Genomic DNA, 112,301 nt, shown 5'->3' on the forward strand with positions numbered 1-112,301 from the left:
GACCATGGGGGCATGTCCGGTCCGTATGTCATCCGTGGCTCCGTCTCGCTCCCCGAGGCCGAGCTCAACTGGCGTTTCTCGCGGTCGTCCGGGCCGGGCGGGCAGCACGTCAACACCAGTGACTCGCAGGTGGAGCTGCGCTTCGACCTCGCGAACACCCAGGCGCTGCCGCCGGTGTGGCAGGAGCGGGCGCTGGCGCGGCTGGCCGGACGGCTCGTCGACGGCGTGGTCGTCGTACGGGCGTCCGAGCACCGCTCCCAGTGGCGCAACCGCGAGACCGCCGCGGTGCGCCTCGCGGCCCTCCTCGCGGAGGCCAGCGCGCCGCCGCCCAAGCCCCGCACGCCGACCCGCATCCCGCGCGGCATCAACGAACGCCGGCTGCGCCAGAAGAAGCAGCGCTCGGAGACCAAGCGGGGGCGGACCGGCCGCGACTGGTCGTAACGCCGTCCCTGCGGCCAGAAGTGATCGCTGCCACCGGGGCCTCGGGAGGCGCGGTGGCGCAGTCGATCCCCTTGTCGGCATGTGCAGTCGAGAACGACGATCCGTGCGTGGTGTTCGGCGACGAGGTCACCGAGCCTGCCCCCGAGCCGCTCGCCGCCGGTATCCGGACCGGCGACGGCGAACGCGACCGCGAGCGCCTCGCCAACGGCAGCTGAGCTGCTGAAATCCCGCCGGGTGGCTGGTTCGTGGCTTCACCGCGACGCCTGTCTGGAGAACCGGACGGGCAGCAGGCGGATCACCGCCACCGCGGTCATGGCCCTTGGTGGTCGCTGTCAGCCGTTCGCAGTCGCGTTCGCTCGACGGTTCCGGACCGGCCGGTCGGAACTTCGCTCCGCCATCCGGCGGATCCGTGGGGTACGGCAAAACGCTTACGGAGTGCGTTGAACGTGGCTACTATCTGCCACCATGTCGCCGGACTTTGGCGATTTTTTCCTCATGGATGCACCGAACGGTGGGGGGAGTGTCCCTAAGGTGACCGGATTTGGCAGGTTTGGGGGTAGGCGGGCCAGGAGCGTGGCCGCCGAGAACCAGCCATCGGATGCTGCTGTGCCGACCTCGGCTGACTCTCTCTCACGGCCGGTCGGGTCGGGCTCACGGCCGGTCGGGCCGGGCGGCGGCTCCGGTCGACTGCCCCTGCGGACCGTTCTGATCATCCTCGTGGTCGTACCGAGCCTCGCCCTCGCGCCCCTGTGGGGCCTGAGCACGTACCAGCTGGTCACCCGCTGGCAGTCGGAGAAGACCCAGAGCGACCTGTCCGCCTCGTTGGGCCGGCCGTCGGCCCTCCTCTTCCAGTCCCTCGATGAGGAGCGGCGGCTCACCGCGGAGGCGCAGGCCGACCCCGGCACCACCACCCGCGGCAAGCTGGTCGCCGCGCGCGCGGCGACCGACAAGGCGGTGACCGGCTTCCGCCCGGTGGCGGACGAGAGCACTTCGCACGGGCAGCAGGGACTCGGCACGGCCCTGTCCGGCACCGTGCGCGACCTCGACCGGCTCGCCGCGCGGCGCCAGGCGGTGGACACCGGGTCGGCCGGCCAGAAAGCGGCGTTCGACTACTACAGCGGCACCCTCGAATCGCTGATCACCGTCTTCACCGCGCTCGGCCACCGGAGCAACGCCGATGCGGCCTTGCTGGCGAGCACTCTGGTCGACCTCTACGGAGCCATCGACAGGATCGGGCGCGAGGACGCTCTGCTCGGCCGCGACTGGACGACCGGGCATCTGAAGGTCGAGGAATACGACGTGTTCGTCGATGCCGTCGGCGCTCAGGAGTACCTGCTCCAGCGGGTCGCCCTCGGCCTCACCGGTGCCGAACGGGACGCATACCAAGAGATGACGTCCGCCAAGTCATGGAACACCCAGCACAGCCTGGAGGAGCAGGTCATCGTCGCCGGCCCCCACCACTCGCAGGGGGAGCTGGAGCTCGGCCGGATCCACACCCAGTGGCGCGCCTCGCTGGACGCCAACCGCCCACGGCTGCTGAATCTGGTCCTGGCCCGGGTCGCGCACCTCGACAAGGTCTCCGCCGACAGCGTCAGCGGGCTCCAGCGGACCCTGATCATCGTCAGCGCCGCCGGCCTGCTCGCCGTGATCCTGGTCATCCTCACCAGCTGGCGTCTCACCGTCCTCCTGCGCCGGCGCATCTACGCCCTGCGCGAGGAAGCCGTGGAACTCCAGCAGCGGCTGCCCGACGTGGTGTCCCGGCTGGAGCGCGGCGAGAACGTCGACGTGGACCGCGAGGTCCGGCTGGTCGAGCCCACCCCCGACGAGCTCGGCGAGCTCGGGCGAGCCCTGAACGCGGCCAGCCGGAGCGCCGTGGCCACCGCGGTGCGACAGGCCGAACAGCACCGCGGCTTCGAGCGGCTGCTCCAGCGGATCGCCCGGCGCACCCAGATCCTCATCGGCCTCCAGCTGCGGAAGCTGGACGAGCTGGAACGCACGCACGAGGACCCCCAGGTGCTGGAGGGCCTGTTCGACCTGGACCACCTCACCGCCCGGCTCCGCCGTTACGAGGAGAACCTGGTCATCCTCGGCGGCGGCCAGCCGCAGCGCCGCTGGCGCAAGCCGGTCCGGCTGCTCGACGTGCTGCGCGCCGCGCAGGGCGAGGTGCAGGACTACCGCAGGATCTCGATCGACGTCGAGGACGAGCCCTGGGTGTCCGAGCGGGCGGTGGGCCAGCTGGTGCACATCCTGGCGGAGCTGATGGAGAACGCCGCCGCGTTCTCCAAGCCGCCGACCCCGGTCGAGGTACGGGCGGCGAGGGTCGGCCGGGGCGTCGCCGTCGAGATCGAGGACCGCGGCCTGGGAATGGAGCCCGAGCACTACGCCGCCGCCAACGCGCTGATGGAGGCGCCACCGCAGCTCGACGTGATGACCCAGGCCGACGACGTACGGCTCGGCCTGTACGTGGTCGCTCGGCTGTCGGCGGGCCTGGGCCTGCGGGTGGAGCTGCGGCCGTCCGCCTTCGGCGGCACCCGGGTGGTCGTGCTGCTGCCGGAACAGGTGGTGGTGGAAGAGCCCGGCCCGGCGCCCCAGCCGGGCGCGCTCCCCCCGGAGGCCCTGCCGCACCTGCCCGGTCCGCGGCCACACCCGCACGATGCCGGTACCGGTCTGCGGGCGCCGTACGAGGGCGGGCGGTTGCCCACCCGCGCCAAGGGACACGCGATGGCGAACGTCACCGTCTCCGGTCTCCGGCCGCCGGACGAGAACGAGGCATCGCCGGCCCCGCCGACCGCGGCTGGGCCGTTGCCCCAACGGGTCCGCCAGGCCAGCCTGGCGCCCGAACTCCAGATCCCGGCGGAACCGCAGGAACTGCACGAGCCGGATCTCTGGACGCTCCCCGACCGGCCCGGCCGGTCCGGGGCCACGATCGGCGCGTTCCAGCGGCAGTCCCGGGTGGCGCGCGGCGAGGGCGACCCGGACGACGGCGCCGGTGACAGGGGCGGGCGCGCCACCGGCCACGACATCGCCCACACCTACGACTACGGCCGCGGCGACGGTCGCGGTGACGGCGATGGTCGCGGCGACGGTGACGGCGACGGTCGCGGTGACGGCGACGGTCGCGGTGACGGCGACGGTCGCGGTGACGGCGACGGTCGCGGTGACGACGACGGCAGCGGTGACGACGACGGCAGCGGTGACAACGACGGCAGCGGTGACAACGACGGCAGCGGTGACGGTATCGGCCTCGGCGAAGGCAAGGGTGAAGGACCCTCCTCGCCCGACCGGTCCGGCTCTTCTAGGACGGATGATCGAGAATGACGCAGCGAACGACGGCCACCGACGTGGATCTGGACTGGCTTCTGGACGGCTTGGTCGACCAGGTCACGGGCACCCGGCACGCCATCGTGCTGTCGGACGACGGCCTGGTGATGAGCCGTTCGCGGACCATCGACCGCTCGGACGCCGAGCGGCTCGCCGCGATCGCCACCGGCCAGCAGAGCCTCGCCCGCGGCGCCGGGCAGCTCTTCGGCGGCGGCCCGGTGCACCAGGTCATCGTCGAGATGGCCGACCTGTGGCTGTTCGTGATCTCCGCAGGCCGCGGCACCCACCTGGCGGTGACCGCCTCCCAGGAGGTCGACGCCGAGCTGATGAGTGTCGCGATGCACACCCTGGTCCAGCAGGTCGGCAAGCGGCTGGGCACCGACGCGCGAACTCCGCTACCCGATGACGCGGGGAGAGCCGGATGAGGCACTGGACCGAGGGGTTCGACGACGATGACGCCGACGAGCAACTGGTCCGTCCCTACACGATCACCAGCGGGCGCACGAGCCCCGAGCGGGCGGATCTCACGCTGATCACGCTGGTGACGACGCTGCCCGAGGTCACCACGCAGGCGGCGCTCGCGGTGCGCAGGATGCAGCCGGAGCACCGGACGATCCTCGGGCTCTGCCGGGACCCCAAGGCAGTGGTGGAGGTCGCCGCCAAGCTGGGCCTCCCGGTGTCGTTGACCAAGATCCTCATCGGCGATCTGGTCGACTCCGGCTATATGTGGGCCCGTTCGCCGCAGCCGCTCACCCGGGCCGGCGGCCTTCCCGACATGACTACCCTCGAGGCGGTGAGAGATGGACTACGCAGGCTCTGAGCACGCGTCCGGCCACATGCCCGACCATGTGCCCGGCCGCGCGGCGGACCACACGACGGGCCGTGCGGACACCGCTCCGCTCGCGGTGAAGATCCTGGTCGCCGGCGGGTTCGGCGTCGGGAAGACGACTCTGGTCGGCGCGGTGAGCGAGGTCGCCCCGCTGCACACCGAGGAGTACCTGACCCGGGCCGGCGTCGGCGTGGACGACCTGGAGGGGGTGAACAGCAAGTTCACCACCACCGTCGCGCTGGACTTCGGGCGGATCACCATCAGCGACGACCTCGTGGTCTACCTGTTCGGCACCCCCGGCCAGGAGCGCTTCTGGTTCATGTGGAACGACCTGGTCAACGGGGCGATGGGCGCGGTGGTCCTGGTCGACACCCGGCGGCTGGAGGTGAGCTTCGCCTCGATCGACTTCTTCGAGAGCCGCGGCATCCCCTTCGTCGTCGGCGTCAACTGCTTCCACGGGGTCCGCGACCGGACCGCGGAGGAGATCCGCGCGGCACTCGCCCTCGACTCCCAGGTGCCGCTGGTGCTCTGCGACGCCCGTGACCGGGCGGACGGCCGCGACGTGCTGCTGGCGCTCGTCGACCACTTGATGGCCGGTCAGTCCGCCACGGCCGGGTAGGCACGTCTTGAGACCGAGTGAGCGGCCGAGCCCGCCGCCCTGGCCGCTGGGGGTGGACGTTCTGTTCCTGGTCGGGCTGGACGCGAATGCGGAGTGCCGCCGTCTAATTTGCGGTGGTCATTTCTTCGGGGCGGGGCGGCGGGGCAGAGAAGGCGTCCGCGCACTCTGGAAGGCCCATTCGGCGACCGGCCGACGGAATGTGCAAAACCGACCGTGCGGTCTCATTCCAACTGCCGGTACCGCCCCCGGAAATACATCAGCGGTCCGCCTTCCGCGCTCGGCAGTTCGGCGGTGAGGACACGGCCGATCACGAGGGTGTGGTCCCCGGCCGGCACCCGCTGCTCGGTACGGCATTCCAGGGTCGCGAGGGCGCCGCCGACCAGGGGCGCACCCGAGGCCTCGCCGCGCACGTACGGGATGTCCTCGAAGAGCAGGCGGTCGCTGATGCGGCCCTTCATCGCGAAGCGGCCGGCGATGTGGCGCTGGCTCTCGGTGAGCACGGAGACCGCCCACCGCGGCTGTTCGTCGAGCAGGTCGTCCATTCGGGAGCCCTCACGCAGGCTGACCAGCACCAACGGCGGGTCGAGAGACACCGACATGAACGCCGTGGCGGTCATGCCGACGTCCTCGCCCGTCGGCGCCAGCGGGTCGTCCGGGTCCAGCGACGGTTCCTGCGCGGTCACCAGGACCACGCCCGCCGCGAGCCGGGCCAGGGCCGCCTTGAACGCTTCGTTGCTCACCCCCACAGCATGCCCGGTGGCTTCTGCGGCGGTGGGGGAGGGAGTCTTCAGCACGCCGGAAACGCTAATCTCGGCCCCTGTGCGCCCGCATCGGCCATCCGCCCGAGCCGGGTCCTAGGACCAAGGGCGGGGGTGAAAGGCCGTAACGTGCATCATGTGCACACGGCCACAAAGGATGCGTTCAGTAAACGCACAGGGAAAACGCAGAAACTCCACGCAATTGCTCACGTTCTCCTGTGACTTGAGTCACAAGGGGCATTTATTGTTGACCCTGTGTACCGGGTGGGCAGCGCGCTGTGATTCAGTGGCAGGGAAAAGTAGCGCCGAAGCAGACCCTTGATTCGCTGCGAGGTCTCGGGGGGAGGGCGAACATGGAGACCGAGTCGGAACCCTACGTCCGTCTTGCGTCCCTGCGACAACTGCACGAGGTCATGGCCGACATGAACACGGCCCGCAGCCTCGCGGACACACTGCAGACCGTCGCCGACGGCGTGATCACCGCCCTCGGGTTCGAGCTGGCGTGCGTGAACCTCGTACGCCCCGACGGCGATCTCGTGGTCGCGGCCCTCTCCGGCAACTCCGCCGCCGAGGCCCTGATCACCGGCCGGGTCGGCTCCCGTGACTCCTGGGACCGGCGGCTGAACATGGGCGAGAAGTGGGGCGACCTCGTCTTCATACCCCACACCGAGGGCTGGGTCCTCGACGACGACGACGTTCCGCAGTGGTACACTGACGGCCCCGCGCCCCGCTTCGAGGACGAGTGGCACCCCTCCGACCGGCTCTTCGCCCCCATGTACACGCCCGGTATCTCGGGCAGCTCCTGCGGCGAACTGCTCGGCGTGATCTCCGTGGACCGCCCGCGCAACGGCCGGCACCCCGGCGCCTGGGGCCGCGAGGCCCTGCAGATGTACGCCTTCCAGGCCGCGATCGCGATCAGCAACGCGCGTCTACGTGCGAATATGCAGCGGGCACTGGTCAGGCTGGAGCGCGATCAGCAGGCCCTGCGCGCCAGCGAGGAGTCCTTCCGGCAGGCCTTCGAGTACGCCCCCTCCGGCATGGCGATAGCCGAGATGGGCGGCGACCAGCACGGCCGAATACTGCGCACCAACGACGCCCTGTGCCGCCTGCTGGGCCGCCCCGCCTCCGCGATGCGCCGCTACTCCTTCTCCGACCTGGTCCATCCCGAGGACATCGGCACCCTGCTGCGGACATCGGCGGAGGGCGGCCGCGCGGAACTCCGCCTCGGCCGCCGCGACGGGACCTACGTCTGGGTCTCGCTTCGCAACTCCGTGGTCGCCGACGCCGCCGACGGCCCCCGTTTCCTCCTCACCCACGTCGAGGACATAGAGGAGCGCAAGCGCCGCGAGCTCCAGCTCGCCCACCGCGCCTCCCACGACTCCCTCACCGGCCTGCCGAACTCCGCCGAGCTCCGCTCCCGCCTCGCCTCCCGGCTCTGCCGGCGCGCCGACATCGACGGCCTGGAGTCCCTGGACGCGGCCTACGGCCACCCCGCCTACGACGCCAACGGCCACGGCTTCGACTTCGCCGGCACGACGGCGTCGTACGACGGCTACGACCACCATGTGCACACCGTCGCCCCCGAGGAGGGCCGCGACGACGGCGCCAAGGGGCTCGCGGTGCTCTTCTGCGACCTCGACGGCTTCAAGTCGATCAACGACCGTTTCGGGCACAACGCGGGTGACGCGGTCCTCATCGAGGTCGCCCGCAGGCTCTCCCGAGGTGTCCGTGACGGCGACACCGTGGCCCGCCTCGGCGGCGACGAGTTCGTCATCCTCGCCGACGGGCTCGGCAAGGCCGACGCACAGGACCTCGCCGTACGCCTGCGCAACGAGATCATCCAGCCGATCCGCGCCGAGGGCCGGGCCGTCCGGGTGGGTGCCAGCTTCGGCATCGGATGGGCGCACTGCGGCATGACGGCGGACGAAGTCCTGAAATCCGCCGACGAGCGGATGTACGTAGAGAAACGATCTCGTCCCAAACAGCATCGCCGTGCCGGATGATTCCCAGGTCATCGCGTTGATGCGGTCCGAGTCACCCGTTTGGCTCAGTCGGACCGGGTAGGCTCGACTCTCAATACCTGTACCGCATCCGCCCGCACCTGTTGAGGAGTACCAAGGGATGACGCCCGGCGACAACGGCGCGAGCACGCCCGAGGACGACGACCCGTTCGGCTACCTGTACGCCGACGGCCAGGCCAGAGGGGCCCAGCCGCCGTCCGGCTCCGGTGGCTACGGCTACCCGAACGCGGTCAGCAGAGTGCGCCCCGTCGGTGAGCGCACGTACGGCGGACAGCAGCAGGCACCGCAGGCACCGCAGTACGGCGGCAACCAGACCATCCCGCAGCAGCAGCCCGGCGGCTACGGCCAGCCGCCGTCCGCGGCCTACCAGGCCCCGGAGACCTTCCCGGGCGGCGCGCAGACCACCCGCCAGCAGATGCCGCCCGCCGGCCGCGGCCGGGGCCCGAACACCAAGGGCCTCCTCATCGGCGCCGTCGCGGTGGTCGCCGCGGTCGTCATAGGCATCAGCGTCGCGATGATGAACGGCAACGGCGACGACAAGGCGAGCGGCGACACGTCCCCGTCGCCGACCCAGTCCGCGAGCCCCTCCCCGAGCCCGTCGAGCACCAGCTCGGCCTCCGCGACGGGAGACATCCCGCCGGTCGACGCGAAAGCCCTCCACCTGGACGGCGGCGCGAGTCTGGCCTCGGACGTCAAGGGAGCCAAGGCCGACGGCGGCGTCTACGTCACGAACTTCAGCCAGACCGGCGCCGGCGTGACCTGGACGGTCGACGGCATCCCGTCGGACGGCCTCTACACCGTCTTCGCGCACTACAGCGCCGTGCAGGACGAGAGCATGACGCTCTCCATCAACGGCAAGGTGTTCGGCAGCAAGTTCCCGCTGGAGAACTACACGGGCCAGAGTGACCCGGCCAAGGCCTGGACGACCTCCTACACCTACCCCACCCTCACCAAGGGCACCAACACGATCTCCCTGTCCTGCCAGAGCGGGGACAGCTGCGACATCCTCCTGGACCAGCTGTGGGTGAAGCAGGGGAAGCACACGAACAAGGGCTAAGCCGCCGTTGTCCCGCCGGTCACCGTGACCTGGCCCAGCAGCTTCTCGTAGGTGGGGCCGTCGAACTCGCCCGCCGTTGGGGCTCGTACGGTCGCGGCCGACAAGGCGACCGCGCGGGCCAGCCGGTCCGGCCAAGGGAGTTGGGCCACCAGCCCGGAGAGCAGGCCGGCGACTGCCGAGTCGCCGGCTCCGGTCGGGTTGCCGTGTTCCCGGCTGGGTGGGGTCGCGCGCCAGCGGCCTTCCGGGGTGAGGGCCAGCAGGCCCTGGGTGCCCAGGGAGGCGACCACCGTGCGGGCGCCGCGTCGTCGGGCGTCCTGGGTCGCGCGCAACGGGTCGTGGGAGCCGGTGAGTTCGGCCAGTTCGGCGGCGTTCGGCTTGACCAGGTCCGGGCGGGCGGCCACCCCGCGCCGCAGCGGCTCCCCGCTGGTGTCGAGGAGGACGGGGACACCCGCCGAGCGGGCGCTCTTTATCAGGCCCGCGTACGCCCCGACCGGTACCCCCGGCGGCAGGCTCCCGCACAGTGCTACGGCCGAGGCACCGGGCAGGAGTTCCTCGTAGTGGTCGAGGAAGGCGGCCCATTCAGCCGGCGATATCTGCGGGCCCGGCTCGTTCAACTGGGTCGTGTCGCCGGTCAGTTCGTCAACGACGGCGATCGTGCGGCGGGTTGGCCCGGTGATCGTCAGCAGCGCGTCCCGTACCCCCGGCACCCCGGCGAGCCGCTCCCGTACCGCGCGTCCGGTCGCGCCGCCCGCGAAGCCCGTCACCGTCGTCGCGTGCCCCAGGGCGGCCAGTACCCGGGCCACGTTCACGCCCTTGCCGCCGGGCCGTTCGGTCACGTCCGAGACGCGGTGCGAGGCGTGCGGGCGCAGTGCGCCGACCCGGTAGGTGATGTCGAGAGCGGTGTTCAGCGTGACCGTGAGGATCATCGGGCGACCTCTCTCGCGCATGCCCGTGCCGTCCGTCGGGGGGCCTCGATCATGCCAAACAGTCGGCGACCGGCCTAGAGTTGCCGTTCGTCGGTGGAGGCTGCCCCGGGTTTGCTGTGGAGGACTTCGCGGGCCTGCTCCGCGGCGCGGGCGATGCTCTCGCTGACGAAGTCGAGGAAGCGGGCGACGTTCTCCAGGCGGGTGGCGGCCGGGGTGCCGGGGACGAGGACGCCGACGCCCTGCCGTGCGATCTCCACCATCCGCGCGGTGGAGCGGGCGCTGGCCATCATCGACTGGTACCAGATGTCGTCGTCGACGATGTAGCGCTCGCGGCGGCCTTCCCCCTGTTCGCGGCGGGCGAGGCCCTGGCTCTCCAGGAACGCGATCGCCTTGGAGACGGACGCCGGGCTGACCTTCAGGTGCTCGACGAGTTCGGCCGCGGTGAGGCTGCCCGTGTCGGTGAGGGTGAGGGAGGCCATGACGCGGGCGGGCATCGTCGTCATGCCCGAAGCCATCATGACGGTGGTCAGGGTCTCCTCGTACTCCCGCACGGCCTCGGGGTCGCGTCCGTGGGCCGCCAAGGGCGCCTCGGTCCCTCGGGGCGCGGTCTGCCTGCGTCGGTGGGCGCGGCGTTCGGTGGCGCGGTGGGCCAGGTCGGCGCGGTAGTCGGTGGGGCCGCCGTTGCGCATCACCTCGCGGGTGACCGTCGAGGTCGGACGGTCGAGGCGACGGGCGATCTCCGCGTAGGCGAGGCCGTCGGCCAGGCCCAGCGCGATCTGCTGGCGTTCCTGCTGGGTGAGCCTGCCTCCCGGCATCGCGGTCTCCTTGGTGGTCCTTGACGGTCCCTGCGCTCCCCAGCGTAGCGTTCACTTCCAGTTCATTGCAACGAGCGCGTGATCGTCGTTGCATTCATCTCGAAGGTCAATGCAACACTTTCTCGACTCTGTCCTGCAATGATGGTGATTTTGCGCAACGAGTCTGTTGCCGGTTAAGTGAATGCAACGTAGCTTTTCCTTCATCGGAAACAACGAGTCACAGGAGAAGACGATGCAGAAGTTCGACACCCCCGCCCCGGTCTCCGCCGTCCTGGAGATCCCCGCCGGACGCGTCCAGCTCATCGCCGCGGACCGCACCGACACGACCGTCGAGGTGCTGCCCGCCAACCCCGCCAAGAGCCGGGACGTCGAGGCCGCCAAGCAGGCCACCGTCGCCTACGCCGACGGCGTCCTGCGGATCACCGCCGCGGCCGTCGGCAACCAGCTCTTCGGACCGTCCGGATCCCTGGAGGTCACCGTCCAGCTGCCCGCCGGCTCCCGCGTCGAGGCCAGCACCAGCGGTGCCGAGCTGCGCGGCGTCGGACGCCTCGGTGACGTCGTGTTCGAAGGCGCGTACCGCCAGATCAAGATCGACGAGGCCGCGGGCGTCCGCCTCACCGCGCTCGACGGCGACGTCGAGGTCGGCCGGCTGGGCGGCCCCGCGGAGATCAGCACCGCCAGGGGCGACATCCGGATCACCGAGGCCGTGCGCGGCACGGTCGTACTCCGCACCCAGGACGGCGACATCTCGGTCGGCGCCGCCACCGGCGTCTCGGCCGCCCTGGACGCCGAAACCGGCTACGGCCGCGTGAGCAACGCCCTCAAGAACGACGGCACCGCCGAACTCGACATCCGCGCCACCACCTCCCGCGGCGACATCACCGCCCGCAGCATCTGACCGACCGACGGCCCGGCCCCACCACTCCGACGGGGTGGTGGGGCCGGGCCGCTTCAGCGAAGCGCGGCTGACGGAAGTTCGGGTACGACCACCCACGCGCCCTGCCGCATCACGCCCTTCAGCGTGAAGTCGGCGTCCAGGACGAGCAGGTCGGCGTCCTTGCCGGGCTCAAGGGAGCCGACGCGGTCGTAACGGCCCAGCAGCCGGGCCGGGTTGGCGGACAGGGCGGCGACGGCGTGCTCGACGGGGAGCTTGTCGATGGTCACCGCCCGCCGCAGCGCACGGTCCAGCGTCAGCGTGGAGCCGGCGATGGAACCGCCGTCCACCAGCCGGGCCACCCCGTCGGTGACCTCGACCTCCAGCGGGCCGAGGAGGTAGCGGCCGTCACCGCTGCCGGCCGCGTCCATCGCGTCCGTGATGAACGCGACCCGGTCCGGGCCCGCGTGGTGGAACGCCAACTGCAGTGCGGCGGGGTGGAGATGGGTGCCGTCGTTGATGAGCTCGACCGTCACCCGCTCGTCCTCCAGCAGCGCGGCGATCGGGCCGGGGGCGCGGTGGCCGATCTGCGGCATCGCGTTGAAGAGGTGGGTGGCGACCGTGGCGCCCGCGTCGATGGCCTCCAGCGTCTGCTCGTACGACGCGTCCGTGTGGCCGACGGCGGCGATCACGCCGTGCTCGGCGAGCAGCCGCACGGACTCGATGCCGCCGGGGAGTTCGGTGGCGAGCGTGACCATGCTGGCGTGGCCGCGCGCCGCGTCAACCAGCTTGCGGACCTCCGCCGGGTCCGGGTCGCGCAGCAGCGCCTCGGAGTGCGCGCCCTTGCGGCACGGCGAGATGAACGGGCCCTCGAAGTGGATACCGGCGATCTCCCCCTGCTCGGCCAGCTCCGAGAGCAGGCCGGCCTGACGGGCGAGGACGTCCATGTCGTCGGTGACGGTGGAGACGACGAGGGTGGTGGTGCCGTGCGCGCGGTGCGTGTGGACGCCGGTGAGGATCTCCTCCGCGGTGCCCGAGCTGAAGGAGGCACCGCCGCCGCCGTGGTTGTGGATGTCCACGAATCCTGGGAGGAGCCAGTGGCCGGTGACGTCGATGACCTGGGCGAATTCCGGGGCGGTGGCGGCGATTTTCGTGCCGTCGACGACCACTTGGCCCCTGTCCACGATTCCTGTGGGGAGGACTACCCGGGCGCCGTCGAGGACCAGACCGTGCGTCCCGGGGTGCGGGTGCGTTGTGGCTGGTCGCGCCCACGCGGCGGTAGCCGCAGATTCAGCACTGCCCCGCGCCCCTGACGGGGAGCTGTCATTGCGCTCATTGGCAGCCATCAGGGCATTACCTCCGGAGTAGTAGTCGTGGTCAACAGGTCCTGGGCGAGGAGCCCGGCCCCCAGACAGCCCGCCGTGTCTCCCAGGGCGGCCGGGACGATGTTCGGCAGTTTCTGGAACGTCACCCGGTCGCGTACGGCCTCCCGCAGCGGCTCGAACAGCACATCCCCGGCCTCCGCCAGGCCGCCGCCGATGATCAGGACACGGGGGTCCAGCAGGGTCAGGGCCGTGACGAGGCCGTCGGCCAGGGCGGCCACCGCCTCCTGCCAGACCCGGACGGCGTTCGGGTCGCCGGACGTGACGGACTTCGCGCAGTCCGCCGCGTCCGCGGCCGGGTCACCGGTGGCCCTCGCCCACGCCTCGCTCACCGCGGCCGCCGACGCGTACCGCTCCAGACAGCCGTGCTGCCCGCACGGACACGGCGCGCCCTGCGGTCGTACGACGATGTGGCCGATCTCGCCCGCGAAGCCGTGCGCGCCCGACTCCACCCGGCCGTCCAGGCCGAAGCCGCCCGCGATACCGGTGCCGAGCGCCACGAAGAAGAAGCGGTCCGCGCCCTGGCCCGCACCGAGCCGGCCCTCCGCCAGGCCGCCGGTGCGCACGTCGTGGCCGAGGGCGACCGGGATGCCGAGGCGCTCGGCGAGGAGGGCGCGCAGGGGTACGTCGCGCCAGCCGAGGTTGGCCGCGTAGACGGCGACGCCGTTCGGCTCGTCGACTATGCCGGGTACGGCGAGGCCGGCCGCGGCCGCACTCTCGCCGAAGTGCTTCTCGCCGTACGCGTACAGGTCGGCGGCGAAGTCGAGGATGGCGGCGACGACGGCTTCGGGGCCGCGGTCGCGGCCGGTCGACCGGCGGTCCTGGTGGAGCAGCTCGCCGTCCGGCCCGACCAGTGCGGCCTTCATTCCGGTGCCGCCCACGTCCAGGGCGATGACATGTCTCACGGGAACAGTGTGGCCCGCCGACCCGTAAGAGGTCTAGTCCACTTGCGTGGTGTAGACCTTATGGGTCCACATATTGAACGGCGAGACAGTTAGACAGGGGCAGTACACGTGCGGCGGCGTAGGGCAGGAATGATCGCGGTGGTGTCCGCAACGGGCATGACGGCGGTCCTCGGTGGCTGTGGGACGACCGGATCCTCGGACGTCACCCTCAGACTCGTCGCAGCCGACTACGGAGACTCCGCGGCCAACAGCTCCCAGAAGTACTGGGACCGGCTGGCCAGGGCGTACGAGGCCAAGCACTCCGACGTGAAGGTCGACGTCACCGTCTACTCGTGGAACGACGTCGACCGCAAGGTCAAGGACATGGTCGCCGCCGGCAAGGCCCCCGACCTGGCGCAGATCGGCTCGTACGCCGACTACGCGGCCGCCGGCAAGCTGTACGAGGCCGGGGAGCTGCTCTCCATCCCGGTGCAGGCCGACTTCCCCTCCCAGCTCGCCGAGGCGGGCCAGTGGAACCACGCGCAGTACGGCATTCCTTTCGCCGCGTCTACGCGCGTCCTCTTCTACAACAAGACCCTCTTCAGCGAGGCCGGCATCACCCCGCCCACCACCTGGAAGGAGCTGGCGGCCGACGCGGAGGTGCTCAAGGCACACGGGGTGAAGTACCCGTACGCGCTGCCGCTCGGCCCCGAGGAGGCGCAGGCGGAGACCATGCAGTGGCTGCTCAGTGGCGGCAGCGGCTACACCGACGACATCGGCACGTACACGATCAACTCCGATCAGAACATCGACACCTTCACCTGGCTCAAGGACGAGCTGGTGGGCAAGGGCCTGACCGGACCGACGGCGCCGGGCAAGCTGAACCGCGCGACGGCGTTCGCCGCGTTCGCCGACGGCCAGGTCGGCATGCTCAACGGCCACCCCACGCTCATCAAGCAGGCCGAGAAGAAGGGCGTGAAGTTCGGCACGGTCCCGATGCCGGCCCGCGCCGGCCAGGCCGTCACCACCGCTTCCATGGGCGTCACCGACTGGATGGCGGCGTTCCGGCAGAACGGCCACGCGGACCAGGTCGGCGACTTCCTCGACTACGTCTACAGCGAGAAGAACGTCCTCGACTTCTCCCGCGAGTACGGTCTGCTGCCGGTCACCACGTCCGCGTCCCAGACGATGACCGACTCCCCGCAGGCCCAGGACAAGCAGCTCCTCCCCTTCCTGGAACAGCTGCCGACCTCCGAGCTGTACCCGGCCGGCAAGACCTCCTGGGCCGCGATCAGCGCCGCCGTCAAGAAGCAGATAGGGAGCGCGGTCACGCCGACCGGCGACCCGACCGCGGTGCTCACCCGGCTCCAGTCCGAGGCGGCTGCGGCCGACAGCCGTACGACGACGGGCTGAGCGTTACGGTTCTCGGCATGGACCGGCAAGAACTGGGCGCACGCGAGCAGGCGATCCTCGCCCTGGAACGCCGGGGCTTTCCGAGCCCCGGCGCGAAGGAACGGGCGATCCGCGAGGAACTGGACCTGGCACCGGTCCGCTACTACCAGCTCCTCAACGCCCTCCTCGACGACGAGCGGGCGCTGGCGCATGACCCGGTGACGGTGAACAGGCTGCGGAGGGTGCGGGACGCGCGGCGAATGGATCGCTGAGGCCGGGGGAGTGTGCGGGCCGGTGGGGGCCGAGCGCGCAGTTCCCCGCGCCCCTTGGGGCGCGCTGCCCCGGGCGTCGCCGATAGGGTCGCCCTATGGGTACGCATCCGACGGACAATCCTCTGCCTTCGCCTCGCACCCCCGCTGGTCGCGAAGGGCTCGAGGCCCTGCTCTCGCAGCCCCGCTCCGCGCTCGTCGGCCTCGACTTCGACGGGACGCTCGCGCCGATCGTCGCCGACCCCGAGCAGGCGCGGGCTCATCCGGACGCCGTACCGGCCCTGGCCGCCCTCGCGCCGAAGGTGGCCGCCGTCGCCGTCATCACCGGCCGTCCCGCCGAGATCGCCGTCCGCTACGGCGGTTTCGCCGGCGTCCCCGGCCTGGACCACCTCGTCGTCCTCGGCCACTACGGTGCCGAACGCTGGGACGCGGCGACCGGCGAGATCACCGCGCCCCCGCCGCACCCCGGCATCGCCGCAGTCCGCGCCGAACTCCCGGCCGTCCTCGCCGGCGCGGGGGTGCACGGCGCCTGGATCGAGGACAAGGGCCACGCCGTGGCCGTCCACACCCGCCGGGCCGACGACCCCCAGGCCGCCTTCGAGTCCCTCCGCGCGCCCCTGACCGACCTGGCCACCCGCCACGCCCTGATCGTCGAACCGGGCCGCCTGGTCCTGGAACTGCGCCCGCCGGGCATGGACAAGGGCGTGGCGCTGCGCGAGTACGCGCGGGAGATCGGCGCGGGCGCGGTCCTCTACGCGGGCGACGACCTGGGCGACATCCCGGCCTTCGCAGCCGTGGAGAAGCTCCGCGCGGAGGGCGTCCCGGGCCTGTTGGTATGCAGCGGCAGCGAGGAGGTCACCGAGCTCGCGGAGCGGGCCGACCTGGTGGTCGACGGCCCGGAGGAAGTCGTACGGCTACTGAAGACCCTGGCTGAGCTGAGCGCCCCGTAAGGGGCGCGGGGCTGTAATCCATATGCGGCTCCGCCGCGTGGGCGCGACCAGCCCCCACCGGACCCGCACCCGACATCGAACGGCGCTACCCCTCCAACGCCCTCAACTGCTCAAGAAACCAGGCCGCCGGCGGCAACGCCGTAGCCGCCGCGGCCAGCCGCTTGCACCGCTCGGCCCGCTCCGCCCCCGGCAGACTCAGCGCCTCGTGCAGGGCGCGGGCCGTCCCTCCGATGTCATACGGGTTCACGACGATGGCGTCCTCGCCCAGCTCCTCGTACGCCCCCGCCTCCCGCGACAGCACCAGCACGCACCCCTCGTCCGAGACCACCGGGATCTCCTTGGCGACCAGGTTCATGCCGTCCCGGATCGGGTTCACCAACGCCACGTCGGCCAGCCGGTAGGCCGCCAGCGAGCGGGCGAAGTCGTCCTTGACGTGGAGGACCACCGGCGTCCAACCCGCCGTCCCGTACGCCGAGTTGATCTCGTCCGCGACCCGCTGCACCTCGGCCGTGTAGGCGCGGTACACCGCGAGGTCCTGCCGTGACGGATACGCGAACGCGACGTGCACCACCCGCTCCCGCCACTCGGGGTGGTCGTCGAGCAGCTGCCGATACGCCAGCAGCCCCCGCACGATGTTCTTCGACAGCTCGGTCCGGTCCACCCGGACGATCGTCCTGCGGCCCTCGCCGATCTCCTCCCGCAGCGCCCGCATCCGTTCGTCCACGTCCGGCTGGTGCGACCGCTTCCGCAGGAACTCCGCGTCGGCGCCCAGCCCGTGCACCCCGATCCGGGTCTCCCCGGCCGCCGGGATCCCCGGGCCCAGCACCGCATGACAGCAGGCCACGAACGCGTCCGCCCACCGCCGGGTCAGGAACGCCGCGTGATCGGCGCCCAGGATCCCGCCGAGCAGTTCCGCCGCGATGTCGTCGGGGAGCAGCCGGAAGTAGTCCGGCGGCGCCCACGGGGTGTGGGAGAAATGGCCGATACGGAGATCCGGCCGCAGCCGGCGCAGCATCCGCGGGGCCAGCGCCAGGTGGTAGTCCTGGATGACGACCACCGCACCGGGGCCCGCCTCCTGCGCCAGCGCCTCCGCGAACGCCTGGTTGTAGGCCTGGTACGACGCCCACTGCCGCCGGAACTCCGCGTCGAAGACCGGCTCCAGCGGGGTCTGGTAGAGCATGTGGTGGACGAACCAGAGCACCGAGTTCGCGATGCCGTTGTACGCGTCCGAGAACACGTCCGGGTCGATGTCGAGCATCCGGACCTGCTGCCCGCCGCTGTCCCCGGCCGGCAGCCGGCCGCCGTCGGCCCGCCGTACCGCCTCCCGGTCGCCGTCGCTCAGGGCCGCGCACACCCACACCGCGTTCGCGTCCGGCCCGATGGCCGACAGCCCCGAGACCAGGCCGCCGCCGCCCCGTTTGGCGTGCAGCGCACCGCCTTCGCCCACTTCATACGAAACCGGGCCGCGATTGGACGCGACCAGCACCTCAGCACTGCCGGTGGAAGCCATACGCCACAACCTAGCCCGGCCCGGAAACGCTCAAACGTACGGCTCCGCCCGACGCGCCGCCGTATACCGCCGTACGACGAAGTCACGCCACCCGGCGCTCGGCGTACTCGGCGATCTCCGCCATCGGTGGCCGTTCCTCGGTGTCCACGGAGTAGGTGCGCGGCTCGAAGCCGTCCTCGCCCCGTTCGAACTGGGTCAGGGCGGGCCGGATCAGATGCCCGCGGGCCAGCCGAAGCTGCGCGGTGCGGTAGATCGCGGCGGACATCCGGCCGAGGGCCTGGCCGTCCTGGTGGCGGTGTTTGCGGACCCCCACGTCGACCTGGGCGAGGGCGTCCAGGCCGACCAGGTGCAGGGCGTCGACCAGCATGCCCAGCTCCACGCCGTAGCCGACCGGGAAGGGGAGCTGTTCGAGGAGCGAGCGGCGGGCCGCGTACTCGCCGCCGAGCGGCTGGACGAACCCGGCCAGCTGCGGCCAGTGCATGTTCAGCAGCGGGCGGGCCATCAGTTCGGTGACCCGGCCGCCCTGTCCGGCCGAGCCGGCGAGCGGGCGGTCGTACATCGCCTTGACGAGGTCCACGTCCGGGTCGGTCAGCAGCGGGCCGACGATCCCGGTGACGAAGTCGGAGGAGAACTCCCTCAGGTCGGCGTCGACGAAGCAGACGATGTCGCCGGTGGTGACGAGGAGGGAGCGCCAGAGCACTTCGCCCTTGCCGGGGACGGCGGGGATGCGCGGCAGGATCGTGTCGCGGTGCACGACCCGGGCGCCGGCCGCCGCGGCCACCGCCGCCGTACGGTCGGTGGAACCGGAGTCGACGACCACGATCTCGTCGACGAGCGGCACCTGCCGCATGAGGTCGTGACGGATGATCGCGACGATGTCGCCGACGGTCGCCTCCTCGTTGAGCGCGGGCAGCACGACGGAGACGGACTGCCCGGTGCGCTGCTTGGCGGCGAGTATGCGGTGCAACGGGCGATCGTTCATGGACCAGGAGCGGGTGGCCAGCCAGCACTCGACTTCTTCCAGCACAGTCAGCGGCTCCTCACTGTCACGGTCACACTGCGAGGTGTGATCCATCTCGCGGTTCGGACGACTCTCTCAACTGTCCTGGCCTTCGGTTACAGTCTTGAACAACGCCGATGACCATCGCATGTCCTGGGGTCACCGGCCGTTGACAACCGCATACCGCTCATCCAGAGGGGCAGAGGGATACGGCCCGATGAAGCCCCGGCAACCCTCCAGTCGGTTACTCGTGGATCGCTGATCACTGTCGATCACTCGCGAGGCTCCCGGCTAGGGAAGGTGCCAAATCCGTCTCACGGCGAGATGCGTCGTGAGGAAGATGAGGAGAAAGGGCCTCGCCTCACATGGCTGTGCAGACTGCTGCGACCACCACCGACTCCACGACCGTCGACCTCGGTCCCGCCACTGCCCTGAGCTGCCGCGAGTGCGGCCACCGCGTGCCGCTCGGCCCGGTGTTCGCCTGCGAGGAGTGTTTCGGCCCGCTCGAAATCGCGTACGACTTCTCGGCCTACGACACCGAGGAGCTGCGGAAGCGGATCGAAGCGGGTCCCGCGAACATCTGGCGCTACGCGCCGCTGCTGCCCGTCCCCGCGGACGTGGCGACCAAGCCGAACATCAACCCGGGCTGGACCAAGCTCGTCCAGGCCGACAACCTGGCGAAGGAGCTGGGCGTCACCGGCGGCCTGTACGTCAAGGACGATTCCGGCAACCCGACGCACTCCTTCAAGGACCGGGTCGTCGCCCAGGCCGTCGAGGCCGCGCGCGCCTTCGGCTACACCACGCTCTCCTGCTCCTCGACCGGCAACCTCGCCGGCGCGGTCGGCGCCGCCGCCGCCCGGGCCGGCTTCCGCTCCTGCGTGTTCATCCCGCACGACCTGGAGCAGGGCAAGATCGTCATGGCCGCGATCTACGGTGGCGAGCTCGTCGGCATCGAGGGCAACTACGACGACGTGAACCGTTTCTGCTCCGAGCTGATCGGTGACTCGGCCGGCGAGGGCTGGGGCTTCGTCAACGTCAACCTGCGGCCGTACTACGCGGAGGGCTCCAAGACCCTGGCGTACGAGATCTGCGAGCAGCTCGGCTGGCGGATCCCCGACCAGCTGGTCGTCCCGATCGCCTCCGGCTCGCAGCTCACGAAGATCGACAAGGGGCTGCAGGAGCTGATCAAGCTCGGGCTCGTCGAGGACAAGCCGTACAAGATCTTCGGCGCGCAGGCCGAGGGATGCTCGCCGGTGTCGGTGGCCTACAAGGCGGGCCACGACGTGGTGCGACCGCAGAAGCCGAACACCATCGCCAAGTCGCTGGCCATCGGCAACCCGGCCGACGGGCCGTACGTCCTGGACATCGCGCGCCGTACCGGCGGTGCGGTGGAGGACGTCACCGACGAGCAGGTGGTCGACGCGATCAAGCTGCTCGCGCGGACCGAGGGAATCTTCGCGGAGACCGCGGGCGGGGTGACGGTCGGAGTCACCAGGAAGCTCATCGAGAGTGGGCTGATCGATCCGGCGAAGTCGATCGTCGTACTCAACACGGGTGACGGACTGAAGACGCTGGACGCCGTGGCGGGCACCGGGCTCACGGCGACCATTCGCCCGAATCTCGAGTCTTTCCGCGAGGCCGGGCTCGCCTGAGTCAGCTGTAAGAAACCAGGGCGTTGCCCCGATCGGAGGTTCAAACGTGAGCGTCACCGTTCGCATCCCCACCATCCTGCGCACCTACACCGGTGGTCAGGCCGAAGTCAGCGCCGAAGGCGGCACCCTCGGCGAGGTCATCTCCGACCTGGAGAAGAACCACACCGGGATCGCCGCCCGCGTTCTCGACGACGAGGGCAAACTGCGCCGGTTCGTGAATGTGTACGTCAATGACGACGACGTGCGGTTCGAGCAGGGACTGGAGACGGCCACCCCGGACGGCGCCGGCGTCTCCATCATCCCGGCCGTGGCCGGCGGCTGACCTGCTGACAGGCTGATCGAATGACCGAACATTACCTTCGGTAACGCCGATCACTCACTGTTCATTGGATTGCCCCTTCCGTGAGAGAAGCGGAGGGGGCAATTCTGTGTGGTTGAGCGCGGTACAGTTGGGGAATGCGGCCCCGATCTCCAGGTCGGAAGCCCCGTATTCGATACCGCTGACCCGACAAGAAGTAGCCAAAGTGTGTGGGTTATATGCGGCTTTTGCGGCTTTTATGGGGCCCGACTTGCCCTGAATTCGGCCGAATTCTTGCTACATTCCGGACCCTTCCCGTCCAGAATTCTCGTCCGATTGACCTGTTGCAGACGGCAGTTGGACAGATACATTCAGCCGCGGTCGACGCGTTCCGGCGCACGCCCCCAAACCTGTGGGGGGTGAGGTCTGACCCGGATCCGCGAAGTGTGGATCTGTGCAAGGGCCAGTAATAGGGGAGTTAGGCATGGCTCAGGGCACCGTCAAGTGGTTCAACGCGGAGAAGGGGTACGGCTTCATCGCGGTCGACGGTGGTGCGGATGTTTTCGTCCACTACAGTGCGATTCAGATGGACGGCTACCGCACCCTGGAGGAAGGTCAGCGGGTCGATTTCGAGATCTCGCAGGGCCAGAAGGGGCCGCAGGCGGACATGGTCCGGCTCGCGACCAGCTGAAGCACGCGCCGACTGACAGCGTCGTTCTTCTTTCATTGTCGGAGGGCTCGTATCCCATGGGGAGTCATGGGTTACGAGCCCTTTGGCATGCCCGGGATGAGCGGGCCGGCGCACCCCGTGGGTGCGGCCCGGTGCGCCGCCCCGCGCGCGGCCCGGTGCGCCGCCCCGCGCGCGGCCCTGGCGCGGCCCAGTCTCCCGGAGGCGCTTGCACTCGGCATGGGCGAGTGCTAATCATTGGCGTTAGCACTCTGAAGGTGAGAGTGACAAAGATGGACCGGGTCGGTGAGGCCCGCAGACCGGGTGGGGCAAGGAACCCACGGGTCGGCGAGCCGTCCGTCGCGGGCGCGGGCGCGGTCCAGAAGACTCACCCCCAGTCCTGGAGGGACCACTTCACATGGCCAAGATCATCGCGTTCGACGAGGAGGCGCGGCGCGGCCTTGAGCGCGGTATGAACCAGCTCGCCGACGCCGTCAAGGTCACCCTCGGCCCCAAGGGCCGCAACGTCGTCCTCGAGAAGAAGTGGGGCGCCCCCACGATCACCAACGATGGTGTGTCCATCGCCAAGGAGATCGAGCTGGAGGACCCGTACGAGAAGATCGGCGCCGAGCTGGTCAAGGAAGTCGCCAAGAAGACGGACGACGTCGCCGGTGACGGTACGACCACCGCGACCGTGCTCGCCCAGGCCCTGGTCAAGGAAGGCCTGCGCAACGTCGCCGCCGGCGCCAACCCGATGGCCCTGAAGCGCGGTATCGAGAAGGCCGTCGAGGCCGTCTCCGGTGCCCTCCTCGAGCAGGCGAAGGACGTCGAGACCAAGGAGCAGATCGCCTCCACGGCCTCCATCTCCGCCGCCGACACCCAGATCGGCGAGCTCATCGCCGAGGCCATGGACAAGGTCGGCAAGGAAGGCGTCATCACCGTCGAGGAGTCCCAGACCTTCGGTCTGGAGCTGGAGCTCACCGAGGGTATGCGCTTCGACAAGGGCTACATCTCGGCGTACTTCGCCACCGACATGGAGCGTATGGAGGCGTCGCTCGACGACCCGTACATCCTGATCGCCAACTCGAAGATCGGCTCCGTCAAGGACCTGCTCCCGCTCCTGGAGAAGGTCATGCAGTCGGGCAAGCCGCTGCTGATCATCGCCGAGGACGTCGAGGGCGAGGCCCTGTCGACCCTGGTCGTCAACAAGATCCGCGGCACCTTCAAGTCCGTCGCCGTCAAGGCCCCGGGCTTCGGCGACCGCCGCAAGGCGATGCTGAACGACATCGCCATCCTCACCGGTGGCGAGGTGATCTCCGAGGAGGTCGGTCTCAAGCTGGAGAACACCACCCTCGACCTGCTGGGCAAGGCCCGCAAGGTGGTCATCACCAAGGACGAGACCACCATCGTCGACGGTGCCGGCTCGTCCGACCAGGTCGCCGGCCGGGTCAACCAGATCCGCGCCGAGATCGAGCAGTCCGACTCGGACTACGACCGCGAGAAGCTCCAGGAGCGCCTGGCCAAGCTCGCCGGTGGCGTCGCCGTCATCAAGGCCGGTGCCGCGACCGAGGTCGAGCTCAAGGAGCGCAAGCACCGCATCGAGGACGCCGTTCGCAACGCGAAGGCGGCCGTCGAGGAGGGCATCGTCGCCGGTGGTGGCGTGGCCCTGCTCCAGGCCTCCTCGGTCTTCGAGAAGCTGGAGCTGGAGGGTGACGAGGCGACCGGCGCCGCGATCGTGAAGCTCGCCCTCGAGGCCCCGCTGAAGCAGATCGCCGTCAACGCCGGCCTCGAGGGCGGCGTCGTGGTGGAGAAGGTCCGCAACCTCACCCCGGGTCACGGCCTGAACGCCGCGACCGGTGAGTACGTCGACCTGGTCGCCGAGGGCATCATCGACCCGGCGAAGGTGACGCGCTCTGCCCTGCAGAACGCCGCCTCCATCGCCGCGCTGTTCCTCACCACCGAGGCCGTCATCGCCGACAAGCCGGAGAAGGCCGCCGCGGCCGCTCCGGGCGGCATGCCGGGCGGTGACATGGACTTCTGATCGACCCCTGGTCGATCGCCTGTCCTGATCGAGGGCGGCACCCCCTGTTCGACAGGGGGTGCCGCCCTCGGGCGTTTTCGCCTCCGTGGTGGCCGTGGTCCCGTGTCCGGGGTCACACCGCTTTCCGGTGGGGCCGGGAATGGGCACGTCGGGGCGGATCGTTGTGCACGGTTGTGCACTCGATGCGCGTGCACATACCGTTCGGTCTACGACCTACCCACGAGGAGCCCCCCACGTGACCGTCAACACGCCCCCCGCCTCCCGCGCGGCCGAGATCCTCTCCCGTCCGATCGCCCTGAACGGGCTCACGGTTCCCAACCGGATCGTGATGGCGCCGATGACCCGGCAGTTCAGCCCGGGCGGTGTCCCCGGCGAGGACGTGGTCTCGTACTACGCCCGCCGGGCCGCCGCCGGCGTCGGTCTGATCGTCACCGAGGGCACGTACGTCGGCCACGACTCGGCCGGGCAGAGCAGCCGCGTCCCGAGGTTCCACGGCGAGGAGCAGCTGGCGGGCTGGGCGAAGGTCGCCGAGGGGGTGCACGCGGCCGGCGGCACGATCGTCCCGCAGCTGTGGCACATCGGCATGGTGCGCAAGCAGGGTCAGCCGCCGTTCTCGGACGCCCCCGCCGTCGGCCCCTCCGGCATCCGCCTGGACGGCACCGAGGGCGAGGGCAAGGCGATGACCCGACAGGACCTGGACGACGTCATCCGCGCGTTCGCCGAGGCCGCGGCCGCCGCCGAGCGCATCGGCTTCGACGGCGTCGAGCTGCACGGCGCCCACGGCTACCTCCTCGACCAGTTCCTGTGGGCGGGCACCAACCGCCGTACCGACGCCTACGGGGGCGACCCGGTCGCCCGCACGAAGTTCGCGGCCGAGATCGTGGCCGCCGTACGCGCGGCGGTCTCCCCGGAGTTCCCGGTGATCTTCCGCTACTCGCAGTGGAAGTCGGACAACTACGACGCCCGTCTCGCCGAGACCCCCGAGGAGCTGGAGGCGGTCCTCACCCCGCTGGCGGCGGCCGGCGTCGACGTCTTCCACGCCTCCACCCGGCGCTACTGGCTCCCCGAGTTCGAGGACTCCGACCTGAACCTGGCCGGCTGGACCAAGAAGCTCACCGGCAGGCCGACCATCACCGTCGGCTCGGTCGGCCTCGACGGCGACTTCATCAAGGGCTTCCAGGGCGAGGGCTCCCCGGTCCGGGGCATCGAGGACCTCCTCGACAGCCTGGAGCGCGAGGAGTACGACATGGTCGCCGTCGGCCGTGCCATCCTCCAGGACCCGGAGTGGGCGGCGAAGGTGCTGGCCGGCCGCACGCAGGAGCTGAAGTCGTACGACGCTGCGGCGCTCAGGAGCCTGAGCTGAGAGTCTGAGCCCGAGAGTCTGAGCCCGAGAGTCTGAGCCCGAGAGTCTGAGCTGAGAGTCTTGAACCACCCCGTTCGCCCTCGGGCCGGCCGGCGACCGGCCGGGACGGATGATCCTCAACGGGCACTACCACCTGCAGCTCTTCGGTCTGCTGGAGTCGGTGCCGGTGTGGGTGACGCCGGGGGTCGTCAACCGGATCGTCCCGACCGTGGCGCCGGGTGAGCGGGCGGTGCGCGGGGCGTCGGCGTCGCTGGTGGAGCTGGGCGGCCCGGCCGGTCCGTTGTGCCACACCTTCCATGCGCGCGATCCGCGGGCCCATGAGAATGTGTACGAGATCGACGAGGTGCAGGCCAGGGCGTTCGTCGCCCAGCACGGCGGACGGGTTCATCCATACGGGTGACGGGTGTTCGGCACTTGCGCGAAGTGCCGGACGTTCCCTGAGTGACCGGCCGTGTTGACGGCAGCGTCCCCACCGAAAGCGAGCGAGCATGACGACAAGTCAGTCTGCGGAGCCGACCCACGCCGCCGAGGGACCGGTCGTACGCACCGCGGCGGGTGCCGTGCGCGGGTTGCGGGAGGACGGGCTGGCGGTCTTCAGGGGCATACCGTTCGCCGACCCCCCGGTGGGGGAGGCGAGGTTCGCGGCACCCCGCCCGGCCCGCGCGTGGGACGGGACGCGCGAGGCGTACGCCTTCGGCCCACCGCCCCCGCAGGACCTCGGCATCCAGGGGCGCACGGGTGTCCTGGAGGCACCCGAGGGCGACGACTGGCTGACGGTGAACGTCTGGACACCCGACCCGGACCCGGCGGCCCGCCGCCCGGTGATGGTGTGGATCTACGGCGGCGCCTACAAGCTGGGCCACTCCGGCAGCCCCGGTTACGACGCCCAGCGCATCGCACGTGACGGCGACGTGGTCGTGGTCTCCCTCAACTACCGCGTCGGCATGGAGGGTTTCGTCCAGATCGAGGGGGCACCCGCCAACCGGGGCCTGCTGGACCAGGTGGCGGCACTGGAGTGGGTGCGGGAGAACATCGCGGCCTTCGGCGGCGACCCCGACCAGGTCACGGTCTTCGGGGAGTCGGCGGGCGGCGGGTCGGTGGCCGCGCTGCTGGCGATGCCCAGCGCGCGGGGCCTGTTCCGGCGGGCGATCGCCCAGAGCGTGCCGGGCACGTTCTTCTCCACCGAACTGGCCGCGGACCTCGCACAGGCCCTCGCGGCGGAGATCGGCCTGCACCCCACGCTGGCCGACCTGGCGACGACCGACCCGCGCCGGCTGACGGAGGTGGGTCAGTCGCTGGGCGCCAAGATGCCTCAGTACATGGGCCGTTGGGGGCAGATCGCGCCGACGATGACACCGTTCTCCCCGGTGGTCGACGGCGAGGTGCTGCCCACCACCCCCTGGCAGGCGCTGGCCTCCGGTTCCGCCCGGGAGGTGGACCTCCTCGTGGGTCACAACCGCGACGAGTACCGCCTCTTCCTGGTGATGGGCGGGATGTACGGCAAGATCACGGAGGAGCAGGCGACCGGCGCCCTGCGGCTGTTCGCACCGGGCGGCGAGGCGGGGGTGCAGGCCTACCGCGAGGCCTTCCCCCAGGCATCGCCGGACGAGCTGTACGAACGGGTGCAGACCGACTGGCTCTTCGGGATACCGTCACTGCGCCTGGCCGAGGCGCAGACCGCGGGCGGCGGCCGGGCCCACCTGTACGAACTGACCTGGGGCGCCCCGGGCAACGGCGGGCTGCTGGGCGCCTGCCACGGCCTGGACATCCCGCTGCTGTTCGGCACGTTCGAGGCGGACCTCGCCAACCTGCTCTTCGCGGGCACGGACGTCACCCCCGAGGCCAGGGCCCTCTCCAGCCGCTTCCGCGCGGCATGGACGGCGTTCGCGAGGACGGGCGACCCGGGCTGGGCGGAGTTCGACGTCCAGGACCGCCTCACCCAGGTGCTGGACACGACACCGGCGGTGACGCCGTACCCGGAGGAGCGCAGCCGAAAGCTCTGGGAGGGCCACGAGTTCACGCCCTCCCCGCTGCTCGGCTGACCCGGACGGGGCTGGGGTCGGAGGTCGGTTCAGAGGTTGCCGAGGGGCTCGATGTCCATGTGGACCGGGGTGCCCCAGACCCGGAGCACCTCGTAGTCGGTGAACTCGTGGACGAGCCGGTAGGCCATGGCCGGCCGGGACCCGCGGCGCTGGGCGTTGAGGTAGAGCTCGGCCTCGCGCCGGTCGCGGCGGGGGGTGCCGCACAGCTCCCACTCCCGGCCGTTCCACGCCTCCGGCAGCCACCGCTGCTGGGCCTGCGGCCGGTCGGCGCGCACCCCGTACCGGGACATCGAGGGCCCCGCGGCCGCCTCGCCCTGCACCGGCCGGGGGCCGCCCGCGAACTCCGACCGCCGGGCGGCCCGCCGCCGCGTCTCGCACAGCAGACACAGATCCGGGGCGCTCTGGTCCACGGGCCCCTGCGGGTGCTCGGCACACCGGGTGGTGGGCGCGGCCGCGCTGACGCTCTCCTCCAGCAGGTCGAGAGCGCGCCGCAGGTCGTCCTTGACCTCGTGCAGCTTGGCGTCGGGCGTACTGCCGGTCAGGGCCTCCCCGTGCTCGCCGAGCAGACGAAGGGCACGACCCAGGGCGGTGAGCTGGGAGTGGTTCATACGTTCCAGCGTGGCACACGGCGCTGACAACACACCGAGCGCGGTTCAGCGCGGCGGGCCGACGATGATCTGGCCGTACTTGTCGGCGGCCTCGGCCATCAGGTCCTTGGATATCTCGAACCCCTCCGGCCGGGGGGTCGACATGTCGCGCCCCGCGTGCCGGAACATGCCCTCGATGCCGCCCGGAGTGCAGATCATCAGCAGGTCGGCGGTGTCGGAGGTGATCCGGTAGCCGTGCGGGACGTTCTTGGGCAGGTAGACGATCCCGCCCTCCGACAGCTCCAGCTCCTGGTCGTCCGACCACACCAGCGCGGTGCCCTTGATCAGCATGAAGACCTCGTCCTCGCGGGTGTGCATGTGGTACGGCGGCGCCTCCCCCTTGGTGACGCTGAACCGTCCCACGGTCAGCTGCCCGTCGGTGGCCGCGCTGTCCAGGAGGACGGCGAACTGTCCGCCGTCGAGCCATTCGAGTTTCTGCTGCTGGTCGGGCTGGGCGAGATACATCATGCTCACGGCGAGGTCCCTTCGGTGTGGGTGGCCGGTGTGGGGTGACCATCCCGCCCCGATGATCCTCCTCCGGAACCGGGCGCCGCCAGATGCGGGGGTGGGACCAGCAGTACCACCGGCGGTCCGCAGGGCCACGACCACGGGGTTACTGCTTGACGCCGTCCACGAAGGCGGACCAGGCCTCCGGCCGGAACGCGACTGTCGGGCCGTGGGGGGCGGTTTTGGAGTCTCGGACGGGGATGAGGGGCGCGTGGCGCTCAGCTACTTCCAGGCAGTTGTCGGCGTTGCCGCTGTAGCTCGACTTGATCCATACGGCCGTGCTCAGCTCGTGGTCAGGGATGTTCCTCATGAGCGTAATCCTGCGCCAACGCATCCATCAGGGCTAGGGACTTCTCCTGCGAGAGCGCGGTGGCGACGAGGAGGTCAAACACGAACCTCAGTTGGGTGACGGTGGCCGGGTCGTCCTCCAGACGTCCGGTGCGGACTCCTTCCAAGTAGGCCAGCGGAGGAGCGTCCTCGAAGTCCATCAACTTCAGCGCGCCTTCCATCGCGGTGTGCGCACCTGCGCTGAGCGGCAGCACCTGCGCGATGACCCGGCCCCGGCGGACGAGACCGGCGATGTGGCTCAGGGCCTCCGCCATCACCGCTCGGCCACCTGCCCCCCGGTGCAGCGCCGCCTCGTCGAGTACCACCCACAACAACGGCTTTGTCGGATCGTCGAGCAGGCGGACCCGTGCCATCCGGTTGTCCACCCACTCCTCGATGGTCTCCTCCGGCGTGGTCGGGTCGTACGCGCGGTTCACCGCTCGTGCGTAGGCGGAAGTCTGCAGCAGACCGGGGATCAGAAGTGGTGCGTACTGCCTGATGGCCGTCGCCTGGGTCTCCGACTCGGCCGCCTCTGCGAAGTGGTCTTGATATCTCGACTTTGCCGCCGCCCTGCAGTTCCGGGCGAAGAAGCCGTCCGTTCCCAGGACTTCGTCCAGCATCCGCGCGATATCGGGCAGCATCCGCCGCGTCCCCGCCTCCAACTGCCCGATGAACGACCCGCTCACGAAGAGCCGTTGCCCCAGCTCCGTCTGGCTGAGGCCGGCCTTCTCGCGCGCATGGCGTAACTCGGCCCCCAGGAGCGCTCGTGGCGAGGACGACGGGTCCAGGTCCTTCGGTGCCGCCATGGGCAACTCCCTGTTCCACGGACGAGGTTGTTGGGATGTCGTATCTAGCCAGGTTAGAGCGATGACCGACACGCTGTGTTGCGAACAGTGAACTCAGCGTGGAGGTGGAAAAGGTGCGGCCGACCGAAGAAGTCGTGGAGTCGTTGCGGATGGCACTGAAGGGGGCCGGGGTCGTGCTGCCGTCGTTGTGCGTCGATCCGGTGACCGGTGCGAGTGACGAGCCCTTCGCCCTGGTCGAGCTGGGGCGTTGCAACGTCCGGGTGGCGGAGCGGCTGGCCTCGGTGGTGCGCGGCGAACGGCCGCCCGTCGGGACGTGCGTGACGGACGTACGGGACGGTCGGATCGGCGAGGTCATGGGGCACGTCGGGGGCAAGGTGCAGCTGCGGCCCGTGGCCGGCGGGCGGGAGTGGGACTGTCCGGCGGAGTCGCTGGAGCTCACGCCGCCGGACGAGGTGCTGCGGGAACAGGTTCGGTGGGCCAACAAGGCGCGGAGGACGCACCGTTGAAGGCGGTTAGTCCGGCTTCGAGTCGCGAGTCCTGGAGAGCAGCTCCGCGGCCTGCCGACGGTGTCTGCGTCCGAGGGTGGTGTCGTCGACGAGTTCGCCGAGGACCGTCCGCGCTCGCCGCGGATCGATTCCCGAGAGTGACCGTGCGGCCTCCACGCGCTGGGCGGCCTGCGTCGCGGGGTCCCGGGCGATCTTCTCGTGCAGTGCGGTGGCCGTGTCGTGGTCGGCGTCGTGCAGCAGCCATCCCACGGTGATGCGATGGCCGACGGGCAAGGTGGTGTCGTCGGCGAGGGCGCGCAGTAGTTCCGCCTGGCCGGACTGCCCGTCGAGCATCCGCAGCACGATCGCCGCCCGCATCCGTTCCGGAAGCAGCACACCGGAGTCGCGGGCGAGTTCGTGCAGTTGCCGGAGGCCGGCTGCCATATCGAGTTCGGTCAGAGCCAGTGCCGCTCCCAACCTGCTGGGCGGCGTGGCGCCGCCTGGCGCGTCCTCGGCGAGATCGCCGAGGAATCGGGTGGGTTCCCCCGGTGCAAGTCCGCCGAGCGTGATGGCCGCGACCGTGCGGGCGTAGTTGTCCGCAGTGGGGTCCGCGGCGAGTTCCCGGAGGGCTTCGGTTTCGAGCGTCGTGTCGATGTTGCTCACCACCGCGATCAAGCGCAAGCGCGCGAATCCGTCCAGCGACCGGTCGCGGCTGAGCCCGCCGATCAGCTTCACCGAGTCCTTGATCACGCCCTCGGGCAGTGAAGTTCCCGAACGGGCCTGCTTGACCAGGAACTCGTGGCCTGCGAGGCCCGCACGACCCGAGGTGATCAGGGTCAGGAACTCGGTCTTGAGCGGGTGGTCGTCCGGCGTGATGTCCAGGAGGAAACCGCCGAACGGGTCGTGGTCGGGCGGTGCCCAGCGTTTGCCGAACGGCCGCCGTGGCCGGGCCGAACGCAGGAACGTCTCCCGGAAGACGACCCGGAGTCTCTTCTCGTCGCCGACGGCATGGCGGGCGGCGAAGTACTCCAGGAAGGTCTGGTGGGTGAAGACCAGGTCGTCCGAGCGCCGGGTCAGCAGTCCGGTGCCGCACAGGACCGACTCCAGGAACTCCCGCCAGCGCCTTTCCGGCACCGCCGCCGGCCGTTCCGCGCACTCGTGATCCTGCACGGCGTCGAGGGCGGGCCGGCCTTCGTGTTCGACGGCGAAGAGCAGCCGGTGGGCCAGGTCGGCGAGGATCGGCCGGAGGTTCTGGACGGTCCGTTCCGCCCCGGCCTCGGCGTCGGAGCCGTACTGTCGCAGGGCGGCCCGGGCCTGTTCCACGGCGCCGGCGGCGTACTGGCGCTCGCGCAGCAGATCCACGAAGCCGCGGTAGATCGCGCCCCGCCCGCGAGGGAGCGGCTCTGTCGGGGCGTTGGCGTGGAGCTGGCAGAGCATGGACATGGTGAGCGGGACCCGGGCGAGATCGATCAGCCCCATCGCGTGGAGCGTGCGGAGGAACTTCTGTGCGGTCTGCTCGGGTTCGGTGACATCGAGGGCGCGGAACCAGCCGGTCGCGACGTGTTCCAGCTCGTCGGTGCGGAACGGTTCCAGTTCGTAGCGCGGGACCTGCGGGTCGAGGATGCCCTGTTCGGCCTCGCGCACGGGGCGGGTGGCCACGACGAACGCGTACTGGTCGCCGGCGTGGGCCACGGTCCTGAGGACGTCCTCCCGGCCGGAGACGCTCGTGATCTCGTCGAGGCCGTCGACCAGCACCAGCCAGCCGTGCCCCGGGGCCGGACGGTCTTCGAAGAAGGTGTCGGGCAAGGGGGACGTGAGGCCGTACCGGTGGAGTTGGGCGTTGACGGTGCCGGCGAGGGCTCTGCTGAGGGGAGCGCCGACCAGGGCGGCGGCCGGCACCAGGACCGGCGCGGGGCCCGGGTCGGCGGTGCCGTCGAGCCACCGGGTGGCGCCGTGGGTGAGGCGGGTGCGCAGCAGGCTGGACTTGCCGCCGCCCGGTCCTCCGACGACCAGACAGGCCCCGTCCCCGGTCAGGACCTCGTCGGCCGGCTGGGGCGGGGAGGCGGGGAGCAGCCCGCTCGCCATGAGTCCGGCGTTCCCGGCGCTCTCCTCGGCGGGCGAGTTCCGGCTCACGACCTGCTGGCGCACGTAGATGTGGGACAGCGGCGGCATGGTGCCTGGCACGACCCCGGGGTACGGGTGCTCGGTGGCGGCGAGCCGGGCGGCACGCAGATAGCGTTCCAGATCCGTGCCGACCTGGCTCAGCCGGGGACGGCCGTCGCCGTGGCGCTCCAGCACGTCGGCGAAACCGGGGTCGTCCACGAACGACCGGGCCGGACACGCGTGCAGCCGGCGGTTCCGGAACGCCTCGTCGTCGTGGATGACGACCCCGACGAGATGGTCCCGGCAGAAGACCGCGCTGCCGGAGGCGCCGGCCCAGGCCCGGCCGCCGCTCCTGGAATCCGCTTCCGGTGCGGGGCCCTGGTCGAGGACGTACCGGTCCTGGTCGCCGCTGCCCCCGCCCAGCACGGGCAGCTCTCCCCGCAGGTGCTCGACGCCGTACTGTCCGTCGCTCGTCGTCGCGGCCGGGAAGCCGAGCGCGTCGTAGGGGAGGGGGTCGTTGCCTACCGGGTGGCCCCAGCGCACCGCGCCCGGTGCCTCGACGGACTCGTCGAGCAGGAGCAGGGCGACATCGCGACCGTCGGAGTGGGTCCAGCAGACATGTGCCGTGCAGCGCCGTGTGTCGTCCTGGGGGTGTCCCACGCGTACGTCGATGCGCGGCCAGGCGGCTCCCGGGTGCTCCTCGACGACGTGCCGGGCGGTCAGTACCAGGCGCGGTGCGATCAGGTACCCGCTGCCGATGCGCCGGAACCCGGCGTCCGCTCCGGCCCTGACCAGGGTGAGGCGTCGGCGGTCCACCTCAGCCCTCGTCGTCCCATGAGCCGGACCGCGACCCGGCGATCTCGGGGCTGCCGCCACCCGTCGCCCGGTCCCTGACCCGGAGCTTCAACGTCAGCTTGTGCGACCGGGCCGACGAGTGTCCGGCGCCCGCGCCGGCCGTGGCCACCCCGAACTGGAGTCTCCCTTCGCCCTTGACGTCGTCGCGCAGTTCCAGCAGCAACTCCAGCTGGGCTTCCTGGATCTCGAAGGCGAACTGTTCGTGCGTGCCTCGGTCCTGGGCCTCGTACAGCTCCTGCCGCAACTCCTCGATGGCTGCCGCCAACCCGATCGTCGCCATGGCAACTCCCCCTGAATGCACGCCTCGTACCCGGAAGTGTGCCCTCACCCTGTCAGGGACCGCTGAAACTGGCCAACTTCCGTGCCCCGGCCGCCTTCCGACCAGGGATTGTTGACAATTCTGGCGGCAACTCATCGACTTCACAGGGAGTCTTCAGAAACCGCTGCTGCACTCATGCCCGCACGAGCCGCCCAGAGAAGAGACGGAAGTGAAGCGAGTGAAGCGCAGAACTGTGGTCATGGGGCTCACCGCGGTCGCCGCGGTTCCGGCGGTCGGGTTCGGTTCCGGCGTCGCGCAGGCCGCGAGCCGGGCGGGGAGTACGGGCACGGACGCCTCCCTGGTCTTCGACCCCAGCACCTACACCGAGCTGACCACCAGCATCACCGACACCGAGGGCACCGCCCACGAGGTGACGTACCACTTCTACAAGGTCGCCAGTTATGTGGCGAACCCGGTGGACCCCACCTACCAGGGGCTCAACGTCAGCGTTCCGGTGACGGTCGACGGGACGGCCGTCGACGCCACCGACGCGCCGATCCTGTTCGCCAACTCGGTGGGCGGTTACATGCCCTCCTCGGTGGCGAGTGCGACCGGTATCGGGGCCGGTGGGGGCGCGGGCGGCCCCGGGGGACCGGGCGGGCCGGGCGGACCCGGCGGGCCCGGCGGCGGGGACAGCGGGCCGAGCCGGACGCTGCTGGCGCTGCTCGCCGGGTATGTCGTCGTCGAGCCGGGCGCCCGCGGTCGTACCCTCGTCGACTCGTCCGGTGTGTACTACGGCACCGCGCCCGCGGCCATCGTCGACCTCAAGGCGGCCGTGCGGTACGTGAAGTTCAACCGGGGGCGGATACCGGGGAACGTGGAGCGGATCGTCTCGTCCGGTACGAGTGCCGGTGGCGCCCTCTCCGCGCTGCTCGGTGCCTCCGGCGACAGCCCGCTCTACGCGAAGGAGCTGGCCGAGCTGGGCGCGGCCGAGGCGAGCGACGCGGTCTTCGCGAGCGGTGACTGGTGCCCGATCACCGACCTGGAGCACGCCGACGCGTCGTACGAGTGGTGCTGGGGCGGCAACCCGCTCGCCGACGGCTCGACCGTGGACGCGGCCGTCTCCGCCGACCTGAAGGCGGAGTTCGCCGACTACCTGGCCTCGCTGCGGCTGAGCGCGCCCGGCTTCGGGCGGCTGACCGACCGCAACCTGGACGAGTACCTGGTGAAGACCCACCTGGAGCCGTCCGCCACCAGCTACCTCGCCGCCCTCTCGGACACGGACCGCGCCACCTACCTGGCCGCGAACACGTTCATCGCCTGGGACGGCACGAACGCCACCTTCTCCTGGGCGGACTTCCTCACCCATGTCGGCGCCCGGAAGAAGAGCGCGCCGTCGTTCGACGCGTTCGATCTGTCGACGCCCGAGTGCAACGAGTTCGGCACCGGCACCACCGCCGCCCGCCACTTCACGCTCTACAGCCTGCGGCACGCGGAGGGTCCGAGCGCCCGGCTCGACAGCGACATCCCCGAGCGGCTGCACCAGATGAACCCGATGTTCCACCTGGTGGAGCAGGTGAACCCGCACCGGGCCAGGCACTGGTGGATCCGGCTCGGCACGAAGGACAGCGACACCTCGCTGACCGTCTCCGCCACCCTCGCCGCCCGGCTGAAGAACCTCGGCGACGACGTGGACATCACCTACTACTGGGACGCCGGGCACGGCGCCGACAACGACCCCGGGGACTTCATCACGTGGATCGCGCAGGTCTCGGGTCACCGGCCCGCGAGCCGTCGGCGCTGAAACCCAGGTAGGTGGCCAGGAAGCCGACGGCGTAGCCGGTCAGCAGGCCGCCCGCGTAGACCGCCGCCGCCAGGGCCGGGCCCCTGTTCCCCGTCAGCAGGGGGAACAGGGCCCAGCCCGAGGGGCCGATGGCGGTGGCCCCGACACGGTCGCCCAGTACGGCGAAGAAGCCGACGAAGGCCCCGCCCGCCGCGCCGCCCGCGCAGGCGGTGAGGAAGGGGCGACCGAGGGGGAGGGAGACGCCGTAGATCAGGGGTTCGCCGACACCCAGCAGACCGGCCGGGAGGGCGGACCTGATGGTCGTACGGAGTGAGGTGTCGTGGCGGAGGCGGACGTACACGGCCAGCGCGGCGCCCACCTGGCCGGCGCCGGCCATGGCCAGGAGGGGGAGCAGGACGGTGTAGCCCTGCTGCTGGATGAGGGTGGTGTGGATGGGGATCAGGGCCTGGTGGAGGCCCAGCATCACGAGGGGGAGGAAGAGGCCGCCGAGGATCAGTCCGGCGAGGGGGCCGGTGGTGGCGAGGAGCCAGTCGGCGGCGGTGCCGATGGCGGAGGAGACGACCCCGGCGGCGTACATGAGGCCGTACAGGGTGGCCAGTCCGGCGACGAGGACGGTGACGGTGGGGGTGAGCAGAACGTCGAGGGCGTCGGGGACGCGGCCTCGGCACCACCGCTCGACGTGGACGGCGAGCAGGGCGGCGGCCAGCGCGCCCAGTACCCCGCCCTGCCCCGGCGCGAGCGCCACCCCGAAGGCGGTCACCTTCGCGACGCCCGGATAGACGACGATCGCCGCGACCGCACCGCCGAGGACGGGTGTCCCGCCGAACACCTTCGCCGTGTTGTATCCGACGAAGACGCTGATCAGGGCCATGAAGCCGGAGGCGATGGCGGCGACGGCGGGGGTGAGGGAGGGCAGCAGGCCGGCGTTGACGAGGAGCCCGTTGAGGCCGGCCAGCACCCCGCAGCCGATCAGGGCCGGGATGAGCGGCACGAAGACGTCGGCGATGCGGCGCAGGGCGGTCTTGAGGGGGGTCGCGTTCCGCCGCGCACGAACGGAACGCAACTCGGCTCCGCGCGCGGCGAGCTGTTCGGCTCCGTGTGCAGCGCGTTGCTCGGCTCCGTCGGTGGCGGGCTGCCCGGCTGAGTGGGGGGTGGTGGAGGGTCCGGCTCCGGGCTGTTCGGCTCCGTGGGTGGCGAACAGCCCGGCACCCTGGGCGGCGGGCTGTCCGGCCGGCGCCGCCCTCTCCGTCGTCAGCAACCGCTGGAACTCGGCGGTCACCGTCACCACCGCCCCCGGCCCGAGCACCACCTGGAGGCCGTCCCCGGCGGCCACCACTCCCAGCACCCCCGGCACCGCCCGCACCGCCTCCCCCTCCACGAGCGAGGGATCGCTCAGCCCCAGTCGCAACCGGGTCATGCAGTGGGCGACGGAGGTGATGTTCGCGGGGCCGCCGACGAGGGGCAGCAGTGCGGCGGCGGTGTCGTACGGCGATCTCTGCACACCCCGAGCGTGCGGGTCAGTCGGCCGCCGTGGCGAGCGCCGCGCGCAGACGGCCGCCGGACTCCTCCAGAAGGCGGGCGGCGGTGGGCCCCTCGACACCGGCCAGGATCACCAGGATGGCGTTCTTCACCTCGCCGCCGGTGGCCGTGAGCGCCTGCTCGATCTCCTCGTCCCCGGCCCCGGTCGCGAGCGCCACGATCCGTCTGGAACGGGCGCGCAGCTTCTCGTTCGAGGCCCGGACGTCGACCATCAGGTTCCCGTAGGTCTTGCCGAGCCGGATCATCGTGATCGTCGACAACATGTTGAGGACGAGCTTCTGGGCGGTGCCGGCCTTCAGGCGGGTGGAGCCGGTGAGCAACTCGGGGCCGACGACCACCTCGATGCCGTGCTCGGCGGCGGCCGCGAGCGCGCTGCCCGCGTTGCAGGAAAGACCGACGGTGAGCGCGCCGAGGGCGCGGGCGTGCTCGACGGCGCCGACGGCGTACGGGGTGCGGCCGGAAGCCGAGACACCGACGACGGAGTCGATGGCGGTGACCCCGAGGGCGTCGAGGTCCTTCCGGGCCAGCTCCGCCGAGTCCTCCGCGCCTTCCACGGACGTGACCACGGCCTCCGGCCCGCCCGCGATGACACCGACGACCTGACCCGGAGCGGTGTTGAAGGTGGGCGGGCACTCGGAGGCGTCGAGCACCCCCAGCCGCCCGGCGGTACCGGCACCGGCGTAGACGAGCCGCCCGCCCTGGGCCATCCGGGCGGCGACGGCATCGATGGCCCCGGAGATCTCCGGTAGCCGCAGCGCCACGGCGGCGGCCACCCCGGCGTCCTCGCCGTTCATGAGCCGCGCGATGTCGAGGGTGGAAAGGGTGTCGATCTCGGAGAGCTCCGGCCGAAAGGCCTCGGTGGTGAGCGTTTCGAGTTCGGTGCGCAGCGTGTGGTGTTCGGTGGTCATGTCGGAAACGGCCCTTTTCAGCGCGGACGAGTGCATCAACCCAGGGGCGCGGTGCTGTACCGATGTGCGGCTCCGCCGCGTGGGCGCGACAAGCCACTGCGAACCGGCACGTCCCCGCGACGATCAAGCCCTACGGTCTATCGAGGCACGTTACGGTGCCGATGGGCCAACGCCTCGTAAGACGCCGCCAGCGCCGGAGCCGCCGCCTCGTACGTCCGCTGGGCCACGCCCACGAACAGACAGTCCACCACCAGCAACTGACTGGTCCGCGAGGACATCGCGGCCGGCCGCAGCTCACTCTCCCGCGCGGTCGAGGTCGTCAGCACATGGTCGGCGTACTGCGTCACCGAGGAATTCGGCCGTCCGGTGATGGCAACGGTCGTGGCCCCCCGCTCGAACGCGACCCGCAGGGGCTCTATGACATCCCCGGTGGACCCGGAGTGCGTGATGGCGATGGCCACATCCCCGGCCCGCAACTGCACCGCGTTGGTGACCGCCAGATGCGGATCGCTGTGCGCGTGCGCTATCAGCCCTATCCGGAGCAGCTTCTGCGTGAGGTCCTGGGCGACCAGCCCGGACGCCCCGATGCCGTAGACGTCGGCCCGCCGGGCCCCGGCGAGCGCGCTCACCGCGGCCCCCAACTGCACGGTGTCCAGGCCGGCGGCCGTGTCGGCGAGGGTCTGCTGCTCGTCATAGGCGAGTTTCGCGACGACGTCGGCGATCGGGTCGTCGACGGCTATGTCGGTGGTGATCGCGGGCGCCCGCCCCGACTGCTGGTGTGCGGCGAGCCCGGCGAGGGCGAGCCGCAGATCGCGGTAGCCGGGGTAACCGAGCAGCCGGGCGGTGCGCACGACGGTCGCCTCGCTCGTGCCGGTGCGCTCCGCGAGCCCGGTGACCGTGAGGGCCGCGCAGCCGGCGGGGTCGCCCGCGACGGTTTCGGCGACGCGCTGCATGGAGCGGGTCATGGAGGGGGCGAGGGTACGCACCTTGGCCGTGAGGGCGGCCGGAGCCGGCGGTGCGCTCCCGGGGGCGGGGGGCCCGCCCTGACTGTTGCCGAAAATTTCCTTCACGTTCTCGGTCACCCTTGAAAGATATTTTCGTTTCGGGCACCCGGTCAAGACCGCGCACAATGGGTCCATGGACCCCGTAAGCCCCTTGGAACAGTCGCTGCACGCAGCCCGCGCCCTGGTGCTCGCCGACCTGATCGCGGGCGAGGTGGCCGAGGCCGACGTCGTGTCGCTGGTGGAGGACTCCGTCGTACAGCGTCGCTGGTGGGTCGAGCAGTGGCCGGACGGGGCGGAGTACGTGGCGGGGCTGGTCGCCCAGGACGTGCAGGACGCGCTGCTCGAGCGGTACGGCCGCTGGCCGCTGTGCCCGGTGTGCGGCACCGGCGACCCGCACGCCCTGGACGTCGAACCGGAGCTCGGCCCCGACCCGCACTGGGTGTGCCACAAGGCGGGCGTGAAGGTCGCCTCCGTCGGCTCCCTGGGCCGGGCGACGGGCGGGATGGCGTCCTCGTGACGGTGCTCTCATGACGGTGTACATCGACCCGCCCAACTGGCCGGGCCACGGCCGCATGTGGTCCCACCTGGTCAGCGATGTCTCCTACGCCGAACTGCACGTCTTCGCCGAGGGACTGGGCATCCCCCGGCGCGGCTTCGAACGCGACCACTACGACATCCCGTCCCACCGCTACCCGGACGCGGTACGGGCGGGCGCGGTGGAGGTCAGCAGCCGCGAGGTGGTGCGGCTGCTGCACGGGGCGGGGCTGCGCAGACGCAAGAGCGACGTGCCCCGGTAACGGCCTTCGCGCGTCGACTCGACGACGGCCCCTACCGCGCCGCCCGCAGTTCGAAGGCCAGCCCCTCCCCGTCCTCGCTCACCTTGGTGAAGCCGGCGCGGGCGATGACCGCCTGGGAGGGGATGTTGGCGGGTTCGACGGTGGCGAACAGGGAGCGTACGTCGGTGCGGGACAGGGCCCAGTCGGCCAGGGCGCGCAGCGCCTCCGTCGCGTAGCCGTGGCCGCGGGCGGGCTCGGTCAGGTCGTAGCCGATCTCCACCCGGCCCTCCTCGTCCGGCGCGGAGTGGAAGCCCATGCCGCCGACCGCGCGGCCGTCCTCCCGGCGAACCAGGGCGAAGACGCCGAACTCCGGCCGGTGCACGCCTCCTTCGTACGCCTTCAGCAGGAAGCCGGCGGCCTCCCGGGTGCCCTCGTAGGGGCCGCCCTCGGTCCACTCGAAGCCACCGTCGCCGCCGAGTCTCAGGTCACGGGCCTCGGCGGGGCGGATGCCGACGAGGTCGAGTCGGTCGGCGGGGATGACGAGGTTGTTGCGCCAGCGCCACTCGGTGACCGGGGCGCGGCCGGGCAGCTCGCCGCGGCCGGTGGCCCACAGCAGGGTCTCCCAGGGCGTCGGACCGGGCTGGACGTGCGGGAAGAGCAGGGTCAGGACGGACTCGGCCAGTTCGTCGGCCGGCCGGTAGGGGATTCCGAGGCCCGTCGCCATGTCGTGTGCGTGCAGCACCACTTCGGCGATGCCCATCGCGGCGAAGCCGACCCGGTCCGCGCTGCGGAAGGGGTACGGGTGAAAGGCGCGGACCTCGCGCGGGGTGGTCCGGACGGTGGCGGCGAGCAGGGCGCCGGTCGTCTCGATGACGTGCAGCAGGCCGGAGTTGTCGGTGCCGTCGTCGAGCTTGAGCTCGAAGGGCACGTACGCGTCCTGGGCCCGCCCGGCCAGGTTGGCGGCGTACGCGACGAGATCGTCGGCGACATGGACCGCCGTCTCGTGGCAGTTCCAGTCCAGGCCCCCCGCCTTCACCTCCGTCCAGTCCCGCGTCACCGCCGGCCGCAGCGCCGCGACACAGCCCGCGACGGCCTCTACTACCTGATCCCCGCCCATTTCACGCATGAGCCGCACCCTAGGACGCCGGATCCTCCGCGGTCGACAGCATTTCCAGCTCGGCGGCGAGGTTGTAGCGGGCGGTCGGTTCCCATTTCGCCCGGCCGTGCGGGGTTCTGAAGAGCCTTGGCAGGTCGAGGAGTTGGCGGAGGATCGCGGAACGGCCCTCGCGGAAGGCGTCGTTCGGGACGAAGTGGTACTCCTCGCGTACCTCGGCGGTGTAGGCGGCGTACGCGGCGGGCGGGGCGGCGAGGATCGCCAGGTCGGCGTCGCACAGGACCTCGCCGTTGCGGTCGCCGGGGGCCGGGTCGTGGGTGACGGTGAGCCGGACCAGGCGGGCGACCTCGGCGGTCCCGGCCTCGGAGACCCCGGCCTCGGGGAGGGCGCGTTCGGCGAGGCGGGCCGAGCGCTCCTCGTTCTCCGACCGCTCCGGCAGATACACCGCGTCGTGGAACCAGGCGGCGAGCCGCACCAGATCGGGGTCGTGCGCGTACTCCTCCAGTACGTCGACGTGGTCGAGGACCGCCGTGAGGTGGGTCAGCGTGTGGTACCGGCGCTGGGGCTCCTGCCAGCGGCGCAACAGCTCGTCGGCGTACGGGTCGGTGCCGGGGTGACAGGTGTCTTCGTCCCGCGCCCTCTGCACGGCGCGCCGCCAGCGGACGCGCAGTTCCTGGAGATCGGCCATGCGCCCATTCTCCCGCGCGCCACTGACATGCCCCTAGCGTGGAAGGCATGACTGCTGCTGCTGACGACGTACGTGATCCCTCGCTGCCCGGACGTCTGCTCGCCGTCGAGCGTGACGCGCTGATTCCGCTCCTGCGCTCCCGGCCGGACGCGGACTTCGCGCTGCCGGCCGCCGCGTGTCCGGGGTGGACGGTGCGCGACGTGCTCGCACACTGTTCGGCCGCGCTGATCCGGGTGGTGGAGGGCCGTTTCGAGAAGGGGGTGTTCTCGCCCGAGTCGAACGACCGGGACATCGCCGACCGCGCCGAGTGGACGCACGCCCGGGTCCTGGACGAGCTGGAACGCGGGATGACCGAGGCCGGGGAGGTGATCGCGGGGCGGGCCAACGGGGCCTGGGACGCGATCGCCTTCGGGGAGTGGGTGCACGCCGGTGACGTCCGTGACTCGCTCGGCGAGTCCGGGGCCTACACCGGCGCGGGCCGGTCGGACGCGCTCTCGCTGCTGGCCCGGGTCACCCGGGAGCGGGGGCGTCCGCGGTTGCACGCCGACGTGGACGACGTGGACGCGCCGCTGCAACTGGGAGCGCGGAGCGGTACGCGGACACCGGCCCGTTTCATCGGCGACTCGGCGACGCTCGTGCGGCTGTACACGGGGCGGGCGGTCGACGGGGCGTCGTACGAGCTGACGGGGGCGGCGGTGGAGGAGCTGAATCTGTACGGGTGAAGGAGCCGAATCTGTACGGGTGAGTGGCCGGGGGCGGTCTCGCGGCCGTATACGGCCCCCGCGTACCCTTGGATTGGACTAGACCTCCTGCGGTCGGCCGGTCAGCAGGTCTGCGGATCGGCCGGCCGCGCCAGGGGTACACGGGGAACACCACGGAAGGGGCCCTATGAGCACGCGTGCAGTCCTGGAGGTGATCGCCCTCGACGCCGAGGACGCGGTCGCCGCCCAGGCCGGAGGCGCGGACCGCCTCGAACTGGTCACCGACATGGCGGCCGACGGGCTGACCCCGCCGCCCCGGACCTTCACCGCGATCCGGGCCGCCGTCGACATCGACCTGCGCGTGATGCTGAGGCTGGCGGACGGGTTCGCGGCGGGGGACGTCGACCGTCTGGCCGGGGTGGCCGCGGAGTTGCGGGCGGCGGGGGCCGACCAGTTCGTGCTCGGGTTCCTCGGCGCGCACGGGGATGTGGACCTGGCGGCCGTGGAGCGCGTGGTGGCCGAGCTGGCGGGCTGCCGCTGGACCTTCCACCGGGCCATCGACCGTGCCGCCGACCGTGACGCGCTGCGCAAGCAGCTGGCCGACCTGCCGGGCCTGGACACCTACCTCACCGCGGGCGCGGCGACGGGCGTGGACGAGGGGCTGCCCACCCTGCTGGCCGAGGCGCGGCGCCGCGGCGAGCCGGGGTACGGGCAGACGCTTCTGGTGGGGGGAGGGCTGCGGCTCGACCATGTGCCGGGGCTGCGGGCGGCGGGGATCGACGCCTTTCACATCGGCGGCGCGGCCCGGCCGGGCGGCTGGGAAGGACCGGTCTCGGTGCCGGCCGTACGGGAGTGGCGGCGGGTCCTGGACGAAGGGTAGGCGCCCTCGGGGGAGGTTCACCGCGTTCATTTAAATGAACGCGGGGTTTTTCATATCGCTATGGCCTGTTATATTGAACGAATGGTTCACTCAAACGACTTCCGGGGCCGTTGATGGGCCCGCAGCCCGGGACCGGGCGACAGCCGGTGAGCAGTACGGCGGCCGCGGTCGGCGCGAAGATCCGGCTGCGCCGTCAGCAGCGCGGCATGAGCGCGGCGGAGATGGCCCGGCGCGCCGGACTGAGCAAGGCCACCCTGTCCCAGCTGGAGGCCGGCCGGGGCAACCCGACCATCGACACCCTGGACGCCATCGCGATCGCACTGCGCATCCCGATCGCGGACCTGCTCGCACGCGACGCCGACACCGGCCCGGTCTACCGGGCGGGGACGGAAGCCGAACCCGGCGAGGTCACCCGCGAGTTGCTGCGCCGCATCAGCAGCGGCAACAGCCTGGAGATCTGGCGGCTGCGCATCCGGCCCGAGACCGAGCTGGCCGGTGTCCCGCACGCCACCGGCACGATCGAGCACCTGATCGTCGCCACCGGACACGTCACCGCCGGACCGGTCGACGCCCCCCACGACCTCGGCCCCGGCGACATGCTCGCCTTCGCCGGCGACGCCCCGCACTTCTACCGCACCGGCGCCGAGGCGGTGGACATCACCGTCGTCTTCGCCTCCCCCATCAGCGCCTGAGAACGGGAACACCCCTCATGAGCACCGTCACCACCACCGCCACCACCCCCTCCGGCCTGTCCTTCGTCAGCGACAACATGGCCGGCGCCTCGCCACGCATAGCCGGCGCCGTCGCCGACGCCGCCGCAGGTCAGGTGCTGCCCTACGGCAACGACCCCTTCACCGAGCGCGCCCGCGGCAGGCTCGCCGAGATCTTCGAACGGGACGTCGACGTCTTCCCCGTCTCCACCGGATCCGCCGCCAACGGCCTCGCCCTGGCCGCCCTCACCCCGCCGTGGGGCAGCGTCCTCGCCCATCAGGACAGCCACATCCATCACGACGAGTGCGGGGCACCCGAGTTCTTCACCGGCGGCGCCAAGCTCGTCCGACTCCCCGGTCTCGACAGCAAGATCGACCCCGAGGCACTCCGGACGGCGGTGCGCCGCCGCGCCGGCGACGTCCACAGCGTGCAGCCGTCCGCGGTGAGCATCAGCCAGGCCACCGAGAGCGGCAGCGTCCACACCGTCGAGGAGATCCGCCGACTGTCCTCGATCGCCAAGGACGCGGGCCTGCGCGTCCACATGGACGGCGCCCGCTTCGCCAACGCCCTGGTCCACCTCGACGCCAGCCCCGCCGAGATGACCTGGAAGGCGGGGGTCGACGTCCTGTCCTTCGGCGCCACCAAGAACGGCGCGATGACCGCCGACGCCATCGTCTCCTTCGATCCCGCCCTCGCCACGGAGCTGGCCTTCCGGGCCAAGCGCGGCGGTCAGCTCACCTCCAAGATGCGCTTCCAGACGGCCCAGCTCGACGCCTACCTCACCGACGACCTGTGGCTGGACAACGCCCGCCGGGCCAACGCCATGGCCACCCGTCTCGGCACCGGCCTCAAGGCCATCCCCGGCGTCGGCCTGCTGGCCGCCCCGCAGGCCAACATCCTTTTCTGCCGCCTGCCCCAGCACGTCACCGACGGCCTCCTCGCCGAGGGCTACGCCTTCTACCACGACCGCTGGGAACCGGGCATCGTCCGCTTCGTCACCGCCTTCTCCCACCAGGCCGACGACATCGACCAGCTCCTCGACGCGGTCCACCGCCACAGCGCCTGAACCCCACGAGGGCGTTGAGGACCAGGCCGAGCACGCCGAACCGGCCCTGCACGACCTAGCGTCACGCCTGCCGGACGGCGCCGCGCCACCGGGTCGCCCACCTCGTGTCGCGACCGTCTCCCGTCCCCTGCTCCATCCCGCTCTGCACAGCGGTACCGATGTCCCCGAAGGTCGGTGCCGGCGGGCCGGGACCCTCTGCGTCAGGTCAGCTGGGGCGGCAGCGGTGCCGTGTGCGTCACGATCAGGCCGGAGACGGCCCGGGTGAGGGCGACGTAGAGGCGGCGCAGGCCGGTGCGTTCGTCCGGTTCGCCGTCGACGACCGCCTGCGGCTCGTCCAGGACCACGTAGTCGTACTCCAGGCCCTTCGCCAGTGACGCCGGGACCAGGGTGAGACGGGTCTCGGCCGTCGTCTCCTCGCCGGGGGCGAGGTATCCGATGCCCGCCGCCGTCAGGGCTTCCGCGAGCGCGGGTACGCGCGCGTCCGCCGCGATCAGACCCGTCGACCCCTCGTTGCGCAGCAACTCCTCGCAGGCTGCCACTACTTCGGCGGTGCCGGTGATCGACCGCACCGCGAAGAAGCCCGGGTTCTCACGGACCGACGCCACCGGGGCGAGGCCGGGGGCGATGTGCGGGAGGAGCCGGGAGGCGTAGGTGATGACGTCCGTCGGGACGCGGAAACCCGCCGTCAGTTCCTCGATCACGCCGTCCGACTTGCCGAGGTGGGACAGGGCCTCGTCCCAACTCCGGGTCGCCCAGGGCGTGGTGCCCTGCGCCAGGTCGCCGAGGACGGTCGCCGAGCCGGTGGTGCAGCGGCGGCCGACCGCGCGGTACTGCATGGGGGACAGGTCCTGCGCCTCGTCCAGGACCACATGGCCGAGGGAGTGCGTCCGCTGGACGAGATCCGTCGTCTCGTCGATCAGCACGGCGTCCGCGGCCGACCACTTGGCCGACTTGACGCTGCGCACCGGCTTCGCCCAGACGATCGTCTTCTGCTCGTCGTCGGTGAGGATCCCCTCCGCGTGCACGGCGAGGAAGTCCGCGTCCGTGAGCAGGCGCAGCACGAGTCTCGCCGGGTCGACCGGCGGCCACATCTGCTTGACGGCCGCCTTCACCGCCGCGTTGCGGGCCACCGAGTCCTGCACGCGGTCGTCGGGAGCCTCGCCCGAGCGTTCCATCTGGACCAGCACGGCGTGTGCGATGCGCTGCGGCAGGGCCTCGCGCGCGGCGCCGTACCGGATGCCGCGGTCCAGCAACTCCCCGACGATGGCCTCCAGCTCGTACGCCGGGACCCGCCAGCGCCGGGAGCCGCGGACCACCACGACCGGTTCGCCGGGCATCCTGACGTGCGCGTACACGGCCCTGCGCAGCACCTCCGCCATCCGGGCGTCGCCCTTGATGACGGCGGCGGCCGCGGTGTCCGTGCCGCGCACCTCGATGCCGTTCGCCACCAGGTCGTCCACCGTGGCCTGCTGCACCGTCAGCTCGCCCAGCGCCGGGAGCACCTGCTCGATGTAGTGCAGAAAGGAGCGGTTCGGACCGATGACCAGGGTGCCGGTGCGAGCGAGGCGCTCGCGGTGGGCGTACAGGAGATACGCGACCCGGTGCAGGCCGACGGCGGTCTTCCCGGTCCCCGGCCCGCCCTGTACGCACACCGTGCCGCCGAGCCCGCTGCGGACGATCTCGTCCTGCTCGGGCTGGATGGTCGCGACGATGTCGCGCATCGGGCCGACACGCGGGCGCTCGATCTCCTGCTGGAGCAGCTTGCTGGTCCGGGCCGCCTCGGCCGGGTCGGACAGGTGCTCGTCCTCGTACGCCGTGATGTCGCCGCGCGTGTACCCGAAGCGGCGGCGCAGCGCGATGTCCATCGGGTCCTTCTTGGACGCGCGGTAGAACGGCTGCGAGACCGGTGCCCGCCAGTCGATGACCATCGGATCGCCGTCGTGGTCGTGCACATGCCGGCGCCCGATGTAGAAGCGTTCGCCGTACGCGCCCTCGGCCTGGTCGGCGCCGGGGGCGTGCAGGTAGTCGAGGCGGCCGAAGAAGAGAGGCGTGTCGCTGAGGTCGGCCAGCGCCTTGATGCGCTCGTCGATCTGGCGGGCGAGCACCTCGGCGTTCACCCAGTTCGCGGTGACGTTACTGATGTCCAGCGACTCGACGTCCTCCCGCATGGCCCGCAGAGCGGCCCGGGAGCCGGCGAGGTGGGCGCGCTCGCGGGAGAGCAGGTCGATGGCGGGTTCGGTGGAGAGCAGGTCGATGGCGGGTTCGGTGCGTGGACCGGCTTCGGGGTCGGCGGGCGAGTCGGTGAGGGGGTCGTGGGCGGGCGTGGACAAGGGGGTGCCTCCGAAGGCCTGCGAGTGGGTGGCGCACAGGTGTGAGTGGCGCACAGGTGGCGATCAGCCGACCGGTTTCCGTCCGGGCGGCAGCACTCCGGGGAAGGAGGCGGGCAAGAGCGGAGATTGTAGTGAGGTGAGGACGGGGGAGGCCAATGGATTTCCTGCGGGGCGCCGAGCGGGGTGGGCCCATCCCCTAGGGGGTGTGTCCCTCGTGGGGTGGGGCGGAGGTGGGGGGTGGGGTCCATCGGCGGGTGGACTGGCGGAAGCCGGAAATTGGACCCGTGGACCGATGCCGTACTTGTGCCCGAAGTACCACCATTGAGGCATGAGCGCAGCAACCATCCATCCAGCCCCCTCCGGTCCGCCGGGCGCCACCGCCCTGGACGGAGTCCCGCACCCCCACCACCGTCTGGGCGACGCCCTGCGTGCCGTCAAGGTCTTCGTCGGCGCGGCGTTCCGCGTCGTCATACTCGGCGAATACGGCGAGGAAGCAGGCATACTCCGTAAGTGACGGCATAGTGTCACCTCCGTGCCGAACCGGACGGTGACGTCATCCCCCCTGCTCTCCCTCTCCCGCTCACTCCCTCTCCTGGCAGTCTCCCTCTCCTCCTTCGCCGCCCTCTGCCTCCTGCTGCACGCCCCGATGGCCGATCTGCTGGTCTACCGGGCCGAGGGCGAGGCCGTGGCCCACGGCAGTGACCTGTACGGCTTCACGGTCACCGAGTGGCGGCTGCCGGCGACGTACCCGCCCTTCGCGGCGGTCCTGTTCGTCCCGACGACCTGGATCCCCGTCCCGGCTCTCAAGGCGGCGTTCCTCGCGGGCAACGCGCTCCTGCTCGCCTGTCTCGTCGCCCTCTCCGCCCGCCTGGCCGGCCGCACGGCACCCCTCCCCGTGCTGTGCACGGCCACCGCCCTGACCCTCTGGCTGGAGCCGGTCTTCCAGACCCTGCTCTTCGGCCAGATCAACCTGGCGATCACCTGCCTGGTCCTCTGGGACCTCACCCGCCCGCCCGGTGCCCGCGCCAAGGGCCTGGCCCTGGGCATCGCGGCGGGCGTCAAACTCACCCCGGCGATCTTCATCGCCTACCTGTTGCTCACCGCACGCAGAAAGGAGGCAGGCGTCGCGACGGCGTCCTTCGCCGGTACGGCACTGCTCGGCGCCCTGTTCCTTCCCACGGCGACCATGGACTTCTGGACGCGGCGCCTGTTCGAGACCGGCCGGGTCGGCAAGGCCTGGATCGTCGACAACCAGTCGCTCCAGGGCCTGATCGCAAGGGCGACGGGCGCGGAGGCACCGGGCCTGGCCTGGTCGCTCCCGGCGGCCGTGCTCGCGGCGACGGGCCTGTGGCTTGCGACCCGGGCCCACCGCGCCCACCGCGCCGACCGCGCCGACCGCGCCGACCGCACGCACCGTACCGACCGCACGCACCGTGCCGACGGCGACCGCTGGGGCATCCTGCTCACCGCGTTCACGGCCCTGCTGGTCAGCCCGATCAGCTGGTCCCATCACTGGGTGTGGTGCGTCCCGCTGCTGGCGGTGCTCCTGGCGGAAACCCGCACGGCTCTCGCCCTCACCACCGCCGCCCTCTTCACCGCCCGCACGATGTGGCTGCTGCCGCACCAGGGCGACCGGGACCTGCACCTCCCTTGGTGGCAGCAGCCGTTCGCCGCGCCGTACCCCCTGCTGGGGCTGGCGTTGCTGGCGGGCGCGGCCGTAGCCCTACGACCGCGCAGCCATGCCCTGCCAGAAACTCAGCCCTCCGCGCCCTCGGCACTCTCCGTGCCCTCGGCGAGGAGCTCGTCCGCGTCCACGATGCGGTAGGCATAGCCCTGCTCCGCCAGGAACCGCTGCCGGTGCGCGGCGAAGTCCTGGTCGATCGTGTCGCGGGCGACGACGGAGTAGAAGTGGGCCTGGTGGCCGTCGGCCTTGGGGCGGAGCACCCGGCCGAGGCGCTGTGCCTCCTCCTGGCGGGAGCCGAAGGTGCCCGACACCTGGATGGCGACCGTCGCCTCCGGCAGGTCGATGGAGAAGTTGGCGACCTTCGACACCACCAGCACGCTGATCTCGCCCTGGCGGAAGGCTTCGAAGAGCTTCTCGCGCTGGGCGTTGGAGGTCTCGCCCTTGATGACGGGGGCGTCCAGGTGCTCGCCCAACTCGTCGAGCTGGTCGATGTACTGGCCGATGACGAGGATCTGCTGGCCCGCGAAGCGGCGCACGATCGCCTCCGTGACCTTCCGCTTGGTCGCGGTGGTCGCACAGAAGCGGTACTTCTCCTCGGTCTCGGCGGTGGCGTAGGCGAGCCGCTCCGAGTCCGTGAGGTTCACCCGCACCTCGACACAGTCGGCGGGCGCGATATAGCCCTGCGCCTCGATCTCCTTCCACGGGGCGTCGAAGCGCTTGGGCCCGATGAGAGAGAACACGTCCGATTCCCGGCCGTCCTCGCGTACGAGGGTGGCCGTCAGCCCCAGCCGCCGGCGCGCCTGCAGATCGGCGGTGAACTTGAAGACAGGAGCCGGCAGCAGATGGACCTCGTCGTACACGATCAGACCCCAGTCCCGGGAGTCGAAGAGTTCGAGGTGCGGGTAGACGCCCTTCCGCTTGGTCGTCAGCACCTGGTACGTGGCGATCGTGACGGGCCGGATCTCCTTCCGGGTCCCGCTGTACTCCCCGATCTCCTCCTCGGTGAGACTCGTCCGCTTCACCAGCTCGTGCTTCCACTGCCGTGCCGAGACGGTGTTGGTGACGAGGATCAGGGTGGTCGACTTGGCCTGTGCCATGGACCCGGCACCGACCAGCGTTTTGCCCGCCCCGCAGGGCAGCACGACGACGCCGCTCCCGCCGTGCCAGAAGTTCTCCACGGCCTGCTTCTGGTACGGCCGCAGCGCCCAGCCGTCCTCGGCGAGCTCGATCGGGTGCGCCTCGCCGTCCACGTATCCGGCGAGGTCCTCGGCGGGCCAGCCGAGCTTGAGCAGCGTCTGCTTGATCTGCCCGCGCTCGGAGGGGTGCACGGCCACGGTGTCGGGGTCGATCCGGGCGCCGACCAGCGGGATGATCCGCTTGGAACGCAGGATCTCCTCCAGGACGGGCCGGTCGGTGCTGGTGAGCACCAGCCCGTGCGCCGGGTGCTTGGAGAGCGTCAGCCGGCCGTAGCGGTCCATCGTCTCGGCGATGTCGACCAGCAGCGCGTGCGGCACCGGGTAGCGGCTGTACTCCACCAGCGCGTCGACGACCTGCTCGGCGTCGTGCCCGGCCGCCCGCGCGTTCCACAGCCCCAGCGGGGTCACCCGGTAGGTGTGGATGTGCTCCGGTGCCCGCTCCAGCTCGGCGAAGGGCGCGATGGCCCGACGGCAGTCGTCGGCCCGCTCGTGGTCGACTTCCAGGAGCAGCGTTTTGTCGGACTGGACGATCAACGGACCATTCACGCGCGGCACCCTTTCCCTTTCGGCCCATGTGGCCATCGCCATGGCGGCCATCGTCATGGGCCAAAGTTCCAGTGTGCCTCATGGGCGAGCGATCACCTTCGCCGATCGACGCGACGCACTCCGTCCCTGCCCGGCTTGGGGGTGTCTGATCGTCCCGTGCAACCTTGAGCCCGTTTCGGGTGTCATGTCCCGGGGGAGCCGCGCACGGCGTGTGGCTCGGGGAGGAGGGGCGGGGTGACGTCCGTACGTATCTGGGGGGTAGGCGCCGGGGCGGTGGCGGTGCTGGTGGGGACGGCGGTGTGGGCGCAGGAGTCCGCCGGTGTGGACGCCGGTCTGTGGGCCGAGGTGCGCCCCGTGATAGAGGCCCGGCTCGTGGCACAGGCCGCCGGCACCGGGGCCGGGGAGAGCGAGCCCGCTCTCCGTTCGCGGTGGTTCTGCCGGGCGGAGGCCCTGGACATGGTGGAGAGCGGGGGCAGGGTGCGGGCCGGGATCAACACCCTGTGCCTGGAGTACGGCGAGCGCGGCGGAGCCCTGGTGGAGTGCGGCGGCGCGCAGATACCGCAGGTGGTCCGGCTGGAGCGGGACTCGGCACACGGCGGCTACCGCGTCCTGTCCGAGGAGGAGCCGCCGGACGGCGAGGGCTACGGCGCGTGGACGGCGAGCCACTTCAGCCGCTACGCCGAGTCCCGCCTCGACGAGGAGATGGAGTCCACCGGGCTGGAGACCGTGGCCCGCACCCACTTCGCCCTGCCGGCGGACGCGCCGGTGCGCTACTGCTGAGCGCTTCGCGGTGAGCGCCGTGACGGGCCGTCGTTCGGCCGCGGCGCCGTCGTGGCCTGTCGCGCCCCGCTGCGGAGCCGTCTGGTGACGCGGCCTCGCGCCGCTACTCCTCCGCGAGTTCCGCCACCCCCGTCACGCGGTGCAGGGGGTAGGTGCGTACCTCGTCGGCCGTGTGGTCGTACGCCGTGACGAAGCCGCCCTCGACGCGGATCGGGGCGATGACGCGCTGGCTGGCGGTGCCCTCGGCGTTGACGTAGCCGATCCACAGGGTGCCGCCGGTGAGGACGGCCGCCTGCATGGTGGCGAGGGTCTCGGCGGGGGTGGTGCGCGGGAGTTCGCCGCCCTGGACGGCGGTGCCGGCGGGCTTGCGCGGGGTGGTGGCGGCCAGGTCGCCGGCGCGGACCGCCCGGATCGCGGCGGCCAGGAGGGTGCCGTCCGGCGGCGGCGGACCGTCCGGGACCGGCTCGGGGGCCGTGCGCGGCGGGGTGCGGTGGGCGTGCGCACGGGTGATCAGGACATCGCCCTCGGCGGACTCGGCGGCGGGCGCGTAGCCCATCGCGCGCAGGCCCTCCAGGAGGCCGGCCGGGTCGGCCTGGGTGGCGAGCACGGTCGGGGCCAGGCGGCGCAGGCGCAGGGCGGCGGCCCGCTTGTCGGCCATGATCTCGTTCAGGACGGTGTCGTCGTCGCAGCGGACGTACGCCGAGGCCGCCCCCACCCGCAGATGGCCGTGCTTGCGGGCCACGTCGTCGATCAGGTAGGCGAGCGGCTGCGGGACCGGTGTGCGGGAGTGGGTGGTGAGGAAGGCGTGCAGGTCGGTGGCGGTACGGCCGGCGTCCAGGGCGCGGCGGACCGAGGCGGGCGTGAAGCGGTAGACGGTGGCGCCGCCCTTGGACTCGACGTCGGCGAGCACGCCCAGCGCGTCGGCGAGCGGGCGCTGCAGCGGGCCGGGAGCGACCGCCGTCAGGTCGGCCTGGAGCAGGACGTGGTCGAGGGGCTCGGGCAGCAGCGGGGCGAGGAGACGGCCGGCGGCCGCGGCGGCGACGGCCTGCTCGGGTGGGGAGAGGGGTTCGAGGACGGCGGCGGGACGGTGGTGGTGCACGGGGAGCTTGTCGCCGGGCCCGGCGGTCTCCAGCTCCTTTTCCACCGTGGGCTCCACCAAGGGCTCCACCGGTGGCGCCCCGAGGAGCGCCCTGCCGTGCGCCGACAGTGCCCCGCGTCCCGTCACGCCCAGCAGCTCGGCCTCCGACAGGGTCCAGCGGGCCAGACGGGCGCGCAGGTCGTCGTCCCTCTGCTGGGGGCCGCGCAGCGGGCGTTCCCAGCGCAGCCGGGCCAGCACCGAGGCGGTGACCGGGGCGGTGCCCTCCGGGAGCCCGGCCAGCAGGGACAGCACCCGGTGCCGTACCTCGGGCGCGGCCGAGCGGTCGAGGCCGGGGCCGAGCGCCGACAGCGCGCGGTCCTTGGCGTCCCGGCCGCCGACCAGGCCGGAGGCGCGGGTCGCGGTGAGCCAGGCCTGGGCGAGCTGGGCCCAGCGTTCGGCCGGCGGGCGGTCCAGCCACTCGTCGTAGGCGGGGGTGGCCGCGTAGCGTTCGTCGGCCTCGCCGTCGGAGGCGAGCAGTCCGGCCGCGTACGCCAGCTCGACCCAGAAGGCCGCGATGGGCTCGGGCAGGTCCAGGGCCACGGCTGTCCGCTTGAGGTCCCGGACGCTGAGGCCGCCGGCCCGCAGCACGGTGGGCCCGCCCTCGTCCCAGTCCTTCAGCAGCTCCTCGACGGTGGCGAGCGCGGTGTACGCCTGCCCGGCCGCCGTCGCGTCCACCACCTGTGGACGGTGCGTCGCCGTCGGCTCGACCGCGGGCGGCACGGGCTCCGGCTCGCGGTGCGCCCGGCCCTCGCGCAGGTGCAGGGCGACCTCGCGGGGGAGGACGACCGTGCCCGGCGCGGTCGGCAGCAGCAGGCCGCGGTCGAGGAGCCAGCGCAGATGGGCGGCCGGTTCCGGGGTGACCTGGCCGTACGGCGGTCCCCAGACCAGCCGGGCCAGGACCTCGCGGGACTCGGCGGGCGCGGCGGCGAGCAGCTTCGCCATCTTCTTGCGGTGACCGAACAGCCGGCCGAGCGCGTCCGCCGCGGACACCGAGTCATGGGTCGAGGGCAGCCCGGCGGTGGTGACGATCTCCTGGATCCGGCCCGGCGACATGCCCGAGGTGGCCTCCCGCACGGTCGGGCCCAGCCCGGTCGGCGAGGGGTACTGCGGGGATGGGGCGAGCACCTCGCGGGCGGTCCGCACCAGCCGCAGCCGGTCGTCGTCGCCCCACACCAGGGCCTGGTCGCGGAGGGTGGTGACGGCGCGCGGCAGGGCGGCGGCGACCGACGGGTCCCCGCCGTCGCCGGCCATCAGGCCCAGCAGTTCCCCGTACGACGCCGGGTCGCCGGCCACCGCGAGGGCCTCGGCGGTCTGCAGGGCGAAGCGGTCCAGGCGTTCCAGGGCGCGCAGCACCGAGGCACGGGTGCCGGCCCGGGTGGCCAGCTGGGTGAGATCGCTGGGGACGGGGGTGATGAGGTCGGGGCGGGCGCGCAGCAGTACGGCCAGGGAGGCGTCGTCCCTGGCGCGAAGCGCCTCCGCGAGGGAACGCGGCGGGGTGGCCGGGTTGCTCATCCGACCCACGGTAGCGGGTGCGGGGCGGGGACCGGGATCACCTGTCCCCGGCCTCTTCTGTGGATTGGGCGACCACTGGGCGAAGCGAACGTTTCGCAGACGTCCCGCACGGCACTTCGTGCCATGCGTCGTCGGCACCGGCCCGGCCACCGGCCCGTTCCGGGTGCCGGCGGGCGACCGGGCCGTGGGGGTCGACCTGGGCCCGAGCCGCCTCGCGGTGGTGTCCGGCGGCACGAAGACCGACTCCGGCGAACCACCCGCCGGCACGGGTACGGCAACCGCCCCTGCTGGGAGACGCGTTACCCGCTGGTGTGCCGCCCGACCTGAACCGTGACCTGCGCTACCGTCGTTCCGACGGGTTATTCAACGCAGCGGCCCCGGAGGGGACTTCGTGGGTATCGAGAGTGATCAGGTCGTCTACGAGTATCTGAGCCGTGTCGGGGACATCGCGCACCAGCGCCAGTTGTCGTCGGCCGACCGTATGCGGCTGGTCTCGGGGCTGCGCAACGAGATCGACCGGCGCCGGGCGAAGGCGACCGTCGACAGTCCCGCCGCCGTGCGGCGCATCCTGGACCGGCTGGGCTCGCCCGACGAGGTCGTCGAGGCGGCGGGGGGTACGACGGAGACCGCGCCGCCACCGCCGTCGGCCGCGGTTCCCGCCCAGCGGGAGGCCGGGGCGTCCGCCGGGGGCGAGGACCTGCGCCGCGTCGTACCGCGTCCGCGGCCCGCCGAGCCGGAAGACGGTCCGATGCCGCCCGACTGGTGGCGGGTGGACAGCAGCCCGTTCGGGGACGGCGACAGCGTGCCGGGGTTCGTGGGCGGTGTGGAGATCCCGGAACTGCTCAGGAAGCCGCGGCCGCGCAAGGAAGCGGAGCCGGAGGAGGCCGCCGGGGAGCCGGTGGAGGCGGCCGGGCCGGCCCCGAAGGCCGAGGCGGTCGAAGCCGTGCCGCCCGCCCGCCGTCGCCTGCGCGTGGTCCCCCGGCCCGCGGTCGGCTGGAGCAACCCCCTGCTGCTGCTCGCCGCCGCCGCGCTGGTCGTGGGCGCCGTGCTCGGAAACTGGTTCGCGCTGCTCCTCGGCTGGCTCATCGCCTACGGCTCCCGGCGGCTCACCCCCACGGAGACCAAGCTGGCCGTGATGTGGGTACCGGGACTGTCCGTCGCGGCCGGAGTGGTCTGGCTGTGGGGCCGCACCGCCGGCCGCTGGGGCGCCCCGATAGCCCAGGGCCACATGAGCGACGCGGTGGGCGAGACCTGGCCATGGGTGGTCCGGGGGGCGGCGGTGGCATCGGCGCTCTATCTGGTGTGGCGGTCGCAGAGAGCGCGGTAGGGGGGCGCCGGGTTCCGGTTGTCGTCCGGCCGCGGGTGCGTGGGGGCTTGTCGCGCAGTTCCCCGCGCCCCTTGATGGGGGACCAGCGGACCCACCTTCTTGGGGGCGCGGGGCTGTGCCCGATATGCGGCTCCGCCGCGTGGGCGCGAACGACCCCCACCGGCCCGCGGCCGACTGACAACCGGAACCCGGCGCCTTCGGCGCCACCGGCACAATGGCCCATATGACTTCACGCGCCCTCACCGTCGGCTTCGACCTCGACATGACCCTCATCGACTCCCGGCCCGGGATCCACGCCTGCTACACGGCCCTGGCCGAGCGCACGGGGACCTATATCGACGCCGATCTCGCGATCACGCGGCTGGGGCCGCCGCTCGCCGACGAGTTGGTGCACTGGTTCCCGGCCGAGCGGGTCGCGGAGATGAGCGATCTGTACCGGGCCATGTATCCGGAGATCGCGATCGCCGCGACGCCCGCCATGCCGGGCGCGCGGGAGGCGGTCGCGGCGGTGCGGGGTGCGGGGGGCAAGGCCGTCGTGGTCACCGCGAAGTACGAGCCCAACGCGAAGCTGCATCTCAGCCATCTCGGCATAGTCCCCGACGCGGTGGTCGGCGACCTGTGGGCCGAGCAGAAGGCCGTCGCGCTGCGCGAGCACGCCGCGGGTGTGTACGTCGGCGACCACGTGGGCGACGTGCGCGGGGCACGTACCGCCGGAGCGCTGTCCGTCGCCGTGGCCACCGGGCCGTGCGACGCGGACGAACTGCTCGCGGCGGGCGCCGACGTGGTTCTCGGGGACCTCACCGAACTCCCGGCCTGGCTGTCGGCCTACCGCGAGGCCGCCTCCCGGGCCTGACGGCGCCCGGCCGCGATCGACTGGAGCACTCCGGCGCCGGCGACCAGGAAGCCGACGCCCATGAGCATGCTCAGCACGTACATGTAGGTCGGAAAAGGCTTCGCACCGAGGAACAGCGGTATCACGGTGACGAGAGTGGCCACCGTACCGATGAAGAAGAGCACGGCACCGGCGCGGATCAGTCGGTCACCGGGCCCGGCGGAATTCGCTTGGGTTTTGTCACGCACTCGACCAGGGTAGTTCCCTGCCCGAAGGAACAACCGGGCGACGTCTTGTCACGCGCCCGAAGACCATTAGCCTTGGTACCGGCGGGTCATGGTCGACCCGCCCGAGTGCTATCAAGGCCCGTTCCAGAGCTGTTGCATTCAGAAGTTTCCCGAGCAGTTTCCGACGAGATACGAGGACGAGGACAGACGTGCCTACCGGCAAGGTCAAGTGGTTCAACAGCGAGAAGGGCTTCGGCTTTCTCTCCCGCGACGACGGCGGTGACGTCTTCGTCCATTCCTCGGTTCTCCCCGACGGGGTCGACGCACTCAAGCCCGGACAGCGCGTGGAGTTCGGTGTCGTCGCCGGTCAACGCGGTGACCAGGCACTCTCGGTGGTCCTGCTCGACCCCACCCCGTCGGTCGCCGCCGCCCAGCGCAAGAAGCCGGACGAACTGGCCTCGATCGTGCAGGACCTGACGACCCTGCTCGAAAACATCACGCCGATGCTGGAGCGCGGCCGTTACCCCGACAAGGCGGCCGGCGCGAAGATCGCCGGGCTGCTGCGCGCGGTCGCGGACCAGCTTGACGTGTAAGCGTGTAAGAGGCAGCCAAGTCGCGTAAGCGGGCAAGTCCCGTAAGTGCTTTTACGGGAAATCGAGTGCGTGCGGACCGAGGGGCGGCACGAGTCCCTCGGCCGCCGCGCGGGTGAGCAGTCCGCGTACCGCCGCGTAGCCGTCCTCGCCGAGTTCCGAGGTGAACTCGTTGACGTAGAGCCCGATGTGCTGGTCGGCGACGGCCGGGTCCATCTCCTGGGCGTGCGCCATGACGTACGGCCGGGAGGCCTCGGGGTCGTCCCAGGCCGCGTGGACGGACGTACGGATCGACTCGGCGAGCCGCGTGAGCGCCTCCGCGCCCAGCGAGCGCTTGGCGATGATCGCGCCGAGCGGGATGGGCAGGCCGGTCGTGTTCTCCCAGTGCTCGCCCATGTCGGCGAGCTTGTGCAGCCCGTAGTTCTGGTAGGTGAAACGCGCCTCGTGGATCACCAGACCCGCGTCGACCTTCCCGTCCCGTACGGCCGGCATGATCTCGTGGAAGGGCATGACCACGATCTCGCCCACACCACCGGGGAGCGTGTCCGCCGCCCAGAGGCGGAACAGCAGGTACGCCGTCGACCGCTCGCTCGGTACGGCGACCGTCCGGCCCGAAAGGTCCGTCCCGCCCTCCCTCGTCAGCACCAGCGGTCCGCAGCCCCGCCCCAGCGCGCCGCCGCAGGGCAGCAGCGCGTACTCGTCGAGGACGTACGGCAGCACGGCGTACGACACCTTCAGCGCGTCGGACTCGCCGCGCTCGGCCATGCCGTTGGTGATGTCGATGTCCGCGAAGGTCACGTCGAGGGCGGGTGCGCCCGGGACGCGGCCATGGGCGAGGGCGTCGAAGACGAAGGTGTCGTTCGGGCAGGGCGAGTACGCGATCTGCAGGGACTCACTGGTCATGGGGGTCATGAGGGTTCCAACTCTCCAAAGCGGGCGCGAGCTTCCCGAAGGCCTCGGTCAGGGCGGCCAGGGCGTCCGCGATGCGCCAGGCGGCGCGGTCGCGGGGGCCGACGGGGTTGGAGACCGCGCGTATCTCCAGCACGGGCACGCCGTGCGCGGCGGCCGCCTCGGCCACGCCGGAGCCTTCCATGGCCTCGGCCAGGGCGTGCGGGTGCCGGGCGCGCAGTTCGGCCGCGCGGGCGGCCGAGCCGGTCACGGTGGACACGGTGAGTACCGCTCCCGGGCGTGCTCCGGTCGCCTTGGCGGTGACTCGTACGAGTGGATCCGGTGGACGGTGGCTGACGGTCCCGAATCCCAGTTCGGTCACCGGCACGAACCCGTCGGCCGTCTCGGCGCCCAGGTCCGCCGCGATGATCTCGTCGGCGACCACCAGGGAGCCCACGGGGGCCGCCGGCCGGAAACCGCCGGCGATCCCGGCGCAGACGACCAGGGCGTAGGGCCGGCCGTCGAGGGCGGCGGCGGTGAGGGCGGTCGCGGTGCCCGCGGCGGCCAGGGCGGGGCCGACTCCGGCGGCCAGCAGGTCGTACTCCGCGCGTCCCGCGCGGGTGCGGTGCAGCAGGGCCGAGCCGGGCAGCCGTACCTCGGCCGTCCCGTCCGTGAACGCACCTGCCACCGCGTCCCGTTCGGCCGGGACCGCGGTGGCCACGAGGATGCGTACGGCGGACGTGGTCAGGCGTCCTTCTTGAGCTTGAAGGACCACAGGCCCAGCACCGACTTGTCGCCCTCCTTGATGGAGACGAGGGTCGAGTTGCCGGAGGCGCCGTACTGGGCGTTGAAGAACACGCTGCCCGGGATGGTGCGGTAGGTCTTGGTGCTGGACTCGGTGAGCGCCTGACCGTTCAACAGGATCGTCCAGCCGTTGTCCGCGATCTTCGGGTCGACACCGAAGCGGACTTTGTCGTCCGGGTCCACCTTGATGGACTTGATCCCGGTGTCCTTCAGGCAGTCGGCGAGGGAGGCCGTGCTGAGGGCCTTGCCGTCGTTGTAACAGGTGGCCTCGGAGTTGACCGAGCTGGTACCGACGGTGATCGTGGCGACGGGGGTCGGCTTGTCGCAGGCCGACAGGACGAGCAGTCCGGCGGAAACGGCGCCGGCGGCGGCGACGACGCGGCGGCGTCGCGAGCGGGATTGCAGCGTGGTCATGGCCGAAGGCTATCGGGACCTCCCGGCCCGCCCCCCAAGCGGGGTGCGGCGTGCCCGGTTCGTTACGCCAGGTGCGTTTCTCAGGCCACCCTCGTCCGGGTACGGGTGCCGTGCCGGGCCGAGCCGAGCAGGCCGCGCAGGGTGGCCAGCCAGCCTGCCGCCACGATCACGGCGGCCACCACCAGGCCCAGGGTGCCGTTCAGCGGCATCACGATGCCCACCGCGCCGCCGAACACCCAGGCCATCTGCAGCAGCGTCTCCGAGCGCGCGAACGCCGAGGTGCGTACCTGCTCCGGCACGTCCCGCTGGATCAGCGCGTCCAGGCACAGCTTGGCCAGCGCCTGCGCGAACCCGGCCACCGAGGCCAGCATGGCCACCAGGAAGGCGCCGAAGAACAGGGCCGCGACGATCGCCGTCCCCAGCACCACGGCGACCACCGTCACGATGATGATCTCCGGCGTCCGGGAGCGCAGCCAGGCCCCCACCGCCGTACCGAGCGCGTTGCCCGCGCCCGCCGCGACACCCACTATCCCCAGCGACACCGCCGCGCTCTCGCCGGTCAGCGGGTGCTCGCGGAGCAGGAACGCCAGGAAGAAGATCAGGAAGCCGGAGAGACAGCGCAGGGCCGCGTTCGCGCCGAGCGCGTGCGTGACGGCGGGCCCCACCGTCCGCAGTCCCGGCCGCTTCGCCCCTTTGCGGAGCGGGCCGTGCAGATGCTCCTCGTCGGCGGCGAGCAGCGCCACGTCCTCGCCCTTGGCCGAGTCGACCTTCGCGGGGAGGGTGAAGGAGAGGAACGTCCCGGCAACGAAGATCACGAAGGCGCCGTAGAGCGGCCAGGGGTCGCCGATGGCGTGCAGCCCGGCCCCGATCGGGGCGGCCACGCCGGTGGCGAGCAGCCCGGCGAGGGTGACGCGTGAGTTGGCCTTCACGAGGGAGAACCGGGGCGGCAGCAGCCGGGGCACGACGGCACTGCGCACCACGCCGTACGCCTTCGACGCGACCAGCACCCCGAGCGCGGCCGGATACAGCTCCAGGCTGCCGCTGGCCACCGCCCCCGAGATGATCAGCGCGAGCAGCGCCCGGGCGAGCATCGCGCCGGCCATCGCGGCGCGGCGGCCGTGCGGAAGGCGGTCGAGGAGGGGACCGATGACCGGGGCGAGGACGGTGAAGGGCGCCATGGTGATGGCCAGATAGAGCGCCACCCGCCCCCGGGCCTCGTCGGTCGGCACGGAGAAGAACACGGTGGAGGCCAGCGCGACGGTGATCATGACATCGCCCGCGCCGTTGACCGCGTGCAGTTCGATCAGCTTGCCCAGGCCGGACTCACCGGCGCCGTGCGCGTGCGTGGCCTTGCGGATACCTCGGGCGGTACCGGTCACCGGGAAGTGCAGGGCACGCCCGACGGAGCGGACGGCACCGCGCACCCGGCCCGCACCGCTACCGACCCCGACGGTGTGTTGGGCGGACTTCGCGGTTGCCACGTCGTTCATAGTGCCCTGAGACGACAGTTCCTAGTGCACTTTGTGACCAAGCGAGTCGGAGGGCCCGCGCCTGGACCGGGCTGAGGAGCGCCCCTTCAGGGGTGCGGGGCTGTACCGATTTGCGGCTCCGCCGCGTGGGCGCGCTCAGCCCCCGCTCACCCGCACCGGCCGACGGACCTGACCCGGCACGCCCCGCCGCCTCCGGCCCCCGCCGCCGCGCAGGCATCGCGGCGGACTGTCCCCCACTACCGGCGACGGGGTAGCGTGCCTATCTCAGCCATAAAGCACAATGGATGGCAGAGGTGCGCCCGAGAGCGATCGGACGCGGACGTCGATGCGGCCCACAGGTCCGCTCCGTCCGCCCCACCGCCGGAGGCAGCCGCACTCGTGAGACGGCGTAGGAGAGAAGCGATACCTGTGAGCGCAGCGACAACGCGAAGCCGCACCCCCGACCGTCTGTGCGCCGAGGCGGTCGACCTCGCCCGGACCGCCGCCGAGGAGGCCGCCGCACCCGGAGTGGTGGGCGAGCACGCCGGAACGGTGGCGGAGGGCGACCGCGTCGTCACGCACTACTTCGAGTGCAAGGAACTCGGGTACCGCGGCTGGCGCTGGGCGGTGACGGTGGCCCGCGCCTCCCGCGCCAAGGTCGTCACGCTGGACGAGGTCGTCCTCCTGCCCGGCTCCGACGCCCTCCTCGCCCCCGAGTGGGTGCCCTGGAGCGAGCGGCTGCGCCCCGGCGACATGGGCCCCGGCGACCTGCTCCCCACCGAGGCCGAGGACCTCCGTCTGGAGCCCGGCTACACCGGCGAGGACGGACCGGAGCCGAACTCCCCGGTCTCGGCGGAGATGGAGGAGCTGGCCGAGGCGGAGGACGCCGAGGTCACCGCGGGCACGCCCGCGCACCTGCCCACCGTCCCCTCCCGGGGCACGATCGCGTCGGTCGCCGAGGAACTGGGCATGCGCCGCGCCCGCGTCCTGTCCCGCTACGGACTGCACATCGCCGCCGACCGCTGGGAGGAGTCGTTCGGCGCCAAGACCCCGATGGCCCAGGCGGCCCCCGCGACGTGCGTCAGCTGCGGCTTCCTCACCCCCATCGGCGGCTCCCTGGGCCAGGCCTTCGGGGTCTGCGCCAACGAGTTCTCCCCGGCCGACGGCCGGGTCGTCTCCTTCGCCTACGGCTGCGGCGGCCACTCGGAGGCCGCGGTCATGCCGAAGCCGCCGGTGGTGGCACCCCCGGTGATCGACGAGACCCGCGTCGACCCCTTCCCGCTCCGTCCCGCCCCCGACTCCGGCTCGGTACCGGCGACGGAGGACGAGACGTCGGCGGAACTGGGTCACTCGTAGCGAGGCGGCCCGGCCGCCGGGATCGTCCGATCGTGGTGACGTCCCAGCCGTGGACGAAGTCCTTCCGGGTCGCATGGGGCGGTCCGGCCGGGGCCGAGTGGATTCCGGCGGGGACGGCGCCGGTGCCGGCGCGGGGGTCGAGAACCCCGTGGACGGGGGCGCCGATCAGCGGACAGTCACGCGGGTTGGTGCCCCAGCCGCTCTCAGGGTCCGACGTGGCGCCCACCCCGATCGCGGCGACGAGCCCGATTCAGCCGCCCGGGTACGCCAGGGCGATCCGGCCGGCCAACGGGCCGGGGTCCGGGCGTGCGCCTGTCGGCTGACGGGGTCGGGCGGGTGGGGGGACCCCGGGCGCGCGGTACCTTCGTCCTCACGTCGACGAGGAGAGAAAACGTGAGCAAGTTCGTGCGGCCGGCCGCCGAGGGCGCCGACCCCTTCGGCACCGCCCGCCTGCGCCGCGGTGTCCTCGACGCCTGGGCCACCAGCCCCGCCCGGTTCCGTGAGGACGCCAACGCCGAGGAGGACCTGGTCCTCGGTGGCTACCGGGACCGGCTCGTCGTGGAGCTCGCCCAGAACGCCGCCGACGCGGCAGCCCGCGCCGGTGTCCCCGGCCGGTTCCGGCTCACCCTCCGCGACGGCGTCCTGTTCGCCGCCAACACCGGCGCCCCGCTGGACGCGGCCGGTGTCGAGTCCCTCTCCACCTTGCGCGCCTCAGCGAAGCGGGAGGAGACCGAGAGTGCCGTCGGGCGGTTCGGGGTCGGCTTCGCCGCCGTGCTGGCCGTCACCGACGAGCCGGCGGTCGTGGGGCGGCACGGCGGGGTGCGGTGGTCGCTCGCCGAGGGCCGGGAACTGGCCGAGGAGACCGCCCGGCAGAGCGGCGGGCTCGGCGACGAGATCCGTCGCCGGGACGGCCATGTGCCGCTGCTCCGGCTCCCGTTCGCCGCCGAGGGCACCGCCCCGGACCCGTACGACACGGTCGTGATCCTGCCGCTCAGGGACATCGCGGCCACCGATCTCGCCGAGCGTCTCCTCGCCGCCGTCGACGACGCCCTCCTGCTCGCCCTGCCGGGGCTGGAAGAGGTCGTGATCGAGACCGGCGACACCGTGCGCACCCTGCGCCGCGGCACCGACGGCGAACTCACCCTCGTAGCCGACTCCCAGGAGGGTACGACCCGCTGGCGTACCGTCTCCGCGCACGGCTCGCTCACCCCGGAGCTGCTCACCGGCCGCCCGGTGGAGGAGCGGCTGCGTCCGCACTGGTCGCTGACCTGGGCCGTGCCCACGGACGGCGCGGGTGCTCCGGACCGTCCGCGCACCGCCGCCGTGCTGCACGCGCCCACCCCCAGCGACGAGCCCCTCGGCGTCCCCGCCCTCCTCATCGCGTCCTTCCCCCTCGACACCACCCGCCGGCACGCCGCCCCCGGCCCGCTCACCGACTTCCTGGTGCAGCGCGCGGCCGACGCGTACGCCGAACTCCTCGCCGGCTGGCGGCCGGTGGGGGAGGGGATCATCCATCTGGTGCCCGGCCCGCTCGGCAAGGGCGAGCTGGACGGCGCGCTCCGCCAGGCGATCCTGGAGCGGCTGCCGCGCACCGCGTTCCTGCCGCCCGCCGTCGAGGCCGGCGACGACAGCGAGCTTCCCGAGGCGCTGCGGCCGCGGGACGCCGAGATCGTGGAGGGGGCGGGCGCGGAGACGGTCCGGGTCCTCGCGGAGGTGCTCCCCACGCTTCTGCCCGCCGGTCTCGAACGCCGGGTGGAACTGCGGACGTTGGCCGTCAGCCGCCTCCCGCTCGCCGACGCCGTCGACCGCCTGGCCGGGCTCGAGAAGGACCCGGACTGGTGGTGGCGGCTCTACGACAGCCTCGCGGGCGTCGACCCGGAACGGCTGTCCGGGCTCCCCGTTCCGCTTGCCGACGGGCGGACCGCCATCGGCCCGCGCCAGATCCTCCTCCCCACCCCGGACGCGGCCATCGACCCCGAGGTCCTGGCCCGGCTCGGCCTCAAGGTCGCCCACCAGGACGCCGCCCACCCCCTCCTGGAGAAGCTCGGCGCGCTGCCCGCGACCCCGCGCGCGGTCCTCACCACCCCGCAGGTACGGGCCGCCGTGGCCGCCTCCCTGGACGACGAGGGAGGCGTGAACTGGGAGGAGGACACCCCGGACGCCGAGGAGCTGGCGGACACGGTCCTGGCCCTGGTCCGGGAGGCCGGCCTGGAACCCGGCGACGAGCCCTGGCTGGGCGCCCTCGCGCTGCCCGACGAGGACGGCGAGCCGGCCCCCGCCGGTGAACTCGTCCTGCCCGGCAGCCCCTTCGCCCGGGTGATCAGGGAGGGCGAACTCGCCGCCGTGGACGCCGAGCTGGCGCGGAAGTGGGGCGAACAGCCGTTGGCCGCCTGCGGGGTGCTCGCGAACTTCGCCCTCGTCCGTGCCACCGACGTCGTCCTGGACCCGGACGAACTGGAGCCCCGCGAAGGGGACTTCGCGGAACCTGATGACGCCGGCCTCCTGGACGCCGTCGACGTCTGGTGCGAGGACATCCTCGACCGCTTCCCGGACACACCCGTGCCCCCGGTCGCCACCGAGCTGGTCGCCGTCCGCGACCTCGACCTCGTCGACGAGGACCACTGGCCCGAGGCCCTCGCCCTGCTCGCCCGGCCGCCGCTGCGGGACGCCCTCACCCAGCCGGTCCGCATCCTGCTGCCGGACGGCACCCACGAGGTCGTACGGCCGTACACGGCGTGGTGGCTGCGCGGTCACCCGGTGCTCGACGGCCGCCGCCCCGCCGGTCTGCTGGCCTCCGGCGGCGACCCGCTGCTGCGCGGCCTCTACGAGGAGGCCGACGCGACCGGCTTCGAGGACGAGCAGGTGCTGCGGGCGCTGGGGGTCCGGACCTCGGTCGCCGCCCTCCTCGACGAGCCGGGCGGCGCCGCCGAACTCCTGGACCGCCTGGCCGACCCGGACCGCTCCGTCACCGGTGCCCAACTGCACGCCCTCTACGGCGCGCTGGCGGACCTGGACCCCGACCGGGTGACCCTCCCCGACGAGTTGCGGGCGGTGATCGACGGCCGGGTGGAGGTGGTGGACGCGGCGGACGCGGTGGTCGTCGACTCCCCGGACCTGCTGCCGTTCACGGCAGGCGTCCCGCTGCTCCCGGTACGGCCCGCACGCGCCGCCGAACTGGCCGAACTGTTCCAGGTGCGGCGGCTGAGCGAGTCGGTGACGGGGTCGGTCGACTCGGAGGGCACCGAACACGACGTCCCCGAGCCGGTGCACGTCCTGCTCGGCCCGCGCACCCCGGAGACCTACGTCGAACACGAGGAGCTGCTGGTCGACGGCGTCGAGATCGACTGGCGGCTGACCGGGGACGGCGTCCTGCACGCCGCCACCCTGGAGGGCGTCGCCGCCGGACTCGCCTGGGCGGCCGGCCAGTGGCCGCGCCGCTTCGAGGTGGCCGCCCTGCTGGAGGATCCGTCCCGCACGGAGGAGCTGGCCCGGGACCGCTGGTTCGACTGAGGGCCGGGTCAGACCGGTCAGTCCGCCACCGGCACCTTCCGGGCTGGTGTGAGCACGTGGCCGACGGCCTGAGCGGCCGTCGGAAGGAAACTCTCACACGACTTTTGATTTATCGCACAACCTTTCCCCTGCCCTGTGGATCTGATCGGGCGAGTCAACAGACTCCCCGGTCACTTCCATGCAGGGAAACCCATGCGCATACGCGCCACTACGGTCGCCGTCTCCGGCGTCCTGGCACTCTCCGCCCTCGCCGTGCCCGCCGCACAGGCCGCCGGCGGTTCTTCCTACAGCCCCTCCGGCCTGGCGAAGCTCGCCCAGGAGCACCAGGGCACCGCCGGCCGGTCGGCGTACACCGCCTCGACCGCGGCCGACGCGGGCGACCCCTACGCGCTGGACCTGTCCTTCTCCAACGTCCAGGTCAACAAGGGCAAGCCGATCGTCGCGGGCACCACCACCCACGGGACGTTCCCGGTCACCTACACGGTGACGCACGGCGCCGACGTCGACATCCACGCGGACGACTTCCTGATGGACGTCGAGATCTACCGCGGCGACATCGCGGAGCCGACGAACGAGCTGTTCGGCGTCGACTGGCCGTCCTGCACGGACACCTCGACGACCACCGCCAGCTGCAAGGGCACCATCGACGTCTACGCGGACGAGGAGCTCACCAACTCCGACGCCACCACCTGGAAGGCGTTCGGCTTCGCGATCGCCCTCAACGGGCAGGACCCGACCGGTGACGACTGGAGCAAGATCGGCTACGCCGAGCAGGACAACCTGGCCACCACCAAGCTCCAGCGCCTGTCGAAGCTGACGGTGAACGCCGCCCCGGAGCCGGTGCAGAAGGGCAAGACCGTCACGGTCACCGGCAAGCTGTCCCGCGCCAACTGGGACGACGGCCAGTACCACGGTTACGCCGGCCAGTCCGTGCGGCTGCAGTTCCGCAAGAAGAACTCCAGCACCTACACGAACGTCAAGGGCATCAAGTCGTCCTCGACCGGCACGCTCAAGACGACCACCACGGCGACGGTGGACGGCTACTACCGCTTCTCCTTCGTGGGCACCTCCACGACCCCGGCGGTCAACGCGACGGGCGACTACGTCGACGTGAAGTAATCCCATGGGGACGTAATCCGGTCGCAAAGGAATCAAAATCTGATCGGATTACGTCTCACTCGTACAACCAGCCCCACCCCTCGTGGATCTGATCACCTGAGTCAACAGACTCCCTAGATCACTTGGGCCTCGCGCCCACCCTTCTCCACTTGGGGAACTCATGCGCATTCGTGCCACTGTGGCCGCCGTCTCCGGCGCCCTGGCCCTCTCCGCGTTCGTCGCTCCGGCCGCGCACGCCGCCGGCAGCACCACGCTGGACGTCACCTTCTCCAGCGTGAAGGTCAACGGCGGCAAGGCCGTTGTCGTGCCCGCCACGGGCTCCGTGAAGTTCTCGATCACCTACACGGTGACCCACGCCGCCAGCCTGAAGAGCAGCGACTTCGCCACCATCCCGGTCATCTACCACGGCTCCGACATCGAGTCGTCCGAGTACGGTGTCGCCCCCTCCGACCTGGGGACCTGCACGGACACCTCCTCGACCGTCGAGAGCTGCAAGGCCACCCTCAGCGCCAGCCACGACGACGTGGTCAACAGCATCGCCGGCACCTGGCAGGCGGGCGCCGTCGCCTTCGACAAGGACGGCAACCCCGCCGCCTTCGGTGACAACCTGGGCAAGGTCTCGGTCCAGCGCCTGTCCAAGCTGACGGTCAACGCCACCCCCGAGCCGGTGAAGAAGGGCAAGACCATCACGGTCACCGGCTCCCTGACCCGCGCCAACTGGGACGCGGCCAAGTACTCCGGCTACGCCAGCCAGTCGGTCAAGCTCCAGTTCCGCAAGAAGGGCTCCAGCACCTACACCACGCTGAAGACCATCAAGTCCTCCTCCACGGGCGCCCTGAAGACCACGACCACCGCGACGGTGGACGGCTACTACCGCTACTCCTTCGCGGGCACCTCCACGACCCCGGCGGTCAGCGCCACGGGCGACTACGTCGACGTGCAGTAGCGCCTTGCCGCAGACATGAGACCGGGGGCCGCCTGTCATGGCGGCCCCCGGACTCACGTGAGGGTCGTTCCTGACGCTGCCGCTCACACCGGGAACCGCCGTTCCACCCACCTCCAGAGCACCTCCAGCACCGCCGACGCCACCACGGCCACGCCGACCGCGGTCCACGGCATCACCGTCCCCACCAGCTTCAGCGCGAAGAAGCTCTGCAGCGCCGGTACCGCGAGGACGAACACGAACGCGACGCCCATCGAGACCACCAGGGCGACCCGCCACCAGGTGTACGGGCGGGCGATGATCGCCAGGACCCACATCGAGATCAGGAACAGGGTGAGGGTCGCGGCGCTGGTCTCGGCGTCCAGGGAGCCCGGTCCCGTGTAGTAGTGGCGGGCGAGCAGGTACGTCACGAAGGTCGCGGCACCGGCCAGCACGCCGCCCGGGATCGAGTAGCGCATCACGCGGCGGACGAAGTGCGGTCTGGCCCGTTCCTTGTTGGGGGCGAGGGCCAGGAAGAAGGCCGGGATGCCGATGGTGAGGGTGGACAGCAAAGTCAGGTGCCGGGGCAGGAAGGGGTATTCGACCTGCCAGCAGACCACGAGCACCGCGAGCAGGACCGAGTAGACCGTCTTGACCAGGAACAGGGTGGCGACCCGGGTGATGTTGCCGATCACCCGGCGCCCCTCGGCCACCACCGAGGGCAGCGTGGCGAAGCTGTTGTTGAGGAGGACGATCTGCGCGACCGCCCGGGTGGCCTCGGATCCCGAGCCCATCGAGACACCGATGTCGGCGTTCTTCAGGGCGAGTACGTCGTTCACGCCGTCCCCGGTCATCGCGACCGTGTGCCCGCGTGACTGCAGCGCCCCCACCATGTCCCGCTTCTGCTGCGGGGTGACCCGGCCGAAGACGGTGCCCTCGTCCAGGGCCTCGGCCATCTCGCCGGGCTCCGCGGGCAGCCGGCGGGCGTCCACCGTCGTCCCGCCCAGGCCGAGCTTCGCGGCCACCGCACCGACCGACACCGCGTTGTCGCCGGAGATCACCTTCGCCCGGACCTCCTGGTCGGCGAAGTAGCGGAGCGTGTCGGCGGCGTCCGAGCGCAGCCGCTGCTCCAGGACCACCAGGGCGGTGGGGCGGGCCCCCTCGGCCACCTTCGCGTGGTCGAGGTCCCGGGTGGCGCGGGCCAGCAGCAGCACCCGCAGGCCCTGCTCGTTGAGGCGTACGGTTTCGGCCAACGCCGGGTTGCCGTCGGCGAGCAGCACGTCCGGCGCCCCCAGCAGCCAGGTGCTCAGCTCCCCGTCGCCCTCGCTGAAGGTGGCCCCGCTGTACTTGCGGGCGGAGGAGAAGGGCAGCGACTCCACGCACCGCCAGTCCTCGCTGTCGGGATAGGAGTCGATGATCGCCTGGAGAGAGGCGTTCGGGCGCGGGTCCGACTCGCCGAGCGAGCCCAGCACCTTGCGTACGTACGTCTCGTCGGCCCCGTCCAGCGACCGCAGCTCGGTGACGTCCATGCCGCCCTCGGTGAGCGTGCCGGTCTTGTCGAGGCAGACGGTGTCGACGCGGGCGAGGCCCTCGATGGCGGGGAGTTCCTGGACCAGGCACTGCTGGCGGCCCAGCCGGATCACCCCGATCGCGAAGGCGACGGAGGTGAGCAGGACGAGACCCTCGGGGACCATCGGGACGATGCCGCCGACGGTGCGGGCGACGGCGTCCTTGAGGCCGTTGTTCTTGACGACGAGCTGGGTGGCGACCAGGCCGATCGCGGCCGGGACCATCATCCAGGTCACGTACTTGAGGATGGTCGAGATACCGGTGCGCAGCTCTGAGTGGACGAGCGTGAAGCGGGAGGCCTCCTCGGCCAGCTGGGCCGCGTAGGCCTCCCGGCCGACCCTCGTGGCCGCGAACGCGCCGCCGCCGGCCACCACGAAACTCCCCGACATCACCTGGTCGCCGCGGTGTTTGACCACCGGGTCGGCCTCGCCGGTGAGCAGCGACTCGTCGATCTCCAGGCCGTCGGCCTCGGCACACACCCCGTCCACCACGATCTTGTCGCCGGGGCCGATCTCGATGAGGTCGTCGAGCACGATCTCGCTCGTGCCCACCGCCACCGCGACCCCGTCGCGGCGCACGGTGGGCCGCGCCTCGCCGATCACCGCGAGCGAGTCCAGGGTCTTCTTCGCCCGCCACTCCTGCACGATGCCGATGCCCGTGTTGGCGAGGATCACGAAGCCGAACAGGCTGTCCTGGATCGGCGCCACCACGAGCATGATCACCCACAGCACACCGATGATGGCGTTGAACCGGGTGAAGACGTTCGCGCGCACGATCTCGCCGAACGAGCGGCTGCTGCGCACCGGGACGTCGTTCACCTGGCCACGCGCGATCCGCTCCCCGACCTCGGTGGCGGTCAGCCCGCTCGGCCGGGCCGGGGCCGGCAGCGGGACCGGATGCACAGGGTCGAGTTCCGCGCCGGCGTCGATGTGCGTCATACGTTCGACGGTACGTGCGGATTTGCGCGTTGACCTGCCGAGTGCCCGGAAGATCCGACCAGGGGAGGAGCTGAGTCGTGCCCTGGTTGTAGAGCGGCCCCTACGGCCTCCCCTACAGGGTGCGGGCCGCCGCCGCCCGCTTGATGGCCGCGTCCCGCTTCTTCACGTACCAGACGCCGATCAGCCCGAGACCGCCGCCGGCCAGGCAGGTCCACACCCACCAGGTGTGGCCGTGGTCGGCGTACCAGCCGTAGAAGGGCAGCTGCACCAGGAAGAGGACGAACCAGACGATCGTGCCGCCGACGATGGTCGGGACGACGGGGCCTTCCAGGGGCTCCGGTGCTTCGTGCTTGGGGGTCCACTTCGCCATGGTGCTCAGCTTACGCATCCCCGGGGTCTACGCGCGGAGATAGCGATCCGGGACTCATACGTTCATACTGAAACCGTTTGCGTCTGGCTACTTCTGATCGTAGGAACCTCCAATGTCGACCCCGGCTTCCACTCAGGCCCCCGCCCCCGAACAGCCGGGTGCGACCCCCGCGTACGGCGCGCTGGATCGTTACTTCAAGATCTCCGAGCGGGGCAGCACCCTCGCCCGAGAGGTGCGCGGCGGCTTCGCCACGTTCTTCGCGATGGCGTACATCATCGTGCTGAACCCGATCATCCTGGGCAGCGCGAAGGACATGTACGGCCACCAGCTCGACAACGGTCAGCTGGTCACCGCCACCGTCGTCACCGCCGCCTTCACCACGCTCCTCATGGGTGTCATCGGCAACGTCCCGATCGCGCTCGCCGCCGGTCTCGGCGTGAACTCCGTCGTCGCGCTCCAGCTGGCGCCCCGGATGTCCTGGCCGGACGCGATGGGCATGGTGGTGCTGGCCGGCTTCATCGTGATGCTGCTGGTCGCCAGCGGCCTGCGCGAGCGCGTGATGAACGCCGTGCCCTACAGCCTGCGCAAGGCGATCTCGATCGGTATCGGCCTGTTCATCATGCTGATCGGTCTGGTGGACTCCGGCTTCGTCACCCGGATCCCGGACGTCGCCCAGACCACCGTCCCGCTTCAGCTCGGCGTCGACGGTCACCTCAACGGCTGGCCGGTCCTGGTCTTCGTGCTCGGCGTGCTGCTGACCCTCGGGCTGATCGTCCGCAAGGTCTCCGGCGCGATCCTGATCTCCATCGTCGCGATGACCGTGCTCGCGCTGATCATCAACTCCGTCGCCCATGTGACGACCTGGGGCCTGACCGTCCCGAAGTGGCCCGGCAACCCCGTCTCCACCCCGGACTTCGGCCTGCTCGGCAAGGTCAGCCTCTTCGGCGGCTTCGGCAAGGTCGGCGTGCTGACCGGCATCCTCTTCGTCTTCACCGTCCTGCTGTCCTGCTTCTTCGACGCCATGGGCACGATCATGGGCGTCAGCGACGAGGCCAAGCTGACCGACGCCCAGGGCTACATGCCGGGCATCAACAAGGTCCTCTTCATCGACGGTGTCGCGGTCGCCGCCGGCGGTGCCAGTTCCTCCTCGGCCACCACCTGCTTCGTGGAGTCGACGGCGGGTGTCGGCGAGGGCGCGCGCACCGGCTTCGCCAACGTCGTCACCGGCGCGCTGTTCGCCGTGGCGCTGTTCCTGACCCCCATCGCCACGATGGTCCCCTCCCAGGCCGCCACCCCGGCGCTGCTCGCGGTGGGCTTCCTGATCCTGGCCGGTTCGATCAAGGAGATCGACTGGACCGACTACACCCTCGCGATCCCGGCCTTCGTGACCATGGTGATGATGCCGTTCACCTACTCGATCACGAACGGCATCGGCATGGGTTTCATCACCTTCGTGGTGCTGCGGCTGACCGCCGGCCGGGCCAAGGAGATCCCGGCCGCGATGTACGTGGTCGCGGCCGTGTTCGCCTTCTACTACCTGATGCCGGCCCTGGGTCTCACCTGATCCCGCTCCTGATCCCGAGTCCGATGCCGGTCGGGCCTGGGTCTCATGTGACCTTGACCTGATCGCCGTAGAACCTCTCGGTCTCCTCGACGGCGGCCGAGAACCGCTCGTCGAAGTCGTCGCGAATGAGCGTCCGGACCACGTAGTCCTGGACGCTCATTCCCCGTTTCGCCGCATGGTGCCGGAGCCGGTCGAGCAGCTCTTTGTCTATCCGCAGGCTGAGCACGCTGGTCCCCATGCATACGAGGGCGCCACATCCGGGCGCCCGATGCGTCACTTTCCGGATTCGGCTCACCCGTAAGGGTGACGCGATGTTTTCCGGGGGTGAGCCCCAGATCCCCGGTTCAGTGGCCGAGGTCACGGGCACACGGTGTGCCCCGGGTGGTCCTTAGACAGGGTAATGAGTTACTCTAAAGACATGCCGGACCTTACCCATGGCGACGACGCTGCCGCCGTGAACTCCCTCCGCTCCGCCGTGATGCGACTCTCGCGACGGCTGAAGCACCAGCGGGTCGACGAGTCACTGAGCCCCACCGAGATGTCGGTGCTGGGCACCCTCTCCAACTGCGGCCAGGCCACCCCCGGTGAGCTGGCCCGCAAGGAGCATGTGCAGCCGCCCTCGATGACCCGCATCGTGGCGCTGCTCGAAGCCAAGGGACTGGTCCGTCTGGAGCCGCACCCCGAGGACCGGCGCCAGAAGGTCGTCACCAAGACCGAGCAGGCCGAGGCGATGCTCGAAGAGAGCCGCCGCAAGCGCAACGCGTTCCTGGCCGGCCTGGTCGACGGCCTCGACGAGGACGAGTGGGCGAAGCTCCGTGCGGCCGCCCCCGTCCTGGAGAAGCTCGCCCACCTGTAAATCCCTTGAACGAGGAGGCGAACGCACTTTGAGTACGGGATCCGGAGCACCTTCCGCCCCCGCACCGACCACCCCTACTACCCCCGCATCCCGCGGGTCCTCGATGTTCGGCTCGCTGAAGGTCAGGAACTACCGCCTGTTCTTCGCGGGCCAGGTCGTCTCCAACATCGGCACCTGGATGCAGCGCATCGCCCAGGACTGGCTGGTCCTCAGCCTCACCGGCTCCGCCACGGCCGTCGGCGTCACCACCGCCCTGCAGTTCCTGCCGATGCTGCTCTTCGGCCTCTACGGCGGGGTCCTCGTCGACCGGCTGAACAAGCGGCGCGCACTTTTCGTCACCCAGACGTCCATGGCCCTCACCGGCATCGCGCTCGCGCTGCTGACCCTCTCCGGCCATGTCCACGTCTGGCACGTCTACCTCGCCGCCTTCGTCGTCGGTCTCGCCACGGTCGTGGACAACCCGGCCCGCCAGTCCTTCGTCTCCGAGATGGTCGGCCCGGACCAGCTGCAGAACGCGGTCAGCCTCAACTCCGCGAACTTCCAGTCGGCCCGCCTGGTCGGCCCCGCCGTCGCCGGCCTGATGATCACCGGTGTCGGCACCGGCTACGCCTTCCTCTTCAACGGCCTGTCCTTCGTCGCCCCCATCGTCGGCCTGCTGCTGATGCGCGCGCGTGACCTGCACGTCGTGCAGCGGGCACCGAGAGGAAAGGGCCAGCTGCGGGAAGGCCTGCACTACGTGGCCGGCCGCCCCGACCTGACGTGGACGATCATCCTGGTCGGCTTCATCGGCACCTTCGGCTTCAACTTCCCCGTCTACCTCTCCGCCTTCGCGGACGACGTCTTCCACGCGGGCGCCGGCTCCTACAGCCTCTTCAACACCCTGATGGCGGTCGGCTCCCTGGCCGGCGCCCTGCTCGCGGCCAGACGCGGCACGGCCAGGCTGCGGGTGATGATCGCCGCGGCGGTCGCCTTCGGCGCACTGGAACTGGTGGCCGCGACCGCCCCCTCCCTGTGGCTGTTCGCCCTGCTCATGGTCCCGATCGGCATGTTCGGCATGACGGTCAACGTCACCGCCAACACCACCGTCCAGATGGGCACCGACCCGGCCATGCGCGGCCGGGTGATGGCCCTGTACATGATGGTGTTCATGGGCGGCTCCCCCATCGGCGCACCGATCGCCGGCTGGATCACGGACGCCTACGGTGTCCGCGCCGGCCTGGCGGTGGGCGGTGCCATAGCCGCCGCGGCGGCCGTGGTGATCGGCCTGGTCCTGGCCCGCGTCGGCAACCTGCGCCTGTCGGTCGGCTGGCACGGCGGCCACCCCCGGGTGCGGTTCGTCCCGCGGGAGGAGCGGGAGGACCAGGAGGAGCTCGCCGCGGCCGCGTGAGACACGTACAGGCGCCGGCCCGGAGGGCGTACTACAGCCTCCGGGCCAGCACCTGTCCCGGCCAGCCGTTCCCGGCGGTGTAGGTCTCGGCGCGGGCGAAGCCGTTGCCCTCGTAGTAGCGGACCAGCTTGCCGTCGGCGCCCGCGTAGCAGTCCACCCGCAGCAGCGAGACCCCGGACCGCCGGGTCTCCTCGGCGGCATGTGCCAGCAGCGCGCTGCCCGCGCCGTGGCCCTTGAACCGGCGGTCGGAGGCCAGCCAGTGGATGTACCGCTCGGGCTCGCCGGGCGGCGGGAGGTGCGCCAGATAGGCGCCGGGCGCGTCGGTGACCGTGAGCGTGGCGGCCGGTACCCCGTCGGCCTCGGCGATGTAGGTCACGCCCTCGTCCACGGAGCGGACGACCGACTCCACCGTCTTGTGGTTCTCCGACAGCGGCGTCGTCCCCCACTGCTCGGTCCGTCCCTGACCCACCAGCCACTCCACACAGCTGTCGAGCATGCCGAGTATCGCGGGAACGTCGTCCGGGCCGCCCTTTCTGATGGTGATCTGCATCTCCTCATGATGGCAGGGTGGTCCGCATGAGACTCTTCGCCGCCGTGCTGCCCCCACCCGAGGTGGTCGCCGAACTCGCCGCAGAAGTCGACCGGTTGAAGCGGCTGCCGAGCGCGGACGCGCTGCGCTGGACCGGCCGCCCCGGCTGGCACTACACCCTGGCGTTCTACGGCGAGGTCGAGGACGGCGTCGTACCGGAGCTGTCGGAGCGGCTGGCCCGCGCGGCCCGCCGCACGCCGCCCTTCCCGCTGTCCGTCGCCGGAGGCGGCCAGTTCGGCCACGGCCGGGCCCTGTGGGCGGGCGCCGACGGCGACCTGGAGACCCTGCGCCTGCTGGCCGACCGCGCGGAGGCGGCGGCCCGGAAGGCGGGCGTACCGATGGGGGAGCACCGCCGCTACAAGGCGCACCTGACGGTGGCGCGCAGCCGGGACGCGGTGGAGGTGCGGTCGTACGTCGAGCTGCTCGCGGAGTTCGCCGGCCGGACCTGGACGGTGGAGGAGCTGACGCTGGTGCGCAGCAACCTGCCGACGTCGGGAGTGCCGGGGGAGCAGCCGCGGTACGAGGTGGTCGCCCGCTGGGGACTCGGGGCGGCCGGTTAGGCTCGTTGCCGTGGACCCGAAGACCCGGAACCGGATCATGGCCGGTGCGCTTGTGCTGTTGTTCGTGGTGGTTGCCGTGGCCTCTGCCATGCGGTGAGGGCCGGCTGGGGAACTGCGGCCGCCGTTCTCGGCCGCGGGCCGTTCGTGGCCGGTCGCGCAGTTCCCCGCGCCCCTACGGGGCGCTGCCCCTGACGTCGGCTACCAGGCGAAGGCCTCCGGAGAAGGGCCCGGACCCGGGAAGATCTCGTCCAGCCCCGCCAGCAGCTCCTCGCTCAGCTCCAGCTCGACGGCCCTCAGCGCCGACTCCAGCTGCTCGCCGGTGCGCGGGCCGACGATCGGACCCGTCACCCCCGGACGCGTGAGCAGCCAGGCCAGCGCGGCCTCGCCCGGCTCCACCCCGTGCTTGTCGAGCAGGTCCTCGTACGCCTGGATCTGGGCGCGGACGGTGGGGTTGGCGAGGGAGTCGACGGCCCGGCCACTGGCCCGGCGCCCGCCCGACACCTCCTTCTTGAGCACACCGCCGAGCAGCCCGCCCTGCAGCGGAGACCAGGGGATGACCCCGAGGCCGTAGTCCTGCGCGGCCGGGATGACCTCCATCTCGGCGCGTCGCTCGGCGAGGTTGTAGAGGCACTGCTCGCTCACCAGGCCGATGGTGCCGCCGCGCCGGGCGGCGATCTCGTTGGCCTGGGCAATCTTGTAGCCGGGGAAGTTGGAGGACCCGACGTACAGGATCTTGCCCTGCGCGATGAGGGTGTCGATCGCCTGCCAGATCTCCTCGAAGGGGGTCCGGCGGTCGATGTGGTGGAACTGGTAGACGTCGATGTAGTCGGTCCCCAGCCGCTTCAGGCTGGCGTCGACAGCGCGCCGGATGTTCAGCGCGGACAGCTTGTCGTGGTTGGGCCAGGCGTCGCCGTCGCCGGCCATGTTGCCGTACACCTTGGTGGCGAGCACGACCTTGTCGCGGTGCGTGGCGTTCTTGGCGAACCAGGTGCCGATGATCTCCTCGGTCCGCCCCTTGTTCTCACCCCAGCCATACACGTTGGCGGTGTCGAAGAAGTTGATGCCGGCGTCCAGCGCCGCGTCCATGATCGCGTGACTGCCGGCCTCGTCTGTCTGCGGGCCGAAGTTCATGGTGCCGAGGACGAGTCGGCTGACCTTGAGTCCGGTACGTCCGAGCTGCGTGTACTTCATGGTCACCCAGCCAACGGCGTGGAGTGCGCTCTAGGCAAGGACTTTCGGGTCGGTCGGCCCGGAGTTCTTCAGAGGAAGACGCGCGCGATGTCGAGCCACTTGTCCGCGTCCTCGCCGACCGCCCTGAGGCCGGTCTCGGCTCGGGACCTGCGCGGGGTGACCCGGAGGCAGAAGTCGAGGGCGGTGCCCCGCACCCGTTGCGCCGCGTTCTCCGGGCCCCAGGCCCAGGTCCGGCCACCGGGACCGGTCAGCTCGATGCGGAACGGCTCCGCCGGACCGGGCGGTCCGGCCGCGTGGAAGGACAGCTCCCGCCCGGTCACGCCCAGGGCGGCCACCTGCCTGAGCCGGTCCTTCGGACGACGTGACACACCGAGTGAGTCGAAGACGTCCTGCCCGTGGGCCCACGTTTCCATCAGCCGCAGCGGTGTCATGAGCGCCGCGGTCAGCTGCCAGCCGTACCAGGGGAAGCCGTGGTCCCGGGCTACGTCACGGAGCGCCGCCGCCGCCTCTCCGGTGCGTGGAAGGCTAGTCGGTGGGAAACTCGTCGGTCTTCAGGGTGAGGCCGACGACGGTGGCCGTGAGGTCCGCCTCGTCGCCGAAGTCGACCTTGGTCTCGGTCGCGTAGTCGTCGCCCTTGGGGTTGGTGTAGATGTGGCAGCGGCGCTGGTAGGGGTCGGCGATCAGGTAGACGGGGACCTCGGCCTGGGCGTAGGCGGTCTTCTTCAGGCCGTAGTCGTTGGCCGCGGTGCCCCGCGAGATGACCTCGGCGACGAACTCGACGTCCTGGTAACGCCAGAGCCCCTTCCCGTTCTTCACCGCCTCCTCGGCCATCACCGTCACGTCGGACGCGAACCCGTTCAGATGCCCCGGGTAGTCGACACGGACGTCGGACTTGACCCGCTTCCGGGGGTACTTGGTCCGCAACTGCTCGTAGATATCCGCGATGATCTCCCAGTGGGTGTCCCGCTGCGGTGCCATGAAGACGATCCCCTCGACGATCTCGACCTTGTAACCCTCGGGGGCGGGCATCTTCTCGATCCGCTCGAACAGCTCGTCGAGCGTGATCTCGTCGTCGCTCTGGGCCATCGCGATCCTGTCTTCGAGGACGGTCATCCTGGCGCTCCTCCCCGGCCGCCTTCGTGCGAGTGCGGCCGCGCGGTTCAACGATACGCACGGTGACCGGGCAACGGCGGAATCCGGTCAGCCCGTTCCGGCCGCGTACTCCTCGCCCAGGTCCCAGCCCTGCCACATCGCCTCCGCGAACGCCTCGGCGATGCGGTGTTCGCCGTTCGCGTTGGGGTGGGTGCCGTCGTAGGTGTCCGTGTCGATGTCGTACGACGGCGGGGGCGAGGCCAGCAGCAGCGGGGAGCGGGGCTCGTCCAGGTCGGCGACCGCCTTCGCCAGCAATTCGTTGAAGAGGTTCACCTGTTCCGCGAACTGCGGGTCCGACGTGGCCCGGATGTTCGGGATCACCGGCAGCACCACCATGCGGATACGCGGGTTGGCCTCCCGCGCGGCCGCCACGAAGGACCGTGCGTTCGCCGCCGTCTGCTCCGCGTTGGTGTAGAAGCCCAGGTCGATCAGGCCGAGGGAGACGAGGAGGACGTCGGCGCGGCAGGACCGCACCGCCTCCCCGATCAGCGGTGCCATGTGCAGCCAGCCCTCGCCCCAGCCGGCCAGGTGGGCGCGCGGGAAGTCGGGGTCGGCGTAGGTGTACGACACGGGCGCGTCGGCGAGCTTGTCGTACAGCGTCTCGCGCGGGCCGACCAGCGTGAACGGGCCGCCGTAGGTCGCGCACAGGTGCTGCCACATGCGGTACCGCCAGGTGTGTTCGCCCGTGCTGCCGATGGTCATCGAGTCCCCGACGGGCATGAACCTGAGCATCCGCTCATGATGGACGATCAGGGGGAGCGGTGGGGTGTGAGGACCGCCACGTCACCCAGAGGCCCCGGGCCGTGAAACACAGCGCGGGATGGCAGGCTTGGGCCCATGCGCCGACGATCGTTCGCCCTTCTCGCCGGGGTCCTGCTCACCGGGGCCCTCGCCGCCGCACCCGCCTCCGCCGCCGACGGCACCGGTGACAAGGGGTTCACGATCACGGACCCGCGCATCACCGAGTCCAGCGGTCTCGCCGCCTCCCACCTGCACCCCGGCATCTACTGGACCCACAACGACAGCGACGACGGCCCCTACATCTACGCCGTCGACAGCGCGACCGGGAAGACCGTCGCCACGGTCACGCTCAGTGGCATCGGCAGGCCCCGTGACGTCGAGGCCATCTCCATCGGGCCCGACAACCAGATCTACGTCGGGGACATCGGCGACAACCTCGACGGCAGCTGGCCGTACGTGTGGATCTACCGGCTGCCCGAGCCGAAGGTCCTGGAGAACCAGACGATCAGGGCGACGCAGTACATCGTCAAGTACGCGAACGGCGCCCGGAACGCCGAGTCGCTGATCGTCCACCCCAAGACCGGGCGCGTGTACATCATCGACAAGAAGGAGGACGGCGGGCACCTCTACGAGGGCCCGGCGACCCTGTCCTCCTCCGGCACCAACATCTTCAAGCCCGTCGCCGCCGTCGACCTCTGGGCCACCGACGCCGCCTTCTCGCCCGACGGCAAGCAGCTCGCCGTACGCGGCTACCTCGGCGGCATCTACTACGACTGGAACGGCGGGAAGATCAAGCGCGAGGGGCGGCTCGACGTGCCCCTGCAGAAGCAGGGCGAGTCGGTCAGCTACTCAGCCGACGGGACCAGGCTGATGTACGGCAGCGAGGGCTCCGACAGCCCGGTGCAGGCCGAGGACGTGCCGGGCGGGACGGCCGGCACGTCGCCGTCCGGCAGCGGGAGTTCGGCCGCCGCCGGGGACAGCGGCAGTGCCGCGAGCGGCAAGGTCAAGGTCGGCGCCATCGCCGTCGGCGTCGTCGTGCTCGCCCTCTTCGGACTGCGCCGGCTGCGGGGCACACCCACCCGTCGGCACTGAGCCCTCACCCACGTCACCCTTCCGGGTCCCCGGCGGGTCGGCCGGGGTCTCCGGCGGGGCGGCGGGGGCGGCCCGTGCACGCGGGGAAGCGTCCGGCGGGACGGGGGCCGCAACGCCCGCGCCTGGCCGGGGAGGTCCGCCTGCCACGGCTGCCCTGGGCCTGACCTCTTCGGCACCGGCGGCACGGCCACCGGCGTGGTCAACGCCGTCACCGCCACGGTCGGCACCCCCGCGCCCTGAGCGGCACGGGCCGAGGGGGACCGGCCGAGGGGGACCGGCCGAGGAGGACCGGCCGAGGAGGATCGGCCGAGGAGGATCGAGGAGGGGCGTCGTACGTCTTGACGTGATGACGGTGTGTCAGTTTCCTGGGAGGTGCGCGGTGCATGGGAGCGCTCCCACCCTGTTCCGGGGCCGCGCTTCCCCAGTGGAACTCCGAGAGGAACAGGCACATGTTCCGCTTACGCACGCTGCGAAGAGCGCTCTGTGCTGCCGCCGCCGCGCTCCTCCTTCCCCTCGCCGGTGTGCACTCCGCGCACGCGGCGACCACCCCCGGGGCCGGCTACTGGCACACCAGCGGCCGGCAGATCCTGGACGCGGCCGGGCAGCCGGTCCGGATCGCCGGGATCAACTGGTTCGGGTTCGAGACCGCCAACTACGTGGTGCACGGCCTCTGGTCACGCGACTACAAGAGCATGATCGACCAGATGAGGTCGCTGGGCTACAACACCATCCGGCTGCCCTACAGCGACGACATCTTCAAGAGCACGACCGTCCCCAACAGCATCGACTTCAGCAACGGCAAGAACGCCGACCTCCAGGGGCTCAACTCGCTCCAGGTCATGGACCGGATCGTGGCCTACGCGGGGCAGGACGGCCTCAAGGTCATCCTGGACCGGCACCGCCCGGACGCCGGCGGCCAGTCGGCGCTCTGGTACACGTCCTCGGTCCCCGAGTCGACCTGGATCACCGACCTGAAGGCCCTGGCGGCGCGTTACGCGGCCGATCCCACCGTCGTCGGCATCGACCTCCACAACGAGCCCCACGATCCCGCCTGCTGGGGCTGCGGGGACACCACGATCGACTGGCGGCTCGCCGCCCAGCGCGCCGGGAACGCCGTGCTGTCCGTCAACCCCGCCCTGCTGATCTTCGTCGAGGGCGTGCAGACCTACAACGGCGTCTCCGGATGGTGGGGCGGCAACCTGATGGGGGCCGGGCAGTACCCGGTGCAGCTGAGCGTCGCCGGCCGGGTGGTGTACTCCGCCCACGACTACGCCACCAGCGTGGCCCAGCAGAGCTGGTTCAGCGATCCCACGTTCCCCGCCAACATGCCCGGGATCTGGGACAAGTACTGGGGCTACCTCTTCAAGCAGAACATCGCGCCGGTGTGGGTGGGCGAGTTCGGTACGACGCTCGCCTCGACCGTGGACCAGAAGTGGCTGGCCGCGCTGGTGAGTTACCTGCGGCCGACCGCGACGTACGGCGCGGACTCCTTCCAGTGGACCTTCTGGTCCTGGAACCCCGACTCCGGTGACACCGGCGGGATCCTGAAGGACGACTGGGTGACCGTGGACACGGTGAAGGACGGCTATCTGGCGAGCGTGAAGGCGCCGTTGTTCCCGGGCGGCGGGGGCGGGAGCGGGGGTGGCGGGGGTACGACGGCCGGCTGTGCCGCCTCCTACGCCGTCAGCAGCGACTGGGGGAGCGGCTTCAACGCCGCCGTCACCGTCACCAACACCGGTACCACCCCGCTCGGTTCCTGGACCGTGACCTGGACGTGGAGCGGCACGCAGCAGGTGACGAACATGTGGAACGCGTCGTACACCCAGAGCGGCGGGAAGGTCACCGCCGTGAACGCCGCGCACAACGGGACGGTCCCGGTGGGCGGTTCGGCGAGCTTCGGTTTCGGCGGTGCGCCGGGCGGCGGGGCCGTGCCGAGCGTGGCCTGTACGGCCGGATGAGAAAGGGCGCCCGGTGCCTGTCCGGGCACCGGGCGCCCCTCACCGTCGTACGGAAGTGATCAGAGCTTCTCGATCACGTAGTCGACGCACTTCGTCAGCGCCTCGACGTCGGCCGGGTCGATCGCCGGGAACATCGCGACACGGAGCTGGTTGCGGCCGAGCTTGCGGTAGGGCTCGGTGTCCACGATGCCGTTGGCGCGCAGCACCTTGGCGACGGCGGCCGCGTCGATCTCGTCGGCGAAGTCGATCGTGCCGATGACCTGCGAGCGCTGGGCCGGGTCGGCGACGAACGGGGTGGCGTACTTGCTCTCCTCGGCCCAGCTGTAGAGGCGGGTCGAGGAGTCCTTCGTACGGCCGGTGGAGAAGGCGAGGCCGCCCTGGCCGTTCAGCCACTCCAGCTGCTGGTTGAGCAGGAAGAGGGTGGCGAGGGCCGGGGTGTTGTACGTCTGGTTCTTGCGGGAGTTGTCGATCGCCGTGGGGAGGCTGAAGAACTCCGGCACATGGCGGCCGGACGCGTGGATGCGTTCGGCGCGCTCGATCGCGGCCGGGGAGAAGACGCCGATCCACAGGCCGCCGTCGGAGGCGAAGGACTTCTGCGGGGCGAAGTAGTAGACGTCGGTCTCGCTGACGTCGACGGGGAGGCCGCCCGCGCCGGAGGTGGCGTCGACGAGCACGAGCGCGCCCTCGTCGGCTCCGGCGACCCGCTTGATCGGCATGGCGACACCGGTCGAGGTCTCGTTGTGCGTGAAGGCGTAGACGTCCACGCCGGCCTCGGCCCGCGGCTCCGGGTGGGTGCCCGGGTCGGAGGCGATGACGGTGGGTTCGGCCAGCCAGGGGGCGAGCCCCGCGGCCTTGGCGAACTTGGACGAGAACTCGCCGAAGTTCAGGTGCTGCGACTTGCCGTCGATCAGACCGTGGGTGGCGACGTCCCAGAAGGCGGTGGATCCGCCGTTGCCGAGGACGACCTCGTAGCCGTCCGGGAGGGAGAACAGGGAGCTGATGCCCTCGCGGACCTGGCCGACCAGGTTCTTCACCGGGGCCTGGCGGTGGGAGGTGCCCATGAGAGAGGTACCGGTGGCGGCGAGCGCGTCCAGCGCCTCCGTCCGCACCTTGGAGGGGCCCGCGCCGAAGCGTCCGTCGGCGGGCTTGATGTCAGCGGGGATCTGGATGTCAGCCACGGGGCGAGCGTAGTCGTTGGAGGAAACGTGGTCGAAATGTAGTCCGTCGGGTGAGACGGGCGGGTGCACGGGCGTGAGGCGGGCGGGTGCACGGGCGTGAGGCGGGCGGGTGCGGGGGCGTGAGGCGGGCGGGTGCGCGGGCGTGAGGCGGGCGGGTGACGTCCGGTTCCTGTCCCCGGTTCCTGTCCCGGTTCCTGTCCCGGCGCCGTCAAGTGGCGGCCGTCCGAGGCGGCTCCGCGGCCGTCGTCCCGCGTCACCGCCGGTGCCGGCGGGCAGACTGGGAGGCATGGTCGATCTGGAGGCTGAGCTGCGCGGGGCCGTCCGGGGCGAGGTGGGGTTCGACGTCACGTCGCGGGCTCTGGTCACCATGGACGCGTCCAACTACCGGCGGGTCCCGTCGGGGGTGGTCGCCCCCCGGGACGCGGCCGACGTGGCGGCCGTACTGGAGGTGTGCCGCACCCACGGGGTGCCGGTGGTCGCCCGGGGCGGGGGCACGTCGATCGCGGGGCAGGCCACGGGCACCGGCGTGGTGCTGGACTTCACCCGCCACATGAACCATCTGGTCGAGCTGGACCCGGTCACCCGGACGGCCGTCGTCCAGCCGGGTCTGGTCCTGGACCGGCTCCAGGAGGCCGCCGCCCCGCACGGTCTGCGGTTCGGCCCGGACCCCTCCACGCACAGCCGCTGCACGCTCGGCGGAATGATCGGCAACAACTCGTGCGGCGCGCACAGCGTGGCCTGGGGCACCACGGCGGACAGCGTCCTGGAACTGGACGTGCTCACCGCGCGGGGCGGGCGGCTGCGGCCGGGGCAGGACTGGGCCGGGGCACCGGAGGGCCTGCGCGAGCTGGTGGCCGGGGAGCTGGCCCGCCTGCGCACCGGTTTCCCCGACCTGCCCCGCCGTATCTCCGGGTACGCCCTGGACGCGCTGCTTCCCGAGCGGGGCGCCGACGTGGCCCGCGCCTTCTGCGGCAGCGAGGGCACGCTGGGGATCCTCACGGAGGCGACCGTCCGCCTCGTCGAGTCACCCCGCGCGCGTGCGCTTGCCGTGCTCGGGTACGCCGACGAGAGCGCGGCCGCGGAGGCGGCGGCCGGGCTGCTGGCCGCCGCCCCGCTGACGGTCGAGGGCATGGCCGCCGACGTGGTGCGGTCCCCGGCCGGACTGCCGCGCGGCGGTGCCTGGCTGTTCGTGGAGACGGGTGGGGAGTCGGCCGCGCAGGCACGCGCGCGTGCGGAGGCGGTCGTCCGCGCGGCGGACGCCCTCGACGGGCTGGTCGTCACCGACCCGGCCGGGCAGCGCGCGCTCTGGCGCATCCGCGAGGACGCCTCCGGTACGGCGACCCGGATGCCGGACGGCAGCGAGGCCTGGCCCGGTTGGGAGGACTGCGCGGTACCGCCGGCCCGACTGGGCGGCTACCTGCGGGACTTCAGAGGCCTGCTGTCCGACCACGGCCTGCGGGGCACCCCGTACGGCCACTTCGGCGACGGCTGCATCCACGTCCGCATCGACTTCGACCTGCTCGGCGCGGCCGGCGTGGCCCGCTTCCGGCGCTTCTCGGAGGAGCTGGCCGACCTCGTCGTCGCCCACGGCGGCTCGCTCTCCGGGGAGCACGGGGACGGCCAGGCGAGGGCGGAGCTGCTGCCCAGGATGTACGGCGCGGAGATGGTGGCGCTGTTCGAGAGGGCGAAGGGGATCTGGGACCCCGACGACCTCCTCAACCCCGGCATGCTGGTCAGGCCCGCCCCCCTGGACACCAACCTCCGCTTCGCCGTCCTCCCACGCGAGCCGCTGCCGGTGGCCTTCGCCTACCCCTCCGACAACGGCGACTTCTCCGCGGCGGTCCGCCGCTGCGTGGGCGTCGCGAAGTGCCGTACGACCGAGGTGTCCGGCGCGTCCGTGATGTGCCCGTCCTTCCGGGCGACCGGCGAGGAGGAGCACTCGACGCGCGGCCGGGCCCGGCTGCTGCACGAGATGCTGGCGGGCGAACTGGTGACGGACGGCTGGCGGTCGACGGAGGTCCGGGACGCGCTGGACCTGTGTCTGTCCTGCAAGGGCTGCCGGTCGGACTGCCCGGTGGGGGTGGACATGGCCACGTACAAGGCGGAGTTCCTGCACCACCACTACGCGGGCCGCCGCCGTCCTTCGTCGCACTACAGCATGGGCCGGCTGCCGCGCTGGCTGCGCCTGGTGTCCCGCACGCGCACGGCGGGGCTGGTCAACGCGCTCGCCGCCGTACGCCCGCTGGCGGCGCTGGCCAAACGCGTCGGCGGTATCGCACCGGAGCGGCCGATCCCGCGCCTGGCGAGGGAGCCGTTCAGCCGGTGGCTGCGGCGACGGCGGCGCGGGCGCCTGCGGGGCTGGATGGCGGACGCGCGGGCGGGACGCCGGCCGGACTTCCCGGCGCGGACGGTCTTCCTCTGGCCGGACACGTTCACGGAGCACCTGTCACCGTCCGTGGGCCGGGCGGCCGTGCGGGTGCTGGAGGCGGCGGGGGTGGGTGTGGCGGAGCTCCCGGCGCGCCCGTGGCGGGTGCGGCGGTCGGCCGACGGCGAGGTGGAGAGCGTCGGTATGTCCGCTCGCCGGCCCCGCCGGGCCTCCCGCGCGTGCTGCGGGTTGACGTACCTCTCGACGGGCCAACTGGACGAGGCGCGCACGGTGTTGCGGCGCACGCTCGACCTCCTGGGCCCTTACGTGCTGCCGGAACCGGCGGACGTGGAGGACCCGCCCCTCTTCGTGGTCCTGGAACCCAGCTGCGCGGCGGCCCTCCGCGCGGACCTGCCGGAACTCCTCCCGGACGACCCGCGCGCGGCCCGTCTGGCGGGGGCGGTGGTCACCTTCGCGGAGGCCCTGGAACGCCTGGCCCCCGGCTGGACCCCGCCCCGCCTGAACCGCCGCATCACCGGCCAGACCCACTGCCACCAGCACGCGGTCCTGGGCGACACCGCCGACCGCCGTCTCCGCGAGGCCGCCGCCCTCACCGGCGACCTGGTCGGCGGCTGCTGCGGCCTGGCAGGCAACTTCGGCTTCGAGAAAGGCCACTTCGAGGTGTCGAGGGCGTGCGCGGAGGAGCAGCTGCTGCCGGCGGTGGCCGAGGCACCGGAAGGCACGGTGATCCTGGCGGACGGCTTCTCCTGCCGCACCCAGCTGGAACAGCTGGCGGGGGTGCGGGGGCGGCATCTGGCGGAGGTGCTGGCCGAGGGGCTGGAACCGGAAGGGGAGGAGAAGTGGGAGGAGAAGTGGGACGAGAAGGGGGACGAGAAGTGACTGTGTGCGAGGTCGAGGTGAACCGGGTGGCGGTGCTCTCCGACATCCACGGGGTGTTGCCGGCGCTGGAGGCGGTCCTCGCGGAGCCGGACGTGTGCGCGGCCGACCGCATCGTCCTCACCGGCGACATCACGGCGGGCCCGCAACCGGGCCAAGTGATCGAGGCGTTGCGCGAGCTGGGCGACCGGGTGGTGTGGGTGTCGGGAAACGCGGACCGGGAGCTGGTGGAGTACCGCAGGGGCGAACGCACCGGAATCCCGGACCCGATCGGCCCATTCGCGGCGGACGCGCTCACCACCGAACAGGTCGACTTCCTCGCCGCGCTCCCCAGGACGGCCACCCTCACGATTCGAGGCCTGGGCCGGGTCCTGTTCTGTCACGCGACGCCCCGTGACGACGAGGAGATCGTCCTGGTCGACTCCTCGCCGGACCGCTGGGCGGAGGTGTTCACCGGCATCGACCCCGCCGTCACCACAGTCGTCTGCGGCCACACTCACATGCCGTACACCCGCCTCGCCCACGGCCGCCTGGTCGTCAACCCCGGCAGCGTGGGCATGCCCTACGGCCGTCCGGGCGCCCACTGGTGCCTCCTGGGTCCCGGGACCGACCTGCGTGTGACGTCGTACGACATCCCGGCGGCGGTGGCCCGGTTGCGCGCCGAGTGCGCGTACCCGGACATCGCGGAGTGGGCGGACTGCTACCTCAACTCCCGGGTGACCGACACGGAGGCGCTAGCGGTGTTCGGGCCGGGTGACGGGCGGGCGGCGGCCACCGGGGCTCCGTAGCGGCGGGCGCGGCCGGGGAGGGCCGGGCCGTTCGTGCCGGAGCGGGCGGGCGGGGCCGGGGCGGCCGGGCCGTTCGTGCCGGTGCGGGCGGGCGGGCGCGGCCGGGCGGCGGGCGCGGCCGGGCCGTTCGTGACGGAGCGGCGGTGCGGGATTCCGCGACACGCGTCCCCGGGCGGCGCGGGGAAAGCCACCGCCCGGGGTGCGTCTGTTGTCCTTGACGGAATGACCGGTTTCGCAGTCCGAGGAGTGTTCCGCCGATGACAGCAGCCCTTCACCTTCGGACGATCACCCGTGCCGAACACCTCGCCTTCGTGGATTCCCGGCCGTCCGTCAGCCATATGCAGGTGCCGTCCTGGGGTGACGTGAAGCCCGACTGGCGGGCGGAGAGCCTGGGCTGGTTCGACGGGGAGGGGCGGACGGTCGGGGCCGGGCTGGTGTTGTTGCGGGCGTTGCCCAAGGTGAGGCGGTATCTCGCCTATCTGCCCGAGGGGCCCGTCATCGACTGGCACGACCCGGCGCCGGAGCGCTGGCTCGATCCGCTGCTGGCGTACCTGAAGGGGCGCGGGGCCTTCACGGTGAAGATGGGGCCGCCGGTCGTCGTACGACGGTGGAGCGCGGAGGCGGTGAAGGAGGCGATCGCCGACCCCGCCGCCCGTCGGCTGCGGGACGCCGAGGCGACCTCGGAGGACCCCCGCGCCCTCGAACTCGGCGACCAGCTGCGCCGGATGGGGTGGCGGCAGGCGGAGGCCGGCGGGGAGGAGGGGTTCGCGGCCGGGCAGCCCCGGTACGTGTTCCAGGTGCCGTTCGCCGGGCGGCCGTTGGAGGACATCCAGCGCGGGCTCAACCAGCAGTGGCGGCGCAATGTGAAGAAGGCCGAGAAGGCGGGGGTCAAGGTGGTCCGGGGCGGCTACGAGGACCTGCCCGCCTTCTACACGCTCTACGCCGAGACCGCCGAGCGCGACCGCTTCATCGCGCGCCCGCTCTCCTACTTCCGGCGCATGTGGACCGCCCTCACCGCCGAACACCCCGACCGCATGCGTCTTTACCTCGCCCACCACGAGGGTGAGGTCCTCGCCGCCGCGACCATGCTCACCGTGGGCCGGCACGTCTGGTACTCCTACGGCGCCTCCACCAGCCGCAGGCGCGAGGTCCAGCCCAACAACGCCATCCAGTGGCGGATGATGTGCGACGCCCACGAACTCGGCGCCTCCGTATACGACTTCCGGGGCATCACCGACACCCTGGAGGAGTCCGACCACCTCCTGGGGCTGCTCCGTTTCAAGGTCGGCACCGGCGGGGAGGCCGTCGAATACCTGGGCGAGTGGGACTTTCCGCTCAACAAGCTGCTTCACAAGGCGTTCGACGTGTACATGGCCCGCCGCACTTCATAAGCCGGCTCTCAGGTTCATAAGAGAACTCTCAGGTTCGGGGTCGTTATACAGCTGTTACCCAGGTATTCACAGCAGCTGTTTGCCGTTCGCAAGCCGACTTTGCTGTTCCTTGAGATCTGGGCCGTGTAAGTTCATCGGTGTCGGGCGGCGGGGATTGCCGAGGATGACGATCCGAAATCCCCGTACGTTGCCCAAGAGAATTCTCGCTCCATCCTGCACCACTTGCACCTCGAACTCTCAAGGAGTCGGAATGAGCCTCAAGAAGCTCGCCCCGCTGCCCCCCAAGCCCAAGAAGCAGCTGCCCCCGCCGCCCCCGCCGAAGCCGAAGAAGAAGGCCCACAAGCCGCTTCCGAAGCCGATCCCCGGCCAGGACAACTGAGTCAGCCGTAGAGAGGACCGACGGTTCGCCGTCGGTCCTTTTTCGCTCCTGAATTCCCGTAATTCCAGCGTCGGAGAGCGGAGGTAGTGAGAATGCGCGCAAAGGAGAGTGAAGGCACGGAATACGAGTACGAAACCGGCGCCTCGAAATACGAGGGCGAAGGCGGGTACGACGAGAACGAGTACGACGAGTACGACGAGGACGACGAGTACACGCCCGTCATCCCGGCCCGCACGGCCTTCCGCCGCTTCTGGCCGCTGACCCGGGGCCTGCGCGGCTGGCTGGTGATCGTCTGGGTGTGCACGGTGATCGCCGCCCTCGCCGAGACCGAGGCCATCCTGCTCTTCAGCGACCTCACCGACCACGCCCTGCAGAAGGGTTCGCTCAGCGCCTTCTGGAGCCCGGCCGGACAGTGGCTGGGCATCGCGATCGTCGGCGCGATCGTCGCGTACGCCGGCAACTCCATCGCCGCCTGGGTCACCGAACGCTTCGTCATGCGGCTGCGCGAGCACGTCTTCGACCACGTCCAGCAGCTGCCCCCGCACTTCTTCCAGCGCCACCGCCAGGGCGACCTGCTCTCCCGCCTGACCAGCGACGTCGAGGCCATCGAGACCATGGTGGTGTCCGGGCTCGTCGGCGCCGCATCGGCCCTGTTCAGCGCCCTGTTCTACGCGGCCGCCGCGTTCTGGCTGCGCTGGGACCTGGCCGCCGCCACCTTCGTCCTCGCCCCGCTGTTCTGGCTGGCCGCCCGCCGTTTCTCCGGCTCCATCAAGGACGTGTCCAGGGAGGGCCGGGTCGCCGACGGCGCGATCACCTCCGTGGTCGAGGAGTCCCTCGGCAACATCGTGCTGACCCAGGCGTACGACCGCCGCGACGCCGAGCGCCGCCGCCTGAACGAGGAGGCGAGCGCCTGGTTCCGCGCCTCCGTCCGCTCCACCCGCCTCAACGAGGCCTACGAGCAGCTCGTCCAGGTCATCGAGACGATCTGCGTCCTCGCTGTGATCGGCATCGGCGCCTGGGAGATCTCCACCGGCCGGATGACCCTCGGCCAGCTCCTCGCCTTCTCCGCCTTCCTCGGCTACCTCTACCCGCCCGTGCGCGGCCTCGCCCAGCTCGGCCTCACCGTCACCGCCGCCACGGCCGGCGCGGAACGGCTGATCGAGATCCTCGACGTGCGGCCGTCGGTCACCGACCCCCGCCGCGGCACCGGCACCGACACCGGCCGCCCCGACGGCACCGTCGAATTCCGCGACGTCGGCTTCCGCTACCCCGGCGCCGACAAGACCGCCCTGGAGGGCCTCTCCTTCACGGTCAGCCCCGGCGAACTCGTGATCATCACCGGGCCCAGCGGCGCCGGCAAGTCCACCGTCTCCAAGATGCTGCTCCGCTTCTACGACCCCGACAGCGGCGAGATCCTCCTCGACGGCGTCCCGATCCGCGACTTCCCCCTCGCCAGGCTGCGCGAGTACATCACCCTGCTCCCGCAGGAGACCCTCGTCCTGCACGACACCGTCCGCGCCAACATCGCCTGCGGCCGCCCCGGAGCCAGCGAGCAGGCCATCGAGGAGGCCGCCAGGGCCGCCGACGCGCACGACTTCATCGTCCGGCTCCCCGACGGCTACGACACCAAGGTCGACCCCAACTCGGCCCGGCTCTCCGGCGGCCAGCTCCAGCGCCTGGCCATCGCCCGGGCGATCCTGCGCGACGCGCCCGTCCTCGTCCTCGACGAGCCGACCACCGGCCTGGACGCGATGGCCGCGCGCCGCGTCGTCAAGCCGCTGCGGCGCCTGATGACCGGCCGTACGACCATCATGATCACCCACGACCTCAACCTCGCCCCCGACGCCGACCGCATCCTCGTCGTCGACCGCGGCCGCATCGTCGAGACCGGCCGCCACGACGAACTCCTCGCCCGCGGCGGCGCCTACTCCCGGCTGCACCGCTCCCAGAACAACGCGGTGATGGACACCGGCGAACTGCGACTGCCGCTGTTCGTGGAACAGGGCGGCGCCGTTCCAGCGGCGGGGCGGCCCGTGGGGGCGGGTGTGCCCCAGGCCTCCTACGCGGCGGCGCAGGGCAGCGGGGACGGTGGGTACGCCTATCAGCAGCCGTTCGGGAACATGTACGACTACAACGTGTACGCGGCCGCCGGGCTGTGGCCGCAGCCCGTGTACGAGGCCCACATGCAGGCCGACTACGGGGCCGACGTGCCCACCACCCTCCCCGACGGCCGGCCCCTGTTCCGCGACGAGGAGCCCTGGCCGGGCATCTGAACCGCCCCTCCCGGACGGGACGCGACTCTGGTGAGTGCCCGTCACATCAGCCTTGTTACACACCTATTGCACAAGGGATCTTCAAGAATTCTCCACGCTGTCCGTAGGCTGCGTACGCCAATGGGCTCGGCCGGGGGCGACCCGCCGGGCCCCTCGCGATCCCAGGGGGATTCACATGCGTATACGCGTCGCGGCCACCGTCCTGTCCGGTGCGGTCGCACTGTCCACGCTCGCTGTCCCGGTGGCCGCCCAGGCGGCGTCGAGCCCGAGCGCGAAGGCGGAGCTCAGCTCCTTCTTCGCGAACTCCGCGCCTGCCGCGCACACCGGGCACGGCACGAACTCCGCGCAGACCGTCCGGCCGAAGGACGGAATCGGGAGCATCTCCTTCTCGAAGGGCGTCGTCAACGGCGGCAAGGACATCGTCCTCGGCACCACCACGAACAAGTCCGTCACCGCGACCTACACCGCCACCAGCTCCAGCGGCGTCGCGGTCACCGAGGCCTTCCTCTGGCAGGGCACCGACCCCTCCAGCGTGGACACCATCACCGGCGCCCTGGGCACCGACGACGACCCCGTCTGCACCGAGTCGACCACCCAGACCGGCGTCTACAGCTGCAAGGCCGTCTTCAACATCCACGCGGCCACCGACATGAAGAACAACGGTGTCGCCGGCACCTGGAAGCTCGCCCTCGGCGGCTACGACCTCTCCGCGAGCGCCAGCTTCGACGACAACGTCGGCACCGGCAAGATCAAGAAGGCTTCCACGCTGACCGTCAACGCCACGCCGGAGCCGGTGAAGAAGGGCAAGACCATCACCGTCACCGGCAAGCTGACGCGCGCCGACTGGAACACCGGCAAGTACTCCGGCTACGCGGCGCAGAAGGTGCAGCTGCAGTACCGCAAGAAGAGCAGCACCACCTACACCACCCTCAAGACCATCACCGCCGGCACCGGCGGCGCCCTCAAGACCACGACCAAGGCCACGGCCGACGGGTACTTCCGTTTCTCGTTCGCGACCAACGCCACCACCGGCGCCTCGACGGCGACCGGTGACTACGTCGACGTGAAGTAGCCCTCGGCGGTCTCCGGGGGTCCGGCGGGAAAGGGACCGGGCGGTCCGTCGCCGGACCTCGTGGGCCGTGACCTGCGGCAGGGCGGGGGCGTGGCCGCTCGGTGGTCAGGACAGTTCCATAAGGGGTTCACGCGCCTGTTCAAGTCCATTACCCTGGACTGAGCAGTGCACCGCAATGAACAGCGAATCCCCTGGACCGCCCGTGACCACGCCCAGCACCTCACAGCCGACCACCACGCCGACACCCACGTCCGCCGCCGTGTCCGAGCCCGCCGTCGCGGGCGCCGCGCACCGGTTCGGCGCGCTCGGTCCCGTCGGCCTGGTGCTGGCCGGCGGGATCTCCGTGCAGTTCGGCGGCGCCCTCGCGGTCACCCTGATGCCCAGGGCCGGTGCGCTCGGCGTGGTGACGTTGCGGCTCCTCGCGGCCGCCGTCGTGCTGCTCGTGGTCTGCCGGCCCCGGCTGCGCGGCCACTCCCGTACCGACTGGGGCACGGTGATCGTCTTCGGCGCCGCCATGGGCGCGATGAACGGCCTCTTCTACGAGGCGGTCGACCGCATCCCGCTGGGTCCCGCCGTCACCCTCGAAGTGCTGGGCCCGCTGGCCCTGTCCGTGCTGGCCTCCCGGCGCGCTGTCAACGCCGTGTGGGCCGGACTCGCCCTGGCCGGCGTCTTCCTCCTCGGCGGCGGAGGCTTCAGCGATCTCGACCCCACCGGTGTCGCCTTCGCCCTGGGGGCCGGTGCCATGTGGGCCGCCTACATAATCTTCAGCGCCCGTACCGGCCGCCGTTTCCCGCAGGCCGACGGCCTCGCCCTGGCCATGGCGGTCGCGGCCCTGCTCTTCCTGCCGCTGGGCATCGCCGAGGCCGGCAGCCGACTCCTCGATCCGACCACCGTGGCCCTCGGCTCGTCGGTCGCGGTGCTCTCCTCCGTGCTGCCCTACACGCTCGAACTGCTGGCCCTGCGCCGCCTTCCCGCGCACACCTTCGCCGTCCTCATGAGCCTGGAGCCGGCCATCGCCGCCACCGCCGGCTTCCTCATCCTCGACCAGGCGCTGACGGCCACCCAGGCGGCCGCCATCGCCCTCGTCATCGCGGCCAGCATCGGCGCGGTCCGCACCCAGGTGGGGCGCGGCCGACGGGCGGCGGCCGGCCCGGAGGCGGCGGGCCTTGAGGCGGCGGGCCCGGAGGCGGTGGCCGGTCTTCAGGGGGCGGGGAAGGGCAGCGCGTCCTGATAGCCGTTGGACGGCCGCTGGATCTTCTTCACGGTCTGGGCGTCCACCGCCACCGGCGCCGACTTCGTGCCCAGCTTGCCGCCGGGATGCCAGTTGCCCGTGACCGACACCCAGGTGTCGGCGGGCGGGACGCTGCTGCCGTAGATCCGCACCTTCACGGACTGCGCGTCGGCCGCGCAGCACGAGATGATGATCCGGGTCAGATCCCAGCTCCCGCCCCCCGGAACGGGCGTGACCAGCCCGCTCATCTCCACGGTCCGCCCTTTGATGGCCAGCGTGCGGTCCTGCTGCACGCGGGTGGTGAAGTCGGTGAGGGTGATGGGCAGCGGTGAGGTCCTGGGCAGCGCGTCGAAGTCGTCCTGCTCCGCCACGACCTTGGCGGGCTGCCGGGACGCGGTGTAGGCACCGAGCGCCGGCGGGGCGTAGAAGAGCAGGCTCAGAGCCGGGAGCAGGAGCAGCCAGGCGACCCGGGGGACGGCGGAGTGGTCGTGACCGTGGTGTCCGGCACCATGTGGTCCGTCGCTGTGTGCGTGGGCGCCATGCCTCCCGTGCCCCTCGGCCTCCTTGACCTTTTCGGCCTCCGTGCCCCCCGTCCTCCCCTCCCGCGTCGCCGCCTCCGCGATGCCCAGTACCAGCAGCACGAACCCGGACACGATCAGCAGCGGGCGCATCCCGGGCTTGACGTAGCGCAGGCACACGTCGGTGAAGAGGGAGGCGTGCAGCAGGCCGAGGCCGCTGAGGACCAGCAGGGTCACCTGAAGCGGACGTCTCACAGCAGCACCCCTCCGACCAGCACACTGCACAGGATCGCGACGACCGTCGTGGCGGCCGAGAAACGGGCCGCGAAGGCCCGGCCGAACGTGCCGGCCTGCAACGCGATCAACTTGAGGTCCACCATGGGGCCGACCACCATGAACGCCAGCCGGGCGGTGGGCGAGAAGCCCGTGAGCGACGACGCCACGAACGCGTCCGCCTCCGAACACACCGCGAGGATGATCGCCAGCGCGGCCAGGAACAGCACCGACAGCCAGGGTGAACCGGAGAAGGTGTCGAGCACCGAGCGCGGTACCGCCACGTTGAAGGTGGCCGCGGCCATGGCGCCGACCACCAGGAAACCGCCGGCCTGGAGGAAGTCGTGCTGGAAGCCGCGCCGGAACTCCGTCCAGCGGTTGTGCCCCGGCTGGTGCCCGGTGTGCCGTACGGCGGGCCGCAGCCACTCCTCGCGGCCCAGCCAGAGCCACAGCCAGCCCATCACGGCCGCGGTCACCAGCGACGCGAGCAGCCGGGCCAGCACCATGAGGGGGGTGCCGGGGAAGGCGATGGCGGTGGCGGTGAGCACGACCGGGTTGACGGCGGGCGCGGAGAGCAGGAACGCGAAGGCGGCGGCCGGGGTGACCCCGCGCCCGATCAGGCTGTTCGCCACCGGCACCGACGCGCACTCGCAGCCCGGCAGCACGACCCCGGCGACCCCGGCGACCGGCACGGCGAGCGCGGGCCGCTTGGGCAGCAGCCGGGTGAACACCCGCTCCGGCACGAACGCGTTGATCGCCCCCGACAGCGCCGTGCCGAGCAGCAGGAACGGCGTCGCCTGCACGATCACGGCGAGACACACCGTCTGCCAGGCCTGCAGCGCGGCCTTGCTGATGCCCTGGCCCACGAGGAAGAGGGCGGTACCGGGCAGGACGGCGGCGGCCACGAGGAGGAGGGGCCAGTAACGGGGGAGTTCACGCGAGGGTGTGTCCGCGACCTCCTCGGCAGTCGTACGACCGCTTGCCGTGGGCTCTACGACGATCGTCGCCTTCGCCCCCACGGCGAGTTCATCTGTCCTCCGCACGCCCCGCACGCCCCACACATCACTTCATCGCCGGATGTTCGCATCGAACATAGGGCATAGGGGCGCCGGTGCCGCGACGGGTCGTCCCAAGGAATGGCCCAGGAATGGCCCAGGAATGGCCACGAATACCTCAGGGAGGGCCACGCCTACCCCGGAGCCGCCCCGGAGACGCCCCAGGGGAGGCTTCCGGTCCGGGGCGCGGATCGCAAATTCATGCAAGCGCGCTTGATTGTTTATCGGGCCACTGCCATGCTCCTCCCCATGTCCGATCCGACGCCCGTCATCGACGACCTGTGTGAGGAGAGTGCGGAACTCGACCGGCTGGTAGCCGAGTTGGGAGCCGAGCAGTGGGCTCTCGCCACCCCCGCGCCCCGCTGGACCGTCGCCCACCAGATCGCCCACCTCGCCTGGACCGACCACTCCTCGCTGCTGGCCGTGACCGATCAGGACGCCTTCGCCCGCGAGGTCGAGAAGGCGCTGGCCCTGCCCGGGGACTTCGTGGACAACGGGGCCGAGGAAGGCGCGGCCAAGCCTCCCGCCCAGTTGCTCGCGGACTGGCGGGCCGGGCGCGAGGCCCTGGATCAGGCGCTGCGCGCGGCGCCCGCGCGGGCTCGTTTCCCCTGGTACGGCCCCCCTATGTCGGTCGCCTCCATGGCCACCGCCCGGCTGATGGAGACCTGGGCGCACGGCCTGGACATCGCCGACGCGCTGGGCGTGACCCGCGCCCCCACCGACCGGCTCCGGCACATCGCCCGCCTCGGCGTCCGCACCCGCGACTTCGCCTTCGGGGTGCACGGACAGCCCGTGCCCTTCGAGGAGTTCCGCGTCGAACTGACCGCCCCCTCCGGCGAGCTGTGGACGTACGGTCCCGAGGACGCCGACGACCGCGTCACCGGCCCCGCCCTGGACTTCTGTCTCCTGGTCACCCAGCGAGCCCACCGAGCCGATCTCGCCCTGACGGCCGTCGGCCCCGACGCCGACCGCTGGCTCGACATCGCCCAGGCCTTCGCGGGGCCGCCCGGCACCGGCCGCACCCCGAAGGGCGGCGCCGCGTGACCCTGCGGATAGGCAACGCCTCCGGCTTCTACGGCGACCGTTTCGACGCGCTGCGCGAGATGCTCACCGGCGGCGAACTCGACGTCCTCACCGGCGACTACCTCGCCGAGCTGACCATGCTCATCCTGGGCCGCGACCGGCTGAAGGACCCCGGCGCCGGATACGCCCGCACCTTCCTCCGCCAGCTGGAGGACTGCCTGGGACTCGCCCACGAACGCGGTGTACGGATCGTCACCAACGCCGGCGGCCTCAACCCGGCCGGACTCGCCGACGCGGTACGGACGCTGGCCGACCGGCTCGGCATCCCCGTACGCGTCGCACATGTGGAGGGCGACGACCTCACCGCCGCCCACCCCGGCAGCCTCGCCGCCCACGCCTACCTCGGCGGCTTCGGGATCGCCGAGTGCCTGCGGGCCGGCGCCGACATCGTGGTCACCGGCAGGGTCACCGACGCCGCCCTCGTCACCGGACCCGCCGCCGCCCACTTCGGCTGGCAGCCGGGGGAGTACGACCGGCTCGCGGGCGCCGTCGTCGCCGGACACGTCCTGGAGTGCGGAACCCAGGCCACCGGCGGCAACTACGCCTTCTTCGCCGGAGCCGGAGCCGGAGCCGGAGCCGAGGCGGGGGCCGGCCGCGACGTCCGTCGCCCCGGCTTCCCGCTCGCCGAACTCCACGAGGACGGCGGCTGCGTCATCACCAAGCACCCCGGCACCGGCGGCTTCGTCGACGTCGGCACGGTGACCGCCCAGCTCCTGTACGAGACCGGCGGTGCCCGGTACGCGGGCCCCGACGTCACCGCCCGCCTCGACACCGTACGGCTGAGCCAGGACGGCCCGGACCGGGTGCGGATCGAGGGCGTCCGGGGCGAGGCACCGCCCCCGACCCTCAAGGTCGGCCGCAACCGGCTGGGCGGCTTCCGCAACGAGGTCGTCTTCGTCCTCACCGGACTCGACATCGAGGCCAAGGCGGCACTGGTACGTGAGCAGATGGCCGACGCCCTCGCCAAGTCGCCCCCGCAGGAGGCGCGGTGGGAGCTGGTGCGCACCGACCGGGCCGACGCGGACACCGAGGAGACGGCCAGCGCGCTGTTGCGGCTCGTCGTACGGGACCGGGACCAGGAGGCCGTCGGGCGGGCGCTGAGCGGAGCCGCCGTGGAACTGGCGCTCGCCAGCTATCCCGGCTTCCATGTGCTCGCGCCACCTGGGAAGGGCGCGCCCTATGGGGTCTTCGAGGATGTGTACGTCCCCCAGGGCGAGGTGCCCCATAGGGCCGTCCTCCACGACGGGCGACGGATCCCTGTGCCGCCCGCCCAGGACACCCTCGTACTCCAGGAGCTGCCCGAACCGCCGCTGCCCGAGCCGCTTCCGGCCGGTCCCACCCGGCGGGCGCCTCTCGGTCTGGTGGCGGGGGCCCGCAGCGGCGACAAGGGCGGGAACGCCAACGTCGGCGTCTGGGTGCGCTCGGACGAGGCCTGGCGCTGGCTCGCGCACACCCTGACCGTCGACGCCTTCCGGCAGCTCATACCCGAGAGCCGCGAGCTGACCGTCACCCGGCACCTCCTGCCCAACCTCCGCGCCGTCAACTTCACCGTCGAAGGCATCCTCGGCCGGGGTGTGGCCGCCCAACACCGTTTCGACCCCCAGGCCAAGGCCCTCGGCGAATGGCTTCGCTCCCGGCACCTGGACATTCCGGAGGCCCTGCTGTGACGGTCATCGAGACCACGCTCGACACCCGCGACCCCGGCTACCGGGCGAACCGCGACACCATGCTCGCCAAGCTCGCCGACCTGGAGGCCGAGCACGCCAAGGCCCTCGCGGGCGGCGGCGAGAAGTACGTCGCACGGCACCGGGGGCGCGGCAAACTCCTCGCCCGCGAGCGCATCGAGCTCCTCCTCGACCCCGACACCCCCTTCCTGGAGCTGTCGCCGCTGGCGGCCTGGGGCAGCGACTACACCGTCGGCGCCTCGCTCGTCACCGGGATCGGCGTCGTCGAAGGCGTGGAGTGCCTGATCACCGCCAACGACCCCACCGTGCGCGGCGGCGCCAGCAACCCCTGGTCGCTGAAGAAGGCCCTGCGTGCCAACGACATCGCCCTCGCCAACCGGCTGCCCTGCATCAGCCTGGTCGAGTCGGGAGGTGCCGATCTGCCCTCCCAGAAGGAGATCTTCATCCCCGGAGGCGCCATCTTCCGGGACCTCACCCGGCTCTCGGCCGCCGGCATCCCCACCATCGCGGTCGTCTTCGGCAACTCCACCGCCGGCGGCGCCTACATCCCCGGCATGTCCGACCACGTGATCATGGTCAAGGAGCGCGCGAAGGTCTTCCTCGGCGGACCGCCCCTGGTGAAGATGGCCACCGGCGAGGAGAGCGACGACGAGTCGCTCGGCGGCGCGGAGATGCACGCGCGCGTGTCGGGGCTCGCCGACTACTTCGCCGTCGACGAACCGGACGCCCTGCGCCAGGCACGCCGCGTGGTCGCCCGCCTCAACCACCGCAAGGCGCACCAGGATCCGGGCCCGGCCGAGCCCCCCAAGTACGCAGCCGACGAACTCCTGGGCATCGTCCCCGGCGACCTCAAGGTCCCCTTCGACCCGCGCGAGGTGATCGCCCGGCTCGTCGACGCCTCCGACTTCGACGAGTTCAAGCCGCTGTACGGGACCAGTCTGACCACGGGCTGGGCCACCCTGCACGGCTATCCCGTGGGGGTGCTCGCGAACGCCCAGGGCGTCCTGTTCTCCGCGGAGTCGCAGAAGGCGGCCCAGTTCATCCAGCTCGCCAACCAGCGCGACATCCCGCTCCTCTTCCTGCACAACACCACCGGCTACATGGTCGGCAAGGAGTACGAGCAGGGCGGCATCATCAAGCACGGCGCGATGATGATCAACGCGGTCAGCAACAGCCGCGTACCGCACATCTCCGTCCTCATGGGCGCCTCCTACGGCGCCGGCCACTACGGCATGTGCGGGCGCGCCTACGACCCCCGTTTCCTGTTCGCCTGGCCCAGCGCCAAGTCCGCCGTCATGGGTCCGCAGCAGCTCGCCGGCGTGCTCTCGATCGTCGCCCGCCAGTCGGCCGCCGCGAAGGGACAGCCGTACGACGAGGACGGCGACGCCGCCCTGCGCGCCATGGTCGAGCAGCAGATCGAGTCCGAGTCGCTGCCGATGTTCCTGTCCGGGCGGCTGTACGACGACGGCGTCATCGACCCGCGCGACACCCGCACCGTTCTCGGCCTGTGCCTGTCCGCCATCCACACCGCCCCCTACGAGGGCGCGCGGGGCGGCTTCGGCGTCTTCCGGATGTGAGGGATCACATGATTTCGACTCTGCTGGTCGCCAACCGCGGCGAGATCGCCTGCCGGGTCTTCGGCACCTGCGCCGACCTGGGAATCCGGACCGTCGCCGTGCACTCGGACGCCGACGAGAACGCGCTCCACACGCGCGTGGCCGACACCGCGGTACGACTGCCGGGCGCCACGCCCGCGGACACCTACCTGCGCGGCGACCTGGTGGTGAAAGCCGCCGTGAGCGCCGGCGCGGACGCCGTGCACCCGGGGTACGGCTTCCTCTCCGAGAACGCCGACTTCGCCCGCGCCGTCCTCGACGCCGGCCTGATCTGGATCGGGCCGCCCCCGGAGGCGATCGAGGCGATGGCGTCCAAGACGCGCGCCAAGGAGCTGATGGGGATCGCGCCGCTCGGCGAGGTCACCGAGTCCGACCTGCCGGTGCTGGTGAAGGCGGCCGCGGGCGGCGGGGGGCGCGGGATGCGCATCGTGCGCCGCCTCGAGGAGCTGGCCGCCGCGCTGGAGGGCGCGCGCGCCGAGGCCGCGAGCGCCTTCGGCGACGGCGAGGTCTTCGTCGAGCCCTACCTCGAACGCGGCCGCCATGTGGAGGTGCAGATCCTCGCCGACGCGCACGGCACGGTGTGGCCGCTGGGCACCCGCGACTGCTCACTCCAGCGCAGGCATCAGAAGGTGATCGAGGAAGCGCCGGCGCCCGGGCTCCCCGAAGGGCTCACGAAGGAGTTGTACGCGCTGGCCGTGCGCGCCGCGCGCGCCGTCTCCTACGTCGGCGCGGGCACCGTCGAGTTCCTCGTCGCCGACGGAAAGGCGCACTTCCTGGAGATGAACACCCGCCTCCAGGTGGAACACCCCGTCACCGAGGCCGTCTTCGGCATCGACCTGGTCGCCGAACAGATCCGCGTCGCCGAGGGCCACGCCCTCCCGCTCGAAGCCCCGCACGCCCACGGCCACGCGATCGAGGCCCGCCTCTACGCCGAGGACCCCGTCCACGACTGGGCCCCGCAGACCGGCACCCTGCACCGCCTCACCGTCCCCGGCAGCGTCCGCCTGGACACCGGCTACACCGACGGCGACGAGATCGGCGTCCACTACGACGCGATGCTCGCCAAAGTGGTCGCGCACGCCCCCACGCGCGCGGAAGCGCTGCGCAAGCTGGCGCACGCACTCGACAACACCACCCTGCACGGTCCCACCACCAACCGCGACCTCCTCGTCCGCTCCCTGCGCCACGAGGAGTTCACCGCGGCCCGCATGGACACCGGCTTCTACGACCGCCACCTCACCACCCTCACGGCGCCCGCCGCCGAATCGTACGCGCCCCTCGCGGCCGCCCTGGCCGACGCCCACGGCCGGTCCCGCTTCGGCGGCTGGCGCAACGTCCCCTCCCAGCCGCAGACCAAGCGCTACCTGATGGCGGGCGAGGAGCACGAGGTCCACTACCGGCACACGCGCGAGGGCCTCACAGCAGACGGCGTGCGGGTCGTGCACGCGGGCGCGCGCCTGGTCGTACTCGAAGTGGACGGCGTGAGCCGAAGGTTCGAGGTGTCGACGTACGGCGACCAGGTCCATGTCAACAACACCGCCCTCACCGCACTCCCGCGCTTCCCCGACCCGAAGGCCCAGCTGACGCCCGGTTCGCTGCTGGCGCCGATGCCGGGGACGGTGGTCCGGATCGCTGAGGGGTTGGCAGAAGGTGCCGCGGTGGAGTCCGGGCAGCCACTGATGTGGCTCGAAGCCATGAAGATGCAGCACCAGATCACCGCCCCGGTCACGGGGACGCTGAGCGAGCTGAAGGTGGTCCTGGGGCAGCAGGTAGAGCCCGGCTCTCTCCTGGCAGTGGTGAAAGCGCCCCTTTAGGGGCGCGGGGCTGTACTGAAGGTGCGGCTACCGCCGCGTGAGCGCGACCAGCCACCACGATCTCGCACGCGAAGGAGCAACGTTGACCACCCAAATCGAATCCGACGAACACAAGGCACTCCGCGAAGCGGTGGCCACCCTCGGCAAGAAGTACGGCCGCGCCTACATCACGCGCACCATCGCGGAGGGCCGCCCCCCGACCGAACTCTGGCAAGAGGCCGGGAAACTCGGCTACCTGGGCGTCAACCTCCCGGAGGAGTACGGCGGCGGAGGCGGCGGCATCACCGACCTCTCCATCGTGCTCGAAGAACTCGGCGCCGCGGGCTCGCCGCTCCTCATGCTGGTGGTCTCACCGGCGATCTGCGGCACAGTGATCGCCCGCTTCGGCACCGCGGAACAGAAGCGGGCCTGGCTGCCGGCGCTCTCCGACGGCTCCCGCCTGATGGCCTTCGGCATCACCGAACCCGACGCCGGCTCCAACTCGCACCGCATCACCACCACCGCCCGCCGCGACCCCGACACCGGCGACTGGCTGCTCACCGGCCGTAAGGTCTTCATCTCCGGCGTCGACGTGGCTGACGCGGTCCTGATCGTCGGCCGCACCGAAGACGCCCGCACCGGACGCCTCAAGCCCTGCCTGTTCATCGTGCCCACCCACACCGAGGGCTTCCACAAGCGCCCCATCGACATGGAACTCAACGCCGCCGAGAAGCAGTTCGAGCTGGTCCTCGACGACGTACGGCTGCCCGCCGACGCACTGGTCGGCGACGAGGACGCCGGCCTGCTGCAGCTCTTCGCCGGACTCAACCCGGAGCGGATCATGACGGCCGCCTTCGCGATCGGCATGGGCCGCTACGCGCTGTCCAAGGCCATCGAGTACGCGCGCGACCGCACCGTGTGGAAGACCCCCATCGGCGCGCATCAGGCCATCGCCCATCCCCTCGCCCAGGCGCACATCGAACTCGAACTCGCGCGCCTGATGATGCAGAAGGCGGCACATCTCTACGACGCGGGCGACGACATCGGCGCAGGCGAGGCCGCCAACATGGCCAAGTACGCGGCGGGCGAGGCATGCGTGCGCGCCGTCGACCAGGCCGTGCACACCCTCGGCGGCAACGGACTCACCCGGGAATTCGGACTCGCCTCGTTGATAACGGCCGCGCGTGTGGCTCGTATTGCTCCGGTGAGCAGGGAGATGATTCTCAACTACGTCTCCCATCAGACGCTTGGCCTTCCCAAGTCGTACTAGGCCACGCACTGTCACTGGCAGCCGCTTGGAGGAACCGTGTTCCGCAGCGAGTACGCAGACGTTCCACCCGTAGAACTCCCCATCCACGAGGCGGTGCTGGGCCGGGCCGCCGCGTTCGGTGACACGCCCGCCCTGATCGACGGCGCCGACGGCACCACCCTCACCTACGCACAACTGGACCGGTTCCACCGCAGGATCGCGGCCGCACTCGCCGACGCGGGCGTCCGCAAAGGCGACGTACTCGCCCTGCACAGCCCGAACACGGTCGCCTTCCCGACGGCGTTCTACGCGGCCACGCGCGCGGGTGCCTCCGTCACCACCGTGCACCCCCTCGCCACCCCCGAGGAGTTCGCCAAACAGCTCAAGGACTCCGCGGCCCGCTGGATCGTCACCGTCTCACCGCTGCTGGAGGCCGCGCGCCGGGCCGCCGAACTCGCCGGCGGCATAGCGGAGATATTCGTCTGCGACAGCGCGCCAGGACACCGCTCGCTGATCGACATGCTGGCCGGCGACGCCCCCGAACCACAGGTCGACATCGACGCCGCCGAGGACGTCGCCGCACTGCCGTACTCCTCCGGCACCACCGGCATCCCCAAGGGCGTGATGCTCACCCACCGGCAGATCGCCACCAACCTCGCCCAGCTGGAACCCGCCGTCCCCACCGGCCCCGGCGACCGCATCCTCGCCGTACTCCCCCTCTTCCACATCTACGGCCTCACCGCGCTCATGAACGCGCCCCTGCGGATGGGCGCCACCGTGGTCGTACTGCCCCGCTTCGACCTGGAGGCCTTCCTAGCGGCCATCCAGAACCACCGCATCACCGGCCTGTACGTCGCCCCGCCCATCGTCCTCGCCCTCGCCAAGCACCCGCTGGTCGAGCAGTACGACCTGTCCTCCCTGAAGTACGTCATGAGCGCCGCCGCACCCCTGGACGCCCGCCTCGCCGCCGCCTGCTCCGAGCGCCTCGGCCTGCCGCCCGTCGCACAGGCCTACGGCATGACGGAACTCTCGCCCGGCACCCACGTCGTCCCGCTCGCCGCCATGCACCAGGCGCCGCCCGGCACCGTCGGCAAACTCATCGCCGGCACCGAGATGCGGATCGTCTCCCTCGACGACCCGCACAAGGACCTCGGCACCGGCGAACCCGGCGAGATCCTCATCCGCGGTCCCCAGGTCATGAAGGGCTACCTCGGCCGCCCCGACGCCACCGCCGCGATGATCGACACCGACGGCTGGCTGCACACCGGGGACGTCGGCCACGCCGACGCCGACGGCTGGCTGTTCGTCGTCGACCGGGTCAAGGAACTCATCAAGTACAAGGGCTTCCAGGTGGCCCCGGCCGAACTGGAGGCACTCCTGCTCACCCACCCCGGCATCGCCGACGCCGCCGTCGTCGGCGCCTACAACGAGGACGGCAACGAGATCCCGCACGCCTTCGTCGTCCGCCAGCCCACCGCCGCCGACCTCACCGAGAACGAGACCATGCTCTACGTCGCCGAACGCGTCGCACCCTACAAACGCGTCCGCAAGGTCACCTTCATCGCCGGCGTGCCCCGCGCGGCCTCCGGGAAAATACTCCGCCGCGAACTGCGCGCACTGGGGCACACCACAGAACACGGGGAACCCGGGGAGCGGCCATGACGTTGATCGGACAGACACGCGCGCGTGCCGTCGCCACCCTCAGCCTCGACTCCACCCCCACCCGCAACGCCCTGTCCGCCGCCCTCGTCACCGAACTCGCCCAGGCCCTCACCGACTGCGCCAAGGATCCCGAGATCCGCGCGGTCGTCCTCACCCACACCGGTACGACCTTCTGTGCCGGCGCCGACCTGCGCGACCCGCCCCACCCCGACGCCCTCGTCGGCCTCCTGCGCCAGATCGTCGAACTGCCCAAACCGGTCGTCGCCCGGGTCACCGGCCACGTCCGTGCCGGCGGCCTCGGCCTCCTCGCCGCCTGCGACATCGCGGCCGCCGCCACCGAGGCCACCTTCGCCTTCACCGAGGTACGCATCGGCGTCGCCCCCGCCGTCATCTCCCTGACCCTCCTTCCGCGCACCGACCCCCGCGCCCTGGCCCGCTACTACCTCACCGGCGAACGCTTCGAAGCCCCCGAAGCCGTACGCCTGGGCCTCCTCACCACCACCGCCGACGACGTCGACACCGCCCTCGAACCCATCCTCGACGGCCTCCGCCGCTCCGCCCCCCAGGCCCTGACCGAGACGAAACAGCTGCTCACAGCTAGGGTGCTGAAAACATTCGACCGAGACGCGGCCGACCTGACCGCGCTCTCGGCCCGGCTGTTCTCCTCCGCCCAGGCCCGCGAGGGGATGACGGCTTTCCTCGAACGACGGGATGCGGCGTGGGTGGTGTGAGTACGGCCGGCGTGAACACGGCGGAACACGCGCGCGGACCTCAACAGGACCGCGCCCCCAAACAGGACCGCAGCCGGGCCACCCGGCAACGGCTCCTGGAAGCCGCCGTGGCCTGCCTCGCCGAACACGGCTGGGCGGGCTCCACCGTCGCCGTCGTCGCCGAACGCGCCGGCGTCTCCAGGGGCGCCGCCCAGCACCACTTCCCCACCCGCGAGGACCTCTTCACAGCGGCGGTCGAGTACGTCGCCGAAGAGCGCTCCACGGCCCTGCGCGCCCTGTTCCCGCAGGGCGCCGAGGGCGACCGCAGGGCCGTCGTCTCGGCCCTGGTCGACCTCTACACCGGTCCCCTCTTCCGCGCCGCCCTCCACCTGTGGGTCGCCGCCTCCAACGAGGAACAGCTCCGCCCCCAGGTCACCGAACTGGAAGCCCGCGTCGGCCGCGAGACGCACCGTATCGCCGTGGACCTCCTGTCCGTCGACGAATCCCGCCCCGGCGCCCGCGAAACCGTCCAGGGCCTCCTCGACATGGCCAGAGGCCTGGGCCTGGCCAACCTCCTCACGGACGACAAGGTCAGACGGGAACGGGTGGTGGCCCAGTGGGCGGCCCTGCTGGACGAGACCCTGGGCTGAGCCCGCCTGCGGGTGGCGGCGACCCCACCGCACTCTGACCTGGTCAGCTGTCGACGGCGGCGTCTCCGCGGAACGCCCCGGTCACCACGGGGACCAGCTGCCGTTCGATCCGCTCCGCGGACATGGCGGCCAGCTCGGCGCCGATGGGTGCCAGCGCCAGCCAGTTCAGCAGGCCGGCGGCGCAGCGCGTACGGAAGTTCAGTTCCTGCTCGTCCACTCCGGGAAGGTTCGGTGCCAGCACCCGGACGGCCTCCCGGCGGCTCTGGTCGAACTTGCCGTTCAGCCGCTCCCACCCCTGGGGCGGATCGATGCCGACTCGTGCCACGGTCCGCATCACGGCCAGGTCCTGTCCACCGGCGGCCAGCGCGCGCACCATCGGACGGGCGAACGCGGCCGCCACCTCATGGAGCGTCGCGGTCGAGGCGAGGGAGTCCAGTTCCAGGATCTTTTCGTCCAGATACCGTTCCAGCGCGTGCTCTATCGCGGAGTCGCACAGCGCCTTCAACGACCCGTAGTGGTAGCTCACCGCGGCGACGTTGGCACCGGCGCGCTCTGTGATCTCCCGGAGTGTCACGCCCTCCTGGCCTCGTTGCGAGAGCAGCTCCAGGGCGGCCGTCTGCAGGCCGTCCCGCGTGCGCTGCCCGGCCTCCCGGCGTAGGTCCGTCTTCTCCGCCCGTGTCATGAAATGTACTCAAGCATACGCTTGAGTACATTGTCAATGGTCGTCTGGCGGAACGCGCCTGACCAGGCGTGATGTGGGTGCGCACGCTGCCCCGCGACCCGCGACCACAGAATTCAAACAGTGGCTTGACAGCCCGCACTGCCGTTCATAAGGTTAAGCGAGCGTTTGAATTGCTAAGGGCGCGACAGAGACCGTTGCGACGGATCTCGAATCCTGAGTACCAACCTGGAGGAACACGACATGAAGCTGCTCAGCCGGAAGTCGATCACCGCCGCGACCGCGGTAGCTGTCCTGGGTGGTCTTTCCATCGCCGCCGTACCGTCACAGGCCGCAAGCCCCGCCCACGGCAAGGCGGCGGCCCACAGCACCACGGCCGCCCCGACCCTGACCGCCCGCCAGCTGGCGAAGCTGCCGCTCACCGACCGCCACCTGACCAAGCACGAGAAGGCCAACCTCGCGGTCGTCCTGCGCGACTACTACGTCGCGGAAGGCAGCCACATCGACGTCCCGACGTTCGTCAACAGCTTCACCAAGGACGGCGTCTTCAACGACATGGTCCCCGGCGTCGCCTACCGGGGTGAGGCCCTCGGGGCTGTCCTGCCCTACATGAAGGGCCTCTTCTCCAACGTTCACCGCGACCTCAAGCGCATCACCGTCAACGGCGACACGATCAGCATCGAGCTGTCGATCCAGGGCACGTTCGACGGACAGCTCCAGGCGCCCACGGGCGGCGTCGTCAAGGGGAACGGCCAGAAGGTCGACGCGCCCACCGCCGACTTCTGGTACCTGAAGAACGGCAAGGTCAAGACGTTCAACTGCTTCGTCGGGTACTCGAAGATGTACTCCGACATGGGCGTCAACTTCGACTGGGCCTCGGCCGTCAACAAGCACTGACCCGCTCACCTGGCGGGTGATGCCCGGCGCCACCGGCCGCGCATCACCCGCCGAGCCCGACTGCCGGCACACCGGCGCAGAGCGGGCCACGCGGCTCCTGGCGGTGGGGCGCGGTCACCGGTCGGAGTGCCTCACGACCCGCTCGGGGCCGATGACCCAGGCCAATGCCCCGGGCCAAGGACCCCAGGTCAACGACCCCGGGCCAACGACCCCGGGCAAACGCCCCCGGGCCAAGGACCCCAGGTCAACGACCCCGGGCCAAGGACCCCAGGCGAGCGCCCCAGGCCAACGCCCCCGGGCCAAGGACCCCAGACGAACTCCCCAGGCCAACGCCCCCCGACTAGTGGGCGATATCCCCATACCCTTCGATGTCCTGAGGCCTCCGCACACCCGGCCCCACATACTCCGCAGACGGCCGTACCAACCGACCCGTCCGCTTCTGCTCAAGAATGTGCGCCGACCACCCCGCCGTCCGCGCACACGTGAACATCGACGTGAACATGTGCGCCGGCACCTCCGCGAAGTCCAGCATGATCGCAGCCCAGAACTCCACATTGGTGGCGAGCACACGATCCGGCCGACGGTTGTGGAGTTCCTCCAGTGCCGCCTTCTCCAGCGCCTCCGCGATCTCGAACCGCGGCGCCCCCAGCTCCCGCGCCGTCCGCCGCAGCACCCGCGCCCGCGGGTCCTCGGCCCGGTACACCCGGTGCCCGAACCCCATCAGCCGCTCACCCCGGTCCAGCGTCTGCTTGACGTAGGCCTCCGCGTCCCCGGTCCGCTCGATCTCCTCGATCATCCCGAGCACCCGGGAGGGCGCGCCCCCGTGCAGCGGCCCCGACATGGCCCCCACCGCACCGGACAGCGCGGCGGCGACATCCGCGCCGGTGGAGGCGATCACGCGCGCCGTGAACGTGGAGGCGTTCATGCCGTGCTCGGCGGCGGACGTCCAGTACGCGTCCACGGCCGCCACATGCTTGGGATCCGGCTCCCCCCGCCACCGGATCATGAACCGCTCGACCACCGAGTGCGCCTTGTCGATCTCCCGCTGCGGCACCATCGCCAGCCCCTGCCCGCGCGCGGACTGAGCGACGTACGACAGCGCCATGACCGCGGCCCGCGCCAGGTCCTCCCGGGCCTGCTCCGCGTCGATGTCGAGGAGCGGCTTCAGCCCCCACACCGGCGCGAGCATGGCGAGCGCGGACTGCACATCCACCCGGATGTCACCCGAATGGACGGGGATCGGAAACGGCTCGGCCGGCGGCAGTCCCGGATTGAAGGCCCCGTCGACGAGCAACCCCCACACGTTCCCGAACGAGACGTGCCCGACCAGATCCTCGATGTCGACGCCCCGGTACCGCAGGGCGCCCCCCTCCTTGTCCGGTTCGGCGATCTCCGTCTCGAACGCGACGACTCCTTCGAGCCCGGGTACGAAGTCGGACATGGGGCGGCTCCTCAATGAGGTGTACGGCGGAGGCACCTGCACCATAACCTCGAGTGCCAAAGATGGGGAGCCCAACGGCACTCAGTGCCACATCAGGTAGGCGCCCACATGTGGCCCGGACCCATATGTGCATACGGCAAGATGACCGCGTGACCGACCCCGACGCCGCTGCCGCCGACCCCATCCTCAACCCCGCGCTGATGCGCAAGCACTACCAGGCCGAGGGCCTCGACGAGCACGACCTCGCCGCACATCCCATGGACCAGTTCACCCGCTGGTTCGAACAAGCGGTGCGGGCGGCCGCCGACGGCATGATCTACGAACCCAACGCGATGATCGTCTCCACCGCCGACGCCGAGGGCCACCCCAGCTCACGCACGGTCCTGATGAAGCAGTACGACACCCAGGGCTTCGTCTTCTACACCAACTACGACTCCCGCAAGGCCCAGGACCTCGCCGCGAACCCGCACATCTCGCTGCTCTTCCCCTGGCACGGGATCGCCCGTCAGGTCATCGTCACCGGCACCGCCCGCCGCACCGGCCGCGATGAGACCGCCGCCTACTTCCGCACCCGCCCGCACGGCTCCCAGCTCGGCGCCTGGGCCAGCGCCCAGTCCTCGGTCATCCACTCCCGCACCGAACTCGACACCGCCTATGCCGAGCTGAGCGCCCGCTACCCCGAGGGCGAACAGGTCCCGGTCCCCCCGCACTGGGGAGGCTTCCGCGTCGAACCCCGCACGGTCGAGTTCTGGCAGGGCCGCCACAACCGCCTCCACGACCGCCTCCGCTTCGTCACCGCCGCCGACGGCACCTGGCACGTGGAACGCCTCAGCCCCTGAGGCCCCGAGGGGGCAGGGCCGAAAACACAGACGACCCGCGAGCTCGGGTCCCTCCGCCTTGGCGGAGGAGCCGGCCGGACGTACCGGCGAGCTCGCGGGTCGGGTGACTGCGTTGGATTAGGCCGGCTGCGTGCATCTCGCGCACGCTGGTCCGGCACCGCACATCGTGTGGTGGCGAGCCGTTAGCCCGCAGCCACCTCTTCCGTCCGATATGCATACATCTACCGAACCACCTCCCTTCCGAAGTAACAGCCACTCTAGGAAGCTGCTCGGAACGGCTCAAGTGTTTTTTGGAGACGTTGGCGGAACGAGCCCCGGCCGAGTGCCGCGGCCGTACCCCTCTTCAGGGTTTCCTCCGGCTTTGCTTGATCAACTTCTGAGTCACCCCCTAGCGTTTCGTACGTGACAAAGCGGCAGGTGATTCTCAGCGGATCGGTGTTCGAGGAGCAGATCGGGTACGCGCGAGCCGTCGTGGACGGGGACTGGGTGCATGTGTCCGGGACCACGGGGTTCGACTACGCGGAGATGACCATCTCCGAGGACGTGGTGGAGCAGGCCGAGCAGTGTCTGCGGAACATCGGGGCGGCGCTGGCCGAAGCCCGGTGTGGGTTCAAGGACGTGGTGCGGGTGCGCTACCTGCTGCCCGCGCGGGAGGACTTCGAGCCGTGCTGGCCGGTGTTGCGGCGGGCGTTCGGGGATGTGCGGCCGGCCGCGACGATGATGGTGTGCGGGCTGTCGGATCCGCGGATGAAGATCGAGATCGAGGTGTACGCACGGCGGCCGACAGCGGGGGAGGGGGACGCGTGAGTGGTGCGCTGAGGGTCGTCGGCGTGGGTGGGGACGAGGCGCTGGAGGAGTGGCGCTACGTGCACAACGTCGTCGTACCGCCGGCCGCGATGTCGGCTGCCGAGGCGCGGGAGCGGCTGGCGCGGGGATACCGGCTGGAGAACGCGTACCTCGGTGACGTGCTCGTGGGCTGTTCCACCGTGCGGCCCGCGGTCGACGGGGTGGTGACCGTGATCGCCCGGGTGCTGCCGGGGTTTCGGGGGCGTGGGTTCGGCAAGGCGTTGTACGAGCGGGGGCTCGCGCACGCGCGCGTGCAGGGTGCCGAGGCCATCGAGACGTGTGTCCTGGCGGTCAACGAGGACGGGCTGCGGTTCGCCGGGCGGCACGGGTTCGTCGAGGTGGAGCGGTATGTGCTCGACGGAGGGAACGATGAGTGGGTGGATCTTCGGCTGGGGTTGTGAGCGTCGGCTTGCAACGATTCCTTCAATCTTGCGGGAACACAGTGTGGGCTGCGTCACGTTCGAGTTGAATGAAGGGCAGCGAGGAACCGGCGCGCCGTGCGTGCGGACGCAGCCTGATGGGGGTCCAGGTGAGTGCTTCCCGGCGTAGTGGGGCCACCGACGAGCTGGGGCCCGACGAGCCCGAGCCGGAACCGGAGCGGGACGGTCCGGAGGACTCGGGCGGGTCGGATCTGCTCGCGGCGCTCCTTGACGGCATGGACGCGGCCCTGTGCGCGTTCGACGCGGACGGGTTCGTCACCCACTGGAACCGTGAGGCCGAGCGGATCCTCGGGTGGACGGCGGCCGAGGCGGTGGGCCGGCACGGGTTCGCCGGATGGGCGGTGCGCGAGGCGGACGCCGACGAGGTCGAGGGGCGGCTGCTGTCGGCCATGCACGCCCCGGGGCGCCAGGTGCACGAGTTCGCGCTGCTCACCAAGGACGGCGGGCGGGTGCTCGTACGGACGCAGTCGGCGGTCGTGCGCGGCCCGGACGGGAAGCCCGCGGGTGTGTACTGCGCGTTCAGCGAGGTGCACACGCAGATCGACCTGGAGCGGTCGATCGCGCTGAGCGAGGCGCTGTTCGAGGACGCGGCCTGGGGTGTCGTCCTGGTCGACGCGGATCTGCGGCCCGCCGTCGTCAACGCGCATGCCGCGCGGGCGCTCGGGACGGGGCGTACGTCGGCGCTGGGGCGCCCGCTCGGGGAGCTGCTCGCGCAGGGCGTGGAGGATCTGGAGGGCGCGCTCACGCATGTGCTGGCCGAGGGTGCGCCGCCGGCGCCGGCCGAGATGTGGGTGAGTGTGCGGACGGCGGAGGGCGAGCAGCGGCGCTGCTGGCGGTCCGGGTTCGTGCGGCTGGCGTCGCCGCTCGCGGAGGAGCCGGTGCCGCTGGGGGTGGGCTGGCTGTTCCAGGACGTCACGGAGGCCAAGCAGGCCGAGCAGGAGGCGGCCATGCTGCGCTTCCGCGCGAACCAGCTGCACCGTGCGGGCCGGGCGGCCTGCGAGTGCGAGGATCCCGTGGAGGCGGCCACCGTCCATCTGGACTTCGCGCTGGCGGGATTCGCCGATCATGCGGTGGTCGACCGGGTGGTGGGCGGTGCCCGGGCGGACGGTGACGTGGGTCCGGTACGGCTGGTGCGGATCGCCGCCACGCCCTCCGGGGCGCCGGGGCCGAGTCTGCTGACGGGTGCGGCGGGGTTGCCGGTGCGCTACGAGGAGGGGCATCCGGCACTGCAGTGCGTGGCGCGCGCCGGGAGTGTGCGGGCGGACGCCGGGAGCGTGCCGGCGGACCGCGCGCGGGCGTGGGCGCTGGAGCGACAGTGGCCGGGGGACGCGGTGCACGCGTTGTGTGCGGTGTTGCGCAGCCGGGGACGGACGCTGGGCGTGCTGACGTTCCTGCGCGGTTCGGGGCGCAGCCGTTTCGAGCGGGTGGACGCGACGTACGCGGAGGACGTGGCGGTGCGGATCGCCACGGCGCTGGATCTGGCCCAGCTGTCGAAGGAGCGCCAGCAGTAGAGCGCCAGCAGTAGGGGGAAGAAGCGGCGGCGGGGGCGGCGTCTCAGTGCTGGTAGAAGATCCGGTCGCGGTACTCCTCGAACACGCGGGCGTTCCACTCGTGGCCGCCGTCGACGTTGCCGGAGCGCAGCAGCGGGGGTTCGATGCCGCGGCCGGCGAGCGTGGCCGCGGTGGTGGCCAGGACGGCCTGGAGCAGGGCGCTGGTGACGACCGTGGAGGCGGGGGCGAAGGGCGCGGGGATGGTGTCGAGGGTGAGTTCGGCGTCCCCGATGGCGATCTTCGAGTCGAGTACGACGTCGCAGTGGTCCTTGAGGTACGTGCCGGAGGAGTGCCGGGACGCGGTCTGGGCGGCGTAGGCGACGGAGGTCACGCCGATGACCTTGACGCCGCGGGTGCGGGCGCTGACGGCCATTTCGACGGGCAGGGCGTTGCGGCCGGAGAGGGAGATGATCACGAGGGCGTCGCCGGCACGCAGGGGTGAGGTGTCGAGGACGGCGGTGGCGAGTCCGTCGACGCGTTCCAGGCGGGAGCCGAGGGTCGCGGGCATCACGTCGACGCCGACCAGACCCGGTGCGGCGAGGAGGTTCATGAGAGCGAGGCCGCCCGCGCGGTAGACGACGTCCTGGGCGGCGAGGGAGGAGTGCCCGGCGCCGAAGGCGAAGAGCCGGCCGCCGGAGGCGACGGTGTCGGCGAGGAGGGTGCCGGCGGCGGTGATGGCCTCGGCCTCCTCGTCGCGGACGCGTTGCAGGAGGCCGATCGCGGCGTCGAAGAACAGGTCGGCGGGTGTGCCGTCGCTCATGCGGTGCCCCTTTGCGCGGTCGACGCCGTGGCCCGTGTCGCGGCGCTCCGTGGCACGGAAGTCTGTGTCGCCGATCACC

Annotated in this window: 102 protein-coding genes, 1 pseudogene and 1 riboswitch; of the genes and pseudogenes, 63 read left to right on the forward strand and 40 right to left on the reverse strand. The window is 71.4% G+C overall.

The features are described from left to right. Positions 1 to 12 precede the first annotated feature (12 nt). From arfB to AB0N16_RS23290, 6 genes are all read left to right on the forward strand, one after another. On the forward strand, positions 13 to 441 hold the full coding sequence (gene arfB, locus AB0N16_RS23265; RefSeq protein WP_365799587.1) for an alternative ribosome rescue aminoacyl-tRNA hydrolase ArfB: 429 nt from the start codon (positions 13 to 15) through the stop codon (positions 439 to 441). A 53-nt stretch (positions 442 to 494) separates the two neighbouring features. Next, the gene (locus AB0N16_RS23270; protein WP_365799589.1) at positions 495 to 656 is read left to right on the forward strand and encodes a hypothetical protein; all 162 of its coding nucleotides are present in this window, start codon (positions 495 to 497) and stop codon (positions 654 to 656) included. Between the two features lie 502 nt (positions 657 to 1,158). Then, positions 1,159 to 3,759, forward strand: coding sequence for a nitrate- and nitrite sensing domain-containing protein (locus AB0N16_RS23275; protein ID WP_365799591.1), 2,601 nt, complete (start codon positions 1,159 to 1,161; stop codon positions 3,757 to 3,759). Further along, positions 3,756 to 4,187 carry a roadblock/LC7 domain-containing protein gene (locus AB0N16_RS23280; protein ID WP_365799593.1) on the forward strand — a complete coding sequence of 144 codons (432 nt, stop codon included), beginning with the start codon at positions 3,756 to 3,758 and terminating at the stop codon, positions 4,185 to 4,187. Before AB0N16_RS23275 ends, AB0N16_RS23280 begins: the two co-directional genes overlap by 4 nt. Continuing rightward, positions 4,184 to 4,582, forward strand: coding sequence for a DUF742 domain-containing protein (locus tag AB0N16_RS23285; protein WP_365799594.1), 399 nt, complete (start codon positions 4,184 to 4,186; stop codon positions 4,580 to 4,582). Before AB0N16_RS23280 ends, AB0N16_RS23285 begins: the two co-directional genes overlap by 4 nt. Before the next feature lie 16 nt (positions 4,583 to 4,598). After that, positions 4,599 to 5,210, forward strand: a complete 612-nt coding sequence (locus AB0N16_RS23290; RefSeq protein ID WP_365799995.1) for an ATP/GTP-binding protein — start codon at positions 4,599 to 4,601, stop codon at positions 5,208 to 5,210. 221 nt (positions 5,211 to 5,431) lie between these two features. Here AB0N16_RS23290 and AB0N16_RS23295 read toward each other — a convergent pair whose 3' ends face one another. Beyond that, positions 5,432 to 6,004 (reverse strand): flavin reductase family protein, encoded by a 573-nt coding sequence (locus tag AB0N16_RS23295; RefSeq protein WP_365799596.1) that lies wholly within the window; start codon positions 6,002 to 6,004, stop codon positions 5,432 to 5,434. Between the two features lie 317 nt (positions 6,005 to 6,321). On the opposite strand from AB0N16_RS23295, the gene cdgB reads away from it, so the two are divergent. Beyond that, positions 6,322 to 7,971: a diguanylate cyclase CdgB gene (gene cdgB / locus AB0N16_RS23300; RefSeq protein ID WP_365799598.1), complete on the forward strand. Its 1,650-nt coding sequence runs from the start codon at positions 6,322 to 6,324 to the stop codon at positions 7,969 to 7,971. A gap of 118 nt (positions 7,972 to 8,089) precedes the next feature. Beyond that, positions 8,090 to 9,046 carry a carbohydrate-binding protein gene (locus AB0N16_RS23305; protein WP_365799600.1) on the forward strand — a complete coding sequence of 319 codons (957 nt, stop codon included), beginning with the start codon at positions 8,090 to 8,092 and terminating at the stop codon, positions 9,044 to 9,046. On the opposite strand, the gene AB0N16_RS23310 is transcribed toward AB0N16_RS23305, so the two are convergent. Beyond that, positions 9,043 to 9,972, reverse strand: a complete 930-nt coding sequence (locus AB0N16_RS23310; protein WP_365799997.1) for a 1-phosphofructokinase family hexose kinase — start codon at positions 9,970 to 9,972, stop codon at positions 9,043 to 9,045. The genes AB0N16_RS23305 and AB0N16_RS23310 overlap by 4 nt on opposite strands. Before the next feature lie 74 nt (positions 9,973 to 10,046). Next, positions 10,047 to 10,787 carry a helix-turn-helix domain-containing protein gene (locus tag AB0N16_RS23315; protein WP_365799602.1) on the reverse strand — a complete coding sequence of 247 codons (741 nt, stop codon included), beginning with the start codon at positions 10,785 to 10,787 and terminating at the stop codon, positions 10,047 to 10,049. A gap of 232 nt (positions 10,788 to 11,019) precedes the next feature. Between AB0N16_RS23315 and AB0N16_RS23320 the strand changes: the two genes are divergently transcribed. Then, entirely contained in the window at positions 11,020 to 11,685 is a 666-nt protein-coding gene (locus AB0N16_RS23320; protein ID WP_365799604.1) for a DUF4097 family beta strand repeat-containing protein, read from the forward strand. Between the two features lie 53 nt (positions 11,686 to 11,738). On the opposite strand, the gene nagA is transcribed toward AB0N16_RS23320, so the two are convergent. Together nagA and AB0N16_RS23330 are read right to left on the reverse strand one after the other, a co-directional pair. After that, positions 11,739 to 13,007, reverse strand: coding sequence for an N-acetylglucosamine-6-phosphate deacetylase (gene nagA, locus AB0N16_RS23325; RefSeq protein WP_365799606.1), 1,269 nt, complete (start codon positions 13,005 to 13,007; stop codon positions 11,739 to 11,741). Further along, entirely contained in the window at positions 13,007 to 13,948 is a 942-nt protein-coding gene (locus AB0N16_RS23330) for an ROK family protein (protein WP_365799608.1), read from the reverse strand. Before AB0N16_RS23330 ends, nagA begins: the two co-directional genes overlap by 1 nt. 129 nt (positions 13,949 to 14,077) lie before the next feature. Between AB0N16_RS23330 and AB0N16_RS23335 the strand changes: the two genes are divergently transcribed. The 3 genes from AB0N16_RS23335 to otsB all read left to right on the forward strand — a co-directional run bounded on the left by AB0N16_RS23335 (position 14,078) and on the right by otsB (position 16,538). Then, positions 14,078 to 15,340, forward strand: a complete 1,263-nt coding sequence (locus AB0N16_RS23335) for an extracellular solute-binding protein (RefSeq protein ID WP_365799999.1) — start codon at positions 14,078 to 14,080, stop codon at positions 15,338 to 15,340. A gap of 17 nt (positions 15,341 to 15,357) precedes the next feature. Then, complete coding sequence (locus tag AB0N16_RS23340; protein ID WP_365799610.1) at positions 15,358 to 15,591, forward strand: DUF3263 domain-containing protein; 234 nt, start codon at positions 15,358 to 15,360, stop codon at positions 15,589 to 15,591. 95 nt (positions 15,592 to 15,686) lie between these two features. Continuing rightward, positions 15,687 to 16,538: a trehalose-phosphatase gene (otsB, locus tag AB0N16_RS23345; RefSeq protein ID WP_365799612.1), complete on the forward strand. Its 852-nt coding sequence runs from the start codon at positions 15,687 to 15,689 to the stop codon at positions 16,536 to 16,538. 85 nt (positions 16,539 to 16,623) lie between these two features. On the opposite strand, the gene AB0N16_RS23350 is transcribed toward otsB, so the two are convergent. Further along, a complete protein-coding gene (locus AB0N16_RS23350; protein ID WP_365799614.1) occupies positions 16,624 to 18,048 on the reverse strand; it encodes a trehalose-6-phosphate synthase in 1,425 nt (474 codons plus the stop codon). An 82-nt stretch (positions 18,049 to 18,130) separates the two neighbouring features. Beyond that, complete coding sequence (locus tag AB0N16_RS23355) at positions 18,131 to 19,075, reverse strand: glucosyl-3-phosphoglycerate synthase (protein WP_365799616.1); 945 nt, start codon at positions 19,073 to 19,075, stop codon at positions 18,131 to 18,133. Between the two features lie 157 nt (positions 19,076 to 19,232). Further along, positions 19,233 to 19,395: riboswitch (SAM riboswitch) on the forward strand. A gap of 18 nt (positions 19,396 to 19,413) precedes the next feature. Here AB0N16_RS23355 and thrC point away from each other — a divergent pair. The 7 genes from thrC (at position 19,414) to AB0N16_RS23390 (ending at position 27,111) form a co-directional block, all read left to right on the forward strand. Beyond that, on the forward strand, positions 19,414 to 20,700 hold the full coding sequence (gene thrC, locus AB0N16_RS23360) for a threonine synthase (RefSeq protein WP_365799618.1): 1,287 nt from the start codon (positions 19,414 to 19,416) through the stop codon (positions 20,698 to 20,700). Positions 20,701 to 20,746: 46 nt separating this feature from the next. Continuing rightward, positions 20,747 to 21,022 carry a MoaD/ThiS family protein gene (locus AB0N16_RS23365; protein ID WP_351737079.1) on the forward strand — a complete coding sequence of 92 codons (276 nt, stop codon included), beginning with the start codon at positions 20,747 to 20,749 and terminating at the stop codon, positions 21,020 to 21,022. Positions 21,023 to 21,482: 460 nt separating this feature from the next. Next, positions 21,483 to 21,689: a cold-shock protein gene (locus AB0N16_RS23370; RefSeq protein WP_019057200.1), complete on the forward strand. Its 207-nt coding sequence runs from the start codon at positions 21,483 to 21,485 to the stop codon at positions 21,687 to 21,689. Between the two features lie 394 nt (positions 21,690 to 22,083). Then, complete coding sequence (gene groL, locus AB0N16_RS23375; RefSeq protein ID WP_365799620.1) at positions 22,084 to 23,706, forward strand: chaperonin GroEL; 1,623 nt, start codon at positions 22,084 to 22,086, stop codon at positions 23,704 to 23,706. A gap of 235 nt (positions 23,707 to 23,941) precedes the next feature. After that, positions 23,942 to 25,069 carry an NADH:flavin oxidoreductase gene (locus AB0N16_RS23380; RefSeq protein WP_365799622.1) on the forward strand — a complete coding sequence of 376 codons (1,128 nt, stop codon included), beginning with the start codon at positions 23,942 to 23,944 and terminating at the stop codon, positions 25,067 to 25,069. 109 nt (positions 25,070 to 25,178) lie between these two features. Then, entirely contained in the window at positions 25,179 to 25,469 is a 291-nt protein-coding gene (locus AB0N16_RS23385) for a hypothetical protein (protein WP_365799624.1), read from the forward strand. An 88-nt stretch (positions 25,470 to 25,557) separates the two neighbouring features. Then, the gene (locus AB0N16_RS23390) at positions 25,558 to 27,111 is read left to right on the forward strand and encodes a carboxylesterase family protein (RefSeq protein WP_365799626.1); all 1,554 of its coding nucleotides are present in this window, start codon (positions 25,558 to 25,560) and stop codon (positions 27,109 to 27,111) included. Positions 27,112 to 27,140: 29 nt separating this feature from the next. Here the strand turns inward: AB0N16_RS23390 and AB0N16_RS23395 are convergent, their stop codons facing one another. From AB0N16_RS23395 to AB0N16_RS23410, 4 genes are all read right to left on the reverse strand, one after another. Further along, complete coding sequence (locus AB0N16_RS23395; protein ID WP_365799628.1) at positions 27,141 to 27,719, reverse strand: hypothetical protein; 579 nt, start codon at positions 27,717 to 27,719, stop codon at positions 27,141 to 27,143. 45 nt (positions 27,720 to 27,764) lie between these two features. After that, a complete protein-coding gene (locus AB0N16_RS23400) occupies positions 27,765 to 28,226 on the reverse strand; it encodes a cupin domain-containing protein (RefSeq protein ID WP_365800001.1) in 462 nt (153 codons plus the stop codon). Between the two features lie 145 nt (positions 28,227 to 28,371). Continuing rightward, complete coding sequence (locus AB0N16_RS23405) at positions 28,372 to 28,575, reverse strand: DUF397 domain-containing protein (RefSeq protein ID WP_365799630.1); 204 nt, start codon at positions 28,573 to 28,575, stop codon at positions 28,372 to 28,374. Next, positions 28,559 to 29,398, reverse strand: a complete 840-nt coding sequence (locus tag AB0N16_RS23410) for a helix-turn-helix transcriptional regulator (protein WP_365799632.1) — start codon at positions 29,396 to 29,398, stop codon at positions 28,559 to 28,561. The genes AB0N16_RS23405 and AB0N16_RS23410 overlap by 17 nt, the downstream gene beginning before the upstream one ends. Positions 29,399 to 29,511: 113 nt before the next feature. On the opposite strand from AB0N16_RS23410, the gene AB0N16_RS23415 reads away from it, so the two are divergent. Next, on the forward strand, positions 29,512 to 29,904 hold the full coding sequence (locus tag AB0N16_RS23415) for a hypothetical protein (RefSeq protein ID WP_365799634.1): 393 nt from the start codon (positions 29,512 to 29,514) through the stop codon (positions 29,902 to 29,904). A 6-nt stretch (positions 29,905 to 29,910) separates the two neighbouring features. Here AB0N16_RS23415 and AB0N16_RS23420 read toward each other — a convergent pair whose 3' ends face one another. Continuing rightward, a complete protein-coding gene (locus AB0N16_RS23420) occupies positions 29,911 to 32,802 on the reverse strand; it encodes a trypsin-like peptidase domain-containing protein (RefSeq protein WP_365799636.1) in 2,892 nt (963 codons plus the stop codon). Between the two features lies 1 nt (position 32,803). Further along, entirely contained in the window at positions 32,804 to 33,121 is a 318-nt protein-coding gene (locus tag AB0N16_RS23425; protein ID WP_365799638.1) for a trypco2 family protein, read from the reverse strand. Between the two features lie 238 nt (positions 33,122 to 33,359). Between AB0N16_RS23425 and AB0N16_RS23430 the strand changes: the two genes are divergently transcribed. Beyond that, positions 33,360 to 34,904 (forward strand): subtype B tannase, encoded by a 1,545-nt coding sequence (locus AB0N16_RS23430; RefSeq protein WP_365800003.1) that lies wholly within the window; start codon positions 33,360 to 33,362, stop codon positions 34,902 to 34,904. Here AB0N16_RS23430 and AB0N16_RS23435 read toward each other — a convergent pair. The 3 genes from AB0N16_RS23435 to AB0N16_RS23445 form a co-directional block, all read right to left on the reverse strand. Continuing rightward, on the reverse strand, positions 34,852 to 36,405 hold the full coding sequence (locus AB0N16_RS23435; protein ID WP_365799640.1) for a PTS transporter subunit EIIC: 1,554 nt from the start codon (positions 36,403 to 36,405) through the stop codon (positions 34,852 to 34,854). The two genes, AB0N16_RS23430 and AB0N16_RS23435, sit on opposite strands and share 53 nt — an antisense overlap. Positions 36,406 to 36,421: 16 nt before the next feature. Next, positions 36,422 to 37,351: an N-acetylmuramic acid 6-phosphate etherase gene (gene murQ / locus AB0N16_RS23440; RefSeq protein WP_365799642.1), complete on the reverse strand. Its 930-nt coding sequence runs from the start codon at positions 37,349 to 37,351 to the stop codon at positions 36,422 to 36,424. A 137-nt stretch (positions 37,352 to 37,488) separates the two neighbouring features. Next, positions 37,489 to 38,433: a MurR/RpiR family transcriptional regulator gene (locus AB0N16_RS23445; protein WP_365799644.1), complete on the reverse strand. Its 945-nt coding sequence runs from the start codon at positions 38,431 to 38,433 to the stop codon at positions 37,489 to 37,491. A 55-nt stretch (positions 38,434 to 38,488) separates the two neighbouring features. On the opposite strand from AB0N16_RS23445, the gene AB0N16_RS23450 reads away from it, so the two are divergent. Both AB0N16_RS23450 and AB0N16_RS23455 read left to right on the forward strand, forming a co-directional pair. Next, a complete protein-coding gene (locus tag AB0N16_RS23450; protein WP_365799646.1) occupies positions 38,489 to 38,872 on the forward strand; it encodes a hypothetical protein in 384 nt (127 codons plus the stop codon). A 10-nt stretch (positions 38,873 to 38,882) separates the two neighbouring features. After that, the gene (locus tag AB0N16_RS23455) at positions 38,883 to 39,152 is read left to right on the forward strand and encodes a DUF4031 domain-containing protein (RefSeq protein ID WP_365799648.1); all 270 of its coding nucleotides are present in this window, start codon (positions 38,883 to 38,885) and stop codon (positions 39,150 to 39,152) included. A 31-nt stretch (positions 39,153 to 39,183) separates the two neighbouring features. On the opposite strand, the gene AB0N16_RS23460 is transcribed toward AB0N16_RS23455, so the two are convergent. Further along, a complete protein-coding gene (locus tag AB0N16_RS23460; protein ID WP_365799650.1) occupies positions 39,184 to 40,257 on the reverse strand; it encodes a GNAT family N-acetyltransferase in 1,074 nt (357 codons plus the stop codon). A gap of 10 nt (positions 40,258 to 40,267) precedes the next feature. Next, positions 40,268 to 40,933: a hypothetical protein gene (locus AB0N16_RS23465; protein WP_365799652.1), complete on the reverse strand. Its 666-nt coding sequence runs from the start codon at positions 40,931 to 40,933 to the stop codon at positions 40,268 to 40,270. Between the two features lie 47 nt (positions 40,934 to 40,980). Here AB0N16_RS23465 and AB0N16_RS23470 point away from each other — a divergent pair, with 47 nt between their 5' ends. From AB0N16_RS23470 to AB0N16_RS23485, 4 genes are all read left to right on the forward strand, one after another. After that, positions 40,981 to 41,655: a maleylpyruvate isomerase family mycothiol-dependent enzyme gene (locus AB0N16_RS23470; protein WP_365799654.1), complete on the forward strand. Its 675-nt coding sequence runs from the start codon at positions 40,981 to 40,983 to the stop codon at positions 41,653 to 41,655. A 166-nt stretch (positions 41,656 to 41,821) separates the two neighbouring features. After that, entirely contained in the window at positions 41,822 to 42,514 is a 693-nt protein-coding gene (locus tag AB0N16_RS23475) for a copper homeostasis protein CutC (RefSeq protein ID WP_365799656.1), read from the forward strand. 146 nt (positions 42,515 to 42,660) lie between these two features. Continuing rightward, on the forward strand, positions 42,661 to 43,206 hold the full coding sequence (locus AB0N16_RS23480; protein WP_365799658.1) for an XRE family transcriptional regulator: 546 nt from the start codon (positions 42,661 to 42,663) through the stop codon (positions 43,204 to 43,206). Positions 43,207 to 43,223: 17 nt separating this feature from the next. Continuing rightward, positions 43,224 to 44,291 (forward strand): low specificity L-threonine aldolase, encoded by a 1,068-nt coding sequence (locus tag AB0N16_RS23485; RefSeq protein ID WP_365799660.1) that lies wholly within the window; start codon positions 43,224 to 43,226, stop codon positions 44,289 to 44,291. Positions 44,292 to 44,491: 200 nt separating this feature from the next. On the opposite strand, the gene AB0N16_RS23490 is transcribed toward AB0N16_RS23485, so the two are convergent. Further along, on the reverse strand, positions 44,492 to 46,459 hold the full coding sequence (locus tag AB0N16_RS23490) for a UvrD-helicase domain-containing protein (RefSeq protein ID WP_365800005.1): 1,968 nt from the start codon (positions 46,457 to 46,459) through the stop codon (positions 44,492 to 44,494). Between the two features lie 490 nt (positions 46,460 to 46,949). On the opposite strand from AB0N16_RS23490, the gene AB0N16_RS23495 reads away from it, so the two are divergent. Both AB0N16_RS23495 and AB0N16_RS23500 read left to right on the forward strand, forming a co-directional pair. Next, on the forward strand, positions 46,950 to 47,135 hold the full coding sequence (locus AB0N16_RS23495) for a hypothetical protein (protein ID WP_365799662.1): 186 nt from the start codon (positions 46,950 to 46,952) through the stop codon (positions 47,133 to 47,135). Positions 47,136 to 47,267: 132 nt separating this feature from the next. Next, positions 47,268 to 48,446, forward strand: coding sequence for a glycosyltransferase 87 family protein (locus AB0N16_RS23500; RefSeq protein ID WP_365800007.1), 1,179 nt, complete (start codon positions 47,268 to 47,270; stop codon positions 48,444 to 48,446). Here the strand turns inward: AB0N16_RS23500 and AB0N16_RS23505 are convergent. After that, complete coding sequence (locus tag AB0N16_RS23505; RefSeq protein ID WP_365799663.1) at positions 48,377 to 50,047, reverse strand: DNA repair helicase XPB; 1,671 nt, start codon at positions 50,045 to 50,047, stop codon at positions 48,377 to 48,379. The genes AB0N16_RS23500 and AB0N16_RS23505 overlap by 70 nt on opposite strands. A gap of 234 nt (positions 50,048 to 50,281) precedes the next feature. On the opposite strand from AB0N16_RS23505, the gene AB0N16_RS23510 reads away from it, so the two are divergent. Further along, the gene (locus AB0N16_RS23510) at positions 50,282 to 50,827 is read left to right on the forward strand and encodes a hypothetical protein (protein WP_365799665.1); all 546 of its coding nucleotides are present in this window, start codon (positions 50,282 to 50,284) and stop codon (positions 50,825 to 50,827) included. Positions 50,828 to 50,930: 103 nt separating this feature from the next. On the opposite strand, the gene AB0N16_RS23515 is transcribed toward AB0N16_RS23510, so the two are convergent. Continuing rightward, positions 50,931 to 53,477, reverse strand: coding sequence for a helicase-associated domain-containing protein (locus AB0N16_RS23515; protein WP_365799667.1), 2,547 nt, complete (start codon positions 53,475 to 53,477; stop codon positions 50,931 to 50,933). Between the two features lie 391 nt (positions 53,478 to 53,868). On the opposite strand from AB0N16_RS23515, the gene AB0N16_RS23520 reads away from it, so the two are divergent. Then, the gene (locus AB0N16_RS23520; RefSeq protein WP_365799669.1) at positions 53,869 to 54,804 is read left to right on the forward strand and encodes a hypothetical protein; all 936 of its coding nucleotides are present in this window, start codon (positions 53,869 to 53,871) and stop codon (positions 54,802 to 54,804) included. A gap of 214 nt (positions 54,805 to 55,018) precedes the next feature. Beyond that, positions 55,019 to 55,657 (forward strand): HAD family hydrolase, encoded by a 639-nt coding sequence (locus tag AB0N16_RS23525; protein WP_365799671.1) that lies wholly within the window; start codon positions 55,019 to 55,021, stop codon positions 55,655 to 55,657. Here the strand turns inward: AB0N16_RS23525 and AB0N16_RS23530 are convergent. Further along, positions 55,630 to 55,884 (reverse strand): hypothetical protein, encoded by a 255-nt coding sequence (locus AB0N16_RS23530; RefSeq protein WP_365799673.1) that lies wholly within the window; start codon positions 55,882 to 55,884, stop codon positions 55,630 to 55,632. The genes AB0N16_RS23525 and AB0N16_RS23530 overlap by 28 nt on opposite strands. 188 nt (positions 55,885 to 56,072) lie before the next feature. Between AB0N16_RS23530 and AB0N16_RS23535 the strand changes: the two genes are divergently transcribed. Then, positions 56,073 to 56,456, forward strand: coding sequence for a cold-shock protein (locus AB0N16_RS23535; RefSeq protein ID WP_093501504.1), 384 nt, complete (start codon positions 56,073 to 56,075; stop codon positions 56,454 to 56,456). Positions 56,457 to 56,507: 51 nt separating this feature from the next. Here the strand turns inward: AB0N16_RS23535 and AB0N16_RS23540 are convergent, their stop codons facing one another. From AB0N16_RS23540 to AB0N16_RS23555, 4 genes are all read right to left on the reverse strand, one after another. Next, a complete protein-coding gene (locus AB0N16_RS23540) occupies positions 56,508 to 57,356 on the reverse strand; it encodes a 1,4-dihydroxy-6-naphthoate synthase (protein WP_365799675.1) in 849 nt (282 codons plus the stop codon). Then, positions 57,346 to 58,116: a futalosine hydrolase gene (locus AB0N16_RS23545; protein ID WP_365799677.1), complete on the reverse strand. Its 771-nt coding sequence runs from the start codon at positions 58,114 to 58,116 to the stop codon at positions 57,346 to 57,348. The genes AB0N16_RS23540 and AB0N16_RS23545 overlap by 11 nt, the downstream gene beginning before the upstream one ends. Further along, entirely contained in the window at positions 58,086 to 58,559 is a 474-nt protein-coding gene (locus AB0N16_RS23550) for a DUF2771 domain-containing protein (RefSeq protein WP_365799678.1), read from the reverse strand. The genes AB0N16_RS23545 and AB0N16_RS23550 overlap by 31 nt, the downstream gene beginning before the upstream one ends. An 80-nt stretch (positions 58,560 to 58,639) precedes the next feature. Further along, positions 58,640 to 59,983: an MFS transporter gene (locus AB0N16_RS23555; RefSeq protein ID WP_365800009.1), complete on the reverse strand. Its 1,344-nt coding sequence runs from the start codon at positions 59,981 to 59,983 to the stop codon at positions 58,640 to 58,642. Positions 59,984 to 60,457: 474 nt separating this feature from the next. Here AB0N16_RS23555 and AB0N16_RS23560 point away from each other — a divergent pair, with 474 nt between their 5' ends. The 4 genes from AB0N16_RS23560 to AB0N16_RS23575 all read left to right on the forward strand — a co-directional run bounded on the left by AB0N16_RS23560 (position 60,458) and on the right by AB0N16_RS23575 (position 66,959). Then, positions 60,458 to 61,384 (forward strand): DUF3027 domain-containing protein, encoded by a 927-nt coding sequence (locus AB0N16_RS23560; protein WP_365799680.1) that lies wholly within the window; start codon positions 60,458 to 60,460, stop codon positions 61,382 to 61,384. Positions 61,385 to 61,777: 393 nt separating this feature from the next. Beyond that, the gene (locus tag AB0N16_RS23565; protein ID WP_365799682.1) at positions 61,778 to 64,894 is read left to right on the forward strand and encodes a molecular chaperone Hsp90; all 3,117 of its coding nucleotides are present in this window, start codon (positions 61,778 to 61,780) and stop codon (positions 64,892 to 64,894) included. A gap of 192 nt (positions 64,895 to 65,086) precedes the next feature. Next, on the forward strand, positions 65,087 to 66,013 hold the full coding sequence (locus AB0N16_RS23570; protein ID WP_365799684.1) for a hypothetical protein: 927 nt from the start codon (positions 65,087 to 65,089) through the stop codon (positions 66,011 to 66,013). A gap of 160 nt (positions 66,014 to 66,173) precedes the next feature. Next, positions 66,174 to 66,959: a hypothetical protein gene (locus tag AB0N16_RS23575; RefSeq protein WP_365799686.1), complete on the forward strand. Its 786-nt coding sequence runs from the start codon at positions 66,174 to 66,176 to the stop codon at positions 66,957 to 66,959. 83 nt (positions 66,960 to 67,042) lie between these two features. On the opposite strand, the gene AB0N16_RS23580 is transcribed toward AB0N16_RS23575, so the two are convergent. Both AB0N16_RS23580 and AB0N16_RS23585 read right to left on the reverse strand, forming a co-directional pair. Further along, entirely contained in the window at positions 67,043 to 69,442 is a 2,400-nt protein-coding gene (locus tag AB0N16_RS23580; protein ID WP_365799688.1) for an HAD-IC family P-type ATPase, read from the reverse strand. Between the two features lie 112 nt (positions 69,443 to 69,554). Beyond that, entirely contained in the window at positions 69,555 to 69,812 is a 258-nt protein-coding gene (locus AB0N16_RS23585) for a DUF2530 domain-containing protein (RefSeq protein ID WP_365800011.1), read from the reverse strand. A gap of 112 nt (positions 69,813 to 69,924) precedes the next feature. Here AB0N16_RS23585 and AB0N16_RS23590 point away from each other — a divergent pair, with 112 nt between their 5' ends. Continuing rightward, the gene (locus AB0N16_RS23590; protein WP_365799690.1) at positions 69,925 to 71,376 is read left to right on the forward strand and encodes an NCS2 family permease; all 1,452 of its coding nucleotides are present in this window, start codon (positions 69,925 to 69,927) and stop codon (positions 71,374 to 71,376) included. Positions 71,377 to 71,419: 43 nt separating this feature from the next. Here the strand turns inward: AB0N16_RS23590 and AB0N16_RS23595 are convergent, their stop codons facing one another. After that, positions 71,420 to 71,614 (reverse strand): ribbon-helix-helix protein, CopG family, encoded by a 195-nt coding sequence (locus tag AB0N16_RS23595; protein WP_351737173.1) that lies wholly within the window; start codon positions 71,612 to 71,614, stop codon positions 71,420 to 71,422. A gap of 180 nt (positions 71,615 to 71,794) precedes the next feature. Between AB0N16_RS23595 and AB0N16_RS23600 the strand changes: the two genes are divergently transcribed. Further along, entirely contained in the window at positions 71,795 to 72,232 is a 438-nt protein-coding gene (locus AB0N16_RS23600; RefSeq protein WP_351702944.1) for a MarR family transcriptional regulator, read from the forward strand. A 28-nt stretch (positions 72,233 to 72,260) separates the two neighbouring features. Beyond that, complete coding sequence (locus AB0N16_RS23605) at positions 72,261 to 73,619, forward strand: MFS transporter (protein ID WP_365799693.1); 1,359 nt, start codon at positions 72,261 to 72,263, stop codon at positions 73,617 to 73,619. A gap of 31 nt (positions 73,620 to 73,650) precedes the next feature. On the opposite strand, the gene AB0N16_RS23610 is transcribed toward AB0N16_RS23605, so the two are convergent. Continuing rightward, on the reverse strand, positions 73,651 to 74,169 hold the full coding sequence (locus AB0N16_RS23610) for a GNAT family N-acetyltransferase (protein ID WP_365799695.1): 519 nt from the start codon (positions 74,167 to 74,169) through the stop codon (positions 73,651 to 73,653). Between the two features lie 26 nt (positions 74,170 to 74,195). Here AB0N16_RS23610 and thpR point away from each other — a divergent pair, with 26 nt between their 5' ends. Beyond that, positions 74,196 to 74,768, forward strand: coding sequence for an RNA 2',3'-cyclic phosphodiesterase (thpR, locus tag AB0N16_RS23615; protein ID WP_365799697.1), 573 nt, complete (start codon positions 74,196 to 74,198; stop codon positions 74,766 to 74,768). Positions 74,769 to 74,966: 198 nt separating this feature from the next. Here thpR and AB0N16_RS23620 read toward each other — a convergent pair whose 3' ends face one another. The 4 genes and pseudogenes from AB0N16_RS23620 to AB0N16_RS23635 form a co-directional block, all read right to left on the reverse strand. Then, the gene (locus tag AB0N16_RS23620; RefSeq protein ID WP_365799699.1) at positions 74,967 to 75,959 is read right to left on the reverse strand and encodes an aldo/keto reductase; all 993 of its coding nucleotides are present in this window, start codon (positions 75,957 to 75,959) and stop codon (positions 74,967 to 74,969) included. Positions 75,960 to 76,027: 68 nt separating this feature from the next. Next, positions 76,028 to 76,459: pseudogene (locus AB0N16_RS23625) on the reverse strand (maleylpyruvate isomerase family mycothiol-dependent enzyme); the annotation flags it as partial. 25 nt (positions 76,460 to 76,484) lie between these two features. Next, a complete protein-coding gene (locus tag AB0N16_RS23630) occupies positions 76,485 to 77,072 on the reverse strand; it encodes a Uma2 family endonuclease (RefSeq protein WP_365799701.1) in 588 nt (195 codons plus the stop codon). Between the two features lie 87 nt (positions 77,073 to 77,159). Continuing rightward, positions 77,160 to 77,843, reverse strand: coding sequence for an SGNH/GDSL hydrolase family protein (locus tag AB0N16_RS23635; protein ID WP_365799703.1), 684 nt, complete (start codon positions 77,841 to 77,843; stop codon positions 77,160 to 77,162). A 105-nt stretch (positions 77,844 to 77,948) separates the two neighbouring features. On the opposite strand from AB0N16_RS23635, the gene AB0N16_RS23640 reads away from it, so the two are divergent. Both AB0N16_RS23640 and AB0N16_RS23645 read left to right on the forward strand, forming a co-directional pair. After that, positions 77,949 to 78,944: a WD40 repeat domain-containing protein gene (locus tag AB0N16_RS23640; RefSeq protein WP_365799705.1), complete on the forward strand. Its 996-nt coding sequence runs from the start codon at positions 77,949 to 77,951 to the stop codon at positions 78,942 to 78,944. A 449-nt stretch (positions 78,945 to 79,393) separates the two neighbouring features. Further along, positions 79,394 to 80,902: a cellulase family glycosylhydrolase gene (locus AB0N16_RS23645; protein WP_365799707.1), complete on the forward strand. Its 1,509-nt coding sequence runs from the start codon at positions 79,394 to 79,396 to the stop codon at positions 80,900 to 80,902. 59 nt (positions 80,903 to 80,961) lie between these two features. On the opposite strand, the gene serC is transcribed toward AB0N16_RS23645, so the two are convergent. Next, positions 80,962 to 82,080, reverse strand: coding sequence for a phosphoserine transaminase (serC, locus tag AB0N16_RS23650; protein ID WP_365799709.1), 1,119 nt, complete (start codon positions 82,078 to 82,080; stop codon positions 80,962 to 80,964). Between the two features lie 286 nt (positions 82,081 to 82,366). Between serC and AB0N16_RS23655 the strand changes: the two genes are divergently transcribed. The 7 genes from AB0N16_RS23655 to AB0N16_RS23685 all read left to right on the forward strand — a co-directional run bounded on the left by AB0N16_RS23655 (position 82,367) and on the right by AB0N16_RS23685 (position 92,476). Continuing rightward, positions 82,367 to 85,345, forward strand: coding sequence for an FAD-binding and (Fe-S)-binding domain-containing protein (locus AB0N16_RS23655; RefSeq protein ID WP_365799711.1), 2,979 nt, complete (start codon positions 82,367 to 82,369; stop codon positions 85,343 to 85,345). A gap of 2 nt (positions 85,346 to 85,347) precedes the next feature. Continuing rightward, positions 85,348 to 86,130 (forward strand): metallophosphoesterase family protein, encoded by a 783-nt coding sequence (locus AB0N16_RS23660; RefSeq protein WP_365800013.1) that lies wholly within the window; start codon positions 85,348 to 85,350, stop codon positions 86,128 to 86,130. 257 nt (positions 86,131 to 86,387) lie between these two features. Then, on the forward strand, positions 86,388 to 87,521 hold the full coding sequence (locus AB0N16_RS23665) for a peptidoglycan bridge formation glycyltransferase FemA/FemB family protein (RefSeq protein WP_365799713.1): 1,134 nt from the start codon (positions 86,388 to 86,390) through the stop codon (positions 87,519 to 87,521). A gap of 250 nt (positions 87,522 to 87,771) precedes the next feature. Beyond that, entirely contained in the window at positions 87,772 to 87,900 is a 129-nt protein-coding gene (locus tag AB0N16_RS23670) for a hypothetical protein (RefSeq protein WP_351711793.1), read from the forward strand. A gap of 92 nt (positions 87,901 to 87,992) precedes the next feature. Then, the gene (locus AB0N16_RS23675) at positions 87,993 to 90,173 is read left to right on the forward strand and encodes an ABC transporter ATP-binding protein (protein ID WP_365799715.1); all 2,181 of its coding nucleotides are present in this window, start codon (positions 87,993 to 87,995) and stop codon (positions 90,171 to 90,173) included. A gap of 175 nt (positions 90,174 to 90,348) precedes the next feature. Further along, complete coding sequence (locus AB0N16_RS23680; protein ID WP_365799717.1) at positions 90,349 to 91,245, forward strand: hypothetical protein; 897 nt, start codon at positions 90,349 to 90,351, stop codon at positions 91,243 to 91,245. A gap of 202 nt (positions 91,246 to 91,447) precedes the next feature. Continuing rightward, complete coding sequence (locus AB0N16_RS23685; protein WP_365799719.1) at positions 91,448 to 92,476, forward strand: EamA family transporter; 1,029 nt, start codon at positions 91,448 to 91,450, stop codon at positions 92,474 to 92,476. On the opposite strand, the gene AB0N16_RS23690 is transcribed toward AB0N16_RS23685, so the two are convergent. Further along, entirely contained in the window at positions 92,446 to 93,249 is an 804-nt protein-coding gene (locus AB0N16_RS23690; RefSeq protein WP_365799721.1) for a TIGR03943 family protein, read from the reverse strand. The two genes, AB0N16_RS23685 and AB0N16_RS23690, sit on opposite strands and share 31 nt — an antisense overlap. Beyond that, complete coding sequence (locus AB0N16_RS23695; RefSeq protein WP_365800015.1) at positions 93,246 to 94,268, reverse strand: permease; 1,023 nt, start codon at positions 94,266 to 94,268, stop codon at positions 93,246 to 93,248. Before AB0N16_RS23695 ends, AB0N16_RS23690 begins: the two co-directional genes overlap by 4 nt. Positions 94,269 to 94,571: 303 nt before the next feature. Here AB0N16_RS23695 and AB0N16_RS23700 point away from each other — a divergent pair, with 303 nt between their 5' ends. From AB0N16_RS23700 to AB0N16_RS23735, 8 genes are all read left to right on the forward strand, one after another. Beyond that, a complete protein-coding gene (locus AB0N16_RS23700) occupies positions 94,572 to 95,366 on the forward strand; it encodes a TIGR03084 family metal-binding protein (RefSeq protein WP_365799723.1) in 795 nt (264 codons plus the stop codon). After that, the gene (locus AB0N16_RS23705) at positions 95,363 to 97,072 is read left to right on the forward strand and encodes an acyclic terpene utilization AtuA family protein (protein ID WP_365799725.1); all 1,710 of its coding nucleotides are present in this window, start codon (positions 95,363 to 95,365) and stop codon (positions 97,070 to 97,072) included. The genes AB0N16_RS23700 and AB0N16_RS23705 overlap by 4 nt, the downstream gene beginning before the upstream one ends. Further along, positions 97,069 to 98,667: a carboxyl transferase domain-containing protein gene (locus AB0N16_RS23710; protein WP_365799727.1), complete on the forward strand. Its 1,599-nt coding sequence runs from the start codon at positions 97,069 to 97,071 to the stop codon at positions 98,665 to 98,667. The genes AB0N16_RS23705 and AB0N16_RS23710 overlap by 4 nt, the downstream gene beginning before the upstream one ends. Positions 98,668 to 98,675: 8 nt before the next feature. After that, a complete protein-coding gene (locus AB0N16_RS23715; protein ID WP_365799729.1) occupies positions 98,676 to 100,520 on the forward strand; it encodes a biotin carboxylase N-terminal domain-containing protein in 1,845 nt (614 codons plus the stop codon). 82 nt (positions 100,521 to 100,602) lie between these two features. Next, positions 100,603 to 101,769 carry an acyl-CoA dehydrogenase family protein gene (locus tag AB0N16_RS23720; protein WP_365799731.1) on the forward strand — a complete coding sequence of 389 codons (1,167 nt, stop codon included), beginning with the start codon at positions 100,603 to 100,605 and terminating at the stop codon, positions 101,767 to 101,769. 36 nt (positions 101,770 to 101,805) lie between these two features. Further along, complete coding sequence (locus tag AB0N16_RS23725; protein ID WP_365799733.1) at positions 101,806 to 103,410, forward strand: 4-coumarate--CoA ligase family protein; 1,605 nt, start codon at positions 101,806 to 101,808, stop codon at positions 103,408 to 103,410. Continuing rightward, positions 103,407 to 104,141, forward strand: coding sequence for an enoyl-CoA hydratase family protein (locus tag AB0N16_RS23730; RefSeq protein ID WP_365799735.1), 735 nt, complete (start codon positions 103,407 to 103,409; stop codon positions 104,139 to 104,141). Before AB0N16_RS23725 ends, AB0N16_RS23730 begins: the two co-directional genes overlap by 4 nt. Beyond that, positions 104,129 to 104,770 (forward strand): TetR/AcrR family transcriptional regulator, encoded by a 642-nt coding sequence (locus AB0N16_RS23735; protein WP_365799737.1) that lies wholly within the window; start codon positions 104,129 to 104,131, stop codon positions 104,768 to 104,770. The genes AB0N16_RS23730 and AB0N16_RS23735 overlap by 13 nt, the downstream gene beginning before the upstream one ends. Positions 104,771 to 104,813: 43 nt before the next feature. Here the strand turns inward: AB0N16_RS23735 and AB0N16_RS23740 are convergent, their stop codons facing one another. Next, complete coding sequence (locus AB0N16_RS23740) at positions 104,814 to 105,452, reverse strand: TetR family transcriptional regulator (RefSeq protein WP_365799739.1); 639 nt, start codon at positions 105,450 to 105,452, stop codon at positions 104,814 to 104,816. A gap of 240 nt (positions 105,453 to 105,692) precedes the next feature. Here AB0N16_RS23740 and AB0N16_RS23745 point away from each other — a divergent pair, with 240 nt between their 5' ends. After that, complete coding sequence (locus AB0N16_RS23745; protein WP_365799741.1) at positions 105,693 to 106,346, forward strand: nuclear transport factor 2 family protein; 654 nt, start codon at positions 105,693 to 105,695, stop codon at positions 106,344 to 106,346. Between the two features lie 340 nt (positions 106,347 to 106,686). Here AB0N16_RS23745 and AB0N16_RS23750 read toward each other — a convergent pair whose 3' ends face one another. Next, complete coding sequence (locus AB0N16_RS23750; RefSeq protein ID WP_365799743.1) at positions 106,687 to 107,787, reverse strand: citrate synthase 2; 1,101 nt, start codon at positions 107,785 to 107,787, stop codon at positions 106,687 to 106,689. Positions 107,788 to 107,912: 125 nt separating this feature from the next. Between AB0N16_RS23750 and pdxH the strand changes: the two genes are divergently transcribed. The 4 genes from pdxH (at position 107,913) to AB0N16_RS23770 (ending at position 111,423) form a co-directional block, all read left to right on the forward strand. Continuing rightward, the gene (gene pdxH, locus AB0N16_RS23755; RefSeq protein ID WP_365799745.1) at positions 107,913 to 108,626 is read left to right on the forward strand and encodes a pyridoxamine 5'-phosphate oxidase; all 714 of its coding nucleotides are present in this window, start codon (positions 107,913 to 107,915) and stop codon (positions 108,624 to 108,626) included. Between the two features lie 402 nt (positions 108,627 to 109,028). After that, on the forward strand, positions 109,029 to 109,433 hold the full coding sequence (locus AB0N16_RS23760) for a RidA family protein (protein ID WP_365799747.1): 405 nt from the start codon (positions 109,029 to 109,031) through the stop codon (positions 109,431 to 109,433). After that, positions 109,430 to 109,873 carry a GNAT family N-acetyltransferase gene (locus tag AB0N16_RS23765; protein WP_365799749.1) on the forward strand — a complete coding sequence of 148 codons (444 nt, stop codon included), beginning with the start codon at positions 109,430 to 109,432 and terminating at the stop codon, positions 109,871 to 109,873. The genes AB0N16_RS23760 and AB0N16_RS23765 overlap by 4 nt, the downstream gene beginning before the upstream one ends. 128 nt (positions 109,874 to 110,001) lie before the next feature. Next, a complete protein-coding gene (locus tag AB0N16_RS23770) occupies positions 110,002 to 111,423 on the forward strand; it encodes a PAS domain-containing protein (RefSeq protein WP_365799751.1) in 1,422 nt (473 codons plus the stop codon). A 43-nt stretch (positions 111,424 to 111,466) separates the two neighbouring features. Here AB0N16_RS23770 and AB0N16_RS23775 read toward each other — a convergent pair whose 3' ends face one another. After that, the gene (locus AB0N16_RS23775; RefSeq protein ID WP_365799753.1) at positions 111,467 to 112,222 is read right to left on the reverse strand and encodes an SIS domain-containing protein; all 756 of its coding nucleotides are present in this window, start codon (positions 112,220 to 112,222) and stop codon (positions 111,467 to 111,469) included. Between the last annotated feature and the right edge of the window lie 79 nt (positions 112,223 to 112,301).

This window comes from Streptomyces sp. NPDC051105, from assembly GCF_040682795.1.
GTDB lineage: Bacteria > Actinomycetota > Actinomycetes > Streptomycetales > Streptomycetaceae > Streptomyces.

What these genes read in the sequence shown, in the direction of transcription:
- AB0N16_RS23495 (WP_365799662.1), top strand. Translation starts at nt 46,950, where the DNA reads ATGAGCGCAGCAACCATCCATCCAGCCCCCTCCGGTCCGCCGGGCGCC.
- arfB (WP_365799587.1), top strand. Translation starts at nt 13, where the DNA reads ATGTCCGGTCCGTATGTCATCCGTGGCTCCGTCTCGCTCCCCGAGGCC.
- pdxH (WP_365799745.1), top strand. Translation starts at nt 107,913, where the DNA reads ATGTGCATACGGCAAGATGACCGCGTGACCGACCCCGACGCCGCTGCC.
- groL (WP_365799620.1), top strand. Translation starts at nt 22,084, where the DNA reads ATGGCCAAGATCATCGCGTTCGACGAGGAGGCGCGGCGCGGCCTTGAG.
- AB0N16_RS23715 (WP_365799729.1), top strand. Translation starts at nt 98,676, where the DNA reads ATGATTTCGACTCTGCTGGTCGCCAACCGCGGCGAGATCGCCTGCCGG.
- AB0N16_RS23750 (WP_365799743.1), bottom strand. Translation starts at nt 107,787, where the DNA reads ATGTCCGACTTCGTACCCGGGCTCGAAGGAGTCGTCGCGTTCGAGACG.
- AB0N16_RS23310 (WP_365799997.1), bottom strand. Translation starts at nt 9,972, where the DNA reads ATGATCCTCACGGTCACGCTGAACACCGCTCTCGACATCACCTACCGG.
- AB0N16_RS23425 (WP_365799638.1), bottom strand. Translation starts at nt 33,121, where the DNA reads ATGGCGACGATCGGGTTGGCGGCAGCCATCGAGGAGTTGCGGCAGGAG.
- AB0N16_RS23280 (WP_365799593.1), top strand. Translation starts at nt 3,756, where the DNA reads ATGACGCAGCGAACGACGGCCACCGACGTGGATCTGGACTGGCTTCTG.
- AB0N16_RS23455 (WP_365799648.1), top strand. Translation starts at nt 38,883, where the DNA reads ATGACGGTGTACATCGACCCGCCCAACTGGCCGGGCCACGGCCGCATG.
- AB0N16_RS23550 (WP_365799678.1), bottom strand. Translation starts at nt 58,559, where the DNA reads ATGACCACGCTGCAATCCCGCTCGCGACGCCGCCGCGTCGTCGCCGCC.
- AB0N16_RS23525 (WP_365799671.1), top strand. Translation starts at nt 55,019, where the DNA reads ATGGCCCATATGACTTCACGCGCCCTCACCGTCGGCTTCGACCTCGAC.
- otsB (WP_365799612.1), top strand. Translation starts at nt 15,687, where the DNA reads ATGGGTACGCATCCGACGGACAATCCTCTGCCTTCGCCTCGCACCCCC.
- AB0N16_RS23575 (WP_365799686.1), top strand. Translation starts at nt 66,174, where the DNA reads ATGCGCATTCGTGCCACTGTGGCCGCCGTCTCCGGCGCCCTGGCCCTC.
- AB0N16_RS23570 (WP_365799684.1), top strand. Translation starts at nt 65,087, where the DNA reads ATGCGCATACGCGCCACTACGGTCGCCGTCTCCGGCGTCCTGGCACTC.
- AB0N16_RS23320 (WP_365799604.1), top strand. Translation starts at nt 11,020, where the DNA reads ATGCAGAAGTTCGACACCCCCGCCCCGGTCTCCGCCGTCCTGGAGATC.
- AB0N16_RS23485 (WP_365799660.1), top strand. Translation starts at nt 43,224, where the DNA reads ATGAGCACCGTCACCACCACCGCCACCACCCCCTCCGGCCTGTCCTTC.
- AB0N16_RS23675 (WP_365799715.1), top strand. Translation starts at nt 87,993, where the DNA reads ATGCGCGCAAAGGAGAGTGAAGGCACGGAATACGAGTACGAAACCGGC.
- AB0N16_RS23745 (WP_365799741.1), top strand. Translation starts at nt 105,693, where the DNA reads ATGAAGCTGCTCAGCCGGAAGTCGATCACCGCCGCGACCGCGGTAGCT.
- AB0N16_RS23430 (WP_365800003.1), top strand. Translation starts at nt 33,360, where the DNA reads ATGGGGCTCACCGCGGTCGCCGCGGTTCCGGCGGTCGGGTTCGGTTCC.
- AB0N16_RS23620 (WP_365799699.1), bottom strand. Translation starts at nt 75,959, where the DNA reads ATGAAGTACACGCAGCTCGGACGTACCGGACTCAAGGTCAGCCGACTC.
- AB0N16_RS23490 (WP_365800005.1), bottom strand. Translation starts at nt 46,459, where the DNA reads ATGCGGGAGGACGTCGAGTCGCTGGACATCAGTAACGTCACCGCGAAC.
- AB0N16_RS23700 (WP_365799723.1), top strand. Translation starts at nt 94,572, where the DNA reads ATGTCCGATCCGACGCCCGTCATCGACGACCTGTGTGAGGAGAGTGCG.
- AB0N16_RS23465 (WP_365799652.1), bottom strand. Translation starts at nt 40,933, where the DNA reads ATGGCCGATCTCCAGGAACTGCGCGTCCGCTGGCGGCGCGCCGTGCAG.
- AB0N16_RS23665 (WP_365799713.1), top strand. Translation starts at nt 86,388, where the DNA reads ATGACAGCAGCCCTTCACCTTCGGACGATCACCCGTGCCGAACACCTC.
- cdgB (WP_365799598.1), top strand. Translation starts at nt 6,322, where the DNA reads ATGGAGACCGAGTCGGAACCCTACGTCCGTCTTGCGTCCCTGCGACAA.
- AB0N16_RS23585 (WP_365800011.1), bottom strand. Translation starts at nt 69,812, where the DNA reads ATGGCGAAGTGGACCCCCAAGCACGAAGCACCGGAGCCCCTGGAAGGC.
- AB0N16_RS23475 (WP_365799656.1), top strand. Translation starts at nt 41,822, where the DNA reads ATGAGCACGCGTGCAGTCCTGGAGGTGATCGCCCTCGACGCCGAGGAC.
- AB0N16_RS23460 (WP_365799650.1), bottom strand. Translation starts at nt 40,257, where the DNA reads ATGCGTGAAATGGGCGGGGATCAGGTAGTAGAGGCCGTCGCGGGCTGT.
- AB0N16_RS23470 (WP_365799654.1), top strand. Translation starts at nt 40,981, where the DNA reads ATGACTGCTGCTGCTGACGACGTACGTGATCCCTCGCTGCCCGGACGT.
- AB0N16_RS23740 (WP_365799739.1), bottom strand. Translation starts at nt 105,452, where the DNA reads ATGACACGGGCGGAGAAGACGGACCTACGCCGGGAGGCCGGGCAGCGC.
- thpR (WP_365799697.1), top strand. Translation starts at nt 74,196, where the DNA reads ATGAGACTCTTCGCCGCCGTGCTGCCCCCACCCGAGGTGGTCGCCGAA.
- AB0N16_RS23450 (WP_365799646.1), top strand. Translation starts at nt 38,489, where the DNA reads ATGGACCCCGTAAGCCCCTTGGAACAGTCGCTGCACGCAGCCCGCGCC.
- AB0N16_RS23405 (WP_365799630.1), bottom strand. Translation starts at nt 28,575, where the DNA reads ATGAGGAACATCCCTGACCACGAGCTGAGCACGGCCGTATGGATCAAG.
- AB0N16_RS23290 (WP_365799995.1), top strand. Translation starts at nt 4,599, where the DNA reads ATGCCCGACCATGTGCCCGGCCGCGCGGCGGACCACACGACGGGCCGT.
- AB0N16_RS23730 (WP_365799735.1), top strand. Translation starts at nt 103,407, where the DNA reads ATGACGTTGATCGGACAGACACGCGCGCGTGCCGTCGCCACCCTCAGC.
- nagA (WP_365799606.1), bottom strand. Translation starts at nt 13,007, where the DNA reads ATGGCTGCCAATGAGCGCAATGACAGCTCCCCGTCAGGGGCGCGGGGC.
- AB0N16_RS23635 (WP_365799703.1), bottom strand. Translation starts at nt 77,843, where the DNA reads ATGCTCAGGTTCATGCCCGTCGGGGACTCGATGACCATCGGCAGCACG.
- murQ (WP_365799642.1), bottom strand. Translation starts at nt 37,351, where the DNA reads ATGACCACCGAACACCACACGCTGCGCACCGAACTCGAAACGCTCACC.
- AB0N16_RS23500 (WP_365800007.1), top strand. Translation starts at nt 47,268, where the DNA reads ATGGCCGATCTGCTGGTCTACCGGGCCGAGGGCGAGGCCGTGGCCCAC.
- AB0N16_RS23775 (WP_365799753.1), bottom strand. Translation starts at nt 112,222, where the DNA reads ATGAGCGACGGCACACCCGCCGACCTGTTCTTCGACGCCGCGATCGGC.
- AB0N16_RS23285 (WP_365799594.1), top strand. Translation starts at nt 4,184, where the DNA reads ATGAGGCACTGGACCGAGGGGTTCGACGACGATGACGCCGACGAGCAA.
- AB0N16_RS23305 (WP_365799600.1), top strand. Translation starts at nt 8,090, where the DNA reads ATGACGCCCGGCGACAACGGCGCGAGCACGCCCGAGGACGACGACCCG.
- thrC (WP_365799618.1), top strand. Translation starts at nt 19,414, where the DNA reads ATGGCTGTGCAGACTGCTGCGACCACCACCGACTCCACGACCGTCGAC.
- AB0N16_RS23580 (WP_365799688.1), bottom strand. Translation starts at nt 69,442, where the DNA reads ATGACGCACATCGACGCCGGCGCGGAACTCGACCCTGTGCATCCGGTC.
- AB0N16_RS23515 (WP_365799667.1), bottom strand. Translation starts at nt 53,477, where the DNA reads ATGAGCAACCCGGCCACCCCGCCGCGTTCCCTCGCGGAGGCGCTTCGC.
- AB0N16_RS23410 (WP_365799632.1), bottom strand. Translation starts at nt 29,398, where the DNA reads ATGGCGGCACCGAAGGACCTGGACCCGTCGTCCTCGCCACGAGCGCTC.
- AB0N16_RS23335 (WP_365799999.1), top strand. Translation starts at nt 14,078, where the DNA reads ATGATCGCGGTGGTGTCCGCAACGGGCATGACGGCGGTCCTCGGTGGC.
- AB0N16_RS23640 (WP_365799705.1), top strand. Translation starts at nt 77,949, where the DNA reads ATGCGCCGACGATCGTTCGCCCTTCTCGCCGGGGTCCTGCTCACCGGG.
- AB0N16_RS23315 (WP_365799602.1), bottom strand. Translation starts at nt 10,787, where the DNA reads ATGCCGGGAGGCAGGCTCACCCAGCAGGAACGCCAGCAGATCGCGCTG.
- AB0N16_RS23385 (WP_365799624.1), top strand. Translation starts at nt 25,179, where the DNA reads ATGATCCTCAACGGGCACTACCACCTGCAGCTCTTCGGTCTGCTGGAG.
- AB0N16_RS23400 (WP_365800001.1), bottom strand. Translation starts at nt 28,226, where the DNA reads ATGATGTATCTCGCCCAGCCCGACCAGCAGCAGAAACTCGAATGGCTC.
- AB0N16_RS23590 (WP_365799690.1), top strand. Translation starts at nt 69,925, where the DNA reads ATGTCGACCCCGGCTTCCACTCAGGCCCCCGCCCCCGAACAGCCGGGT.
- AB0N16_RS23350 (WP_365799614.1), bottom strand. Translation starts at nt 18,048, where the DNA reads ATGGCTTCCACCGGCAGTGCTGAGGTGCTGGTCGCGTCCAATCGCGGC.
- AB0N16_RS23610 (WP_365799695.1), bottom strand. Translation starts at nt 74,169, where the DNA reads ATGCAGATCACCATCAGAAAGGGCGGCCCGGACGACGTTCCCGCGATA.
- AB0N16_RS23670 (WP_351711793.1), top strand. Translation starts at nt 87,772, where the DNA reads ATGAGCCTCAAGAAGCTCGCCCCGCTGCCCCCCAAGCCCAAGAAGCAG.
- AB0N16_RS23645 (WP_365799707.1), top strand. Translation starts at nt 79,394, where the DNA reads ATGTTCCGCTTACGCACGCTGCGAAGAGCGCTCTGTGCTGCCGCCGCC.
- AB0N16_RS23540 (WP_365799675.1), bottom strand. Translation starts at nt 57,356, where the DNA reads ATGACCAGTGAGTCCCTGCAGATCGCGTACTCGCCCTGCCCGAACGAC.
- AB0N16_RS23595 (WP_351737173.1), bottom strand. Translation starts at nt 71,614, where the DNA reads ATGGGGACCAGCGTGCTCAGCCTGCGGATAGACAAAGAGCTGCTCGAC.
- AB0N16_RS23630 (WP_365799701.1), bottom strand. Translation starts at nt 77,072, where the DNA reads ATGACCGTCCTCGAAGACAGGATCGCGATGGCCCAGAGCGACGACGAG.
- AB0N16_RS23600 (WP_351702944.1), top strand. Translation starts at nt 71,795, where the DNA reads ATGCCGGACCTTACCCATGGCGACGACGCTGCCGCCGTGAACTCCCTC.
- AB0N16_RS23395 (WP_365799628.1), bottom strand. Translation starts at nt 27,719, where the DNA reads ATGAACCACTCCCAGCTCACCGCCCTGGGTCGTGCCCTTCGTCTGCTC.
- AB0N16_RS23680 (WP_365799717.1), top strand. Translation starts at nt 90,349, where the DNA reads ATGCGTATACGCGTCGCGGCCACCGTCCTGTCCGGTGCGGTCGCACTG.
- AB0N16_RS23390 (WP_365799626.1), top strand. Translation starts at nt 25,558, where the DNA reads ATGACGACAAGTCAGTCTGCGGAGCCGACCCACGCCGCCGAGGGACCG.
- AB0N16_RS23370 (WP_019057200.1), top strand. Translation starts at nt 21,483, where the DNA reads ATGGCTCAGGGCACCGTCAAGTGGTTCAACGCGGAGAAGGGGTACGGC.
- AB0N16_RS23340 (WP_365799610.1), top strand. Translation starts at nt 15,358, where the DNA reads ATGGACCGGCAAGAACTGGGCGCACGCGAGCAGGCGATCCTCGCCCTG.
- AB0N16_RS23655 (WP_365799711.1), top strand. Translation starts at nt 82,367, where the DNA reads ATGGTCGATCTGGAGGCTGAGCTGCGCGGGGCCGTCCGGGGCGAGGTG.